Annotated in this window: 97 protein-coding genes and 1 pseudogene (2 of these 98 only partly in view); 27 read left to right on the plus strand and 71 right to left on the minus strand. The window is 43.2% G+C overall.

Features of this window, described 5'->3' with window-relative positions:
* The 3 genes from SFC66_RS01730 to SFC66_RS01740 form a co-directional block, all read right to left on the minus strand.
* Positions 1-2,229 carry the 5' portion of a winged helix-turn-helix domain-containing protein gene (locus tag SFC66_RS01730; protein WP_411216981.1) on the minus strand. Its footprint begins 309 nt before the window's first position, so 2,229 of the gene's 2,538 nt are visible here — the first part of the coding sequence; its start codon is at positions 2,227-2,229; its stop codon lies beyond the left edge, outside the window.
* Between the two features lie 172 nt (positions 2,230-2,401).
* The gene (gene bglH / locus SFC66_RS01735; RefSeq protein ID WP_411216982.1) at positions 2,402-3,814 is read right to left on the minus strand and encodes an aryl-phospho-beta-d-glucosidase; all 1,413 of its coding nucleotides are present in this window, start codon (positions 3,812-3,814) and stop codon (positions 2,402-2,404) included.
* A 1-nt stretch (position 3,815) separates the two neighbouring features.
* Positions 3,816-4,721 (minus strand): ROK family protein, encoded by a 906-nt coding sequence (locus tag SFC66_RS01740; RefSeq protein WP_411216983.1) that lies wholly within the window; start codon positions 4,719-4,721, stop codon positions 3,816-3,818.
* Positions 4,722-4,855: 134 nt separating this feature from the next.
* Between SFC66_RS01740 and SFC66_RS01745 the strand changes: the two genes are divergently transcribed.
* Complete coding sequence (locus tag SFC66_RS01745; RefSeq protein ID WP_411216984.1) at positions 4,856-5,842, plus strand: helix-turn-helix domain-containing protein; 987 nt, start codon at positions 4,856-4,858, stop codon at positions 5,840-5,842.
* Positions 5,843-5,878: 36 nt separating this feature from the next.
* Here the strand turns inward: SFC66_RS01745 and SFC66_RS01750 are convergent, their stop codons facing one another.
* The 4 genes from SFC66_RS01750 to SFC66_RS01765 form a co-directional block, all read right to left on the minus strand.
* The gene (locus tag SFC66_RS01750; RefSeq protein ID WP_411216985.1) at positions 5,879-7,831 is read right to left on the minus strand and encodes an SH3 domain-containing protein; all 1,953 of its coding nucleotides are present in this window, start codon (positions 7,829-7,831) and stop codon (positions 5,879-5,881) included.
* A gap of 3 nt (positions 7,832-7,834) precedes the next feature.
* A complete protein-coding gene (locus SFC66_RS01755) occupies positions 7,835-8,392 on the minus strand; it encodes a hypothetical protein (RefSeq protein ID WP_411216986.1) in 558 nt (185 codons plus the stop codon).
* A 206-nt stretch (positions 8,393-8,598) separates the two neighbouring features.
* A complete protein-coding gene (locus SFC66_RS01760; protein WP_411216987.1) occupies positions 8,599-9,945 on the minus strand; it encodes a UDP-glucose dehydrogenase family protein in 1,347 nt (448 codons plus the stop codon).
* 169 nt (positions 9,946-10,114) lie between these two features.
* Positions 10,115-10,630 (minus strand): sigma-70 family RNA polymerase sigma factor, encoded by a 516-nt coding sequence (locus tag SFC66_RS01765; RefSeq protein WP_411216988.1) that lies wholly within the window; start codon positions 10,628-10,630, stop codon positions 10,115-10,117.
* 353 nt (positions 10,631-10,983) lie between these two features.
* Between SFC66_RS01765 and SFC66_RS01770 the strand changes: the two genes are divergently transcribed.
* Complete coding sequence (locus SFC66_RS01770; RefSeq protein WP_411216989.1) at positions 10,984-11,604, plus strand: LysE family translocator; 621 nt, start codon at positions 10,984-10,986, stop codon at positions 11,602-11,604.
* Here SFC66_RS01770 and SFC66_RS01775 read toward each other — a convergent pair.
* Positions 11,581-12,873 carry an amino acid permease gene (locus SFC66_RS01775; protein ID WP_411217730.1) on the minus strand — a complete coding sequence of 431 codons (1,293 nt, stop codon included), beginning with the start codon at positions 12,871-12,873 and terminating at the stop codon, positions 11,581-11,583. The two genes, SFC66_RS01770 and SFC66_RS01775, sit on opposite strands and share 24 nt — an antisense overlap.
* Before the next feature lie 156 nt (positions 12,874-13,029).
* Between SFC66_RS01775 and SFC66_RS01780 the strand changes: the two genes are divergently transcribed.
* Positions 13,030-13,155 (plus strand): hypothetical protein, encoded by a 126-nt coding sequence (locus SFC66_RS01780; protein WP_411216990.1) that lies wholly within the window; start codon positions 13,030-13,032, stop codon positions 13,153-13,155.
* A gap of 42 nt (positions 13,156-13,197) precedes the next feature.
* Here the strand turns inward: SFC66_RS01780 and SFC66_RS01785 are convergent, their stop codons facing one another.
* The 17 genes from SFC66_RS01785 to galU form a co-directional block, all read right to left on the minus strand.
* Complete coding sequence (locus SFC66_RS01785; RefSeq protein ID WP_411216991.1) at positions 13,198-14,145, minus strand: LCP family protein; 948 nt, start codon at positions 14,143-14,145, stop codon at positions 13,198-13,200.
* Positions 14,146-14,363: 218 nt separating this feature from the next.
* Positions 14,364-15,278: an LCP family glycopolymer transferase gene (locus SFC66_RS01790; protein ID WP_411216992.1), complete on the minus strand. Its 915-nt coding sequence runs from the start codon at positions 15,276-15,278 to the stop codon at positions 14,364-14,366.
* A gap of 33 nt (positions 15,279-15,311) precedes the next feature.
* Positions 15,312-16,349: a GDP-mannose 4,6-dehydratase gene (locus tag SFC66_RS01795; RefSeq protein ID WP_411216993.1), complete on the minus strand. Its 1,038-nt coding sequence runs from the start codon at positions 16,347-16,349 to the stop codon at positions 15,312-15,314.
* Positions 16,324-17,697, minus strand: coding sequence for a UDP-glucose dehydrogenase family protein (locus tag SFC66_RS01800; protein WP_411216994.1), 1,374 nt, complete (start codon positions 17,695-17,697; stop codon positions 16,324-16,326). Before SFC66_RS01800 ends, SFC66_RS01795 begins: the two co-directional genes overlap by 26 nt.
* A gap of 17 nt (positions 17,698-17,714) precedes the next feature.
* Positions 17,715-19,196 (minus strand): lipopolysaccharide biosynthesis protein, encoded by a 1,482-nt coding sequence (locus SFC66_RS01805; protein ID WP_411216995.1) that lies wholly within the window; start codon positions 19,194-19,196, stop codon positions 17,715-17,717.
* Positions 19,186-20,565 carry an O-antigen polymerase gene (locus SFC66_RS01810; RefSeq protein ID WP_411216996.1) on the minus strand — a complete coding sequence of 460 codons (1,380 nt, stop codon included), beginning with the start codon at positions 20,563-20,565 and terminating at the stop codon, positions 19,186-19,188. The genes SFC66_RS01805 and SFC66_RS01810 overlap by 11 nt, the downstream gene beginning before the upstream one ends.
* Before the next feature lie 25 nt (positions 20,566-20,590).
* Positions 20,591-21,679, minus strand: coding sequence for a glycosyltransferase (locus tag SFC66_RS01815; protein ID WP_411216997.1), 1,089 nt, complete (start codon positions 21,677-21,679; stop codon positions 20,591-20,593).
* A 30-nt stretch (positions 21,680-21,709) separates the two neighbouring features.
* Positions 21,710-22,897: a glycosyltransferase gene (locus tag SFC66_RS01820; protein ID WP_411216998.1), complete on the minus strand. Its 1,188-nt coding sequence runs from the start codon at positions 22,895-22,897 to the stop codon at positions 21,710-21,712.
* A 3-nt stretch (positions 22,898-22,900) separates the two neighbouring features.
* Entirely contained in the window at positions 22,901-23,497 is a 597-nt protein-coding gene (locus SFC66_RS01825; RefSeq protein ID WP_411216999.1) for an acyltransferase, read from the minus strand.
* 29 nt (positions 23,498-23,526) lie between these two features.
* On the minus strand, positions 23,527-24,618 hold the full coding sequence (locus SFC66_RS01830; protein ID WP_411217000.1) for a glycosyltransferase family 4 protein: 1,092 nt from the start codon (positions 24,616-24,618) through the stop codon (positions 23,527-23,529).
* A 7-nt stretch (positions 24,619-24,625) separates the two neighbouring features.
* Positions 24,626-25,516, minus strand: coding sequence for an SDR family oxidoreductase (locus tag SFC66_RS01835; protein ID WP_411217001.1), 891 nt, complete (start codon positions 25,514-25,516; stop codon positions 24,626-24,628).
* A 13-nt stretch (positions 25,517-25,529) separates the two neighbouring features.
* On the minus strand, positions 25,530-26,150 hold the full coding sequence (locus tag SFC66_RS01840; RefSeq protein WP_411217002.1) for a sugar transferase: 621 nt from the start codon (positions 26,148-26,150) through the stop codon (positions 25,530-25,532).
* An 18-nt stretch (positions 26,151-26,168) separates the two neighbouring features.
* Positions 26,169-27,989: a polysaccharide biosynthesis protein gene (locus tag SFC66_RS01845; RefSeq protein ID WP_411217003.1), complete on the minus strand. Its 1,821-nt coding sequence runs from the start codon at positions 27,987-27,989 to the stop codon at positions 26,169-26,171.
* 181 nt (positions 27,990-28,170) lie between these two features.
* The gene (locus SFC66_RS01850; protein ID WP_411217004.1) at positions 28,171-28,944 is read right to left on the minus strand and encodes a tyrosine-protein phosphatase; all 774 of its coding nucleotides are present in this window, start codon (positions 28,942-28,944) and stop codon (positions 28,171-28,173) included.
* A gap of 75 nt (positions 28,945-29,019) precedes the next feature.
* A complete protein-coding gene (locus SFC66_RS01855) occupies positions 29,020-29,712 on the minus strand; it encodes a CpsD/CapB family tyrosine-protein kinase (protein ID WP_411217005.1) in 693 nt (230 codons plus the stop codon).
* Entirely contained in the window at positions 29,687-30,454 is a 768-nt protein-coding gene (locus SFC66_RS01860; protein ID WP_411217006.1) for a YveK family protein, read from the minus strand. The genes SFC66_RS01855 and SFC66_RS01860 overlap by 26 nt, the downstream gene beginning before the upstream one ends.
* A gap of 320 nt (positions 30,455-30,774) precedes the next feature.
* Entirely contained in the window at positions 30,775-31,659 is an 885-nt protein-coding gene (gene galU / locus SFC66_RS01865) for a UTP--glucose-1-phosphate uridylyltransferase GalU (RefSeq protein WP_411217007.1), read from the minus strand.
* A 329-nt stretch (positions 31,660-31,988) separates the two neighbouring features.
* On the opposite strand from galU, the gene SFC66_RS01870 reads away from it, so the two are divergent.
* Positions 31,989-33,044, plus strand: a complete 1,056-nt coding sequence (locus SFC66_RS01870; protein WP_411217008.1) for a C40 family peptidase — start codon at positions 31,989-31,991, stop codon at positions 33,042-33,044.
* Here SFC66_RS01870 and SFC66_RS01875 read toward each other — a convergent pair.
* The 4 genes from SFC66_RS01875 to SFC66_RS01890 all read right to left on the minus strand — a co-directional run bounded on the left by SFC66_RS01875 (position 33,038) and on the right by SFC66_RS01890 (position 35,012).
* Complete coding sequence (locus SFC66_RS01875) at positions 33,038-33,199, minus strand: hypothetical protein (RefSeq protein WP_411217009.1); 162 nt, start codon at positions 33,197-33,199, stop codon at positions 33,038-33,040. The two genes, SFC66_RS01870 and SFC66_RS01875, sit on opposite strands and share 7 nt — an antisense overlap.
* A gap of 115 nt (positions 33,200-33,314) precedes the next feature.
* Positions 33,315-33,719 (minus strand): ATP-binding protein, encoded by a 405-nt coding sequence (locus SFC66_RS01880; protein WP_411217010.1) that lies wholly within the window; start codon positions 33,717-33,719, stop codon positions 33,315-33,317.
* Positions 33,720-33,894: 175 nt separating this feature from the next.
* Positions 33,895-34,578 carry a Na-translocating system protein MpsC family protein gene (locus SFC66_RS01885; RefSeq protein WP_411217011.1) on the minus strand — a complete coding sequence of 228 codons (684 nt, stop codon included), beginning with the start codon at positions 34,576-34,578 and terminating at the stop codon, positions 33,895-33,897.
* A gap of 83 nt (positions 34,579-34,661) precedes the next feature.
* Positions 34,662-35,012: a hypothetical protein gene (locus SFC66_RS01890; protein ID WP_411217012.1), complete on the minus strand. Its 351-nt coding sequence runs from the start codon at positions 35,010-35,012 to the stop codon at positions 34,662-34,664.
* Between the two features lie 205 nt (positions 35,013-35,217).
* On the opposite strand from SFC66_RS01890, the gene SFC66_RS01895 reads away from it, so the two are divergent.
* The 3 genes from SFC66_RS01895 (at position 35,218) to SFC66_RS01905 (ending at position 37,983) form a co-directional block, all read left to right on the plus strand.
* Positions 35,218-36,576, plus strand: coding sequence for an MATE family efflux transporter (locus SFC66_RS01895; RefSeq protein WP_411217013.1), 1,359 nt, complete (start codon positions 35,218-35,220; stop codon positions 36,574-36,576).
* Positions 36,577-36,751: 175 nt separating this feature from the next.
* The gene (locus tag SFC66_RS01900) at positions 36,752-37,849 is read left to right on the plus strand and encodes a response regulator aspartate phosphatase (RefSeq protein ID WP_411217014.1); all 1,098 of its coding nucleotides are present in this window, start codon (positions 36,752-36,754) and stop codon (positions 37,847-37,849) included.
* A gap of 5 nt (positions 37,850-37,854) precedes the next feature.
* Entirely contained in the window at positions 37,855-37,983 is a 129-nt protein-coding gene (locus SFC66_RS01905) for a hypothetical protein (protein WP_411217015.1), read from the plus strand.
* Between the two features lie 36 nt (positions 37,984-38,019).
* Here SFC66_RS01905 and SFC66_RS01910 read toward each other — a convergent pair whose 3' ends face one another.
* Entirely contained in the window at positions 38,020-38,889 is an 870-nt protein-coding gene (locus tag SFC66_RS01910) for an SMP-30/gluconolactonase/LRE family protein (protein WP_411217016.1), read from the minus strand.
* A gap of 114 nt (positions 38,890-39,003) precedes the next feature.
* Between SFC66_RS01910 and SFC66_RS01915 the strand changes: the two genes are divergently transcribed.
* A complete protein-coding gene (locus tag SFC66_RS01915; protein ID WP_411217017.1) occupies positions 39,004-39,522 on the plus strand; it encodes a GNAT family N-acetyltransferase in 519 nt (172 codons plus the stop codon).
* A 149-nt stretch (positions 39,523-39,671) separates the two neighbouring features.
* Here SFC66_RS01915 and SFC66_RS01920 read toward each other — a convergent pair whose 3' ends face one another.
* The 4 genes from SFC66_RS01920 to SFC66_RS01935 all read right to left on the minus strand — a co-directional run bounded on the left by SFC66_RS01920 (position 39,672) and on the right by SFC66_RS01935 (position 42,430).
* A complete protein-coding gene (locus SFC66_RS01920; protein ID WP_411217018.1) occupies positions 39,672-40,133 on the minus strand; it encodes a VOC family protein in 462 nt (153 codons plus the stop codon).
* Between the two features lie 119 nt (positions 40,134-40,252).
* Complete coding sequence (gene galE, locus SFC66_RS01925) at positions 40,253-41,242, minus strand: UDP-glucose 4-epimerase GalE (RefSeq protein ID WP_411217019.1); 990 nt, start codon at positions 41,240-41,242, stop codon at positions 40,253-40,255.
* Positions 41,243-41,300: 58 nt separating this feature from the next.
* On the minus strand, positions 41,301-41,558 hold the full coding sequence (locus SFC66_RS01930) for a YciI family protein (protein ID WP_411217020.1): 258 nt from the start codon (positions 41,556-41,558) through the stop codon (positions 41,301-41,303).
* Complete coding sequence (locus SFC66_RS01935) at positions 41,555-42,430, minus strand: ROK family protein (RefSeq protein ID WP_411217021.1); 876 nt, start codon at positions 42,428-42,430, stop codon at positions 41,555-41,557. The genes SFC66_RS01930 and SFC66_RS01935 overlap by 4 nt, the downstream gene beginning before the upstream one ends.
* Before the next feature lie 165 nt (positions 42,431-42,595).
* On the opposite strand from SFC66_RS01935, the gene SFC66_RS01940 reads away from it, so the two are divergent.
* The 3 genes from SFC66_RS01940 (at position 42,596) to SFC66_RS01950 (ending at position 45,443) form a co-directional block, all read left to right on the plus strand.
* The gene (locus SFC66_RS01940) at positions 42,596-43,477 is read left to right on the plus strand and encodes a GNAT family N-acetyltransferase (RefSeq protein ID WP_411217022.1); all 882 of its coding nucleotides are present in this window, start codon (positions 42,596-42,598) and stop codon (positions 43,475-43,477) included.
* A gap of 39 nt (positions 43,478-43,516) precedes the next feature.
* Entirely contained in the window at positions 43,517-43,717 is a 201-nt protein-coding gene (locus tag SFC66_RS01945) for a DUF2536 family protein (protein WP_411217023.1), read from the plus strand.
* Between the two features lie 325 nt (positions 43,718-44,042).
* Positions 44,043-45,443, plus strand: coding sequence for a hypothetical protein (locus tag SFC66_RS01950; protein WP_411217024.1), 1,401 nt, complete (start codon positions 44,043-44,045; stop codon positions 45,441-45,443).
* A 96-nt stretch (positions 45,444-45,539) separates the two neighbouring features.
* Here the strand turns inward: SFC66_RS01950 and SFC66_RS01955 are convergent, their stop codons facing one another.
* The 3 genes from SFC66_RS01955 to SFC66_RS01965 all read right to left on the minus strand — a co-directional run bounded on the left by SFC66_RS01955 (position 45,540) and on the right by SFC66_RS01965 (position 48,924).
* The gene (locus tag SFC66_RS01955; RefSeq protein WP_411217025.1) at positions 45,540-46,838 is read right to left on the minus strand and encodes a CitMHS family transporter; all 1,299 of its coding nucleotides are present in this window, start codon (positions 46,836-46,838) and stop codon (positions 45,540-45,542) included.
* A 354-nt stretch (positions 46,839-47,192) separates the two neighbouring features.
* Positions 47,193-48,119, minus strand: coding sequence for an AEC family transporter (locus SFC66_RS01960; RefSeq protein WP_411217026.1), 927 nt, complete (start codon positions 48,117-48,119; stop codon positions 47,193-47,195).
* A gap of 181 nt (positions 48,120-48,300) precedes the next feature.
* Entirely contained in the window at positions 48,301-48,924 is a 624-nt protein-coding gene (locus SFC66_RS01965; RefSeq protein WP_411217731.1) for a GntR family transcriptional regulator, read from the minus strand.
* 250 nt (positions 48,925-49,174) lie between these two features.
* On the opposite strand from SFC66_RS01965, the gene garR reads away from it, so the two are divergent.
* From garR to SFC66_RS01980, 3 genes are all read left to right on the plus strand, one after another.
* Positions 49,175-50,071 carry a 2-hydroxy-3-oxopropionate reductase gene (garR, locus tag SFC66_RS01970; protein WP_411217027.1) on the plus strand — a complete coding sequence of 299 codons (897 nt, stop codon included), beginning with the start codon at positions 49,175-49,177 and terminating at the stop codon, positions 50,069-50,071.
* Complete coding sequence (locus tag SFC66_RS01975; protein ID WP_411217028.1) at positions 50,071-51,507, plus strand: four-carbon acid sugar kinase family protein; 1,437 nt, start codon at positions 50,071-50,073, stop codon at positions 51,505-51,507. The genes garR and SFC66_RS01975 overlap by 1 nt, the downstream gene beginning before the upstream one ends.
* A 65-nt stretch (positions 51,508-51,572) precedes the next feature.
* Positions 51,573-52,892 (plus strand): gluconate:H+ symporter, encoded by a 1,320-nt coding sequence (locus tag SFC66_RS01980; RefSeq protein ID WP_411217029.1) that lies wholly within the window; start codon positions 51,573-51,575, stop codon positions 52,890-52,892.
* A gap of 109 nt (positions 52,893-53,001) precedes the next feature.
* On the opposite strand, the gene SFC66_RS01985 is transcribed toward SFC66_RS01980, so the two are convergent.
* The 3 genes from SFC66_RS01985 to SFC66_RS01995 all read right to left on the minus strand — a co-directional run bounded on the left by SFC66_RS01985 (position 53,002) and on the right by SFC66_RS01995 (position 67,202).
* Positions 53,002-55,113, minus strand: coding sequence for a choice-of-anchor I family protein (locus SFC66_RS01985; RefSeq protein ID WP_411217030.1), 2,112 nt, complete (start codon positions 55,111-55,113; stop codon positions 53,002-53,004).
* Positions 55,114-55,546: 433 nt separating this feature from the next.
* Positions 55,547-56,137, minus strand: coding sequence for a class D sortase (locus SFC66_RS01990; protein ID WP_411217031.1), 591 nt, complete (start codon positions 56,135-56,137; stop codon positions 55,547-55,549).
* Position 56,138: 1 nt separating this feature from the next.
* Positions 56,139-67,202, minus strand: a complete 11,064-nt coding sequence (locus SFC66_RS01995; RefSeq protein WP_411217032.1) for a SpaA isopeptide-forming pilin-related protein — start codon at positions 67,200-67,202, stop codon at positions 56,139-56,141.
* A 225-nt stretch (positions 67,203-67,427) separates the two neighbouring features.
* On the opposite strand from SFC66_RS01995, the gene SFC66_RS02000 reads away from it, so the two are divergent.
* Positions 67,428-68,546, plus strand: a complete 1,119-nt coding sequence (locus SFC66_RS02000) for a response regulator (protein ID WP_411217033.1) — start codon at positions 67,428-67,430, stop codon at positions 68,544-68,546.
* A gap of 16 nt (positions 68,547-68,562) precedes the next feature.
* On the plus strand, positions 68,563-71,550 hold the full coding sequence (locus SFC66_RS02005) for a hybrid sensor histidine kinase/response regulator (protein WP_411217034.1): 2,988 nt from the start codon (positions 68,563-68,565) through the stop codon (positions 71,548-71,550).
* Between the two features lie 39 nt (positions 71,551-71,589).
* Here SFC66_RS02005 and SFC66_RS02010 read toward each other — a convergent pair whose 3' ends face one another.
* The 3 genes from SFC66_RS02010 to SFC66_RS02020 form a co-directional block, all read right to left on the minus strand.
* Positions 71,590-71,724, minus strand: coding sequence for a YvrJ family protein (locus SFC66_RS02010; protein ID WP_077307232.1), 135 nt, complete (start codon positions 71,722-71,724; stop codon positions 71,590-71,592).
* Between the two features lie 71 nt (positions 71,725-71,795).
* The gene (locus tag SFC66_RS02015; RefSeq protein ID WP_411217035.1) at positions 71,796-72,005 is read right to left on the minus strand and encodes a DUF2922 domain-containing protein; all 210 of its coding nucleotides are present in this window, start codon (positions 72,003-72,005) and stop codon (positions 71,796-71,798) included.
* A gap of 36 nt (positions 72,006-72,041) precedes the next feature.
* Positions 72,042-72,269, minus strand: coding sequence for a DUF1659 domain-containing protein (locus SFC66_RS02020; RefSeq protein WP_411217036.1), 228 nt, complete (start codon positions 72,267-72,269; stop codon positions 72,042-72,044).
* A 250-nt stretch (positions 72,270-72,519) separates the two neighbouring features.
* On the opposite strand from SFC66_RS02020, the gene SFC66_RS02025 reads away from it, so the two are divergent.
* The 3 genes from SFC66_RS02025 to tagH all read left to right on the plus strand — a co-directional run bounded on the left by SFC66_RS02025 (position 72,520) and on the right by tagH (position 75,644).
* Positions 72,520-73,839, plus strand: a complete 1,320-nt coding sequence (locus tag SFC66_RS02025; protein WP_411217037.1) for an LCP family protein — start codon at positions 72,520-72,522, stop codon at positions 73,837-73,839.
* Between the two features lie 163 nt (positions 73,840-74,002).
* A complete protein-coding gene (locus SFC66_RS02030; protein ID WP_411217038.1) occupies positions 74,003-74,839 on the plus strand; it encodes an ABC transporter permease in 837 nt (278 codons plus the stop codon).
* A gap of 16 nt (positions 74,840-74,855) precedes the next feature.
* Complete coding sequence (tagH, locus tag SFC66_RS02035) at positions 74,856-75,644, plus strand: teichoic acids export ABC transporter ATP-binding subunit TagH (RefSeq protein WP_411217039.1); 789 nt, start codon at positions 74,856-74,858, stop codon at positions 75,642-75,644.
* Between the two features lie 35 nt (positions 75,645-75,679).
* Here tagH and SFC66_RS02040 read toward each other — a convergent pair whose 3' ends face one another.
* From SFC66_RS02040 to SFC66_RS02065, 6 genes are all read right to left on the minus strand, one after another.
* The gene (locus tag SFC66_RS02040) at positions 75,680-76,411 is read right to left on the minus strand and encodes a WecB/TagA/CpsF family glycosyltransferase (RefSeq protein WP_411217040.1); all 732 of its coding nucleotides are present in this window, start codon (positions 76,409-76,411) and stop codon (positions 75,680-75,682) included.
* A 150-nt stretch (positions 76,412-76,561) separates the two neighbouring features.
* Positions 76,562-78,109 carry a glycosyltransferase gene (locus SFC66_RS02045; protein WP_411217041.1) on the minus strand — a complete coding sequence of 516 codons (1,548 nt, stop codon included), beginning with the start codon at positions 78,107-78,109 and terminating at the stop codon, positions 76,562-76,564.
* A gap of 171 nt (positions 78,110-78,280) precedes the next feature.
* Positions 78,281-79,888 (minus strand): glycosyltransferase family 2 protein, encoded by a 1,608-nt coding sequence (locus SFC66_RS02050; protein WP_411217042.1) that lies wholly within the window; start codon positions 79,886-79,888, stop codon positions 78,281-78,283.
* A 107-nt stretch (positions 79,889-79,995) separates the two neighbouring features.
* On the minus strand, positions 79,996-82,983 hold the full coding sequence (locus SFC66_RS02055; RefSeq protein WP_411217043.1) for a GW dipeptide domain-containing protein: 2,988 nt from the start codon (positions 82,981-82,983) through the stop codon (positions 79,996-79,998).
* Positions 82,984-83,168: 185 nt separating this feature from the next.
* A complete protein-coding gene (locus SFC66_RS02060) occupies positions 83,169-86,810 on the minus strand; it encodes a glucosaminidase domain-containing protein (protein WP_411217044.1) in 3,642 nt (1,213 codons plus the stop codon).
* Between the two features lie 460 nt (positions 86,811-87,270).
* A complete protein-coding gene (locus SFC66_RS02065) occupies positions 87,271-89,403 on the minus strand; it encodes a CDP-glycerol glycerophosphotransferase family protein (RefSeq protein WP_411217045.1) in 2,133 nt (710 codons plus the stop codon).
* A 385-nt stretch (positions 89,404-89,788) separates the two neighbouring features.
* On the opposite strand from SFC66_RS02065, the gene tagD reads away from it, so the two are divergent.
* Positions 89,789-90,187 carry a glycerol-3-phosphate cytidylyltransferase gene (tagD, locus tag SFC66_RS02070; protein WP_411217046.1) on the plus strand — a complete coding sequence of 133 codons (399 nt, stop codon included), beginning with the start codon at positions 89,789-89,791 and terminating at the stop codon, positions 90,185-90,187.
* A 112-nt stretch (positions 90,188-90,299) separates the two neighbouring features.
* Entirely contained in the window at positions 90,300-91,379 is a 1,080-nt protein-coding gene (locus SFC66_RS02075; RefSeq protein WP_411217047.1) for a CDP-glycerol glycerophosphotransferase family protein, read from the plus strand.
* 63 nt (positions 91,380-91,442) lie between these two features.
* Here SFC66_RS02075 and SFC66_RS02080 read toward each other — a convergent pair whose 3' ends face one another.
* The 5 genes from SFC66_RS02080 to murJ all read right to left on the minus strand — a co-directional run bounded on the left by SFC66_RS02080 (position 91,443) and on the right by murJ (position 96,639).
* A complete protein-coding gene (locus SFC66_RS02080; protein WP_411217048.1) occupies positions 91,443-92,534 on the minus strand; it encodes a glycosyltransferase family 4 protein in 1,092 nt (363 codons plus the stop codon).
* 194 nt (positions 92,535-92,728) lie between these two features.
* Complete coding sequence (gene pssE / locus SFC66_RS02085; protein WP_411217049.1) at positions 92,729-93,208, minus strand: PssE/Cps14G family polysaccharide biosynthesis glycosyltransferase; 480 nt, start codon at positions 93,206-93,208, stop codon at positions 92,729-92,731.
* Positions 93,205-93,675, minus strand: a complete 471-nt coding sequence (gene pssD / locus SFC66_RS02090; protein ID WP_411217050.1) for a PssD/Cps14F family polysaccharide biosynthesis glycosyltransferase — start codon at positions 93,673-93,675, stop codon at positions 93,205-93,207. The genes pssE and pssD overlap by 4 nt, the downstream gene beginning before the upstream one ends.
* Positions 93,676-93,709: 34 nt before the next feature.
* Positions 93,710-95,095, minus strand: coding sequence for an O-antigen ligase family protein (locus tag SFC66_RS02095; RefSeq protein ID WP_411217051.1), 1,386 nt, complete (start codon positions 95,093-95,095; stop codon positions 93,710-93,712).
* A 32-nt stretch (positions 95,096-95,127) separates the two neighbouring features.
* The gene (murJ, locus tag SFC66_RS02100) at positions 95,128-96,639 is read right to left on the minus strand and encodes a murein biosynthesis integral membrane protein MurJ (protein WP_411217052.1); all 1,512 of its coding nucleotides are present in this window, start codon (positions 96,637-96,639) and stop codon (positions 95,128-95,130) included.
* 293 nt (positions 96,640-96,932) lie between these two features.
* Here murJ and SFC66_RS02105 point away from each other — a divergent pair, with 293 nt between their 5' ends.
* Genes SFC66_RS02105 through SFC66_RS02120 form a run of 4 tightly spaced genes read left to right on the plus strand, consistent with a single transcriptional unit; the run spans position 96,933 to position 100,278 of the window.
* On the plus strand, positions 96,933-97,901 hold the full coding sequence (locus SFC66_RS02105; protein WP_411217053.1) for a glycosyltransferase family 2 protein: 969 nt from the start codon (positions 96,933-96,935) through the stop codon (positions 97,899-97,901).
* Complete coding sequence (locus tag SFC66_RS02110; RefSeq protein WP_411217054.1) at positions 97,901-99,649, plus strand: DUF6020 family protein; 1,749 nt, start codon at positions 97,901-97,903, stop codon at positions 99,647-99,649. The genes SFC66_RS02105 and SFC66_RS02110 overlap by 1 nt, the downstream gene beginning before the upstream one ends.
* A complete protein-coding gene (locus SFC66_RS02115) occupies positions 99,615-99,971 on the plus strand; it encodes an EamA family transporter (protein WP_411217055.1) in 357 nt (118 codons plus the stop codon). Before SFC66_RS02110 ends, SFC66_RS02115 begins: the two co-directional genes overlap by 35 nt.
* Complete coding sequence (locus tag SFC66_RS02120) at positions 99,958-100,278, plus strand: EamA family transporter (RefSeq protein WP_411217056.1); 321 nt, start codon at positions 99,958-99,960, stop codon at positions 100,276-100,278. Before SFC66_RS02115 ends, SFC66_RS02120 begins: the two co-directional genes overlap by 14 nt.
* Positions 100,279-100,293: 15 nt before the next feature.
* Here the strand turns inward: SFC66_RS02120 and SFC66_RS02125 are convergent, their stop codons facing one another.
* Positions 100,294-100,908: a TetR/AcrR family transcriptional regulator gene (locus tag SFC66_RS02125; RefSeq protein WP_411217057.1), complete on the minus strand. Its 615-nt coding sequence runs from the start codon at positions 100,906-100,908 to the stop codon at positions 100,294-100,296.
* Positions 100,909-101,089: 181 nt separating this feature from the next.
* Here SFC66_RS02125 and SFC66_RS02130 point away from each other — a divergent pair, with 181 nt between their 5' ends.
* Positions 101,090-101,860 (plus strand): SDR family NAD(P)-dependent oxidoreductase, encoded by a 771-nt coding sequence (locus SFC66_RS02130; RefSeq protein WP_411217058.1) that lies wholly within the window; start codon positions 101,090-101,092, stop codon positions 101,858-101,860.
* 42 nt (positions 101,861-101,902) lie between these two features.
* Here SFC66_RS02130 and SFC66_RS02135 read toward each other — a convergent pair whose 3' ends face one another.
* From SFC66_RS02135 to fabZ, 10 genes and pseudogenes are all read right to left on the minus strand, one after another.
* A complete protein-coding gene (locus SFC66_RS02135) occupies positions 101,903-102,181 on the minus strand; it encodes an AbrB/MazE/SpoVT family DNA-binding domain-containing protein (protein WP_411217059.1) in 279 nt (92 codons plus the stop codon).
* 111 nt (positions 102,182-102,292) lie between these two features.
* Positions 102,293-102,865 (minus strand): cell wall-binding repeat-containing protein, encoded by a 573-nt coding sequence (locus SFC66_RS02140; protein ID WP_411217732.1) that lies wholly within the window; start codon positions 102,863-102,865, stop codon positions 102,293-102,295.
* A gap of 84 nt (positions 102,866-102,949) precedes the next feature.
* Positions 102,950-104,431 (minus strand): annotated as a pseudogene (locus SFC66_RS02145) (SH3 domain-containing protein); the annotation flags it as partial.
* Between the two features lie 445 nt (positions 104,432-104,876).
* Positions 104,877-105,965 (minus strand): glycosyltransferase, encoded by a 1,089-nt coding sequence (locus SFC66_RS02150; RefSeq protein WP_411217060.1) that lies wholly within the window; start codon positions 105,963-105,965, stop codon positions 104,877-104,879.
* 97 nt (positions 105,966-106,062) lie between these two features.
* The gene (locus SFC66_RS02155) at positions 106,063-107,304 is read right to left on the minus strand and encodes an efflux RND transporter periplasmic adaptor subunit (RefSeq protein WP_411217061.1); all 1,242 of its coding nucleotides are present in this window, start codon (positions 107,302-107,304) and stop codon (positions 106,063-106,065) included.
* A gap of 13 nt (positions 107,305-107,317) precedes the next feature.
* Positions 107,318-107,992 carry a hypothetical protein gene (locus SFC66_RS02160; protein WP_411217062.1) on the minus strand — a complete coding sequence of 225 codons (675 nt, stop codon included), beginning with the start codon at positions 107,990-107,992 and terminating at the stop codon, positions 107,318-107,320.
* 101 nt (positions 107,993-108,093) lie between these two features.
* Positions 108,094-109,212 (minus strand): acyltransferase, encoded by a 1,119-nt coding sequence (locus tag SFC66_RS02165; RefSeq protein WP_411217063.1) that lies wholly within the window; start codon positions 109,210-109,212, stop codon positions 108,094-108,096.
* 323 nt (positions 109,213-109,535) lie between these two features.
* The gene (locus SFC66_RS02170; RefSeq protein ID WP_411217064.1) at positions 109,536-110,162 is read right to left on the minus strand and encodes a hypothetical protein; all 627 of its coding nucleotides are present in this window, start codon (positions 110,160-110,162) and stop codon (positions 109,536-109,538) included.
* An 87-nt stretch (positions 110,163-110,249) separates the two neighbouring features.
* On the minus strand, positions 110,250-110,735 hold the full coding sequence (locus SFC66_RS02175) for a competence protein ComK (RefSeq protein WP_411217065.1): 486 nt from the start codon (positions 110,733-110,735) through the stop codon (positions 110,250-110,252).
* Positions 110,736-110,851: 116 nt separating this feature from the next.
* Positions 110,852-111,274: a 3-hydroxyacyl-ACP dehydratase FabZ gene (fabZ, locus tag SFC66_RS02180; protein WP_093725183.1), complete on the minus strand. Its 423-nt coding sequence runs from the start codon at positions 111,272-111,274 to the stop codon at positions 110,852-110,854.
* Between the two features lie 124 nt (positions 111,275-111,398).
* On the opposite strand from fabZ, the gene SFC66_RS02185 reads away from it, so the two are divergent.
* A complete protein-coding gene (locus tag SFC66_RS02185; RefSeq protein WP_411217066.1) occupies positions 111,399-111,557 on the plus strand; it encodes a lmo0937 family membrane protein in 159 nt (52 codons plus the stop codon).
* A 42-nt stretch (positions 111,558-111,599) separates the two neighbouring features.
* On the opposite strand, the gene SFC66_RS02190 is transcribed toward SFC66_RS02185, so the two are convergent.
* From SFC66_RS02190 to SFC66_RS02215, 6 genes are all read right to left on the minus strand, one after another.
* Positions 111,600-111,860: a DNA-directed RNA polymerase subunit beta gene (locus SFC66_RS02190; protein WP_411217067.1), complete on the minus strand. Its 261-nt coding sequence runs from the start codon at positions 111,858-111,860 to the stop codon at positions 111,600-111,602.
* A 20-nt stretch (positions 111,861-111,880) separates the two neighbouring features.
* Positions 111,881-112,678, minus strand: coding sequence for a flagellar hook-basal body protein (locus tag SFC66_RS02195; protein WP_411217068.1), 798 nt, complete (start codon positions 112,676-112,678; stop codon positions 111,881-111,883).
* Between the two features lie 12 nt (positions 112,679-112,690).
* The gene (locus tag SFC66_RS02200; RefSeq protein WP_411217069.1) at positions 112,691-113,509 is read right to left on the minus strand and encodes a flagellar hook-basal body protein; all 819 of its coding nucleotides are present in this window, start codon (positions 113,507-113,509) and stop codon (positions 112,691-112,693) included.
* A 113-nt stretch (positions 113,510-113,622) separates the two neighbouring features.
* Complete coding sequence (mreB, locus tag SFC66_RS02205; protein ID WP_411217733.1) at positions 113,623-114,624, minus strand: rod shape-determining protein; 1,002 nt, start codon at positions 114,622-114,624, stop codon at positions 113,623-113,625.
* 182 nt (positions 114,625-114,806) lie between these two features.
* Positions 114,807-115,076: a sporulation transcriptional regulator SpoIIID gene (gene spoIIID, locus SFC66_RS02210; RefSeq protein WP_038564118.1), complete on the minus strand. Its 270-nt coding sequence runs from the start codon at positions 115,074-115,076 to the stop codon at positions 114,807-114,809.
* Between the two features lie 212 nt (positions 115,077-115,288).
* On the minus strand, positions 115,289-115,343 hold the 3' end of the coding sequence (locus tag SFC66_RS02215) for an AimR family lysis-lysogeny pheromone receptor (protein WP_411217070.1). It continues 1,013 nt past the right edge of the window; only the last 55 of its 1,068 coding nucleotides appear in the window; its start codon lies beyond the right edge, outside the window; the stop codon is at positions 115,289-115,291.

A 115,343-nucleotide genomic window follows, 5' to 3' on the forward strand; every position in this document is an offset into this window, starting at 1 on the left:
GTCACGCACCGTTTCGCCGCTTTTCCAATACATGCGCAAATATTTATGTTCTGCGCTTAAGCTAAGTGCACCCTGCAGATCCTGAAGCGCTTGTTCCTGATTTGTCGGATACAATAGCATTGCTTGGATGATATACAGCTCGATTTCGGCACTTATGCGATTGCCGAATTTGACGAGCGGCATCAGTTTATTGATATATCTTTGAGCTGTATCAGTTTTACCGACTGCCTTGCAGGCCCATACGAGTGTCACATATTCATACAGATTTTTCTGCTGAATCGGCGGCTCCTGTAAAAAGAACAATGACAGCCAGTTATGGATGCGCTTTTCATCGTTTTGGTGGATGGCAATGCGAATCCTCGCCGCATCCGCTTTCTTGAACCAATCAGACGGAGCGTTGCTTTTTGTCAGCATGTCCTTCAGCTTATGTAACGTCACCTTGGCGGATTCTGCATCACCTTGCTGCTCCAGTTCATGCCTGGATTTCAAGATGTATGCCGGCAGCAGCAAGCCTGGAAGGCCAAATAAATCAGCTGTGGCTACAGCTTGATCCAAATGTTTCTTGGCTTTGGCCGTCATTCCCCATTCATAATCAAGCTCTGCCATGCAAAGATGATAGTACCCGCTGAACACCGATTCCTTCATGATGTTTTGAGCCAGACCTTCATAGACTCGCTGCACTGCACGCAAATCACCGCCGCCCCCAAGCGGTGAATGCAAGATGAGGGCATCATGGCGATTGTAGTCAAAGGAATGGGAGAAATACTTGCTGCTATGTTTGCTGTAGATCATTGCTTTGCTGGCATGATCCATCGTGCTTTTCGCATCATCATCCAACAAGGAAATAAAACTTTTCAGTGTATATAAATCAGCAAAATGCCGTTTTTCTGCTTCTTCATCCAACTGCAATTCCCGTCGCAGCAGCTGCTCTTCTATCATATGGGCATGCCGCTGCGCCAACTGCGGCTGGTTGCGCAAGGATTCCACCCAGCCGTAAATGATGCCAAGCTCCAATTCATAAATGTATCGGCGCGGCAGCTTGGTCATCCAGTCTTGCAGCTGATCCAAACGCCCATTTTGCAGCAGATCTGGTGCTGCTTGTATCAAAAGCTTTTTGACACGCGGCTGATCACCGGCTTTCCATGCATATTGAATGGCTGTGAGCAAATGCTGTTCATTTTCGTACCAGATACTCGCCCGCATATATAACTCGCCGATGTCTGTATCCTCCATCTCGAGCATTTCTTTCAGATATGTCCGAAAATACTTGTTATAACTGAACCAGCCTGGCTCCCTATGGTTTTCATTCAGCAGCCCTTGACTCCGGAGCCGCCTCATGATGACCCGGCCGCGCCTTGTCCCGGCAATATAATCACATAAACGCACGTGCATCACGTTCAATATGCTGGTGGAAAGCAAATAGTTCCGTTCGTTTTCAGGAAGACTATAGACAATCTCCTGTATCAGCTGCCGGGCAACTTTTACATTTGAAAACTGCAATTCGGAATAGTCTTCCTGAAACTGCCCATACATATGGATTAGCTGTAAGCCAGCAGCCCATCCTTGCGTTTGCTGCATGATTGTCTGAACAGCTATGTCTGTCGGTTCTTGCTGCAGCTGATTTCGGATATAAGACTCGATTTCCTCATCCGTGAAAATCAGATCCCGCTTGGTTATCTGCAGTACTTGATGTTGACGCAGGAGCCGTTTGAAAGAAAGACCCGGGAAAACTTGTCCAGAAACGATGATATGGAAAGTATCCGGCATTTCCTCCAAAAATGAGGTGAGCTCGTACAGTTCATTGGAATTCGTCATCAGATGGAAATCATCGATTACCAGTGCACCTCTTACCCGATGTTCGCGCAAACTAGCACAGCATGTCGCGATAAAATGGGTCGGCGAGTACGAAGCTGACTGGATGATATCCACCAGATCCTTCTGCACATGTTCCGGCAGTCCTGGCATATGCAGGATGATTTTCTTCCAAAAGGCGGTCCGTTGGATATCATCTTCTTCTAGATTGACCCAACCTACAGGCAGCTCGGTTCGTGCCGCCCATTCCTGGAGCATCGTCGTCTTGCCATAGCCAGAAGGGGCTGTTACTGTAGTCAGTTTACAGTTGTCTATCTGGGTCCAGACACTGCCTGGTTTGATTCGCTTCATCTTCATTTGACCACCCCTTGCAGTCGATCTTGCCATTTCATTCAGACTAGCTTCCTGTTCACGCATCAACATCATCAACCTTTACCAACTTAGTTAATTTAAGTATAACAAAATTCGACAACTTTATGTGGCACAATCTAGCACTTTTGTAACTGTTTTGGAATTTCTTAATAGTATAAAGGATATAGTTTACATAATTAAAAAACACCCAGCTGTGTTGCAGCTGGGTGCTGATGAATCAGAGTTCTTGTCCGTTCGTTTCAATTACGCGCTGATACCAAGCAAAACTCTTCTTTTTCTTCCTTTCCAACGTTCCGTTCCCTTCATTATCTCGATCGACATAAATGAACCCATAGCGCTTTTTCAATTCGGCTGTCGAGGCACTGACTAGGTCAATTGGTCCCCATGTTGTATAGCCGATCAAGTCGACGCCATCTGCGACTGCTTCGCGCATCTGTTCGATATGGGCACGCAGATAATCGATGCGATAATCATCCTGGATGCTGCCGTCTTCTTCGACTTTATCCACAGCACCTAATCCATTTTCGACGATGAACAACGGTTTCTGGTAGCGATCATAAAGAACATTCAGCGTCGTGCGCAAGCCTTTCGGGTCGATTTGCCAGCCCCACTCGGAAGATTCCAGATAAGGGTTCTTCACTCCCATCATCAAGTTACCGGCTGCGGCTTCTTTCAGCTTTTCTTCGTCCGTCGTCGCCACAAAGCTCATATAATAGCTGAATGCAACATAGTCGACCGTATGCTCACGCATCACGTCTTCGTCACCGTCAGCAATCTCGAAATCGATATCATTTTCCTTGAAAAAGCGCTTCATATAGCCTGGATAATAGCCGCGCACTTGCACATCCGAGAACTGCAATGTTTTGCGATCCTGATCCAATGCTACGAAGACATCATCAGGATTCGGCGTGAGCGGATACGTCGTCATGCTGGCAATCATACAGCCGATTTGTGCATCCGGATTGATTTCATGGGATGCTTTCACTGCCAAGGCACTGGCCACGAATTGGTGGTGAGCTGCTTGATACATGATATTCAGCTTGTTTTCGCCTTCTTCAAACTGCAGTCCGCCACCTGTGAATGGCGCATGCAGCACCACATTGATTTCATTGAATGTCATCCAATACTTCACTTTCCCGTTATAACGCTCCAAGACCGTGCGCGCGAACTTCTCATAAAAACCAATCACTTCACGACTGCGCCAGCCGCCATATTTCTTCACTAGGTGCAACGGCATTTCATAGTGGGAAATCGTCACCACCGGCTCCATGCCATGCTTGTGCATTTCATCGAATAAATCATCATAGAATTTCAAGCCTGCTTCATTCGGCTGGGCATCATCACCATTCGGGAAAATTCGCGTCCACGCGATGCTCGTACGGAAGCATTTGAAACCAAGCTCGCCGAACATTGCCAAATCTTCTTTGTAACGATGATAAAAATTGATACCATCATGATACAGATTCAGTTTCGCTGGATCCTCAGATGGCGGAGACATGATGCCCTCCGGTGACACATCCGCTGTGGATAAGCCTTTCCCGTCCGCTTGGTGTGCTCCTTCCAATTGGTTTGCCGCAACGGCGCCGCCCCATAAGAATCCTTTTGGAAATTCTTTTTTTATTTCAGCCATCTCATTTTCCTCCTGTCTTTTCATGTTCCGTCAAATAATGATACAGTGCACCATACAGATTAGCATCACTTTGATAATGGCAGCAGACAATCTTGGGCTCTGCCACATGGAAATCATTGATTTCCTTCAGTTCGTCCACTGCTTGCTGAATCCGTTCCACTAAAATTGGCTGGGCACTGATTCCACCGCCGATTGCAAAAACCTCCGGATCAAAGATATATTGGAGATTCAAAATCTGTACGGCGATAGTGTGGCAAAATGCATCGAAAATCTGATTTGCAGCTTCATTTCCCGCCGCGATGAACTCGAATGCTTTTTTGCCATCCGTCATATCAGCAGCATCATTTGCTTTATTGATATCCTTGATCATTTGTACTGCAGATCCTCCGAACCCAAAAAAGCTGGCTTTCTTCGTTTCCGGATCGACAGCTTCCATCACATAACTCATTTCCCCGGCAAGCAAATTCCGGCCATGATGGATTTTGCCATTCATGAGGATGCCTCCGCCAACACCTGTTCCGAGCACGAGGACAATCGCATCTTGCTTGCCCTTCAGGCTGCCGAGCCATAGCTCCGCGAGCGCTGCACAGCGACCATCATTTTCCACCGCAACAGGCACATCATAACGCCCTTGTAGTTTTTCTTTCAAATTCACACCATGCTGAAAAGGAAATGATCCGCCGTTATAGATAACACCTGTTTTGATATCGACAGCTCCCGGTGTGCTTATTGCAATCCCCCGCACCTCTTCCCTGAACAATGCGTCAATGCTCTCAAACAATACCGTATCGAAGGCTTCCATATCCTTACGGGATGCTGGGCGGCTGCTTTTCTTGATGATTTGCCCGCCTCTGTCCATCAATGCAGCTTTCACCATCGTTCCACCAATGTCGACCACCAGATACACGCCCTGCACCTCCTCTCTGTTTGTCCCATTACATGAACTCTACTACTCTATGTTATAATGATAACGATTACAATTCTGGTATTTTCTTCGATTTTTTGGTAGTTACTTTTCATTATCCATCATGGAGGTCTTCTATGCAGAATGAATGGTCCACTGTCACCCGCTTGCTTCATCAGACTTTTTCCATCCCGGTATCGTGCCACAAGGATGCTGAGATTTCACACATTCAATACATGATAACAGCAGAAGAACACACGCTTTGGATTCCGCTTGCGGATAATTCCGGTGCATTGCAGCTCGGTCCTGCTCCAGTCACAGATCTGACAAAGGAAAAGCTGATCGACATCGGATCTGTTGCTTATTACATGCTGTATCAACGGGAACTGGATACAGCAGTCGAGCACATTCCCGACCTTGACGAGCCGTTGGTCACAGCAGCTGAAAACAGACAAAATATCAGCTATCATCATCATCCATATCTAGAAGAAAAGGTCTTCGACTGCATTCGGGCTGGAAAGCCTGCGCTTCTCCAGGAACAACTAAAGCATTTCCCAGCTGAGCTGAGCGGGACACTAGCACAACAAGATGCACTGCGCAGCCGCAAGAACTTGGTCATCACAGCGATCACACTTGCCACACGTGCTGCCATCGCTGGTGGTCTGGCACCAGAACTTGCTTACACGATGAGCGATGTGTATATTCAGCAAACCGAAAAAAAGACACAAGCCGCCGCGCTTATTCGACTTCAAACAGAAGTACTGGGTACATTTGCCGAAAAGGTAAGGGAAATAAAAGCTGGAACGTATTCCCGTAAAATCACGCACTGCATCCACTACATTTATCAACATTTATATGAAGTGCTCACTCTCCAGCAGCTGGCCGACATGCTGCATATGAATCCAAGCTATTTGTCCGCCCGATTCAAACGGGAAGTCGGCACACCGATCCGCGCTTATATCCAGCAGCTGCGCATCGATGAAGCGAAGCTATTGCTGCGGCTGACTGACCATACGCTGTTGCATATTTGTACACTGCTTCATTTTCATGACCAAAGCTATTTCACGAAAGTGTTCAAAAAACATACCACGCTCACCCCCAGGCAGTACCGGGAGCAAACATAGAAAAAGCCGACAGCGGGTGCTGTCGGCTTAAATTGATCAATTGTCTATCTCTTCGGTTATACCACTACTAATCCATCCATCATTTCCATTCACGAGTTTTACTGCATACCATGTTCGTCCTGAATTATCCACAGCTTCTTCATTTCGGAATTCTAACTTGTCTTCTTTATCCACATAATCGATGATGCTGTCATTTAACGATGGTCCGGAACGAACATTGGCCGCATCAGTAGTGATTCTAAGGTAAGTCACCTTGGGAGTCTCTTTCACAGATTCTGACGACTGGACATCATTATCGTTCCATAAACTGCTAAGGCTACCTTTTGCGAAATAAAGACATATTGAAAGAATCAATATTAGGCTTAATGAAAGGAAAACTCTCTTTCTGTATCGCTTGAGCCATGAAAATGGAGATAGTTTCAAGATGGGAATGAACCAGGATTTCTTATACTGTTTTCTTAGGTAGTTTGTGAAGATATCTGGAGATCCAGCATTTTCATCCATATCAATAAGAGATTTCAGTTGTTTTCTAGTTACGTGCAGAACCTCTCCTTCATCGTCTGCGCCTAATTCACCTAAATTCATATGTAAGGTATCTTCCATAAAATTCGCGGCAATCAATATCGATTTTAATTCATCTACGAAGACTTCTTCAGAAGCAGTAGCCTCACCAATAAAAACTTCTCCATTTTGGTATCGATTCATTAACTTTTCCATATAATCAATAAGCAAACGAAGGTCATCGTAATCATTTCTTTTTATCGCAGTTTTAATAAAACGTATAATTAAAGCTGAGGGCTTATGAAATGTGGTACTAAAATCACTTTCTTTAATAGTCAAATTAATTTCCATAAGCAACTTCTTGCAAGTGTCATAAAAGCTATCTATATGTCCATTTTCAAATTCTTGAATAAGTGCTTCTTGATACGAAAGATAATAATAGTGATGCGCTATAGAGAGAGCCGATTTGTTATCATATAACACAGTCCTGCTAGTAGCTGTCCGTTTTTTAATTGTATGGTAGAGCTTTTCGGAAATAACGATAGCTTCCTTCCATCTCTTTTGAGAAATCAGTTTCTCAATTCCAGTCGCTGTGTTCTTGACCCATTCAGCAGTCTCTTTTGCTTCCTGCTCATTAAGGACAAGCCAGTACTTCCCTTCAGCCATTGATAAATCACAAAAAGTAAACTTAAGAATCTCAAACTGACTACTTACCCTAAGAAGTGTCCCGCCATATAAAGTAATCATAGCTAACCTATATTGTTCTTCTAGTTCTTCTAGGAAACTCATAAGTTCTTCTTGGTACAAATTCCAATCATCAAAAACACTTTGCATGGAAGTCTGGATAGCCTGCTCGTCATTAGCTTTTAACAAAGCACCCACGCCAGCACCCACGAACGGGATTCCAACAAGGATTCCAAGCATAGCAGCTCCGCCTCTTACAAATCCCTTACTTCGCTGATCTTCCTTTATCTTACCTAGTAAAGTAGCATGTTCCCCAAGCGTTTCTGTATAAGTAGTTAGTGGTTTAATGATTTTATCAATTTTTTGCGTAATTGCAGCTTTTAATTGGGTAAAGAAGACAGACGGATAAAGATAGCGGTTGAAAATTTGTCCATACTCTTGACTTACCATCTGTTTTATAAAATTCTTGTAATCCTCCTCTATTTCATCAAACTGAAATGCGGCTTTTAGATCTCTGGATATTCCTTTGGGATTGGTCAGCCGAAAAAATTCATTTACATAAAATGAAATGTCTTCTTCCGATGGCTCTTCAGGCATACCCTCTTCCAAAGAGCTAAGTTCTTCGTATCGATTACGCAATAGACGCCAAACATTTGTCATAGCGGATTCAGTTTTTGCTTGGGTAAAATTAAAAATTTCACTGGCAACTCGGTTATCAAATGTATTTTCAAGATCATTTAGAATAGCATGATATTCTTGGTGTGGTTGTTGAAAATAATCCGCAAGATATTTCTTCTGTTCCATATTTTAAAACCAGCCAAGGAAGCCAAGCGCATCTAATCCATCGCTAACCGTGTTTAGTGCGTCAAGCTGTTCTAATGCATCCAAACTACTCATACTCATATCCACATTACTCACACTATCTATTCCAACAGATGGATCAAGCAAGGGTGAAAATTCAATATTGGTACCAAACATGTCAGGAGATGTTGAAAATAATAGATTACCAAATTCATCCTCATAATTCATACCACCCGAAAAGTCAGGAGTTCCCGTCCCGATAACTTGACCTCCTTGTTCGATGGATTCGGTCCCAAAGATGGATTGAGTTGTTACAATATCGTTCTCTACACCAGGTAAGTCTAAGATTGTTCCTCCCTCGACTGTTTCACGGAGATTTGCAGTTGTGCCATCTGCAAAGTGTACTACCTCACCTCCAGCTGCATTCGGAGTGGTTTCAAATAAGACGTTTCCACTACTTTCACTTACGGAAATACCATTCATGAAATTTTCTTTCGCATGGAGATTAAGTGCTGGAATGTCAGTATCCCCAGCAAAGAGCATATTAATTAGTTCGGAACTCATATGGCACCCCTTATAATAAGACTTTACTCCTATTATACCAGTGTATAAATATGGTAACAATATCACAATTATACTAATCTTACAGCCAATGATTATATATTTGTTTTCCGATAGGAAGCTTGCATTTGAGGAATTGGAAAATTAATTGAGTTTATCAGGAGCAAACATAGAAAAAGCCGACAGCGGGTGCTGTCGGCTTAAATTGATTATTTCGCGTGCTGATTCGATTTCTTCGCACGGATGACGGATGGTCTTCCGATTGAATAATAATCGATTTCCGCTGTTTCCACGTAGCTTAGTGGGTAGCAGTTGCGTCCATCGATGACGATTGGCTGTTTCATTTGTTTTTCGAAGACAGATAGTGGCAGGTCTTTGAATTCATCCCACTCTGTCACGATGATGGCAACGTCAGCATCTTGCAGTGCTTCTTCCGTATTCGATGCATAGTGAACAGATTCTGGAAGCAAGCGCTTGGCATTGTCCATAGCGATTGGATCAAATGCAGTGATGTTCGCTCCAAGATCAGTCAATTTCTGAGCAAGCACGATACTTGCTGATTCACGCATATCGTCTGTGTTCGGCTTGAATGCCAGACCAAGCATGGCAACCTTCTTGCCTTCCAATCCGCCGCGAACGACCATTTGGGCGATATCGACTGGAATTTGCTGCTGCTTGTTGTTCACATTGATGACGGATTCCAGCAAGTCGAAAGTATGGTTCACACCGCCAGCGATCTGGACAAGTGCTTTCGTATCTTTCGGGAAACAAGAGCCGCCATAGCCGATGCCGGCATTCAGGAATTTGTCGCCGATACGCTGGTCCATACCCATTCCTTTGGCAACGTCTTCGATATTGGCACCAAGCTTACCGCAGATTGTACCAATTTCATTGATGAAACTGATCTTCGCTGCCAAGAAAGCATTCGATGCATATTTGATCATTTCGGCACTTTCGATATCCGTACGGAATACCGGCACGCCGAATGGTTTGTTGATTTCTTCAATGATATCTGCCGCTGCTTCGCTTTCGGATCCGATAACGATACGGTCGCCATGATATGTATCGTATACTGCTGAACCTTCGCGAAGGAATTCAGGATTGGATACCACTTCAATCTGCACGTCACGATCAAGTGCTTCCGTGATCCAATGCTTCACTAGCTTGTTCGTGCCGACTGGAACTGTACTCTTCGTTACGACAACAGCACCTTTGTCAGACACGTGAGCCGCGATATCTTTTGCCACTTGCTGGACAAAGTCAAGATTCGCAGAACCGTCAGCCCGCTCTGGTGTACCTACTGCAATATAAATGGCATCCGCATCCTGGAACGCGACGCTGTGGTCAGTCGTGAAATGAAGTCTGTCTGCATGCATATTCTTATGAATCAATTCTTCCAGACCAGGTTCATATATAGGAGATATCCCTTGATTCAATTTATCTATTTTATTTGGATCTACATCCAAACAATATACTTGATGTCCAATATCAGAAAGCGCCACACCTGTAACCAGACCTACATAACCTGTTCCGATGACTGCGATTTTCTTCTTCATTGATGTCACATCCTATTTGATTAAAGTATGTTTGTATGGGAGCATTCTAGCACTGAATTTACATAAAAAACGTATATTTACATAAGCTTTAGAGTCTCTTCGCAAACTATAAATTTCCTTTACATAAAGAAACAGCCCTCCTATAAGAAGAACTGCTTCCGGCAGAATATTACTTCCTGCACTCCTGTATGAATTTACTATCACGCAGCTTTCGCTTTACTTCCTTCCCCCAATTTTTCACTGCATCTTCTGTTGTCTGCTCGATAGCGGCAATTTCTTTGACTGCATAACCATGGATTATGTACCAATACACCCATTTCCATTGCTTCTCTGTCAGCGATTGTTTGACACGCTTCCAGAACTCTTCTTTTTCGAATAAATCAAGTTCGTGCAGGATGGCTTCTTTTGAGTGGGATTCATTGATGATGAGGTCTGTTTTTTCTTTTTCGCGGATGATTTTTCTGAGGTTGTCGATGAGTCGATGACGAATCATGTGGCTGGCGTAGGAGTCGAACGTACCTTTGGATTCGTCAAAAGCTTTGTAAGCAAAAAATAATGCCATCACGCCTTCCTGAAGAAACTCGTCATGCGTGTCCCGGATACCTAATCGATGAATATGATAGTGAATCATATTCTTGTACTGCTCGAGAATCGTTTGAAAATCGGTATTGCGAATGTCTGACATAACTTCCTCTCCTTTAATAATATTATATGGGCAAAACAGCTTATGAACACTCATCCTTTTCATTACTGATTAGGACTTTTTGTTCACCCAACGCCATTCTGCCTTATAATCGTAAGTTTTTCAAGAAAAGGGTGTATTTCCCACCTTCGACATCTTGAAGCAAAAACCCCTGTTTTTACAGAAGCTTAACCGCGGTATTTGTCGTAATTACTTGAATAAACAAGAAAACACAACTTTCTTAATAATAAAGCTGTGTTCAGAAGGGCTTATTAATATTATGTAAAATAAAAAAATGGACTACCTGTCGCCGCCCATGAATAAGCTGTACAAGCAAGTCTTAAGGAGGGCAAGGCATGGGTAATATCCTGCATTATATTTTATTGGGCGTCAGTCTTTCCGCTCCCGTTGGTCCAGTGAACGCTGCCCAAATGGAAAAAGGAATCCGCGGTGGATTCCTGCAAAGTCTATCGGTCGGATTCGGTGCCATGCTGGCAGATATCCTGTATATGCTGCTTGTGTACCTGGGGTTTTATCATGTCATCATGATTCCGATGGTACAGATCTTCCTATATTTCTTCGGAAGCTTTGTGTTCCTTTATCTTGGCATGGAGAGCATACTGAAGACACGAACGCTCACACGGGCGAGCATGACAACCGTAGCACCTTTACAAGGACTGCGCTACGGATTCTTCCTAGCACTAGTCAACCCGATCAGCATCATGTTTTGGGTCGGCGTCTACGGCTCGGTACTTGCCAAAATTGTCGAAAAAGGCGAAGCTGATCACCTGCTGCTTTATACTATCAGCATCTTCGTTGGTGTCTTCCTATGGGATAACGTGATTGCACTATTATCAAGCAGTCTGCGCCGCTTCCTGAGTGACCGATTGCTGCGCCTTATCACATTCATCTCCGGCATATCCTTGCTTGGCTTTGGTATTTATTTCGGCTATTTAGGCGTGTTGCGTCTTCTCTGATTTCTTGCGCTTCACCCAGATGCCAATCAGCAGAATGAGTACAGCAAAGCCGGCGCTTACATACAAGCCAGGACGGACTTCCGCTTCGACTGCCGTGCCGCTGATACCCGCGAGCAATAGGACTCCTCCAATGATCGAGACGAGTTTATTGATGAGCTTGAATTTTTCCAGCTTCCATGCCGACGCCAGAATGAACAGCCAATTGTACAATAGTAGCAATCCTGCCGCTGTTGTGATGTACTCATAAATTTTCCCGGGCAATAATAATGCGGTGATGATGCTGGCAAGAAGCCCGACAGCCGCTAGCAAAAGACTCGCCAAAGGCAGGTCCTTGAATTTCAGCTTCTTGGCAAAAAGCTGTGGTGCATCTTTGTCTTTTGCTAACATGACGAGCAGATTCGTTACCGCAAACAGCGCTGCACATAAAGTGGAAAAGCCAGCGATGATGACCGCAGCATTGAACACATGCGGGAAGAAATCGAGTGGCGTCTTCTCCAGTGCTGTGACAAAAGGACTTTCGTTCATTTTAAAGTCATGTGTTTTCACTAAACTGATTGCCAGCAGTAATGATATTACGTAAAGAATGGCTAATCCAATCAACATGATGGTTCCAGCCTTTGCGGCATCTTCTTTCTTTTTCAGCTGCATCGCCATCATCCCGATAACTTCGATACCGCCAAACGCATAAAACGCATAGATTAGCGACGCCCATAGACCTTTGAATCCATCATGCAGGAATGATTCTTCAAAAGGCTGGTAAGTGGATTCGTTCGAAATGACATGGAACAATACAAGAGCACCAAGGATAATGAACATCGTGATTGCTGCCGTCTTAACGACCGCGAAGATATTCTCCATCTTATTGAATCCCTTTGCCCCTGTCAGCACGACTACGATAGCCAGAGCTGCGTAAATGGAGGCAAACAGCCATAGCGGCACGTTTTCGAACCAAAACTGGCTCAACAGCGAGATTGCCGTCAGCTGGCTTCCCATGATCAGGATATTGGAACACCAATAGCTCCAGCCGCAGCTGAAAGCAGCCCAGCCGCCAAATGCCTTGCCCGCATAATAACAGAACGACCCTTCCTGCGGATCACTTGCCGTCATCTTTGCCAGTGACAGGAATACAACCCACGTCCCGATGGCAGCAACGATGAACGAAATGATGATCGATGCCCCAGTCAAATGAATACCAATCACCGAACCAAGGAAATATCCCGTCCCGATCGTACAGCCGATTCCGATCAGCGACAGCTGCCACCACTTCATATTGCCTGTATTGGATGTCTTGCCTTGCCCTTTATTACCTGGATGCTTTTTCAACTCCGTCCCCTCCTCGTCCTGTTAGTATGAGAAGTAACGATGGAATTATGTAAGCCAAGCATGGTATGATGAAACTATTGACTACGCTAAAGGAGTTTCATCATGCAACCTAAACCATCCAAAGGTAAAAAGGCTTTCTTCTACACCATGCTTGTACTGCTCGCAGTGATGATGATCGGGACGATTTATATTGTGATTAATGGATATAGTGATTTGTTTGGATCTTAAACTAAAAATGCGGATCAGCTCAATAGCTGTTCCGCATTTTCATTATTGGTTTAAGAATTGCTGCGCTTCTTGAGCATTTTGTTCCAAACCACCGACGTTGAATTCCAAGACTGCACCTACATCATAGCGCGCATCATGGTACGTGTCGTCCATCGGAATTCGCATCGATTCAATGTCCCCTGCTTTTCCGCGCAGGACATCGGTACCCATCGATAACAATAAACCGCTGCGGACATTGGTACTCACATAGCCATTGGCGATCCCGACCATTTTAGGCAGCTTGGCGACCGTTGTTACACTGGCTATTTCTTCTTTCAGCTTACCAAGCACTTCCTGCTGGCGCTGAACGCGGCCATAATCCCCATTTGCATCATGGCGGAATCGGCTATAAGCAAGCAATTCTTTACCATGCAGTTTTTGAGTCCCCTCGGTTAACTGAACGCCCAATGCTTTTTTATCCGTGGTCATTTCTGGTGTGACTGTTACTTCTATTCCATTCGGTGCCACTGCATCCACGAGCTTCTCAAAGCCCTTGAAGTCGATTTCAGCATAGTAATTGATATCAATACCGAAATTCTCCGTAACAGTTTTCCGCACCAACTCTGGCCCACCGATAGAGTAAGCAGCATTTATTTTATTGTAGCCGTAGCCAGGAATATTCACATACGTATCACGCATGATCGATATCAGCTTAGGCTGTTTTGAATCCGAACTATAGTTAGCAATCATGATTGTATCTGCACGAGCACTATCTCCTCCGCGAGAATCACTGCCCATGACAAGCACATTGACATTATCGACATTTTCATCCGATCCATTGAATTCCACTTCATCACTAAGATTGTTATCTGCATTCGCAGCTCTAGAGGCAGAAATAAATTCATACGCAGCATAACCCCCTATCGCCAAGAAAGCGATCAGGAATACCATCATAAAGACCCTGAATTTGCGCACCTTTTTCTTCTTGCGCGTTTGACGCTGTAAAGTCACGTTGATCCGCCTTTCTGAAAATTACCTACTAAAGATAATAGCATGAAATGCCTAGTTGGAATATAGTTTTTATATTTTTTGCAAGGAATATCCAAGTTAAATCTTTCAAATCAATTTTTTGCATAATAATGCTCGCAAAAGCAAATAGTAAATATAGTAAGTAGACTATTAATAGATAACAAACAAAAAGGATGCCTCTTTCCGAGACATCCTGAATTCTAGTTTTCTAACATATTGTGAACTTTATCTCGTTCTTCTTGACCAATTTCGTAGTAATAAGTTCTGTCAATGGTCGTACCAGAACCTTGCATCTGATAATTCTCTGTGTTCTTTCTAACATTACGATAATTTTGGAATAAATTTGTCATAGTACTGAAATCAATATTTGTCTGCACATTATTCCCTAATACATCCAGTAAATCGTCTATTTTATTCACCGACTTGATACTCGCACCTTTGTCTACTACTGCCTGTATTACCTGACGCTGCCGCGCATTACGTCCAAAGTCTCCGTTAGGATCTTCTTTTCTCATACGCACATAAGCCATGGCTTTCTTACCGTCCATAGATGTTTCACCCTGGGTAAAGTCGTAGCCATCTTGTGTAAATTCTAATTGACTATTTACTGTAATTCCACCGACAGCATCAACTAAATCCGAGAGGCCCTCCATGTTCATCTCCACAAAGTAGTCAAGATCTATATCTAAGAAGTTCTCAACTGTATTAATGGACATATCTACTCCACCGCGAGCATAAGCATGGTTAATTTTCTCTGTTGTTCCGTTTCCGACAATTTCCGCTCGAGTATCACGCGGAATACTAACAATTTTCATAGAATCATTCGCTGGATCCAATGACATTACCATCAGTGCGTCTGAGCGTCCAACGTCTCCTTCACGCTCATCTACACCTAAAAGAAGAACATTTATTTTTTCGTTATTTTCGACTTTTTTCTGTACTTCTTTTTGATCAATAGCACTTGTTGACTTCTGAATATTACTTACAGTACTTCGAGCATTATTTACCGTGAGGAAAGCAAAAATACCGACCACCAAAATTAACAGCACTATTATAGATAATAGAACTCTTAACCAAATACGCTTCTTCTTATTTTTACCTCTTCTAGATGGCAATTCTTACACCTCGTATCCCCTAACCTTGGCTAGTTAATTTATTTTCTCTGTTTTCTTAATGTAGTAGGAAACATACCAATCTGCAAATTTCTGTAAACCTTCCTGCAATGAAGTTTCTGGTTTAAAACCAATCGCTTCATGCAGCTTGTCGGTAGATGCATAGGTTGCCGGTACGTCACCTTTCTTAAATGGCTCGAATTCTTTGATAAATTCCACTTTTTCTCCTAAAGCTTTAGATAAGCAATCTTCCAAAGTTTGAATAAATTCCATCAATTTAACAGGATTATTATTACCAATATTGTATACATTGTATAGCTTCTCTTTGTCATAGTGATGGAGTAATCCAACGATACCTTTAACGATGTCATCAATGTAAGTGAAATCTCTGTACAAATCGTTTTTGAAATCTCCATTATTGAAAATTTTGATTGGTTCTTTTGCAAAGTACTTATCAGTAAAGCCAAAGTATGCCATATCTGGTCTTCCCATTGGCCCATAAACTGTAAAGAAGCGTAAACCTGTTGTAGGAATGTTATAAAGATGACTGTATGTGTGAGCCATCAATTCATTTGATTTCTTTGTAGCTGCATATAGTGATACGGGATTATCTACAAGGTCTGTTTCTTCAAATGGAACTTTTTCATTTGCTCCGTAAACAGAGCTAGAAGAAGCATATATTAGATGCTCTACTGGATAGTGTCTACAAGCTTCTAAGATATTGTGAAAACCAACCATATTGCTTAGCAGATATGCATCAGGGTTTTCAATTGAATAACGCACCCCAGCTTGAGCTGCTAAATTGATAACTATATTAGGACGATTATTTTCAAACAATTTCATAATAGAATCTTTATCAGCAAGATCTGCTTTATACATTGAAAAATTACTATATGCTGATAAATCGTTTAAACGTGTATATTTTAGGTTAATATCATAATAATCGTTAAGATTATCAATACCGATTACTTTGCAACCACTATCTAATAATTTTTTTGATAGGTAATATCCCACAAAGCCAGCCGCACCAGTCACTAAATAAACTGCATTAAGATTCAATTGTTTGTAATTCATTATCGATAGCCTCCTTTAATATCGATCTTTCTACTGAGCGACGCCCGACTGAATGATACTCTACTTGTACTTTTTCCATATCTTCTACAGCATAAATGTTTCTTCCATCATAGACCAAAGGGGTCTGCATAAGCTCTTTATACATCAATGGGGTAATTTCTTTAATATCTCCCCATTCAGTAAATATAAAGCATACGTTGGCGTTCTTTAGAGCTTCTTGAACATCACTCACATAAGTAATGCTCCCATTTAAATTTTTACCTTCAGGGTAAATTCTTTCGAAGTTTGGAGCTCCTACTGGATCATAAGCATAAATATCTGCGCCCTGTTCCAATAAAAGAGGAACATTTTCTAGAGATGCCGCTTCACGCAAATCGTCTGTTCCTGGCTTAAATGTTAAACCTAGCACTGCAACTTTCAAACCATTAAATGTAATCAATCGACGACTTGATTTTTTATAAAGCAAAGTTTTTTGTTCTTTATTCACATCAATTGTAGCTTGCACCGTCTTAAGCTCATATCCATTCTGTTTGGCAAGATAATCCAAGGCTTTAGTATCTTTAGGAAAACATGATCCTCCATATCCAATGCCTGCATTTAGAAACTTACTACCAATTCGTTCATCATAACTCATTCCTTTTGCTACATCTTGTATATCAGCTCCTACTAATTCACAAAGATTAGCAATATCATTCATATAGGATATTTTCAAAGCCAAAAAGTCATTGGAGGCATATTTAATCATCTCCGCAGATTTTCTATTTACTGATACAATTGGTATATTAAATGGCTTATATATATCTTGCAATATACTCTCAGCCCATTTACTTTCTGTTCCTATTATTATTCTTTCTGCATGCAAAGTATCATGTACGGCAGAACCCTGTGCTAAAAATTCAGGATTTGAAGCAACTTCTACCCTTACATTATTAACCAAAAAGTCATGTATAAATTGTTCAACTTTGTCATTGGTTCCAACAGGTACAGTAGATTTAACTACTACCAAACAATTCTTTTCTACAGACTCTGCAATTTGTCTAGCTACAGTTGAGATAAATGAAAGGTTTGCAGAACCATCAGGTTGTTCCGGAGTACCTACACCTATAAATATAGCATCCGCATCCTTATAGGCATCTGCATAATTAACTGTGTAATTAATTCTTCCTTCATTATAGTTTTGTATCATTAGTTCTTCTAAACCAGCTTCATAGATTGGTGAGTGTCCATCTTTCAATTGCTGAACCTTTTTTTCATCTATGTCAACACAAGTGACATTATGTCCCTTTTCAGCAAAGCATACCCCTGCTACTAATCCAACATAACCAGTACCTGCCACAGCAATTTTCATTTTTAAATCTCCATTCTTCATTTTTTATTTTTATTTTTTTTAAGTTTTTTAAATAGAAAACTAACGAACCACATTCCATCTTTACCCAAAAAGAAATTCGGGAACTTTCTTATAGAAAATAATAATATAGATATTAATATTATAGATACTGTGCAAAAAACAATAATTTTTGAATCTATAATTGAACTAATAAGATGGCTTACTAAAATTAAAATCACAATCAGGTAAATACCAATTCTAAACCCGTACTTCTGACTATTAAGGTATGTAATCCAACTCATATTTAGCAATTTCAGTGCTAAGTTACTCATAAGAATATAGTTTATAATTATAGAGATTAAAACACCTATAGATACTCCATTTAAACCCCATATAGACCCTACAGCAGAAGTAATTAATACTAAAGTTGCAAAAACTATTTGATATTTAGCTCTTTGGTATACTGCTCCCTTAGCCTGTATAAGAGAATCACATATTTTATAGCTAGATCGGAAGAAAATACCTGCAGCTAGAATACTAAAAGGTATTATAACCCCTTCCCATTTTGATCCAAAAAGAAAGCCTATTATTGTTCCAGAATAATAAATAAATATAAAACTTGAAGGTATTGCTAAAATAGATACTAAAGACACCCCTTTAAGAAGTGCTTGGGAAAGTCTAAAGGTATCATTTTGAATTTTTGACATAGATGAAAATAAAACTACATCAAGAATCTTCCCAAACAAGGTAACTGGTACTGCCATCAACTGATAAGCTCTACTATATATTCCTAATTGCTGTACACCTAGAAATTTACTTACGACAAAATTATCACCCTGAACAGCTATTTGGTTAAATATCCTTGCTAATGTAAAACCGCCTCCAAAGATAAACAAGTCTTTAAATGCTTGCTTATTAATATTCATTTTCTTTGAATGAGGCTGTAGTATAAGTAATAGAATACATCTAATACCATATTGGACCAAAGTAGCACTGACTAAGGACCATACTCCAAATCCTAGAAGCGCCATTGTTATACCTACTATAGCATATAGTAAATAAGATACTATCTGGATTTTAGAAAGAACATTTAGCTTTAGATCTCGTGTCATTATAGATTCTGCAACAGTAGATAATCCTTGAAAAATAAATATTAAAGACATAGTTTTTACTATTATCTCTAATTCGTCCATATCAAAAAATTGACTTATTAGTGGAGAAAAAGAAAAAGTAATTACGGCCAGTATGCTGTTTAATAGAATTGATATTGTAAAGCCTGTACTAATATGTTCTTCGGCAATATTACTCCTCTGTATAATCGCTTGACCTACCCCTGCCATAGAAAAAATACTAAGAAAGGTAACGATTATTACAGAAGTATTAACTAATCCAAAATCAGTGGGACTTAAAAGTCTTGCGAGTACAATTAGGAGTACAAATTGGATAATAAATTGTGCCCCTACACCTATCGACATATCAAACAAGCCTTTAAATGTTTTTTGTGTAAGTTTATCTTTCATTTTTTAAATCCTTTTTTAATGTTACTTTTCCATTGTTATAATTTTTATTCAGATAACTTATTATATAAATTAAACATAGCGGGAGAAGTATGTACTTTATTATAAAAGATAACAAAATAGCTAAATCTGCTCTCATGCAGTATATAGTCATCGGAATCAATAATATATAACCAATAAACCAATAAATATTAGTTCTAGACCTTAGATAAAATAATCTAACTAGAAACGCTAAGATGGCAAACCACATTACTATTCCTAATACACCATAATTTAGATAACCTTCCCCCACTAGGGTAAAACCTTTTCCTCCACCAGAAGACACATATTCTGAATAAAACACTTCATTAAACCAAGCTGTAGGGGTAAATGTTTCACCCTGTAAAAAAGGTAAGTTTAACAATGCATATTTTATATCTGAAATTAGTGTAGTATTTGAAGAGAAAAAGCTATCTAAATTATTATTTACTAGAGTGTAAAAATTCCTACCTGAAGAAGTGAATTCCCCTCCAAAGATTGTCAACATTAAGTTCGATTGATCAGATCCTGCTCTATCAGAACTAACAAATAAGTTTTTTAAATTCTGTAATATACCTATTAAGAAAAGTCCTATGACACCATAGCTTACTAGCTTGAAAACAGGCAGCTTACGCACAAAAACATTTACAATTAATAGAGTTACAACAGTGATTCTTAAGAGAAAATCTCTTTCCCCTACAACAAAGATAACTAATAAAGCTATCAATATTGTAATTCCTACAAACCATCTGTTTAACTTCTCTTTTCTTTTTAAATTACTAATTAGTATCATTGAATACGACAAAGTATATATCTGAATAGAGTAATAACCTAATGTTAGTATAGGGGATGTACTTAATGCTATTTCTTTTTTACTACCTGCACCACTTTGTAAAACATACAGACTCATAAGCATGATTCCTATTAATGAGACTATAAGAAGTGTATTAGCAACACTAATCGAATAAGTAATATTACTTTTTTTTATTCTAGAGATATATCTTTTTGGAGATACAACGAATAGAAACGTAATTAAACCTACCCAAGATAATCTTAATGATTGAATCAAAGAACTTATATCCATATATACAAGCAAATTATTTGTTATAAAAAGTAAAGAAAAAGATATGGTATATAACACATAAAAAGGTGTGAACCATGTATAAGGATGCGTAATATCAAATTTAACTACCCATAAGGAAGCTAATATAAGTAAAACGTTCATTATTAAGATTAAAGTAATACTATCAAAGTAGAAAACAAAAACTGAGAAAACAATAATACAACTATTTAATAACATGTATTTCAAAATGCTTAAATTACTTGAATTTGCTTCATTAGCTATACTTATCATGATCTCCCCACACAATTTCTTATATTTATAAATTCTTTAAGGCAGATTTTGCTCTTATTTCCCAAGTATAATAACTCTCCAAATCATTCTTTGCATTTCGAGTAATTTTATTATAGAGATTTTCGTCATTAATGAGCTTTTCAATAGCTTCCTTCCAATCACGAATATTTTCAGATTCGACTAGGATACTATTATGATTATGCGCTATTATTTCTTTTAGAACAGGAAGATCAGAAGCAACAATAGCTTTTCCTTTGGACATATATTCAAATAACTTCAAAGGAGAAGTCCATTTACCGATATCTTTAGTACCATCTATATACACATTTTTCTTATTTGGAAGTAATGCAATGTGAGAATTTTCAATAACCTTCATCGCTTCAGATTGATTTAAATGCCCATAGAATCTAATATTATTGTATTTAACCTTACTTTGCATTGCGTCTATTTCTTCTTGTGTTCCCCCAACAATATGAAATAACGTCTCCTTCATAACATTCGCGACGCTTATCACTGTGTCAACACCTTTACCAGTCTTAAAACTTCCTACATAACAACATTCTAATTTAGAGTTGTGTGGAAGTAAGCTAACATTCAAATCGGAGTCTGCTCCATCAGGCAAAACAAAACTTTCGATATTTTTAATTTGAGGGTGACATTTTAAAAAATGTTTATGTAGACTTTTGGTAATAAAGATTAATCTACGCTTTCGCTTGGATTCTAGAATTCTTTTCAGTAGAAATCTTTGTGTGAAATTCGTAGGATAGCTATGAAATTCGATTATAAAAGTCTTGTTGTTAGTCAACATAAGTACATACGCAGCAATTAACCATCTTGTGAAAACAATATCTGCATTCTTAGCTTGCTTCAGTGATTCTGACAAACGATAAAACCATGAAAGCACTTTGTCTCGTCTTGTTAATTTTAAATTGAAATTCCCAATAACATTATAATAGTTAAAGGGCATTATTTTTTTTTCTTCTCGACCGTCAGTAGCTACCATTGTGACATTGTAATTGCCATTATTACTTATTGCTTGTGCCATTTTCATCACATGCACACTATTTGCACTTTTAGACGGGATTATTGAACTAGCTACATACAAAACTTTCATACATTTCCCCTCTTAAATAACAGATTATATTTATTTTTGGCTTGCATATTTTGAGAATTCCAGCCAAAAATTATTCCTTCGATTGTCAAGAGTAGGTTTAAGGTATTTTTCTGATACTTTAATATTTCTATTTGCTTGCTCTTCATACCAATCGAAGTCGCCAATTTTCTCTACTAATAGACTTGTTAATTTACTTATATCACCAGGACTATGTAAATTTTCCGCACTTATTAGTTCAGGTATACCAGCAACACTTGAAGCGATTATGGGACAACCTCTACTCATTGCTTCAATCACTGCTCTCGGTAATCCCTCTTGTTTGCTGGGATGAATATAGATGTCAATACTATCTAGCCACTCATAAACCGGATTTCCTGCTGGTAACGTACCATCAAAAAATATGTTGTCTTGAATGCCCTGTACTTTCGCTAACTCTTCCCACTTACTCTTATCTCCATCCCCTAAGATATGTAACTCAAAATCTGTTGAGGTTTTTAATTTCACCTCTTTCAAAGCATTAATTGCTGTATCAATTCCTTTATACTCTGAAGACAATGAAGCAATTAAACCAACTCTAATTACTTTTCCTGTAGTCCTTATTCTATTTATTCTTTTGCTTAGAATAATATCTGTGTCAAAAGGTAAAAGTTCTACATTGGAAACATTTGTAGTTACACCATGAGTCGGATACTTTGATTGTAAATATTTTTCTGTGACATATAGAGCGAATGGTGCTCTGCTCACTTGTTTTTTGACTCGCATATTTGCCCAAGGTGCGTATAGTTTTCCAACTAAACTACCGTAGTTCCATAGTGCATCCCAAGCATATGCAACTACCTCAACAGCATATGGTTTATTTAGCTTCTGTGAGATAGAGGTAGCTAGTGAACCCAGTTCACTTGGCAGCCTCACTATTACAGCATCTATACTGCTAATCTTATTAAATAACCTTTCTTTTGCTGTCCTTTTATGTTTAATTATACCTGTTGCACTACTTATAGAGGGTAGAGGGAGAAAAGATACATTAGGACCGCTTGATAAATTTAACTTAGATAGATCATGACTATCATCTATATCCTTAACTCTTGCAGCTATAGTTAACTTATCAAAGGATTTTAAATATCGGGTCCAAATTTCATAAGGTAACTTTCCACTTGTATAAAAATTATTTTTTGTATCTCTGTAAAATATGTGATCATGTACGAAAAGTGCTTCCAAAACCTAATCATTCCCTATACTTTTTATGAATTTTGCTGGTATTCCACCAACAATTGTCGCAGGCAAGATATCTTTTACAACCACAGCACCTGCTGCAACTACGCTTCTTCTATTAATGGTTACTCCTGAGAGTATACGAGAGCCAGCACCTACCCAAACATCTTCATGGATAACTATAGGGCCTAGTATAAGAGGATTATCTTTTATTGGTAAGTCCTCATTTCCCCACGTATGATTAAACGATACTAAAGAAGTATGGTGCGCTATTGATACATTATCTTCAATAACAATATTACCTTGTGCATCTATGTAACAAAAATCGTGTACACTGACATTGTTACCTATTATAAGATTACTACAGTGTTTAATTTGTACATACCTACCAATATAAATATTTTCCCCGCAAGATTTAGCAAGGTTTTTTAAGATACAGTACCGTATGCCTACCCCTAACTTTCCATTTGATAAATTAGAAGCATTCCAAACAAGAGTACGTAAAAATCTAGGGGAAATTTTAAAAAGAAATATTACTATATTTATTATGTATTTATACTTAGTAAATAGATCTCTTCCACGTTTCTCTTTTAATTTGTTTTCCATTAGCATTCTTCCTTCTTGTGCACTATTCTTTAAAGAGAATCTACTTCCTTAACATATCTATCAATAACAAAATTTCGATCATAATTCTCTTCTATCCTTTTTCTTCCAGCTAACCCCATGTCTCTTCGTTCTTTAAGATTTAGTTGAATAACTTTTTCAACTTGTGTTTTTAACTGTGTAACATTTCCTGCTTCAAATAAGAAGCCTGTTTTAGTATGCTCTACAACATCTTGTGAACCATTAATATCACTAGCGATACATATCCTTGCACATGCAGAAGTTTCTAACAATACATTTGGAACACCTTCGCCAGCATGAGAAGGTAATATTGTACAAGTTGAGGATTTAATCCATCTTCGAATATCTTTCTGAAATCCTATATATTCAATATAGCCCTTACTAGTATAGTCTTTTAGAATTTCTTCGTACTTTTCTTCTTCTACAAACCCAGCAACAAGAAATTTGACTTTAGGATATTTCTGTTTTATTTGCTTTGCACATTCTAAGAATTCTTCAATTCCTTTAATTTTCATTATTCTGCCTATATAAATGAATGTAATACCATTTGTTTCATCCATTTCTTCTATCTTAAATTCTTGAAGGTTTACTCCTGATCCCGGAATAACAGAATAATTATTCCTTACCATATTATTCTTCACAAAAAAGTCTTTATCACCACTATTTTGAAAAAATACTTTGTATGTATTTACAAATGTCATTCTATATAAAGCTTTTGCAATGCTACTTATTAAGCCTTTGTTTACAAACGTTGCACCTGTTCCAGTTACATTATTGATTTGTTTGTTTCCAGTAATTCTTGAGGCAATTGAGCCGTAAATATTTGGTTTAATTGTGTAAGAGAAGACAACATCGGGTTTTATTTCCTTCATAATCTTAATATAACGAACTATTAGCGAGAGATCTTTTAACGGGTTTAAACCTCTTCTGTCCACTTTGGTTTCAATAATTTCACAACCTATTTTTGTGAAATAATCATTTTGCTCGGAAGATGGTAGTGAAATATAGACTTTATGTCCTTTATTTATAAGCTCATTGATTAATTCTTTCCTAAAGTTATAAATAGTTATGAAGTGATTAGATAAGATTAAAATTTTTTTCAAGAATTACTCACCTATTTCGTTGTATATATTCTGTAATCTCTCTAGTTATGCCCTTGTGAAATGGTTCTGGATTATAATTAAAATCAGAAAACGCATCCCTATGATCAAAACATCTATCTTCTCCCATACGTTGTACCTTCTCTACGTAATCTATCTTGCTTAACGTTATTATTCTTACCATTCTTGCTAAAGTAACTCCTAGTGGAAGTGGAACACTAATGAATGTTCTTTTCTTTTGTAAGCCAGCACTTATTAATTTAAATGCATCCTTCATTGCTATGGGTTTTTCTCCTGATAATATATATTCATTTTTAACAACACTTTCATCTAAAAGGAGTACATCATAGTATGCTTTACCTAAATCCCTGGCGTTCACAGGCTGAATCAAACACTTTCCATTATCTATCACTGGAAAAACAGCAAACTTATCTATCATTTTTATAAACTTACTCATATTTCTATCTCTAATATCACCGTAAATCATGGTAGGTCTTAAGATAGTAAGTTTTATGTCGTGACTGCTTGCTTTTCTATTTATTTCTTCCTCTATAATATTATACTCTTCTGAAGCAACTCTAAATTTAGAAAATATACCTGTTGTATGTACACATATTAATCTATTGACATTATTTCTAATGCACGCATCTAGAATGTTTAAAGAGTATCTAATATTAACTATATGAAAGACTTTATCAACACCTTGCATACATTTATCAAGGAAGTTTTTATCACTTAGGTCCCCAACTTTCTTCTCAATTAACAATCCACTATTGTCAATAGCAGTTGTATCAGATCCTTCACGTACAATGCACCTTATTGGACCACTATAATTATTCTCAACAAGCTTTTCTAAAAAATAAGAGCCAGTATGACCAGTAATTCCAGTAACTAATAACACCTAATCACATCCTCTATTTTGCTTTTTTTACTTCTTTCTTAGTCGAACTTACATTTCCTTCTACTATTCCTTCACGCTTAACAACACTAATTACTGTCTTAATAAAGCATTTAATATCCATAAGCGGACCCAATTCATTAACATATTCACCGTCAAGTTTCGCTTTAATGTCTATAGGTAATTCATCTCGCCCATTAACTTGTGCCCACCCTGTTAATCCAGGATCAATACTATTCGCATTGTAGAGATCTCTTTCTTGTATTAGGTCATATTGATTCCATAATGCTGGCCTTGGTCCTACAATACTCATATCACCTTTTAGTATATTTATTATTTGTGGTAATTCATCTAAACTTGTCTTTCTTAAGAAAGCCCCAATTCTTGTAATATACGCTTTTGAATCACCTAATAGATGAGTAGGAGTATCTTTCGGTGTATCTATCCTCATAGTTCTAAATTTAAGGATATTGAATTCTTTTTTGTTTTTCCCAATTCTTTTCTGTTTAAATAGTATAGGACCCTTTGAATCAAGCTTTATCAAAACTCCTAATAATATAAATATAGGCCATAATATTAATAAGCTTATCAGTGCCAATAATACGTCGATAACTTTTTTTGCATGTACGTACTGCACATTAGACACCTCTTTTAATTAATTTGCACTTTCTACCAATTGATTTGTGGTATTATTCGCTAATTCTAAAACATACTTTCTAATGAATTCATTATCTTTTTTATGGTAGTTATCTAATAAATACTGGATACGTGTAAAATCAATTTCTTTCGATTTACCAATGAATATTTTAGGGTAGATGAGATCATTGTGTATTTCATCGCTATTTAATAGCTCTTCATACATTTTTTCGCCTGGTCTAATACCAGTAAATTCAACTCTAATCTCTTCTTTACTATATCCTGATAGTTTAATAAGATTTTTAGCTAAATCAACAATTTTTACAGGTTCCCCCATATCTAAAACAAAGATTTCTCCACCCTTTGCCAAGGTTCCAGCTTGTAACACTAACCTTGAAGCTTCTGGTATAGTCATGAAATACCTTGTCATATCTGGATGAGTGACTGTAACAGGTCCACCCGATTGTATTTGTTTTTTGAATAGAGGTATAACACTACCTCGACTACCTAAAACATTACCGAATCTAACAGCAACAAATTTAGTTGTGCTATGCTGATCTAAATCTTGAACAATCATTTCTGCAATTCTCTTGGTAGACCCCATCACATTTGTAGGATTTACAGCTTTATCAGTCGAAACCAATACAAAAGTTCCTACTTTACTAAAATCAGCAGCTTCAGCAAGATTTTTAGTTCCAAGAACATTGTTTTTTACAGCTTCTTTTGGATTGTACTCCATTAATGGTACATGTTTGTGAGCCGCAGCATGATACACTATATCCGGTTTGTAATCATCCATTATTTGAAAAATTCTTTCTCTATCTTGAACATCAGCTATTATTGGAATGATTTCTATAGTCTGGTCAAGTTTCGTTCTTAATTCCATATCTATTGTATAAATAGAATTTTCTCCATGCCCTAGTAGTAGTAATCTTTTGGGCTTAAATTTAGATACCTGTCGACATATTTCTGAGCCAATTGAGCCCCCTGCTCCAGTAACTAAAATCGTCTTATCACTTATTCTTTTGGATATGCTTTTAGTGTCTAATTCTACTGGAGTTCTGCCTAGTAAGTCCTCCACCTGTACATCTCGAAATTGTTTTACAGACACTTTTCCAGTAATAATATCTTCAAGCATAGGTACAATCTTTGTAGTCGCACTAGTCTTTCTACATTCTTTATAAATTACTTGCATCTTTTGTTTGTTAAGGGATGGAATAGCTAATATAATTTGTTTAATCTTATACTTATCTACAATCTCAGGGATGTTAGAAGTAAAGCCCACCACCGGTGTTCCATATATATCCAGTTTATGTTTGTTCATATCATCATCGACAAATGCAACGGGTTGTAATTTATGATCTTGATTCTTAAGTAAGTGTCTCACCAACATAGTACCAGCCGCACCAGCTCCGACAATCAATGTATTCTCTTTTACAATACTTGACTTAACTAATCTATCTCTAGACAATCGCCAAGAAAATCGACTACCTCCTATTAAGCAAATATGTAATAACCATGTTAGAAATAGTACACGAACATAAATGTTGCCTATAAGAATAGATTGTACAATTGCAGCAGAAATGACGGAGAAACTTACAACTTTAACTATAGCAATAACCTCTCCTATACTAGCGTAAGACCAAACCTTATGGTATAAACGGTAAACAAAAGAAAAAATATGATGTGTAATAAGTAAGGTTAACGAGCTAACTAATAACATTTTTGATGAGAAAATTCCGAAGTAAGGATTTAGAAAATAATATCCAACGTATACTGAAAATAATACAATAAATGAATCCATACCAACTAGCAGAGCTAGTCTTTTAGTGTAACTCAAGAGATCCTCCCCTTTTCATTTTCTTCATTTTGAATTCTCTTATCAATGGTTTCATTTAATAATTTTTTTATTAATAACAGTTTTTGAAGAGGAGCCTCCTGCTGTATATAGCGCACTGTTTTTTTTATTGTCTTAGGTAAAGCATCAAATTGGTTGATAAGAACCCTTCCCTTCCAAACTATTAACCAAAGATACCAAACAACTTCTTCTTAATTACTACTCGTTCAGGAACATAGCCAAAAATGTTATTACCTTCTATTAAATCAATCGCGTTTTTCTTCATTTGAGCTACAAGCTCAGAACCATATTCCTTTTCCAAAAGTTCATAAGCTTCTCGCAGGACAAATGATCTATTACTTATGTTGTGTGCATCAGATGCGATAAAATGACAAAGATTACAATCTATTAGCTTAAAACTAATATTTTGTATCTTCTTGCCGAACTTCCCTAAAAGGCTTGCTGCTGTAACTTGTGACAAAGTCCCAGCTTTCACAATTTCATATAACAGATTAGGATCTTCCAAGATAGCTTTATTTCTTTCAGGGTGAACAATTACAGGCTTATACCCTTGTAATTGCAAATCATAAAGTAATTGTTTTGTGAATTTTGGGAAAGTTGCAGTCGGGAGTTCAATCAATATGTAGGGTGTATGCTGGTTTATTGGTAGAATCTCATTTTCATCAAGATCTTCTGCTAATTCGCCGTAAATCCTTGTTTCCTGCCCGGGTAAAACGGTCAAAGGGATGTTAGCTGCTATTAAATCATTATTCAAATTGTTTACATTTTCTATAATGTCAGCATAGTAGTTATCAAATTGATTATTTCGATGATGGGGAGTAGCTACAACCGTACTGATACCCTCTTCTACTGCTGCTCTGGCCATATCAAGGCTTTCTTCTAATGTACGGGGTCCATCATCTACCTCGGGTAAAATGTGACAGTGAATGTCAATCATTGGTTTCACTCCATTTATACTTAAGAGCAATGTGTGCGGATATCTATGCAACATTGCTCTTAAGTTTGTTGTATATTAGTTTCCGTAGTAATAATACGTATTTGAATGCTTTTGAGCTACGTCGTTAAGGACAACACCTAGTAACTTAGCTTGAGCAGGTTCAATTAATTCCTTAGCTTTTTGAATTGAATCGTATTCTGTTTGCTCACTTCGCACAACAATAATAGATCCATCACAAATGTTAGCTAGAATTTGCGCATCAGTTACTGCAAGTACTGGTGGCGTGTCGACAATTACCATGTCATAGCTTTCTTCTGCTAATTCCAATAACCTTTTCATAGCGTTCGATCCTAGAAGCTCTGAAGGATTAGGCGGTATCGGGCCACAAGTAAGTAAATCAAGATTTGGTACATCTGTTTGCTGAGCAGCTTCTTCTACTGTTTTTTCTCCAATCAGAACTGTGCTTAAGCCTGTCCGGTTGTCCATTTTAAATGTATAGTGGGTTGTAGGCTTTCTCAAGTCAGCATCGACCAGCAGGACTTTCTTCCCTTGTTGTGCAAAGATAATAGCAAGGTTGGCTGTTACGGATGATTTCCCTTCAGAGGGACCTGAGGATGTTACTAATATGCTTTTAAGTTGCTCATCAACTGATGCAAATTCAATATTTGTACGCAATGTACGAAATTGTTCTGAAATTGGCGATTTAGGATTTTGCTTTGTAATGAGAGAGCGGACATTTGTCTTAAACTGTTTTTTTCTTTTGACCATTGTATTCTCTCCTTGCATTTCGTCTTTGCGTAGTATTTTGATATTGTTTATTAGTTACTAAATCCTCTTCAGACATATGGCTGATAGCACCAATAACAGGAATACCAATTTTCTTCTCGATGTCTGTTTCTGTTTTAACTGTATTATCCAAGTATTCAAGTAAGAATGACAACCCAATACCAACCATAGTTCCAAGTACTACAGCAATAGCCATGTTTAGCATAGTATTTGGGCTTGCTGGAGATGGGTTATCGACTGTTTCAGCAAGTGAAAGCGGCTTGACGTTTTCCAAATTCATCAATTCAGGAATTTCATTCTGGAATACAGTTATAGTCGTATTAGCAAGATCAGCAGCTTTTTCTTGGTTTGTATCAGTTGCTGTAACCGTAATGATTTGAGTATCTGCTTCTGAAGTAACCTCTAACTTCTCCGCAAGTTCAGTAGATGAGAGTGATAAATTCATCTCTTTGGCTACCTCATCCAAGATAACAGGACTTGTCATGACTATCTTATATGTATTAATCAGGCTTATATTGGATTGTATAGCAGTATTCAATGCAGCAACATCAACATTTTCCTCTTGGTTAACTACAACAGATGCTTTTGCAGTATAAGTAGGTGTGATTAAAAAATAACTTACTATAAATGCAATCACAGCAAAACTGACTATTAATGCTAAGATCATTAATAATCTTTTTTTAAGCAGAGCAAAAATTTCCTTTAAAGAGATTGTCTCTTCCATTCATGTCCCTCCGATGAGTAATTCTAAAATGATAAGTACAAAGACAAACAGTATTGCTAACTTTTTGAAATAAATGAGTACTTTTTTATTATATCGGGTTTCCCAAGCCTTGCAATGACAGATTTTGTCGAATATATGTAAGCGTTACATATATTTGTTGATATTCCTGGCAGTTTCCCAATATAATATATAGTTCCATTTTAATGGTTTTACTTCAAAAACATAGAAGAGTATACCACAAATTCCCCATTCAGGGGACGTTATTACAAAAAAATAAATAAAAAAACGAGCCTAATATACTAGACTCGTTTTTTTATTTATTATTTAGTTTCTGGAACTACGGAATTGTTAAGGTATTCTTGAAGCTGGTCTTTAAGATCTGGACGATCAAGCGCGAATTCAATCGTTGCTTTGATGAATCCGAACTTATCTCCTACATCATAACGATCTCCAGTGAAGTCACAAGCATATACCGCTTGTTTCTTATTCAATTCCTTGATTGCATCTGTCAATTGGATTTCTCCGCCTGCACCTGCTGGCAGTGTTTCAAGGATATCGAATATTTCCGGAGTCAGTACATAACGACCCATGATCGCGTAGTTGGAAGGAGCTTCTTCTTTCTTCGGCTTCTCAACTAGGTCACTTACTTGCATCAGGTTGGGTTCGCTAGTGGAACCTTGTGGTGCAATGACACCGTATTTGGATACTTCGGATTCTGGTACTTGCTGTACACCTACTACAGAACCGCGATATTTTTCGAAGGCATCTGTCAGCTGTTTAAGTGCTGGTGTACCGTCTGTTTTTACGATATCGTCTCCCAGCAATACTGCAAATGGTTCGTTACCGATGAATTTCTTGGCAGTCGCGATTGCGTGACCAAGACCTTTTGCTTCTTTTTGACGGATATAGTGGATGTCCGCCAAGTTGGAGATGTCCTGGATTTCTTCAAGCATTTTCATTTTATCTTTTTTGATCAGCTGATCTTCCAGCTCGTAAGATTTGTCGAAATGGTCTTCGATGGCACGTTTACCGCGGCCGCTTACAATGATGATGTCTTCGATGCCGGATTTCACGGCTTCTTCGACAATGTATTGGATTGTTGGTTTATCTACGATTGGGAGCATTTCTTTTGGCTGTGCTTTTGTTGCTGGCAGGAAGCGAGTTCCGAGACCAGCTGCTGGAATAATGGCCTTTTTGATTTTCATACGTTCTGCACCTCTTTAATTGATATATGTAGAATGCGTGTAGGGTATTCCATACGAATTATACTTCCCCTTTGCTGAAAGATAAAACATTATCAGACATGCGAAACACAACTCGTACAAAAGTCCTTCACCGCTTACTGAAACTGTAAAAATAGTAACATACTAAACAATATGACTCAATAACTTCCATTCTACATTTCCCTACAATATACGCGTTTAATATTACAGTTATATTACAACTGCGTAAATTCTGGTAATTCTAGTGACAAATTATGCTATAGTATGATTAATTTCTATGGATTATGAAAATAAAGGAGAACGTTACTAGAATGAAAAAGACGATTGTTACCCTTGCTGCCACTGCGGTAATTGCTAGTTCATATGCCACAACTGTTGACGCTGCATCCTATAAAGTACAGAAGGGCGACTCGCTCTGGAAGATTGCTAGCAAATATGACACTTCTGTTTCCGAATTAAAGAAAATCAACAGCTTGAAAAATGATTTGATTTTCCCTAACCAAGTTTTACAGACTTCTGGTTCAACAAGTTCATCTAAATCTACTACGAAAACATCTTCATCATCTTCTAGCAGTGCATCTACATATACTGTTAAATCCGGTGATACGTTAAGTGGTATTGCATCTAAACATAAAATCTCTTTGAACGACTTGAAAAAATGGAATAATATCTCTGGATACTTGATCTATCCTGGCGATAAGCTGAAAGTTTCTGCAGGAGGCTCTTCTTCTTCGAATAATCGCCCTTCCTCCAATTCTGGAAGCTCATCCAACTCCGGAAGCTCATCTTCTGCTTCCACTTATAAAGTGAAGTCTGGTGACTCCCTATGGAGAATTGCGAACAACAACGGCGTTTCTGTTGCGAACCTGAAAAGCTGGAATAACTTATCTTCTGATGTGATCCGTGTCGGGCAGACATTGAAGATCAATGGCAAAGCAAGCAGCGGTTCTTCCTCTTCTTCGAAGCCTGCGACTAACACAAAAGTGGAGTCTGCAAGCACTTCTAAGAGTGTGGACAAGCTGATCAGTGTTGCGAAAACACAGCTTGGCAAACCATATGTATGGGGCGGCAGCACAACTGCTGGTTTCGACTGCAGCGGATTCATCTATTACGCTTTCAAGAACGCTGGATATGATATCTCCCGTACATCTGCGGAAGGATTCTTCAACCGTTCTCATTATGTAAACTCACCGCAGCCTGGTGACTTGATCTTCTTCAAAGGTACGTACAAAGCGGGTATCTCCCATATGGGTATCTACCTTGGCGGCGGTCAGTTCATCCATGCGGATAACGATGGCGTGCGCATCACTAGCACAAGCAACCCTTATTACGCGAAGCACTTCGATAGCTACAAGCGTTTCTATTGATCACCAAAGCTTGGAACGGATTTCTCCGTTTCAGGCTTTTTTCTTTTGTTTTCCGGCGTGATGAGCTTTCGAAGATCTGTCAGCTGGCGGGCGATTTCCGCTACCAGGAACAGCATGACAAGAACACCTATTAGATAGAAAACAATCTGGAACATGTCGTTCCCTCCTATGTTTGTTACTTATAAGACGGATGGAGGACGCATTTGGTTTCAGATTTTTTTGTTTTTTTAGTATTCCCTCTCATCGTGATACAAAACAGGCGTATTCCTGTTAGCGGAATACGCCTGTTTTCACTACCCGGTACTTGGCCACTTGCACACAAGTACCAGCCTCTTTCGATGAGGTTATATCAAAGTTGTCCATGAGCCGTTTGACACCTGGAAGCCCTCGCCCTAATCCGCCGCCTGTCGTGAAGCCATCCAGCATGGCCTCCTGTAAATTGAGTATGCCGGGTCCCTTATCTGTGGCGGTGATGAAAATGGCGATCCTTTTTGCATCTTGCTCGCTGCGGAGACAAATCGTTCCGCTTCCTGCATATTTATATATATTACGTGCAAGCTCTGAGATGGCTGCAGTGATGCGCGCTTGTTCGACCGCACTAAACCCTAAGTCTGCTGCTAGCTTTCTGCCGCATGATCTGCTTGTGACAATATCCTTTTCACTTTCGATCTTCATTTCAGTCACCTTCCCCTCATTAGGAGCTGACGCCGCTTGCTTACATATACTGATAAATAGGTCTCCTTCTGTTTGGCTTGGAGCCATTAAAATAAGCCAAAGTAAAGACGCTTATAGCTGCCCCTACTTTGACTTTATCGCTAGTTCCATGCCCAGCTGATTGCTAGCCAATGATTTAGTTTAATGGATCGATGATGATGACCATCATGCTGCGATCCATTCCAAATTCCCAATCGGCGAATACCTCTTGTACAGCGCCATCCAGCAAATGACTTTCTTTATCAAATGCCTTGCGGAACGCTTGCTTTTCAAGATTGCTTTTCGCCCTTCGCAATACTTCTGATTCACCTAGTTTAAAAATTTCCTTTTCAATATCGACAAGGATACCATCACGGTAGATAACTAAGGTTCTACTATTCAGTGTAACTGTTTTTACTGTATTTGGCAACTTTTGAATCGATTCTGTGATCACGGACACTAATTCATTGATGCCTTGAAGTGATTCTTCCTGCTCTATTGAGATGATCGTTTCTCTTGCAGCGACGATGACACCGCCATTTGTCTCGATATCCCAATCATAGAAAAATTGCTGATATTCGCGGCCTGTCCACTTCTCGATTTCTTTTTTCAATTCAGGCAGGCACTTATCCATGAGTGTATCACGCGTATCATATACCATGGCATATTGCTCTTGCTCTAAAAGTACTTTTTCGACAGGCGTCAGTAAATCTCGTACATAAATACAGACTACATCTGCAGAAATTGAAACAAATACCGCTTCAGGTCCTTTACCAAAATGTTTACGCAACAATCCTGCAGTGAATCCTGCCAGTTCTTTTTGTTGTTCTTTTATATTCATTCTCGTATACCCTGTTTCCGATAGATTTTTTTACTTTTATTGTACTGTATGAAATGCGGTTTGGATATAAAAAAAAGCCTGCACTAACGAATTGTGATCGTCATTGTGTAGGCTTCGCTGTTTTGCTCCATCGACATTGATAATTCTTCTCCTTCCAGGATGATGCGGGGCATATCGTCCAATGTCCGCTTCGCTTTCGGATTTTCGTAAATGAATGATTTCGGCATGAAGAACAGACTGTTTTTGCCATCATTCCCTTTCTCAAGCACAATATCGTGCAGATCAGGTATTTCGATCATATTATTATTTATATATATCTTTGCCACGATCGGTTTATGGTTGAAAACGAAAAAGTAATTATCGTTTATGGACGAGCCTCTTTTGGTACGCTCGACAAAATCCTGCACACTTAACGTCAATGAAGGGCAAGTCATATCTTACCACTCCTTTCCTGTCTGAGCAGATACAAAGCTTTCTTAAGTGAGTTTTCTATATATGATATGTACCCTTCCGACAAAAAAATAAACGACTTATCCACAGGCTTTCTCAAACTTTAGCACCAGAAGTACATGTTTTCGATTCTGGTTGTGTTACACTATTTGCTGTGTTTTATTTTTTCGATGACTTGGAGGCTGACATATGTATCAAACAAATACGATACGCGAAAAAGTGTCTTTATTTTTCCATATATTATGGCCTATCCTCATTACCCAGATCAGTTACAATATGATGACGGTGCTGGATACGATGATGTCCGGACGAGCCGGGACGGATGATTTGGCAGGTGTTGCCGTCGGCTCAAGCCTTTGGATGCCTGTTTATACCGGACTTACCGGCATCATGCTCGCCATCACGCCGATGGTCGGACAGCTTATCGGTAACAATCGCCGCAGCGATGTCGGGCGGACGGTCATGCAAGGTTTTTATCTGGCCATTGTCATTTCATTGGTTGTCCTTATCATAGGAGCATTTGCGCTTCAGCCGGTGCTAGGCATCATGGATTTGAACGATGACGTACATAAAGTAGCAACAGATTATTTGCACGGTCTTGCGATTGGGATCATTCCGTTGTTTGCCAGTGCGGTTTTACGTAATTTCTTTGATGCCCAAGGTTATACAAGAGTATCGATGCTGGTATTATTGATGGCATTGCCAATCAATGCAATATTGAATTACCTGCTCATCTTCGGCAACTGGGGCTTTCCTGAGCTTGGCGGAGCTGGCGCTGGGTATGCGACTGCACTGACATATTGGTTCATCTTTGCGACGAGTATATTCCTGACATTCAAGCTGAAGGAAATGCGCACGCATGAGTTGTTCGTCCGTTGGTACAAAGTATCCTTCCAGGCTTGGAAGGAACAACTGAAAATCGGCGTGCCGATGGGGCTCAGCACCTTTTTCGAAGCAAGCATCTTCAGCGTTGTCACCTTGCTGATGGGTTCCCTATTCGACACGACAGTCATCGCCGCCCATCAGACGGCCTTGAATTTCACGACGCTGATGTTCATGGTGCCGCTCAGCATCTCGATTGCCATGACGATTGTCGTTTCCCATGAAGTCGGCGCCCGCCGCATGGAGCATGCAAAGCAATATGCCATTCTTGGTGTGAGCTCTGCACTTGTGATCATCGGCATTTTAAGCTTGCTGCTGTTCCTATTCCGGGAGCAGATCAGTTACTTCTATACTTCCGATCGCGCTGTTGTATTGCTCGCCATGCAGTTCATGGTGTTTGCCATCATGTATCAATTTTCCGATGCAGCCCAAGCATCATTGCAAGGCGTGCTGCGCGGGTATAAGGATGTGACCATCCCATTCATCATCGCCTTCATCAGCTACTGGATTGTCGGGCTGCCAAGCGGCTATCTGCTATCACGCTTCACAACACTCGAGCCATTTGGCTTCTGGGTTGGCATCACACTTGGTCTGACTTGTGCCGCGATTGGATTCTTCTTGCGGCTGCGATTCATTCAGCGCAGATATAAAAGATTGGCTGCTTAAGACACCTTCATTCTGGAGGTGTTTTTTTATTGGCCAACTTTCCTGATTTCCATAAACTTCTCTCAAACTGGCTAATAAATGCAGCAAAAATAGACCTACTTTCCCAATAAAAATCTCCGAGGAAACATGCTATGCTTGTTTTAGGCAAAATCTTACAGACTAGGGAGTGTAACAGATGCGTTCTGACGTCACGTTCAACTCAGAAGAGCTAAGGGAACTGCTCAATTTGTGGTATATGAATATCAAATTGAAAAAAGTCCAAGCTGCGGAAAAGCTGAAAACGGAAGTGTCCGTTCAGCTAGCCAAAGGAGAAGCGAATGACGACGTCGTCAAGCTGGCACTTCTGATTCACAGCCGCCACCACATATTATGCAAAAACTATAACGAAGCTGAGAAACTGATCAGCCAAGTTGAGAGGTTTTCTCCTTACCTCAAGGAAGAGCATTATTATTATCTGCATTTATTCAAAGGGATGTATCTATACTCAACCAAAGATTATTACAATAGCATCGAAGAATATGGACAAGTCGAACCATATCTCAGCCATATTCACGATGAAATAGAAAAAGCCGAATTCTTCGATTTGTTCGCTTCCGCACTGTACTACCTGGATTATACGAATCGATCTGCCATTTATGCCGAGAAGGCGATTTATATTTATCAGCTGTATCCGACGTATGAGAAGAAGATGACGAGGATGAAGAATCTGATTGCCCTGAACTATATCGACATGGGAGAATACGATTTGGCTGAGGAGTATTTGCATTCTGCGTTGCAGGATTCTAACACAAAACAAAATGTACTTGTGCAAATGAGTATTTATCACAATCTTGGATTGCTTTATGAAAATAAAGGCCTTTATTCAGCTGCCAAGCGATATCTAGAAAAAACCCTTGACCACGATAACTTTGATGAATATATCAACACCCTTTATCTTCTGGCGAAAATAGCATTTGCGGAGGGAGAAAACGAAAAGGGAAAATCGTTTTGCGAATTAGGTATGAAGAGAGCAGAGAAAGAGAGAGACCAAGTTTATTACTGGCATTTCCAAGTACTCTATAACGCCAACTTGAGTCAGAACACCTACCCTACTGTGCTTAAAAAAGCTATCGAGTTCTTTAAAGAGCATAACCTTATGTATGAACTGCAAAAGTATGCTGATGAAATAGCTACTTATTACAGCAATGAAAAGAACTTTGAGAAAGCAAACTATTATTACCGATTGGCTTTGGGATACCAAAATAACGTTATAATGTTCCATTCAAGGAGGTGATAACAATGACAAAGAAACGCATTGCAGCATTTCTAGTACTTGCAGCTCTAGTTAGTTCAGTAGCAGGTTATTCATTCTCTGATCAAGCAGTAAAAGGTTCTTTACCTAACGCGCCTGTACTTACAGACTTCTAATACTTACAAGCAAAAAACCGGCATTCGCCGGTTTTTTTATTTCCCGAATGTATAGCTTGGTGCTCCCACTACATCGGTTTCATATACAAATATCCCACCTGCAAGCGGTTCTTTTTTCAGATCTTCTTCCGATAGACTTTGTCTTGCTGTCGTAATGTATAGAGTCTTCCGCTCCGGACCGCCGAATGTGCAGCTGGTCACTTGGCTGACGGGCAAGTGGACATCCTCCAGCCGCTCTCCTGTTTCCGGATTCCAGCGCGATACTTTGGAACCTCGGTAATGGGCAATCCATAGTTTCCCTTCTTCATCTATCGTCATGCCGTCCGGTTTGCCGTCTTTGAATGAAACGACTGTGCGCGGATTGCTGATCTCCCCCGATTCTCCGTCATAGTCGAAGCACTGCACCTCGCCCGTCGGGGTGTCGATATAATAGAAATATTTATGATCAGGACTCCAGGCAAGACCGTTGGAGTTGCCGATTCCGTCCAGGACACGTGTCAATGTCTGGTCTGCTTCCATCTTATAAAAAGCGCCTTTATAGTCGCTCCCCTTCTCCGGCATCGTTCCCGCCCAGAGTCTGCCGTATGGATCTGCTTTGCCATCATTGAAACGGTTGGATGGTCGATCTGCTTCCGGATTATGCAGCAGCACCTTTGCTTTGAATTCGCTATCGGTTTCATAGATGCCGTCTTCCATCGCCAGAATCATGCCGCCATCTTTCTTCAAAATGGCTGCCCCGACTTTTTGGTCGACAGCAATTTCTTTCTGTTCTTTCGTTTTAGGATTGTAAACATGAATGGATTTCCCGTTGATGTCCACCCAATTCAGCTCTTCGGTATCTTCCCGCCAAAAAGGTCCTTCCGCCAAACTCTGCTTCGCATCAATCAATAATTTCGCTTCTGCCATGTTCTCCACTCCCTTTATGTATGGATATCCTGCTATAGTAATACTATCACTATATTACATATTACCGGAATTTACGTCTGTTAAGCATGATGCTAATAACAAGGAGGTTATACTGTGTACGAATCTGCTCGACTGTTTATCCGCCCTTATACATCAGAGGATATACCTTTCCTCGAAAGTTTGGTAAGTGATCCCGAGGTTGTCCGCTATATCGGGAACGGCAGACCTCGAACCAAGGAAGGCGCCCGCTTGTTTTTTAATTGGAATTTGTCGCACACAAAAGACAATCAGCTGCTAGGGCTTCAGGTATTGGTAGAAAAGGATAGCGGAAAGAAAATCGGACACGCAGGGTTGATTCCGCAAGAAGTTGACGGTGTGACGGAACTGGAAGTTGGTTATTGGATTGCGAAGGATTATTGGGGGATGGGGTTTGCAACCGAAGCAGCATCGGCTTTTCGCGATATTGCCTTCGATCAGTTTTCAGCGGAGCATGTCATCGCATTGATTTATCCCGACAATACGGCTTCTTGTCGGGTTGCAGAGAAAATAGGCATGGAAGTTTGGAAAACGATTGAGAGACATAACAAAGATGTTTTGGTATACAAGTTGAATAAAGAGAAACGTCCACTTTAAAAAGGAGGATGTTTCTCTTTATTATTTTTATCTTTCTACTTTTTATTATTAATTGTATGTATGCATTTGCTTGGATGTTTGAAATTTTATAGTGCTTAGTTAGAGGACTTCTATTTCTTAAATGCCATGAAATAAATAAAAACTATTATTTATTTTCCCCTACCACATAAAGCCTCCCACTCATTCCACTTCATGATACTCAAATCAGGTCTTGGCGGATCATCTAATAGTGCTATAAATTCTATTGAATGCCCATCTGGGTCATCAAAATAGATCGATACTGCAGGCATAAATGGAAAAACGTATAAATCTTCTGCGCTCTCGTCAAAGAAGTTTGTTGCCTCGATACCTAATGTTGCTAAATAATCTTTTGCAGACGCAATATCTTCCAAATCTACTCTAAATGCAAAATGTTGTCTTTGTACTAAAGAACTTGGGTAATTTTCCCGTATGCCAAGCATAGACTGACCAGGTTGTCCTACCCAATAAAACTTGGACTTTCTTTCAGCATCCTCGTGCAAAGGAATAATATTCAGTAGCTTTTCATAAAATGCAGCTGATCTTTCATAATCACTAACATTGATATGTGTTTCAAAAATACCCTTTATCATCTAAGTTACTCCCCCTGATTACTCTGTATTTTTCTTAATTATCAATCAATATGGAATGTTATTGCAAATCAACTGCTTAGTTCTCAAAAAAGAACATCTGCTTTTGCAGATGTTCCCATTTATTCATCATACCCATTCGGACGATGCTGATGCCATCTCCAGGCATCGCCAATGATCTCCTTCATATCCGTACGCGTTGGATTCCAACCGAGTACTTCTTTAGCCTTCGAAGAACTTGCGATCAAGACTGCTGGATCTCCTGCACGGCGCGTGCCGATTTGAGCCGGGATTTCTTTTCCGGTTACATGTCGGGCAGCATCGATCATCTCTTTAACAGAGAAGCCTTGGCTGGAGCCGAGGTTGAAGATATCACTTTGACCTCCTTTATTCAAGTAAGCTAAAGCCAATAGGTGTGCATCAATCAAATCAAGCACATGAACGTAATCTCGGATGCACGTTCCATCTTCTGTCGGATAGTCGTCGCCGAAGATGCTGATCTGTTCGCGCTGACCAAGAGCTGTTTGCAGGATGATTGGAATCAAGTGTGTTTCCGGTCGGTGATCTTCCCCTATGTTACCGTTTGGATGAGCACCGCCAACATTGAAGTAGCGCAGGGAAACGAATTTGATTCCATACGCCACATCACACCATTTCATCATTTTCTCCATAATCAGCTTGGAGTCGCCGTATGGACTTTCCGGATTAGCGGGTAAGTTTTCAGTCAGTGGTACGATATCTGTGTCGCCATATGTAGCAGCTGTGGAAGAAAAGACTATCTTCTCCACATTCTCTTTGTACATCGTCTCCAGTAATACCTGCATACCGTAAACATTATTGCGGAAATACTTCAAGGGATCTTTCACGGATTCCCCGACAAGGGAGCTTGCTGCAAAATGGATGACCGCATCCACCTTTTCCTTCTCAAAAACACTTTCGATAAATTCAGCATCGCATATATTTCCTTCATAAAAGACACTATCCTTATGCACGGCTGCCAAGTGACCTGTCATCATATTATCGATGATCACAGTTTCATAACCTTTTTGCAAAAGCACGGCAACCGCGTGAGAACCAATATAACCAGCACCGCCAGTGACTAGTACTTTCACAATGGTCCCTCACTTCTCTTATGACGTTAGTTACAAAATATATGCATCTGCTCCGTATTTATACCTTATTCCATTCATGAAGCTCCAAGCTACGCACCCCGTTGACCAAGTACGGATCCTGCTCCGCCAAGTTCCTTGCTTCGGCTTCATCTTCCGTTTGATAGATGACCAGACCGCCGGCACCATCAGCGAAAGCTCCTCTGGCGAAGATATGTCCTTTTTCATCCAAGTCAGCGAGGAAATCCAGATGCGCTTGGCGATATTGCTGGTTCAGTTCGGGTCTTTCCATTTTAAGAAATGCTGCGAAATACTTCATGATAAAATCTCCTTTCCTTTTGCTTGAGCTTCTTTGGCTAACAGTAATGCTCCGACAATGCCTGCATTATCCTGCAATCCCGGTGGGACAAGATAATTCTCCGGAAGCGGTACATAGTCTTGCATCAACTGTTCCAATTCCTGCTGCACCATGTGATGCAGGCCTTCCTTCTTCATGACGCCGCCGCCCATGATGATCTTCCCAGGGCTGAGCACCAAAGTATAGCTCATGATTGCCTGTGCCAAATAATACGCCTCCAGCCGCCAGACTTCATCTTGGTGGTATAGCTTTTGCGCTTTTTCACCCCAGCGTGCCTCAATTGCAGGTCCGGCTGCGAGTCCTTCCAAGCAATCGCGGTGGTACGGGCAGTTGCCTGGATAAGCGTCATGTGCGCTCTTGCGCACTACTATATGACCCATTTCTGGATGTGAGAAGCCTTGCAGCGTTTTCCCATTCACGATAGCACCGGCACCGATGCCTGTCCCGACCGTAATATACAAGCAGCTGTCTGCATGTTTTGCCGCGCCGTGCATATACTCCCCTAAAGCAGCCGCATTGACGTCGGTGTTCAGCTTGACCGGCACATTCAGTTTGCTTTCCAGTTCTTTGAGCAGCGGATAATCTGTCCACTGCAGCTTCGGCGTGTTGCCGATCGTACCATAAGATGGACTGTTCTCTTTCACATCGACCGGCCCGAAAGCACCGACACCGAGAGCTGTGATTTGTTTATCATGGAAAAAATCGACAACCAGCTGGAGTGTTTCTTCCGGCTTGCTTGTCGGGAAAGATACTCTCTCCTCTACATTTCCGTGCTCATCACCGACGGCACAGACGAACTTGGTACCGCCTGCTTCAATGGCTCCATAACGCATATCTCTCACCTCATCAATATCTTTTATTCTACTATGGAAGCTTTCTTCTTGTTCGTCAATAGGTTCTAGCTGCTGTACAAATACGGAAATTGTTATAAAATAGGAATATCGAATAATTCTATTAAATGTAGAGAAACAGATTAGTTTGTCAGAAATGGGGGATGCATGATGACTGCTCTGCAAGCAGTAACTGCATTTGCGCATAAACAGAATTTACGTAAAAGTTTTAATACACTTGCAAAAAAGACTTTTGGATTCGATTTTGAACTGCTTTATAAAAGCGGACTGTGGAATGACCGCTATCATACACACGCCTTCGCAGACGAAGCGCAGATCGTGGCAAATGTTTCTGTCAGCTCGCTATCTTTACATATACAACAGCGAAAAATGAAAGCGATTCAAATCGGCACCGTCATGACCGACCCAAGCTATCAGAATCAAGGACTGTCTACACAACTGCTGCAGCGAGTCATCCAGCAGTATGAACAGGACACGGATTTGATGTATCTGTTTTCCCGCCGTGGCGTGGAAGGCTTTTATGAGAAACTTGGCTTCACCGCTGTCGAGGAGCATCTGTTTTCCATTCCCGTGTCTGCAGCTTTATATCCCGTTCCTGATTATCGCAAGCTGCAGCCGGCCGTCAATCCGCAGGACATGGTCGTCCTGCTGGATCGCTATGGCAAACGCCACCCGCAGTCTGACATCCTGGATGTATCGGATGCGCAGCATATTCTCGGCTTCCATACCTTGTATGACCCGGAAATCGAAATCATCGAACTCCTGGAACCGGCTGCTCTGCTGCTTTACAAAAAGATCGGGCAGACGATGCACCTGTACGAAGTGATCAGCCAAACCAAGCTCACCTGGCGCGAAATCAGGGATTATGTATCGCAATCCGGGATAACAGAAGTGATTTTCCACTTCACGCCAACATTCCCGGATCTGGAACCGATCGCCCATAAACATACCGAACGCGATACGCTGTTCGTCAACAAGCCAGAACTGCTGCCAGCTGTCTTTCAATTTCCCGAATTGTCCCACGCATAATATAATAGAGGAAAAGCTGTAACAGAAAGGAACATCATCATGCTAGATTTAGAAATGCTGAAAGACAAAGTCGAGTTTTTCGAAGCTCATGATCTGTCTGACTTAGAGAAGAAAATCAATGAACAGATCCAGCACAATAAAGCCATTTTGCTCGAGCTGCATCATGTAGCCCATAACATGCACGTTGACGAAAACGGACGCAGATTTTATAGCGCGGTTGCGCATTTTAAGGCAAAATGATAACACAGTGAATGCCACACTTATAACGAATGCTTCACACTAAAAATACCGTCCACGCTGGACGGTATTTTCCGTTTCTTAGAATATGATCCCCGTAACAATCGCCACGGCAATAACCGCAAATGCCGTTCCGATTCCCACAGAATGATATAACGCTTGCAGTTCTCAAACTCTACCTTACAGCTTGCTTCTCATTCTTGAATTAAGCAACAGATATAACGGAGTTAAGAAATACCAATATTTTTAGCTTAATAAATAAAATATGGAATAATTGGTAGTATACTAATTAAGTATGAGAATAATAGCAAAAGAAAGAGGTTAAGAAATGCTGAAAGGTAAGTTTTTAGTAATAATTTTATGTGTTTTATTAATAGGGGGAGGAGGTTACTATGGATATAAGACATTCTTAGCCAACACTCCTAATGAGAAAGTTAGTGCTAAAACAAAGAGCACTGAAGCAGAAAAAGCTAAGGAGATAGCAAAAGTATCTGAAGATGATGCGAAGAATGTTTTAGATAAAAATATTGATTCTATCTTTGAAGCTTTTGATAAAGCAGTTGATAAAAACAAGTGGAGTGAAGGGAACGCTGTAGATTTCGCTAAAATGAAATCCGATGTTGAACCATATGTGACTGAAGCATTTGCAACGGGTAAATTGAAAGATACATTGGAAAGTGCCTATGATAATCTAGATAAATCCGTTAAACCGAACTACGATAACAAAATCCGATTTGAATCTGAACAAAGTGAAGATGGAAAAACTTTAAAAGTTAAAACATTGGAACCTGCTTCTGATGTTGACAATACGGCCTATCAATGGGAATTTGAATTGGTTTATCAAGATAACGAGTGGAAAATGAATGATTGGAATCATACATCTCTTAATAATGAAGATTTAAAATTCACTCAAGAAGAAGCACAAGCATCCTTGCGGGTTGAAAAGGATCAAGCAGTTACTTTTGTAAAAGAGTATGAATCTGAAGAAGCTGATGCAAATGCTTACCTCTTTGAATTGAAAAGAAGTGGATTTGATTACGTTAATTATGCAGCGGTAAGCTCTAAGGATTTAAGTGAAGTTACTGACTATGAAAATGAGATTGAAAGCAAGTCCGAAACAGATAACGCAGCTGATACTGAAGCTACTAAGAAAAGTTCTGATGCTCATGCTGATTCAAGCAGCAGCGATGAAAAAGAAACAAGCACCGAAGACGAAATTGCTACTGAAACAAGTGAAGACAATCAAAAACCAGAAATGGATGGTTCTCCTATTGATGGATCGAAAACAGAGACTGGCGGAACTGGATATACACTTCCGGATGACTTGAACCTATATCAGACTTGGTATACATCTCTAAACTTTGGTGAGATAGAAGAACAACTTGTTGGCACTAAGTTCGGAGAGCCAATTGATCTATACGAAAATGATGAAGGAGATCTCGTACTCGAATATTTGGATGCTCGTTACTATGTTGAGATGAATGGCGTGCATAGAGTTGATATCATAGGGGACAAACCAGCTCAAATGTATGGAAACTTTGACGATGTAATAAGTCAATTTAACCCAGATCCAGTCTATGCAGATTATATAGACGAACGTACGCAAGATGCTGACGGATATAAACTCATCTTAGAAGGCTATAGCGGGAACTTTACTTTTATCTCAGATAATGAGCAGGGCTCTCCTATCAAGAAAATCATTGTTGAGAAAGTCGAACATGAGTATTGATTATAAAAGCTAAAAAAGATCCGCATCACCAAACACGGTGATGCGGATCTTTTTTCTATTGAAGTAAACTAATTATGTCCTAGGTATTCATGTTTCTTAGAATATGATCCCCGTAACAATCGCCACGGCAATAACAGCAAATGCCGTTCCGGTTGCCCACAAAATCGTGAATCGCTGGAATTCCCCGAAGTCGACTTTCGACATTCCGACCAGCAAGTATGTAGCTGGTACGAGCGGGCTGAGCAAATGGACAGGCTGGCCGAGCAAGGATGCACGTGCGATTTCCACAGGTGCGAAGCCATAGTTGGCGGCAGCTTCTGCCAAAATCGGTACAACGCCGAAGTAATACGCATCATTGGACATGAAGAATGTGAATGGAATGCTCGTCACGGCCACGATGATGCTGAATGCCGGACCCCACGCATCAGGAATGATGGAGATGAGACTTGATGCCATTGCATCCACCATCTTGGTACCAGATAGGATACCGGTGAAGATACCAGCGGCGAATACAAGCGACACGACCGCCAGCACGTTGCCAGCATGATCGGCGATGCGTTCTTTTTGCAATTTCAAATTCGGATAGTTGATGGTGATAGCAAGTGCGAATGCCAGCATGAACAGCACTGGAAGCGGCATGATGCCTTTGATTAGACCGAACATTAAGACAACTGTCAATGCAAAGTTGACCCACAGAAGCTTCGGACGCTTCAAGGAGGCATCGACTGTTGCTGCCTGCTGCTGCAGCATGCGCTGTTCCGCATCATCAAACGTTACAACGCCAAGACGTTTTCTTTCCCGGCGTCCCAATATATAAGCAGTGAAGAAAATCCAGATGGCCCCGCCGATCATCGTCGGAATGAGCGGTACGAATACATCACCCACATCAACATTCAAAGCAGCAGCCGCCCGGGCAGTAGGTCCGCCCCATGGCACCATATTCGTCAAACTCACACACATGACGGCAATGGCAGGCAGAATGAGCGGATTCATCTTCAACCGCTGATATAGCGGGAAAAATGCAGACACAGTGATCATATAACTTGTCGTCCCATCCCCATCCAGAGACACGACAAGTGCAAGTGCAGCTGTCCCCATGACGATTTTCGTCGGATCCCCTTTAACCGCTTTCAAAATACGGCCGACGACTGGATCGAATAATCCTGCATCAATCATGATTCCAAAATAAAGAATCGCGAATAATAGCATGATTCCGGTTGGTGCCAAATCAGTGATGCCCTGCAGTGACATTTCCCCTATATCACCTGCATGCCCGGTGAAAACAGCGAATAGCGCCGGAATGAGCATCAGCGCAATGAGCGCCGAAAGCTTTTTCGTCATAATCAGATACATGAATAAAAAGACCATCAAGAAACCCATTATAGCTAAGAACATGCTAAATCCCCCTCATCATCTCCTGAAACAATTCCCCCAAACCCTAAGCAGCGTTGCATATTTTATTACATACATTGTATGCGCTTCCAATTATAATTTCAATAGTTTTGTTACTTTTTTAAGTAAGAAAATATAGTGCTATCGCTTAGACTGCAGTACGATAGCTTTCTCCGCTTAAAATCAGGTAATTCCACCTATGTTTATGCAGGCGTAATCGTTTCATAAACTCCCATTAGCATAACACATATATTTAAAAGAGTTACGCTATATACCAGTACCAATTTTTCTATTTCTGTTAAAGCTCTTGTATTATCGTCTCTAAAAACTTTATAAACACCTATCAAATATTATGTCTCATCCAAACAATAAACCTGCCATATACACAACGATCGTCACGGTGATGCTGCTCAAGATGGTTGTCATCAGTACGGTCTGCGCCGCCAGATCTGGATTATTGTTATACTCCAAAGCGAAAATCGAACTGTTGCGTGACGTCGGAAACGAACTGGCGATGAAAAGTGATTGTGCTACCGTACCATCTAGTCCCAATAAGAAGATGATCCCCAAGGCTGCTGCCGGCCCGATCAGCAGACGTGCAATCGTACTCAAATACAGCACAGCATGAGGCCGCTTCAACTTGATTTGTGCCACTTGCGCTCCGAGTGTGATCAGCGCGACGGCAAGGAAGGCATCAGCAATCGATTGAATCGGATTCCACAGTACATTCGGGATGTTCCAATCAAGCGACGCACAAATGATGCCCAGGATGATGGCATAAATCATCGGCAGACGGATGAGTTCCTTCAAAATGGCATTTCCCTGACTTTTGACGCTCACCATATTATAAAGCCCATATGTAAAGGTGAGCAGGTTTTGGTATACCATGACGATCAGCTGAATCGAGACCCCGAGCGGATTGGTCTGGAAAACAAGCTGGCTGACGGGAATTCCGTAGTTACCAGAGTTCATCAGCACCACACTATTCTTATACGTAGCAGCCACTCCGCGTTCAAGCTTGAACAGCCTGCTCGTGATTTCGGTGAAACCGATCGAAAAGGCAGTGAATAACAGCAAAAATAGAATGATCTGACCGAATACGGATAATGGCATACTGCTTTGATACATATTGATAAAACCGTTCACAGGCAAAAAGCAATACGTCAAAAGCTTGGATAGCGTACCGAGATGTAATGAAAATTTTCGCTGCAGGATGACGCCGACACCAAGCAAAACCAATAATGGCGCAATAACTTCCAGGAAAATCAGTGATAAAACAGCCATCTGCTCCCTCCTCTTTGTAAGCGAATACAAAATCATTATACTGCTACCATTTATAAAAAACTATAAGGTGAGATGGAAAAAAAGCAGCCACCATGTGGTGACTGCTTTCTGTTTGACTGCTGGAGCAGCTTGTTTATGCAAAAGAAATGACAGTGTTATCGCATTTTCCTGACAGCAGTCATTATTGACTCATCACATGCAAATAAAAATTCAAGTCATTCTCAAGATGTTTTTTCATCATGATTTCGGCTTGTTCGCCATCCCTGTCCTTGATAGCCTGATAAATTTCCTCATGCTCATCAATCAAATGCGGACGATTATAGATGACGACCGTTTTCCTGAACAGATAAATGATTGCCTGCATTCTGTCGATCATATCTATCATGATCGGGTTATGACTGGCTTGTACAATATCATTATGAAAACTTTCGTTGGCATGCATGATTTCTTCTTTCGTACCAGTCCTGCCAATGCTGACATACTCGTAAAGTTTCTGGATCTCGTCCTCTTTCAGGAAAGTTGCTGCACAGCGAGCTGCGTATCCTTCCAGCAAAATCCGCACACTGAACATATGCCGCAAATCTTTCTCGGTCGGTTTCACTACCCGCTTCTTGATGATCAGTCCCTCATATTCCAGCTTCCTGATTGAGTCCCTGATTGGTGTTCTGCTGACACCGAGTTCAGCTGCAATCTTTTCTTCCACGATCTTACTTCCCCCTGGAAGATCCCCGTTTAATATCTTATCGCGAAGAATTTCATAACTTTGATGATACGCCGGACGAGAGCTGTTATTATCTAACACCATTTTCACCTCTGCCTCTCCAAACTAGTTACTTTCATAGTACCAAACCACTTTCATAAAAACATACTTTAATAGGTTGAAACGCTTATAAGTGTACGTAATCAGATAAATTGTACATAGAAACATCAAAATTGTATACAAAATGAGAAATATAGTATACAATGTAAACGCAAACATGAAAGCGATTACTTAACAACCTTATAAACTAAAGGTCTTTTATATAAGCGTTGTCTAAATACAAGGAGGAAATAGCATGTCAAAAAGAATTGGCTTTGTTGGACTAGGAATAATGGGTAAACCGATGGCTTTGAATCTGATGAACGTTGGACATACATTAACGGTGAACGATCTGAATCAAGAAGCAGTTCAAGCCTTGGTGGCTGCTGGTGCAACTGCTGCTCAGTCTCCAAAAGAAGTAGCGGAAAACGCTGATATCATCATCACGATGCTTCCAGCTTCCCACCACGTCCAATCTGTCGTCTATGGGGAGAACGGCATTTTGGCAGGTGCCAAACAAGGCAGCATCCTGATTGATATGAGCTCTATCACTCCTGCTGTTTCGGTTGAGATCGCGGAACAAGCGAGTAAAACAGGCGTCGGCTTCTTGGATGCTCCTGTCAGCGGCGGCGAACCGAAAGCAATCGATGGCACGTTGGCAATCATGGTTGGCGGTAAGGAAGAAGTGTTCGAGAAAGCAAAATCCGTTCTCTTCGATATGGGAAGTGCCGTCACATTAGTAGGCGACAACGGCTGCGGCGTCACTGCCAAATTAGCGAACCAAATCATCGTGAACCTCAATATCGCAGCCATGTCAGAAGCTCTTGTATTGGCAGCGAAAGCGGGCATCGACATCGAAAAAATGTACGAAGCAATCAGAGGCGGCCTTGCAGGAAGCACTGTGCTTGATGCGAAAGTACCGATGATCCTTGAAAGAAACTTCAATCCAGGCGGAACGATCGCCATCAATATGAAAGATATAACAAATGTCATGGATACAGCCCACGAAATCGGCGTGCCGCTGCCATTATCCAGTCATCTGCTGGAAATTTTCCACGCATTGAAAGTCGACGGGAAATCCATGTCCGACCACAGCAGCATCGTGCAGTATTATGAGAAATTGGCAAATACCGAGGTTAGGAGATCTGTCTAATGTGTGCAAATAAACGGAATGCAGAAGAAGTGTTCAAAAAGATACCATCTGTTGATGCAAATACGGTGAACGAATTGTACGAGAAAGAACTTAAGAATCTTGATAAAAAAATCATTGTGCTGGACGACGACCCAACTGGCGTGCAAACGGTCAATAATATCTCCGTATATACCGACTGGTCCCTGGACAGCATCCAAAAAGGCTTTCAAGAAGAAAACCCGATGTTCTTCATCTTGACGAACTCCCGTGGCTTCACAGCAGCAAAAACGGAAACGGTGCACCGCGAAATCGCCTTGAACATCATCGAAGCTGCCAAGCAAAACAATCGTGATTTCACCATCATCAGCCGCGGTGATTCCACACTGAGAGGACACTATCCTCTGGAAACACAAGTGCTGAAAGATACGATCGAAGCTAACTCTGACACCAGATTCGATGGCGAAGTGCTGCTTCCATTCTTCAAAGAAGGCGGCCGCTTCACCATCGATGACATTCACTATGTACAAGATGAAGCGCAATTGATTCCTGCTGGTGAAACGGAATTCGCCAAAGACCGTACGTTCGGATACAGCAAATCCCACTTGGGAGAGTATGCGGAAGAAAAATCAAACGGTCAATACAAAGCAGATAAGATGGTGTATATCACACTTGAAGATCTGCGCGCATTGGACATCGATGGAATCGAGCAGCAGCTATTACAAGTGAAGGATTTCAATAAAGTCATCGTGAATGCTGTCGATTATATCGATGTGAAAATCTTCACTATTGCGCTGATCCGTGCTATGGGGAAAAAGAAGAATTTTATGTTCAGAAGTGCTGCAGCGCTTACGAAAATCATGGGCGGTGTGGCAGATAAGGCTCTGCTCACACGCGAGGAATTGGTAAGTGAGGATAATGAAAATGGCGGTCTGGTGATCATCGGCTCCCACGTCAAAAAGACGACAGAGCAGCTGAAAGCATTGCAGGATCTGGATTCTGTCCACTTCATCGAATTCAATGTCCATCTTGTGCTGGAACCGGAAAAATTCGAAGCAGAACTCGATAGAGTCATAGATACGACCAATCAGCTTATACGCGAAGGTGAAAATGTCACCGTTTACACCAAAAGAGAAAGACTGGATCTTGGCGAAAACAAGAAAGAGGAAGAACTGCAGCTTTCCGTCAAGATCTCGGATAGCGTTACGAGCATCGTAAAACGCCTGGATGTAAAACCTTCCTTCATCATCGCCAAAGGCGGCATCACATCAAGTGATATCGGTACGAATGGATTGGAAGTGCAGCGCGCAACCGTTGCCGGCCAAATCCGTCCCGGCATCCCAGTGTGGACGACAGGAAATGAAAGCAAGTTCCCAGGACTGCCTTACATCATTTTCCCAGGCAATGTCGGGTCGAAAACAGACTTGAAAGAAATCGTCTCGATGCTAAGCCAAAGATAACATGCATTACCAGCTATATACGAAACAGACATCTTACGAAAGCCAAATAAGAAAAGAGGATTAAAATGCCGATTATTTCCGTCATTATAGGGGTAGCTCTATTATTGATTTTAATGATGACTTTTAAATTGAATGCTTTTGTATCCCTGATCATAGTTTCATTGGTAGTAGGATTACTGGAAGGCATGACACCGCTCGAGGCAGTGGCATCGATTGAGTCTGGTCTCGGCGGCACACTCGGCCATTTGACGATGATCATCATCTTCGGAGCCATACTCGGTAAATTGATGACCGATTCTGGCGGCGCCGAGCGCATTGCCAAAACATTAATCAATGCTTTTGGCGAAAAAAGAATTCAGCTGGCGGCTGTCATCACCGCTGCCACTGTCGGAATCGCCCTATTTTTCGAAACTGGCGTTGTCGTGTTGATTCCATTGGTATTCACCATCGCAACAGCTGCCAGGGTGCCGGTTCTGTATCTAGGTATGCCAGTGATTGCAGCTCTCATCACGATGCATGGATTCGTCCCTCCCCACCCTGGCCCGACTGCTGTCGCAGATGTATTTGGTGCCAATATCGGGTTGACGATGATTCTCGGCATCATCATCGCCATACCAGCTTTCATACTTGCTGGTCCGGTTTATACAAGGTTCTTTAAAAAGGAAGCTTTGGAAATCGATATACCAAAAGGTTTGTTCAATCCCAAAGAGTTCAAGGAAGAAGAACTCCCTAAGTTCGGGATAAGCCTTTTCACCGCACTTTTGCCGGTGATCCTGATCGCATTGCAGGCTATCGTTGAAATCTTTGCACCAAACTCTTTCATTGCACCTGTCACTGATTTCATCGGTAATGCGAACGTTGCGTTATTGATTTCCGTCCTGGTGGCTATCTTCACTTTCGGTTTGAATCTTGGCAAGAAAATGCCAGAAGTGATGCAATCTTTAAGCGGCGCTGTAAGCGCTATCGGAATGATTCTATTGATCATCGCTGCCGGCGGTGCTTTCAAACAAGTGTTGGTCGACAGCCATATCGACAAATACATTTCCGACCTGATGGCCGGATCTACGCTGTCTCCACTACTCTTGACATGGCTGATTGCCGCAATCCTGCGAATCGCAGTAGGTTCCGCAACCGTTGCCGGCATGACAGCAGCAGGAATCGCCGCACCGCTCGTCGCCTCTGCCGGCGCAAGCCCGGAATTGATGGTACTGGCCGCTGGTGCGGGAAGCGTGACATTCTCCCACGTGAACGATGCCGGCTTCTGGATTTACAAGGAATACTTCAACCTTACCATCGGTAAAACGATCAAAACCTGGTCCATCATGGTAACGATCATTTCGCTTGTCGGTCTTGCAGGCGTACTTATCCTGGACCTATTCGTTTAATGATGTAAGAAGTAGAAAACCAGCTAACCTGTCTGACAGGGAAGCTGGTTTTCTTCTGAATCTGTGTAGCATACAAAAAAGCAGCCACCACCTGGTGACTGCTTTTTCCTTATCGTTTGCGCAGTTTGTTGATGCCAAAGAATATCACACCTGCTGCCAGCAGGACCATCCCGCCGACAAGCCAGTTGAATACATTCGTACTCGTATTAGGCAGCTGCTTCCCTTCCTGGTCACTTGCATCAGATGCAGCAGAAGTCGTTGTCGGTTCACTGTCTTCCTCATCGATTGCCGTCTCGGTTGACGTGTTTTCTGTTAAGGTTTCCTGCGGGTCGGTCTCTTCTTCTCCGACTACTTCTTCTGTTTCTTCTTCACCAGCTGTTTCCTCATTTTCCTCTGCATCTGGTTCTTCCTCTCCATCAGCTGGCTGTTCGCCTGCTTCTGGTTCTGGTGATGCTGCTGGAGGTTCTTCTGCTTCATTTTCCTCAGGTTCTGGAGCTGTTACCGGCTGCTCCGTCTCTTCCTCTGGAACAGGTTCTGGCTGCGGCTCTGGTGCATCTCCAAGTGCATAAGCTGCGATCGTTCCGGATACTTCATGAGACGCCAGCAGCATTGCCTGTTTCGTCGGGCTGTCTTCAGGCGCGATATATGTCAGGCCTTCCGGTGCGACATCTCCACTAGCAGCATCCACTGCCGCTTCATCTCCTTGGAAATAACGGCTTGTGAAATAGGACGAAAACGTCGGGCTGGTTGGATTTGTCACGTCATATGCCATGATACCGCCTGTCCGCTCCAAACCGATGAACGCATACGTCTTCCCGTCCACATCACCAGTGATGACAGCTTCTGGTTCCGGGCCTTTGTCGTCGCTGCGGTTATCCAGCTTATCTTCATCATTCGTCGTATTGAAATACTCCGGTATCGCTTGGGCTGTGATCTTCTCGAAATCAGAGCCGCTGTCATACACTTGCTGCAAGCTATCGGCATCCCAAATCGAGAAGCTTCTTCCGCCGTATCCGTACACCGCTTCATATTTCCCATCGGCGTTTTTCGGTGCCACGATACTTGTCTTCAATCGACCCAGCTGCTCGTCCTCGAATAAGCCATTCTCGACAAGCTGATCCAGCTGTTCCTGTGTATAACCTTGATATAAGTCCGCATTGAGTGCGTATGCATCTTGTTCAGCCAGATCCGCTACACGCAGTTCCTCCGAGAATCCTGACCAGTCCTGTGTATCGCCTTCATTGGCCGTGATAAGGTATGTCTTGCCTCCGGAGTTGAAGGCTGTCATACCATCTGGCATATACATGCTGAGCACCGGCCAGTTGGCGATTTGGATGCCATCGTCTTTATTGGATGGATCAAGCTCCACGCCTTCTTGTGAAAAGTCTTTGTATCCCAAGCTCTTCACTGTGGTGAAGCTGTTCGTCTGCAAATCAAGCTTCGCGATGGCGTTGCTTTCCTGTACTGCTACATAGGCATAACGATTATCTTTATCGACGGTTATGTATTCAGGCTCCAGATTCTCGGCATACGAACTGTTTTCCGGATCCGGATTCACTTTACGTACATCAGGGTCCACGATGTCATCGGTGAATGTCGCTGTCTCGGCTGTTAGGTTGTCCACCCCATCCACCACCGAAATGATACTGACGGAACCTTCCGGATTGACCGTATAATCATCTGATGGCTCCCCTTCATTTGCCACAAGTATCTTCGTACCATCATGCGTGAACGTGACCATATCAGGCAAAGCACCGACCTTGACGCTTGCAAGTTTGTTTCCGTCCGTATCAAGCAATACAACGTGACCTGGATCGGTTTTCACTGCGCTCGGTACCGACACGGCAATATAATCACCTTCCGGATGAATGGCTACACTCGTCACATCAGACGCACTCACGCCGAACGACTCCAGCGGGACACGCTTCAGGAGCGGAATTTCACCGTTTCCGTCTTTCAATGCGTTCAAGTCCAGGATATCCAATGCTCTTGCAGCTCCATTGACTGAGAAAGCACGTTTCGTATTGCTGTCGTATGCAACGATTTCCGTTCCGCCTTCACCGATGCCGCTGCCACTTGCGTAGCGGCCGATTTGTTCCACCTGAAGCGCTTGTCCTTGATCTTCACCGAAAACTTGCAAATCCGCCGCATGCCCTGCTGTCGGTATTGCCATAGTTGCTGCTGCCAAAGACATCGCCGTCCATCTTTTCCATTTCTTCAATTATGCCACCTCAACCTATCATTAAATTATGTATGATAGCAATCATAGCTCACAGCCGTGAAGACCCTGTTAAATATGTATAAAGTTCTTGTAATTTTAAAGTACAAAAAAAGGATGCCACATTCATGGCATCCCATATTCCCTGTCTATTTCCCACGTATCCATCAACACCCCACGTAATCAGGACACTGCAAACCAGTGATTGTCTTGTCGCTCATTATCTCGCAATCAAAAAGTACATCGACAGCATACTTGCATAAAAAATGCCAGAAACCAGAATACCATTCCACAAACCGGCAAAAACATCATTTTCCTTCAGGATCATCTTTTCGTCCTTTCTTCTGCCATGGCAAGATTTCATATGAACAACTTCGGCTTGGCGGCTGGTTACTCTGTAGTTTCCGACAGTACTGGATAAAGCGGATTATCCCAATCAGCTTTTTGGCACAACTTCCTTCAGCTCTCCGGTTACAGCCACTCGCTGTTTGCCGGAAAGCGTACATGTGACTAAAGTGATTTCCGGATTATCGCCATTTTCCAAAATATCGATATCATCAGGCTCGACGATTTTGACATTGCTGACTTCATAAATGTACTCGGCATCTTTATCTCTTAATTTGACTTCAGCACCTGGCTTCACATCAGGCAGCTGACGGAAGAAGCGATCATCGCGATAACCGCGATGACCAGCTATTGAGAAATTGTCCTTGGCAGGATCTTGATCTGCCTTGATTTGAGTCAGTGCGATAGCCAAATTGTCATCAGACGTTTCATTGAGTACATATTGTTCCAATTGGATGGATGGAATCTCAAGCTTCATCGTCTCTGCAAGTTCTTCTTCCGACCACTTTCTCTCTGCCGCATCCCCCGCTGGCGGCTGCTCTCCTGCTTCGATGCTTGCAAAGGCTTTTTCCAATGCAGTCACTTCTTTGGCATGCATTTTCTCTATGGTGAGGGGAGTGGCAGCCAATGCCACTCCTAATAAGAGAAAGACAATCCCAGTGATGAGCTTCCCTTTTTTCATCTTATTTCCTCTTCCTTGCTGTTTGCGTACGGAAAGCATTCCAAATGAATACGCCTCCGATTCCCGCTGAAAGGATACCTGCCATCAGCATCAGTGATAACAGCTGCTCGCCAGTTTGCGGCAAGCTTGCCGGCAGACCTGGCTGGTTGCCTGCTGCTGGCTTACCATCAGTTCCGCTTCCGACTGCTGGCACGACAGATTTTCCTGGCTCCGGTTTGACTGTGCCTGCATCAACTACAGGCTCTGGTCTGTCGGAACCCCCATCGACTGGTTCTGGACTTGATGGATCTTTCGGTGTTTCACCATTGACAGGTTCTTCTGGCTCATTCGGTTCTTCTTTAGTAGGTTCTGGCTCCAATTTGTTCGTTACTGTCAATTCTGCTGGAGCTGTTTGTGCTGTTTCGATTGTGAATGTGATTGGCGTTTGATCCAGCTGATAACCTGCAGGCGCCTTCGTTTCCACAAACTGATAGTCACCCGGCTTCAGCCCATCAACAATGATCTGACCGTTTTCATCTGTGATGAGATTTTCTTTCACCATGTTGCCCTTCTCGTCAATCAGATTGAATACAGCATCCTTCAGCACTTTGGAATTGTCGTCTGCATCGACTTTCTCAAGTACAGCTGTTCCCGGTGTCAGTTCGTTCACAGCTGTTACGATGGCTGCTTCTTGCTGACCTTTCTCTACGGTTACGTCAATTGGCGTTTCATTCAGTTCGTAACCTGCTGGCGCTTTTGTTTCGATGAACTGATAGTTTCCTGGCTTCAGTCCATCTACTGAAATGCGTCCATTTTCATCGGTGATCAGCTCTTCTTTGACTGTGGCACCTTTGTCATTTACGAGTTTGAACACAGCACCTTTCAGTTTCAATGTGTTATCGTCAGCATCGACTTTTTCCAGTACGGCTGTTCCTGGTGTCAGCTCATTCACTGCCGTTACAACAGCTGCTTCTTGCTGGGCTTTTTCCACAGTCACGTTGATTGGTGTGTCGTCCAGTTCATATCCTGCTGGTGCTTTCGTTTCGATGAATTGATAGTTGCCTGGCTTCAGTCCGACAACAGTGATTTGGCCTGCTTCATCTGTAACAAGCGCTTCTTTGACTGTTTCTCCTTCGGCATCGACCAGTTTAAATTCTGCATCTTTCAAAGAAACAGAGCTATCCGCGGCATCTACCTTTTTCAAGATGACTTTTCCTGTTGTCAGTTTGTTCACAGCCGTCACGACGGCTACTTGCTGCTGGCCTTTCTCTACGGTTACATCAATTGGCGTTTCATCCAGATCGTAACCGGCTGGTGCTTTTGTTTCGATGAACTGATAGTTTCCTGGCTTCAGTCCATCGATACTGATCCGGCCATTTTTATCGGTTGTAAGTGCTTCTTTGACTATTTCACCTTGCTCATTTACAAGTTTGAATGCAGCATCTTCCAAAAGGATGGCACTGTCGTCAGCATCGACTTTCTCCAGTACGACACTTCCTGGAGTGAGTGCATTGACTGCTTTTACAACCGCTGCTTGCTGCTGGCCTTTTTCTACCGTGACGTCAATTGGCTGGTCATTCAGCGTATAACCTGCCGGTGCTTGTGTCTCGACGAACTGGTAATCTCCTGGCTTCAAATCCTCGACGGAAATTCGGCCATTACGATCGGTTGTAAGCTTTTCTTTCACGGTGTTACCTTTACTGTCGACAAGCTTGAATTGTGCTCCTTCCAACATGATGGAGCTGTCATCGGCATCTGCTTTCTCCAATACCACACTGCCTCGAGTCAGTTCATTTTCCACTGTTGTTACAGTCGGCTGCTTCTGCGCTTTTTCAACTGTCACATCAATAGGTGTGTCATTCAATTCATAGCCTGCTGGTGCCTTTGTTTCAATGAACTGGTAGTTTCCTGGCTTCAATCCTTCGACCGTGACTCGACCATGCTTATCAGTTGTAAGCTCCTCTTTCACAGTATCGCCTTTACTATTCACCAGTTTGAACACAGCGCCTTCCAATAGGATAGCGTGCTCCTCAGCATCGACTTTCTCCAAAATGACCGATCCTGGTGTCAGTTCATTCACTGCAGTTACGACTGCTGCTTCTTTTTGGCTCTGCTCGACTGTCACGTCGATTGGTGCAGTGTTCAATTCATAGCCTGCTGGTGCCTTGGTTTCGATGAACTGATAGTTTCCTGGTTTTAAGTCTTCCACAGTGATACGGCCATCTTTATCTGTTACAAGTTCTTCCCTGACGGAATCACCGTTCTCGTTGACTAGCTTGAAGACAGCTCCTTCCAGCACTTGAGATTCATCATCTGCATCAACTTTATGCAAGATGACAGTTCCCAACGTCACTGCATTCTCAGCTGTTACGACGGCTGCTTCCTGCTGGGCTTTTTTCACAGTCACATCGATTGGCGTGTCGTTCAGTTCATATCCTGCTGGTGCTTTCGTTTCGATAAACTGATAGTTTCCTGGCTTCAGTCCATCGACTGAGATACGTCCGTTTTCATCGGTAGTAAGTTCTTCTTTGACGGTATCTCCATTGTCATTTAACAGTTTGAATACAGCGCCTTCGAGTTTCAAAGCACTATTGTCAGCATCGACTTTTTCCAGAACTGCTGATCCTGGCGTCAGTTCATTCACAGCTGTTACGACGGCTGCTTCTTGCTGACCTTTCTCTACGGTTACATCAATTGGCGTTTCATTCAGTTCGTAACCTGCTGGCGCTTTTGTTTCGATGAACTGATAGTTTCCTGGCTTCAGTCCATCTACTGAAATGCGTCCATTTTCATCGGTGATCAGCTCTTCTTTGACTGTGTCACCTTTGTCATTTACGAGTTTGAACACAGCACCTTTCAGTTTCAATGTGTTATCGTCAGCATCGACTTTTTCCAATACGGCTTTTCCTGGTGTCAGCTCATTCACTGCCGTTACAACAGCTGCTTCTTGCTGTGCTTTTTCCACAGTCACGTTGATTGGTGTGTCGTCCAGTTCATATCCTGCTGGTGCTTTCGTTTCGATGAATTGATAGTTTCCTGGTTTCAGTCCATCGACCGAGATACGCCCGTTTTCATCGGTGATCAGCTCTTCTTTGACTGTGTCACCTTTGTCATTCACGAGTTTGAACACGGCGCCCTCTAATTTAAGGTCCTTGTCATCCGCATCGACTTTTTCCAGTACAGCCGTTCCGGTTGTCAGTTCGTTCACAGCTGTTACGACTGCTGCTTCTTTTTGGCCTTTTTCGACAGTTACGCTTATCGGTGCATCATCCAGTTCATATCCGATAGGTGCCTTCGTTTCGACGAAGGTGTAGGAACCTGGTGCCAAGTCTTCGACGATGATGCGTCCTTCGCTATCTGTGTACAGCTTTTCCTTTACAGTATTGCCGTCGCTATCAAGCAAGCGGAATTCCGCATTCTCAAGATAGGCTTCCGGATTATCTTTATCAACTTTGATAAGTGACACTACACCTGGCTGGAGCGTATTCCCAGCTGTCACGCTAATTGGTGTTTGCTGTCCTTTTTCAATCGTGAAGTTGATCGGTGTATCATCCAGTACATAATTTTCCGGAGCACTTGTTTCCACGAGCTGATAATCTCCCGGCTTCAAATCACTGATCGTCAGCTGGCCATCATCATTCGTTGTCAGATTTTCCTGCAATGTCTTTCCTTCGCTATCGAGGAGACGGAATACGGCGCCCGCCAGGCTGACATTGTTGTCTTTCGCGTCGACTTTCTCCAGCATGACTGCGCCAGTTGAAAGTTCGTTGGTCAACTGGATGACAGCTGTTTCCTGCTGACTGCGTTCGATCGTCACTTGTTTTGATGCAGTGTTCAAATCATAGCCGAACGGTGCCTCTGTTTCCTTGATGATATAGTTCCCTGGAACGAGATCTCGGAAGGACAGCTTGCCTTCTTTATCCGTTTTGCCGGAAGCTATTTTTTCGCCGGCAGCTGTCCACAGATCGAATGCTGCTCCTTCAAGGAGGGCACTTGGATCCTCGCTGTCCACTTTGACAATTTCAAGCGATCCTTTTTTAAGATCGTTTTCCGCTGTCAACAAGACTTTTTCTGTCTGACTTCTTTCAATGATGAAACTGATTGGTGCATCATCTTTCAGGAAGTCAACTGGTGCCTTTGTCTCGACGAATCGATAACTTCCTGGCGCCAGATTATCCACAGTGATTTTCCCTGCTTCATCTGTTGTCAGGTTTTCCTTGATGACCTTGCCATCTTGATCTTGCAGTTCGAAAACAGCTCCTGAAAGTTTCTCGGAATTGTCATGTGCATTGACTTTGATCAATTCCACGCTGCCTGGCGTGAGCGTATTGTCCGCGGTGATGATCAATGGTTCTTTTTGGCTCTTGGCAATCTCGAAATCGATCGGTTTTTCATCCAGTACATAATCTGTCGGTGCTTTTGTCTCGATGAATTGATAAGCACCTGGTTTGAGATTTTCCACTACGATTCTGCCATTTTCATCTGTTGTCAGCTTCTCTTCGACGACATTGCCCTTACCGTCCACCAGCTTGAATTCCGCTCCAGCCAAAGTGATGGAGTCATCGGCGCTATCTTTCTTCTCCAAGACGATGCTGCCTGCAATCAGTTCATTTTCTGCATATACAACTGCAGCTTCCTGCTGGCTGCGTGTTACCTCGACATCGATTGGTGTCGCATCCAGCACATAGTTTTCCGGTGCTTTTGTTTCGATGAACTGATACTTGCCTGGTGCAAGATCGGAAACGATGATACGTCCATCTTGATCTGTGACCAAGTTCGTCTGTACGTCTGTACCTGATCTATCGACGAGTTTGTATTCTGCTCCTTGAAGCGGTACGTTCTCATTATCTTTATCCAGTTTGATCAAGGATACAGCACCTGGCGTCAGCGTATTTTCCGCTTCTACAGTCGGAATCACTTGCTGTCCTTTTTCAATGGTAAAGATGATTGGTGTACCGTTCAGCGTATAATCCGCTGGTGCTTTTGTTTCGACTAGCTGGTAATCACCCGGCTTCAAATCAGTGATGGATAGTTCGCCAGCTTCGTTGGTTGTCAAACCTTCTTGCAGTGTTTTGCCTGTTTCATCCTGCAATTCGAATACGGCACCGCTAAGGCCGATTGTACTTTCCTTGCTGTCGACTTTCTTCAATAAAACTGAACCAGTCGTCAGCTGATCCACTTGCTGCACAGTGACTACTTCTTCTTGGCTGCGTTCGACTGTCACCGGAATCGGTGTGGTATCCAAGTCATATCCGAATGGTGCATTTGCTTCGACAATTTCATAATCTCCTGGAAGCAACTCGTTAAACCGAAGCTTGCCAGTCTCATCTGTTGTGCCGGTTTGAACGATCTCACCAGCTTTTGTCCGGAGCTCGTATACTGCTCCTTCCAAACCTTTTTCTAAATCATCTTCGCCAACCTTGGTGATTTCGATTGCGCCTCTGATCAATTCGTTGACAGCTGTCACTGTCACTGCTTTCTCTTGGCTGCGCTCGATTTCGACTGTGATTGGCGTCTCATCCAACACAAAATCTGCTGGAGCTTTCACTTCGACAAACTGATAGGTTCCTGGAGCCAATCCTGTTACAGAGATCTTGCCTTCTTGATCGGTTACCAGATTTTCTTTCACCACATTACCTGATGCATCTTTCAGTACATATTCCGCACCAGCTAACACTTCCGCTGTATCATGTTTATTCACTTTCACCAACTGTACTGCACCTGGCTTCAGCGTGTTCGTCTGCTGTATCACCAATGCTTCTTGCTGGCTTTTCTCGACCGTGAAATCTATTGGCTCTGCGTCAAGCTCATAATCTGCCGGTGCTTCGATTTCGATGAATTGGTAATCACCCGGCTTCAAATCGTTCACCGTGATACGTCCATCTTTATCTGTCACCAGCTTTTCTTCCACAACATCGCCTTTGCTGTTCACCAGTTTGAAGGCCGCGCCTTCCAGCGTGATGCCATGGTCTGCACTATCGATTTTCTCCAGTACAACACTGCCCGGGATCAGCTTATTCGTCGCGTTCACAACCGCTGCTTCCTGCTGTCCTTTTTCGACAGTCACTTCGATTGGTGTATCGTTCAGCTCATAATGTTCTGGCGCTTTTGTCTCCATGAAGTAATACTTGCCTGGCGCCAAGTCTTCGACGATGATTCGTCCTTCTTCATTGGTGACCAAATTCTCTTTGACAGTTTCACCTTTTGCATTCTGCAGCTTGAATTCTGCTCCTGCCAAACGAAGATTCCCATCATCACTATCCGTCTTGATCAAGGAGACAGCACCAGGAGTCAGTGTATTGTCTGCTTTGACTTGGACAGCCTCCACTTGGCTGCGCTCGATGGTGAATGGCAGTTTCGTTTCATTCAGCTCGTAATTTGCTGGTGCTTGTGTTTCCTGGAAATAATAGCTTCCAGGCTGCAGATCGGAAACAGTCAGCTGTCCTGCTGTGTCTGTCTTCAATCCTTCGTGGACGAGTTCGCCATTTTCCTTATAAAGCGAAAACACTGCATCAGCCAGCACGGAAGCATCTTTGTCATCCACTTTTGTCAGGACGACTTCTCCCGGCTGCAGTTTATTGCTCATTTCACGTTCCACTTGTATGCTTGCTTCGTTGCTTTTTTCAATCGTGAAAGTGATCGGTGTCTGATCCAATTGATAATCATTCGGCGCTTTGGTTTCTATCAGCTGATAGTCACCAGGCGCAAGCTGATCCACTACCAGTACACCAGCTTCATTCGTGGTCAAACCTTGTTTCAATACCTTGCCATCTGCAGTTTGAAGCTCAAATACTGCACCTGCAAGCAAGGTGTCTCTCTGATCGGCATCCACTTTCGTCAGCTCGATGCCGCCTGTTACAAGTTTGTTTTGGACTTTTCCTAGATTGATTTCAGCTTGTTTCACCGGATCAATCGTAAACTTATGCACTGAACCATCCAGCTGGTAAAACTCCGGTGCTTTCGTTTCGACGATTTCATAGTTGCCAGGCCGCAAATCGTGAACTTCCACAAGTCCATTTCCATCACTTGTGAGCCCTTCTTTGATGACTTTCCCCGCTTCATCTTTCAAAGTGAAAACCGCACCTTGCAATGGGTTGCCTGCTTCATCTGTCTTTTGCAGTTTCACACTGCCTTTTTTGACTGCATTATCTTTCGTGACAGTCGTTACATAAGTTTGATCTGCCTTGATGTCAAAATAAACCGGATCGGCATTCAATTCATAAACATCTGGTGCAGCCGTCTCGATGAAGCGGTAATTGCCTGCCTCGAGATCTTTGACGGAAATCACACCATTTTCATCTGTTGTCAGGTTTTCCTGGATCTGCTTCCACTCACCGTCCACTTGCTGCTCGAGTTTGAAAACAGCTCCTTGGAGTGCCTCTTTCGTTTCCTTATCTGACTTTGTCAGGATGACATCGCGCGTGATTTCTTTGTTTTTGATCGTTGTTTTCGACTCACCATCCACGGTTACCTTCTGGGTATCCTGGATGCCGACGACATAGCCGAACGGAGCTTTATCTTCTTTAAGAAGATAGTCGTCATAAAGCAAGTTCTTGAACACTGCCTTACCATCTTCCCCAGTGGTCACACTGCGGATGGCAACTTTACCTTCGCTGTCATACAACGTGAATGTTGCACCAGCTAAAGCCTCGCCTGTCGCTGCATCCACCTTGGAAACTTCCAAACTGCCGTATTCACCGGAGCCCGTTCCGCTGCCTCCGCTTTTGCGGACAACGATCGTCTTGCCGGATTCAACTGTTTCGGTGGTGATGTTTTCTCCGGAGAAGACTGCTTTGTTGCTGATCTTTTCTCCATTGGCTGCATTGATATACGATTGATATTCGAGGATATATGCCCGGTCGATATCATCCAGGAAGGACAGTTCGAACGTTTGACTGCCGTCATCAGCTGTTCGTATATCCAGTTCATAGGCGTCTTTTGGTACTTCCTCCCCTTTGGAGAGACTGCCGTTTTCCGCTACATTCGTTTCATATAACTTGAAGCTGTCTTCCAGAAGGATCTGGTTCGACTGCTGTTCATCCGTCACTTTCGCTTTCGACACATGCGACTGCCCTTTATTGATATCGATCTTCCAATTGATCACATTGCCATTCTGACTGCCATCTTTTTCGTTGTAGCTGCCGCCATTCGCTACGGAAACCTGTGCCTTCAAATCGATCGGGTCCCGACCATCACTGGTTAAAGTCGCGGTGTTGTCGTAACGATTGACAATCAGCTCCCCAGCCAGGCTGGTTTTGTACTCGATCCAATATGGCTTGCTGTTGTCTTTCAGGATATTGACCTTGAAACCAGGTTCACCCTTGTCATTTTCAACCGCTCCAACTGTGTAATCTGTGCCTTCTTGCAATGGTGCACCTTTTTTGACGCCGTTATTGCCACCTGTCAATTCGACTTCATATACCTTCAGCGAACCATCGACTAAATTCTGCTTGCCTTGGATATAGTCTGTGACAGTGATATTTTGTAAATCTTTCAAGTCATAGTTGACCCCTACATTCCATGTGATCTCTTTTGAAACGGCATTGTAGGAACCGTTTTTAAAGCCGTTATTCACAGTATAGTTATCCGGATTGAATCCTGCTGCTGCTTCTTTGGTTTGATCTTTCCCGGATTCGTCCTTCCAATCCAGCACCACATGGTTCCGGAATTGCTTCTGCTCGCCTAAGCTGTCGTAATCAAAATCGGTTGTATAGGTGATGCGATATGGTGTCTTGATTTCATTCTTGAACTTGACCGTGAATCCATCAGCTGTAACGGCAAGCTCATAATCGTCTTCGGACAGTGTCTTGTTCGTTGCACGATCGACGATTTTAAACGTATCCTCTTGCATCGTCAGCCCTTTATTCGGATACGTATCCGTGATGACAACATCCTTCATCAGATGGGAGTCTTTGTTGAAATCGATCGTCCAGTTAGCAGTTTTATCTTTGTAGTTCACATTTGAGTGCCATTTGGAAAGGATTTGCTGGCTGACTCCTTGCCCTGTATCACTTTGGTTCTCGCCTACGATGACGCTATTATTGATACGGCCATCATCCATCACGCGACCATCTGCTTTTGTTTCATACGTGATTTTATAAGCGTTCTGGATGTCTTCATTGAACTGCAGCTGGAAGCCCCGCTTGCCATCTGCTGCCGGCTGTTCGTTGACTGTATAATTTGAATACGGTTCAGCTTTCGTTTGCTGCCCATTTTCACCAATCGTTACTTTTTCTACTTTGATCGAGTCTTTGATCAGCATATGTTTGTCATCGAATAGGTCTGTCAGTACAGCATCCTGCTGCTGGATCGTTTTTTCATTATAGTTGTATTGCACTTCCCATTTGATTGTTTGCTTGGCAGCATCATACGTTACACTGCGCTTGGCCAATGGTTTTCCGCGGCTGACATTGACAGAAGCTGTTGCCGGCAGATCCTCGATATTGGAACCTGTCAATGTAGCCGTGTTTTTATAAGCTGTACCGTCTGCATCGGTAATGTCAGTCTTGAATTCAACACGGTAAGCATCAGTCAGCTTGCCGAAATTGATTTCGAACGGCTCATCTTGAACTGTATACGCAGAAGGATCAACCAGTTCACCTGGTTTCACTGATCCATCAAGCTGGACATCCAGCTCATATACTTTGATTGAATCAGTCTGCAGCTGTTGGTTTTCTTCCAGTGGATCTTTCAAGACAGCATTCTCGATTGTCTGCAGCTGTTTGTTGAAATCGACCGTCCAAGTGATTTCCTTTGCATTGTAGCCACGGTCTGTTTTTCCTGATTTATCAATGGCATTCCCAGGCTTCGGCTGGAACCTGACTGGAATGACAGCTATGTCCTCTTCCTTGATGTTAAAAGTGATTTCCTGTTCGATGCTTCCTTCGATCCTTTCATGAAACTCCGTCCAGAAATGCAATGTTCCTTTCACATTGGAAAGCTTGGTGATATTGTCATTGAAAGTCATGACAACTGTGCCATCCATACTTAAATGATAAGTTCCGACACTTTCATCCCCGAATTCCAATTGTCCATCCACATCATTGTAGATCGCGAAGTAGTCCGGCAGTGAAAAAGTGAAAGTGGATCCTTCCCCATATGGGTGGCCATCAGCCAGCGCCCACTCCATATCAAGACTGACTTCATCTCCCAAGGATGGATGATTATCCGGGTTTTCATTCGCATCGATGATGTTGCCTTCTTTATCTTTCAACACGATGTTTGTGATGATATTTTCTTCTATCTCGCCTGTCTGGCGATTTTCAGCTGCAACTTCTTCATTTGCTTCTTCATTTGCTGCTTCAGTGTTTTCTTCAGTTTGTTCTTGATCTTGTTTCTGGTCTTGTTCTTGATCCTGATCCTGTTCCGCTTCCTTCGTTTCATCTGCGGCAGGTTCGGCTTGTTCTTCTGACTTGTCAGCTTCAGGCTCTTCTTTAGCTTCTTCCTTATCAACTGGCTGCTCGGCTTCCGTCACTGGTTTGGCGGGCACTGTTTCTTCCTGTTCCTCTCCTGTAAGTTCTTCCTGTTCTGGCTCTGTCGCTCCTTCTTCCGGAGGTTGTCCCTCCACTGGAGCAGGTTTCAAGTATAGCGGAACGACTTGCTCTTTATTTTCAACATAAAACGATAAGTTCGTCTCCTGTTCCGTACCATTCCGAAGTGCTTGCTCAATCTGTGCTTTCACTTCCAGTTTCCCGCTGGATGGTTTTTGCTCTTCATTGGTGAAGCGGAAAGATAGTATGCCATCTGCCAGCTCATACGTGCCAACTTCAACTTGTTCTGCATCAAGCAGAGCAGTCGGTTCGATTGTTGTATAGGTAAGTTGATCTGGTAGTGTTATGTTGTATGTATGATCTGATGTGTGCTGGTCCTTGTTCCAATTCACCTTCAGTTTTAAATCCGCGTCTCTGTCTAAGCTATTTTCAGCACTGACAGCATTGTCTTCCTTATCCGTCAGTTCAACCGTAGCCTGAAAAGGTTCCGTATCGGTCCCTTCTGCAAACACTTGGGCTGTTCCGAGTGTACCGGATAAAATCGTCTGCATAAGCATAATCGTGATAAGCATCATTACAGGTATTTTCTTTATCACTGCTTCTCGTTCTCCTTTACTTGTATTATGTCTGGCGCACGAAGCCCCAGACTGCCATCAACTTAACAAAGCTTTCTGAACAAAAACTGTACATTTTATCCAAAAACTCATGATAAAAGACCTGCAAATATTGTCGAATGGCAAAAAATCTTCCAAATACAGGATGAATATCCAAGAGAGATTGATATAATACCAACAAGAAGACTTTATGCTGGAGGCTATAGTATGAAAGTAATGCTCGTGGATGATGAGCCGTTAGCGCTGCAGTTTCTTGAATCACAGTTACATAGTATTGGGGATTTTAATATTGTCGGCGCCTATCAAACGTCTCGGGGACTGATCGAAGAAATTGCGGAGAAAAAGCCTGAACTACTATTTCTCGATATAAAAATCGGTTCTGTAAATGGAGTCGGGCTTGCAGCTGAAATCCAAGAAGAACATCCCGATTTGCCGATTGTATTCGTAACCGGTTACCAGGAATATGCCGTGCAGGCATTCGAGCTCAATGCATTGGATTATCTAGTGAAACCGATTCAAAAGGACAGATTGAGAAAAACCATCCAGCGATTGGATCTCGACGTACAGGAAAATGATCCGGGTGCACAGATACGAATCATTTGCATGAATGCATTGCAATTCAATCAAAATGGAGTGCCATTGACAGTTCAATGGAGAACGACGAAAGCAAAAGAGGTTTTCTGTTATCTGCTGCATCATGCCGGCAAGCCCGTTCGAAAGGATGTGCTGCTTGATCGATTTTGGGAAGAGACAGCGCCGGAGAAAGCTAAAACCCAGCTTTATTCCACTATTTATGTCATCCGGAAAACATTGGCTGCTTCACTTCCTGCGTTGTCGCTGAGCAGCCACAATCAGTGTTATCAGCTGCAGCTTGGAAATGCCGAGGTGGATATTGTGCAATGGCAGGATCACATCAATCATCTGCCGGCATTACATGAACACTCTTTAGCAAGCTATCTCACATTGCTGCAGGACTATAAGGGAGATTATTTTGCTGGAGAAGGGTACGAATGGGCAGAATCCAGGCAAAATCAACTGAGGGAACTATGGATTAAAACCGCCATCCTGACTGGTGCCTATTTGGAGGAACAGAACAGATTGGAAGATGCTATTTCCCTATACATGCGAATGCAAGCTGAATACCCGTATCTAGCACATAGCTATATAAGGCTCATGCATCTGTATGATGTGATTGGCGAAACAGGTGAAGTGGTGAGTCAGTATGAGCGCTTGACGATCATGCTGGAAGAGGAATTCGGTATTGCTCCGGAACCGGAACTGATGGCATGGTATGAATCATGGCGGGTTCAGCATACGCGGGGCTGAAAGCAGGAGGAATACGATGAAACGCAGTAGGAAACTGATGATCATTTTAGCTTTTGCTGCTGCCTTGACGTTAGGAAGGGTGATCTGGTATCACACACAAATACCAGATATACAGCCCGTGGCAGTCAGCGGTGAAATGGATGCAAGCCAGATTGACTTCTCAAAAAGCCGCTCCATCGGCATGGATGGTGAATGGAAACGGTTGACCAAGGCAAATGAATCTGTTTATCAGCCGCTGCCGAAATATATGAAACCGGAAGCTGCCGGGACTTACGAAATGAAAATACAGGTCGGTGATCAAGCGGACAGATACGCTCTTTCCATCCGTTCATTTTATTCCGATTTCTCTGTATACAGCAATGACCAGCTCGTCTACCAGACGACAGACTATGAAAAAGGACCAGCCACTCCGGTTACGATCAGTGATGTAAGAGCCGATCAAAACGGACAGATCGATTTAGAGCTGCATTTCGAAGAATTTCACGGAAATGAACGGGCACGATCCATGATCAACGTGCGTTTTGGTGCCTCGCAGCAAATCCAAAAAGAATCCTATCAGGCCGGCTTGCTCCAATTCTTTGTCGGGGCCATCATATTCCTTCATGCACTCTACGCGTTTGTGCTGTATTTGATGAAGCCGACGAAAATCGGTGCCTTATTCTTCTCGATTGGAGCCTTATTGGCAAGTATGGCTGTTGTGACTTCCGATTATAATACGCTCGGATATGTGATGCCACTCAGTCACGAATGGTATGTAAGGATTGTTTATTTCAGCTATATCGGCCTAAGCTTTTTCTTCCTGCTTTTTGCAGTCTTCACTTTCACGAAAGCTGCTTTCAAGTGGCCATTCATCATCTTATATGCCTTGTATACGAGTTACTTGATCTATATCCTATCCGTACCAATAGAGTATGTACGTTATGTCATCGGGATTGCTGTTTCCCTGACCCTTGCTTTCTCCATTATATTTTTGATTTTATTCCGTGCTGTTTTTCTCAGTGGGGAAAGGGCATTACCATTATTCCTTGCAGGTGCTGCCGTCATCTCCCATGTTGCCTGGACCATATTGGTAGGGAATCTTCCATTTCTCGAAGATACATTCCGAGGTGCCATCAAGGCCGGCTTCTATCCTTTAGATATCACCATTGCATTGATTTGCTTCTGCAGCTTCTGGTTCCTGCGCTTCTTCCAGACAGAAGCAGAGAACAAGCAGTATATCGAACAATTGGAAACTGAACAAAAACGGAAAGATCAATTTTTGGCGAACACATCCCATGAGCTGCGCACACCTTTGCATGGGATGATGAATATGGTTCAAAGTGTACTCGAGAAGGAAGATGAACTGGACGATCGCAGTCGCTATCAGCTTCAACTGATTCATACGATCAGCCGCAAAATGTCTTATTTGATCAATGACCTGATCGATGTCACGCAGATGAAATCCAACAAGGTCCGACTCGCATCAGCTCCCATCCCCATCGAACCGATCATAATCGGCACTGTGGATATGCTGCGTTTCATGACGGATGAAAAACATGTGGAAATCCACCTGCGGATGCCTGACAATCTGCCTCTCATATATGCAGATGAACACCGAGTCACCCAGATAATGACAAACATGCTGCATAATGCGCTGAAGTTCACACCAGCAGGAGACATCACGATCGACGTTACAGCCGATGATTCCAATCTCCTGGTCAAGGTCAAGGATACTGGTATCGGAATGGATGCAAAAACGCAGGCGAGAATTTTCCACCCTTACGAGAAGGGGGAAGATTCCATTTCCGAGAGCGAAGGAATAGGTTTGGGTCTTAGCATCAGCAAACAGCTGGCCGAAATGCATGGCGGTTCTTTGACAGCGGAGTCAGAACCAGAGAAAGGGTCTGTCTTTACACTGCGCTTACCGCTCGCAGCTGATCGGATTGCAAAACATGTTGCGGATGATTCGGCATTCACCGAAACTGCCGCTGCTGCACCGGCAGCCGAACAAGCGGTTCCGGCTGTGTCAGGCTGCCGTATCCTTGCGATAGACGATGACCCTGTCAATCTTATGGTGCTTAAACAAGCATTGGAAGCAGATGGACATCAAGTCAGCACTGTTTCGGCCTCAGCGGATTTCATCCGGCTGTTGGAGTCGGAAAAATGGGATTTGCTCATCATCGACGTCATGATGCCGCAGATTTCCGGTTTCCGATTGACCGAAATGGTCAGGGAAAGGTTCAGCCTTACCGAATTGCCTATCTTGCTGCTGACGGCCCGTTCCCAGCCTGAAGACATTCACGCCGGCTTCCAGGCTGGCGCCAATGAATATGTCACAAAACCAGTGGATATGCTCGAGATGAAATCACGCATCAAATCGCTGCTGGACCTGAAAGTTTCGATCGAGGATCGGCTGCGTATCGAAGCGGCTTGGCTGCAAGCACAGATTCATCCGCATTTCCTTTTCAATACACTGAATACGATCGCTGCACTGAGTTCGATTGATAATGACCGGATGCTGCGCCTGCTTCAAGAGTTTGGCAACTATTTGCAAGTCAGCTTCAGCGGGAAAAACCTCTCCAGCATGATTCCGATCGCAAAGGAACTGGATTTGGTACAATCTTATTTATATATCCAAAAGGAACGCTTCGGCGAAAAGCTGCAAATCGACTGGGAAATTGACCGGGAACTTCAATTCGGCATACCTCCCCTGACACTGCAGCCACTAGTTGAAAATAGCATTCTTCATGGCTTGCAGCCAAAAGAAGAAGGCGGCACGATACGTATACAACTGTTTAAAAACAGAGACAATGCCATCATTCGAATCGCAGATGACGGTATTGGGATTTCTTCTGATACATTGCAATCACTGCACATATCAAAGGGTCACAGGGACAGTATCGGTTTGATCAACACCCATACGCGATTGAAGAAGCTAAACGGGTGCGGACTGCTTATATGCAGTGAAGTTGGGAAAGGAACGACGATACAAATCAGTATCCCTCTGTCTGACGGAAACGAGTGAAGACCAGCTGCCCACACACGGGAATACTGGTCTTCTTTTTCATTTCAGCTTCTCAGGCAGACTATGAATGGAAGCTATCAGCGTGTTCAATTTGTTTTCGATCCGGTGCATCAAGTAAAAAGTGACAGCTGCCGGGAAACCGAATTCTTTTATGATCGCAAGCCATGGCTCCATCTCCATCGGGTGCCTCCTTCCTTATTTCAAAAAAGGAGTGCAGCTCGCAAGCGTGCACTCCCCTTTTGCATTTAGAATATTTCCTGTTCGGTGCGATCGACGATGCGGGCGCCTTTTTTCGAGACAAGCGCGCCGCCGCTCGATGAGATGACATTCTGTGCAATGACCGTGTCCATTGCCTGATTGATCGCCGCCTCATCGAATGGTTCGACTGGCTGCTCCAAGCTGATGGTCACTGTTTTGCCTTCTTCATTCAAAAACTGCAGATCCAGCTTCTTCATGTCCTATTCCCCCTTTTTTTGTCTATTTTTGCTGCATTAGTCTTGTCGCAAAATGGAGTGGTCGTTCTTCTCCACTGCGTAGAAATCACGCTGCTGGAGCGGTACTAATGCATCCGCGAATGCATGCAGCTCATCCGGTGTTGCATCAAGTCTGATGTTGTTAAAACTCTTTGTTTTGTATTTGTCTTTGCCTGTCTCCGGATCGACGCCGTCGAATAGCACGATGCTGAGGCGCGTTTTGTTATGGGTTGCAATGACTGCCATGTCTCTCCCCTCCTTTCACAGCTATAATCGGAGCATGTCCCGAAAAAGTGTGGAAAAAGTTTAGAAAAAATGACAGAAACCTAGTCCCTTCCCAGAGGTACTGGGTTTGTGCTTGTAATATAATAGTAATTTTACGTTGATGCTGTTTCATAGTACAATTAAGGTTAGCATGTTCTGCTATCAGGTAGACTTTACCAGCGATTTCAATGAATAAACATACAGATATATTAGTAAAAAAAGGAGTTTAATCATGCCAAGAAGGTCACCTTACCAACCTCAGCCGCCTCGGCGAAAAGTGAAGAAAAAGCTAAATAAAAAACGAATTGTGATGCTATTCCTGATCCCGATTTTGATCTTTGGAGCAGGCGGCGTAGCGTATGCAGCGCACCTATGGACATCGGCGGCAAATGCCCTCGACAAGGCTCATGTTGCCGATTCAAGGGATAAATCAGCTTTACGTGATGAAGCAGTCGACCCCGTCGAGGATAATGTTTCGATATTATTCATGGGAGTGGATGACAGTGATACGCGTAAGGAAGGGAATTCCCGTTCTGATGCGATGATCCTCGCCACATTCAATAAAGATGAACACAGCGTCGATTTGCTGAGCATTCCGCGTGATTCGTATGTGTACGTACCGGAAGTGGACCGCAAAACGAAAATCACACATGCACACGCTTATGGCGGTGCCGAAGCGAGCGTCGAGACTGTCGAGAACTTCTTGAATGTGCCTGTTGATTATTATGCAGAAATCAATTTCAATGCCTTCATGGATATCATCGACACACTAGGCGGCATCGAAGTGAATGTTCCGTACGAATTGTCCGAACAAAACTCGAAAGACCAAAAAGACGCCATCCATTTGGAAAAAGGATTGCAGGAGCTGAACGGTGAAGAAGCCTTGGCACTTGCCCGCACACGTCATTATGATAATGACATCGAACGCGGCAAACGCCAGCAGGAAATCATCAAAGCCATGATCACCAAAGCATCATCGGCAGGCTCCGTCTTCAAATATGATGGATTGATTCAGGATGTTGGTGACAATCTAAGCACAAGCCTGACATTCGACCAAATCAAAAGCTTCATCTCATACGGCACAAGCAATGACCTGAAAATCAATACACTGAATCTGGACGGTACCGGCGGCAAGCTGAACGACGGCATCTGGTACTACCAAGTCGACCCAACTTCCCTTGCAGATATCCAGAAACAGCTCCGTAAGCATCTCGATTTGCCGGAAGCAGTCGATACAGACAGCGTGGAAACAGATGGTGCTGGTGTTTATGATAATACCGGTACGACTGATGGTACTGGAACTACTGATTCGACGGGTTCTACCAATAGTGGAACTGGGTCTACTGGTTCCACCGGTAGCACTGGCTCTACTGGGACTTCTGGTTTCACTGACAGCACAGGCTCTACCGGGACTTCTGGTTCCACTGACAGCACAGGCTCTACCGGGACTTCTGATTCCACTGACAGCAGCACTGATACGACAGGAACATCCAGTAATACAACGGACAGTACAACCTATGAAGATACAACTGGCACTAGCGTAACACCATAAATGAACAAAACTGCCACCCAGAAAAAGGGTGGCAGTTCCTTTTGTACGTAATGCTATATTGTAAAGGCAATGTAAATTAAAATTGTTTTCTAAGGTCGTTGCTAGTATAATTTAAGGGGTCTGAACAAAAACAAAAGAACATCCTAGCAGGAAGGACTTTTTTATGAAATCAGCTATTACTGTTCTAAAAGAACAATTCAAGCATTTTAATCTCATCCGACGTATTTCGCTTTATGAATTAAGGAATAACAATAGTGCCAACTATCTTGGATTGGCGTGGGAAGTAATCAGCCCCGTTATCCAAATTGCCATCTATTGGCTAGTATTCGGTTATCTTATCAGTGGTGGAGAAGGACGATCCATTCCTAACCCTACACCAGGTGAACCAGACTTACAGTTCTTCCCTTGGCTTGTTGCCGGCCTTTTAGTCTGGATGTTTTTCCAGCCCGCTGCAACGCAGGGCGCTAAGTCGATTTTCAGCAGGCTGCGATTGTTATCAAAAATGAATTTCCCGATGAGCGTGATTCCAAATATCACGATCTTCTCGAAATTCTATCCGCATTTGATACTCGTAGTACTGGCTATCATTTTGATGCAGCTTACCGGTTACACAGTCAGTATCTATATATTGCAGCTGCCATACTTCATGTTTGGACTGTTTGCTTTCACATACGCATTTGCACTGCTGATGTCTACTTTGACAACCCTTATACGGGATATTCAGCTGCTGTTGCAAGCTACTATCCGGATGGGCATATATCTAACCCCGATCCTTTGGGTATCTCATAAGCTTCCAGAAGTCATTCAAACAGTGATGAAGCTTAACCCGCTTTACTATCTTGTTGACGGATACCGTTCTGCATTGATGGGACAAACTGGCTGGTACTTCATCACGTCATGGGAATACAGCATTTACTTCTGGGTAGTCACTGCCGCCTTGTTTATGATTGGTGCTGCCTTGCATATGCGTTTCAGAAGACACTTTATCGACTTTCTCTAAATAGAAAGGGATTTTTATGGATAAATCAATTATCGTTGAAAATGTAAGCAAAAAATATAAGTTATATAGCAAAAGTTCCGACCGGATCAAAGATATCATTTTCCCGAAGGAATATGGGGAAGACTTCTATGCTTTGCGCAATGTAAGCTTTACAGCTGAGAAGGGCGATGTTGTCGGGTTCATCGGTATCAATGGTTCCGGTAAGTCCACACTTTCCAATATCATTGCTGGTATCGTTCCGGAGACGACAGGTTCTGTGACTCTAAACGGGGAAGCAGCTTTGATTGCTGTGTCTGCTGGCTTGAAAGGTGATTTGACGGGTCGGCAGAATATCGAGCTGAAGTGTTTGATGCTTGGATTGAATAAGAAGCAAATCGCTGAGCTTGAACCAAAGATCATCGAGTTTGCCGAATTGGAGAAATTCATCGATCAGCCGGTGAAGAACTATTCCAGTGGTATGAAATCACGTCTTGGATTCTCTATATCCGTCAACATCGATCCAGATATCCTGATCATCGATGAAGCATTGTCTGTCGGTGATAAAGCTTTTGCCGAAAAGAGCCTTGCCAAAATGCATGAATTCAGGGATAAAGGCAAAACGATGATCTTCGTCAGCCACTCACTCGGACAGATGAAACAGTTTTGTGATAAGATACTTTGGCTGGAATTCGGTCAAGTTCGCGAATATGGCTCCATTGATGAGGTCATTCCGCGGTATGATCAGTTCTTGAATGAATATAAGAAATGGTCCAAAAAAGAAAAAGAAGCATATCGGGAACGCGCCATTTCAGGTGATCCCAACTAAAAAAGACCGACAGGCCATGAAAGCCTGTCGGTCTTTTATCTGCGTATCAGGACACGGAACATGAATTCAAATGCTTTCAATATCCGTTTCCAGCGGAAAGGCTGCTTGAGCAGACGATACAGCCATTCCAAATTCAATTTTATCCACGCACGCGGTGCTCGTTTCATTTCCCCGGCTAAGATATCGAATACTCCGCCGACCCCCATGAACACACCTTTTTCAAATAGATGCTTATGTGCAGCTATGAAGTTCTCTTGTCTCGGGAAGCCCATGGCCACAAAGATCAAATCCGGTTTGGCAGCTGCGGCCTGAGCCGCGACAGCCGCTTCTTCATCTGCTTTGAAATAACCGTGATGACTTCCGGCGATACGGATACCAGGATATTGTGAGCGGACACGGTTCACTGCGCGTTCATTCACTTCTGGTTTCGCACCAAGGAAATAACAGCTGAGATTATGTTTTTCTGCATAACTAAGCAGCTTGAACATAAGATCGAAACCTGTCACCCGCTCTTCGATTGGGTTTTTGAGTATCTTGGAAGCAATCACGACCCCAGCGCCGTCAGGTATGATATAATCAGCACTTTTTACACTTTGTTTATATACCGCATCTTCCCTTGCCTGCATGACAATCTCAGGATTGGCAGTGACAATATACGTGCGCTCCCCGGCATTGATACGCGGATAAAGATGCTGCTGTAATAGTTCTTTTTGCGTTAATTTATTAAAAGGAATATCCATTATTTCTACTATATCTTGATTTGACACACTTGTAACAACCTTTCAAGATCAAACCATCAGGTAGGAATCTTCGTATGATAGACCTACCCATTATGCCACGAAAACAATAACTTTACAATTATTCACATAGAATTTACATAAATAGAAAACAGCCGGTAATATAACCGGCTGTTTTGATTATTTACGACCGAATCCGAAGAAAGATCGCTTCTTTTCTTTTGTTCCATTGTTTTCAGATGCAGCATAAGTTTGGCCGAACATCTCGATCCAGTCTTTTTTGTAGCTCTCTTCACTGAATCGTTCTGTGACTTCAGTTGCATTTGCTGCAAGTCTGTTTCGAAGGCTTGCATCATTCATGATGCGTACCACTTTGTCAGCCAGCGCTTTTTGATCACCTTTTTTGACAAGATAGCCATCCACATCATCCCTGACGATATCCTTAGGACCATATTTGATATCATATGCAACCGCTGGCGTACCAGCAGCAAGTGTCTCGGTCAGAACCATACCGAAACCTTCGAAGTCGGATGTCAGGATGCTGCAGGCAGCGGATTGGTAAGCTGCTGCTGGATCGGAGGAGAAGCCTAGTAGCTTCACATTGTTCTCCAGACCTAGACGCTTGATCTGCGCCTTCAGATCACCTTCAAGCGGGCCCATTCCGTAGATATGGTATTCTGCATCCGGAATTTGCTCCACAACATGCTTGAAGGCGGAAATACCTTCATCCAATCGTTTCTGCGGCTCGAATCTAGCAAGGGTGACAGCTACTTTCGGATTGTATTCCTGCTGTGCGCCAGGTGTATCCGGAGCAGCATGCGGAATGACGTGAAGCTTTGTTGTTACATCATAGCGGGAAGTAATATCTTTTTCTTGTTCATGTGTCAGGAAGACAACATGATCAAACGAATTGATACCTTCCGTAAAATGCGTCCATGATTTTTTCGTGTTGGCGGAATCATCGTAAGGAGATTCGAAATGGTTATTGTGCGCAACAGCGATTTTCTCGACTTTTTCTTCAACTGATAATACAGTTTCATCTGTCTTGCGTGAGTCGGACATCAATACAGGGGCAGTATAATCCTTCATTGCCTGCCCGATCCATGCCGCATAAGCTTTGTTGATCGAATCATATTCGACATTTTCGTCACCGAATACGATGATGCGGCCTTCACTGCCATTTGGATTCACCCATGCAGTCAATTTGCACGTTCCATCTTCCAGCAGATAGCGATGCAGCTTCGGCTTGTTCGTGGCATGATCCATATGGCTTGTACGAACAAGGCGACCATCACGCAAGTATTCGGAACGGCTGAGACGTGTACGGCTTTCATCCATATAATCGATCAATTTCAATGAACCATCGCCATTGAAACGGCGATATTCTTTATACAATCCATTTTGATAGTAACGGAACGCAAGCTGCGCACTTTTTTTGTCTTGGACGGCTTGCATGCCTTCCACTTCAGTTTCAGCTTTCTTTGGATTGTCAGTCTTGTCGATGCGAAGCAGATCGGTATAAAAATTGCGTACTTCGACTTTTCTGCTAAGCTGACCTGATTTATATAGTTTCTCGATGATATTCTTGTGATCCTGCTGATAAGCAAGGGTGAAGAAAACCACTTGTTCATAGTGCTCTGACAGCACGTTGGCACGCTTCATCACAGCTTTCGTAAGTCCGCCGCGCTCGACATTCAATGAATTAAATACGAATACAGGTGTTTTCATATTCTGTATTCCTCCTAAGCAATCTTTGAGTTAGATAACGATAGCATAAAGACCGCAATCATTCCTACTATTTGTATGACTACCACTTCCCGCATCCATCGATGCATCCAGCAGCATGTTCCATTAAACAAAAATAGCATAAACAGCGGATAAATCAAAATGAAATAATGATCAAGCCTGCATCATGCGTTTGATTTTATTTTTGACACGCTGTTGTTTTGTCAGCTGCTTTGGTTTTGGTTTTTTTGTGACTTGCAATTTAAAGGATAGGTTACCGTGTTTTGTGTTGTACGGTTCGGTGACTACGATGCTATTTCGTTTGTCTTTTGGAGCACCTTTGACCTTTTGGGGTTCCAGCACCTCACCCTTGACACGCGCTGTGATGGTATAGTCCTCGATTCTGCTGAGAACATTCAAGTCTACAATGCCACCTGCTGTATTCAGCCAATGCAAAATCGAGAACGGAACGACTGCATGGAATGTTGTCACTTGCTGCCGTTCAAGAATGTCCGATTTGATCGGGACAGGTGACTCGCTGTCTTTAGGTCCTTTTGCCATCTCGATCGATGTCGTTCTTTCATCTTCCCGATTATGCAGCTTAAGAAACAATTTCTCACCTTCTGCATCCACATGGGAGTGATATGTATAACCTTCCAGTACAACGCCTTCATGCCCCTTCGTGATACGGGTCACGACAGCTTGCATGTCATTCTTCCGATGGAAGGAAAGCGATTCTGCCTTGGCAAGCTCATATGCTTTCTTCGGTTTTGGATAGATATGTCCATGGAAGACTTCCATATTTCCTGGATGGCTTTCGGCGTACCAGAAATTGACAAGATCCTCCATCTCCCCTTGCTCGATCAAACGAAGCAATAACTTTTGTCTGTTATTGAAATGATTATAAAAAGCCAGGAAGTTATGTTCCTTGAGCAAGGCCTTCAATGTATTGAAGATATATACTTTGTCTTCCATCAGGAATGTACGTGTGATGATGGCACGCAATTCCACATGCAAGATTCGATGGATATACTGATAATATGCCATCAACTTCTTTTCTTCCGGAAGTTCGAGATCACGGATCACCCGCAAGGTATCCGTCATGGCATGCATATACCGCTCCCCTTTGATCCCTTGCTTGGTCAGCTGTTCGCGCCCGACCGTCAAATGATTGGTTGCATAATAAACAGGATAATCCTTCACTAAAGCAATCGAGGAAGAATAGGCATAAGCCTTGACCATGAAGGACTGATCTTCCCCTAATGAATAATGTTCCGGAAAGCGGATATTATGTTTTCTCAACAGTTCCAACCGAAATAGCTTCACTGCTCCGATTGAATAAAGGGCGTTGGAGCCGAAGAATTGGAAGTTATCAGGATTGCGATTGAAGATAGCTGTCGGTACACCGCGATTGACACCTTCGTACTTTCCAACGACGATATCCGGATTGTATTCCAAGATCTTCTCTTCGATTCGCTCAAAGGCTTCAAGACCGAAGTAATCGTCTCCATCGATGAAGAAGATGAAGTCACCCGTCGCAGCTTCAATCGCTTTATTCCGCGGTCCGCTCGGTGATCCGCTATTTTCTTGATGCATGACTTTGATAAAGTCATATGCTGCACTGTATTCCTCCAGGATCGCAGGACTATCATCCGTGGATCCATCATTGATACAGATGACTTCCAGCTTATCTTTGCTGATCGTTTGATTGACGATACTGTCCAAACATGTTTTTATCGTACTTTCATCATTATATACTGGTACTGCAATTGTGTATTTCATATATTCCTCCACATACTTTCAACTGTACTATTCTATTTTACCGCCTTTTGTCATATTATGTAACACTAAAACGTGCATATCCGCAGATATGCACGTCGAAATTCACTTTATTTCTTCAAGTATGCAGAGTGAATCCAAACTTCCTTCCCATTCAACGTCCCGCGATACCATGTTGCTTTGTTCACTTTTTCAATCAAGTTGACCTTGAACACAGCATTTTTGTGGTTCTTCAAGTCATAAACAAGATCTTTTGATCCGCCCCATGCTTTCGTATAAGCATTGCCTGTGCCTTTTACATAAAGGGTCTGCTTTTCATGACTATACGTCGTATGAGGATGTGTGTCCATTTGTCTGGCATCGACCCAGCCGATTGTTCCTTTCACACTGCTCGGTCTGGTGCTGATCAAATAGAAGGTCTTATCATTCACGACTGCCTGTTTTTTAATATAGTACACAGCGTTAGTATAACCATCTTTCGCCTTTTTAGCATCAAGCGGCATACCTGGTTGTTTCAGGATCACGGCATCTCCGTTAAGATGCCCCAATCTGCTGATTCTTTTCTCTGTTTTTTTGGAAAGATACGAACTGTGCAGCCACATTTGCTTACCATTCACTGTGCCGCGATACCATGTTGCTTTGTTCACTTTCTCAACAAGATCAACCTGGAATGCTTGTCCTTCCAAATGCTTCATGCTTTTTTCGACGATATCTTTGGAGCCGCCCCATGTCTTGCTGTAGGACTTTCCTGTGCCTTTGATATAAAGGGTTTCTTTATTCCGGCTATATGTAGTATGAGGATGGGTATCCATTTGTCTGGCATCGACCCAGCCGACCGTTCCATTGACACTGCTCGGTTGTTTGCTGATCAAGTAAAACGTTTTACCATTCACAACCGCCTGCTTTTTGATATAGTAGACCGCATTGGTATAACCATCTTTTGCTTGTTTGGAACCAGCTGGCATACCAGGTTGTTTCAAGATCAAGGCATCTCCATCAAGATGCCCCAATCTGCTGATTCTTTTCTCTGTTTTTTTGGAAAGATAGGAACTGTGCAGCCACATTTGCTTGCCATTCACTGTTCCGTGATACCAAGTTGCATTGTTCACTTTTTCAACAAGATCAACTTGGAATGCCTGTCCTTCCAGATGCTTCATGCTTTTCTCAACGATATTTTTAGAGCCGCCCCATGCTTTATTGTAGGACTTCCCTGTACCTTTGATATAAAGCGTTTGTTTTTTCTGACTGTACGCTTTGTGGGATAGTGTTTCCATCTGACTGGAGTCCACCCATCCAACAGTCTGCCTGACCTTGCTGGGCGCATAGCTGATCAAATAATAAGTACGCCCATTCATTTGTACTTGCTGTTTGATGTAATACACCTGATTATAATCTTTATCACCTGCAGGACGGTAATTGTTCGACTTTTGGATATCGGTGTAGATTTTGGCACCTTTATTCAAATGTCCCAATCTGCTGGTATTGGATATTTTGCGTTTATTGGTCAGGTCACCGGCAAGAATCCAGACTTCCTTCCCTTTCAAACTGCCTCGGAGCCATGTAACGTTCCCTGCTGTTTCTGTCAAATTGGCTTCGAACGTAGCTCCTTTTAGGCTTGATAAGTTATAAACCAAGTTTTTGGAGCCGCCCCATGTCTTGTTGTACGCTTTCCCTGAGCCTTTGACTGTATATGTCGCTCTTTCTTTATTTACAGTCTTGTGTTCCTTCATCTGTGTGTCGCCGGCCTTGATCCAGCCGATTGTATTTTTCGTGCTGCTTGGCTGGGTGCTCAACAAGTAATATGTCGTACCGTTGACCACAGCTTGTTTCTTGATGTAATACACTTGATTTGTGTATTTCGTACCAGCTTTATAATTGTTGCCGAGATTTGTGACATCCCGGTAGATCAATGTATTTGCTGACTTGATATGCCCCAATTTGCTGGTTTTGCTATACTTGATCGACTTATTGTCATATCTTTCTTTGACAAGACTGACAAAGTCACTCCAATTATAACCATACTTTGCAAAGTAGCCATGCGGATCCACATGATTCGTACCGCCCAGGTATTTGCTGACAGCTTTATGTGACCACAGAGTACCTCTGCCATCGCTTTCTGCACTATCGACTCCAAGGTTATATTTTGCCAGTACGCTCGCTATGTAGTCTGCGTAGTTATTGATTGACTTGGCAAACTCTTCATAACTGTTCACTTCCACTAGCTCGACATGCACGAATCTTTGGTTGGCATAATAACCTGCTCCCCAAGCACCTAGGTCAGTGGGGTGGATTTCGATGATATTACCACCATCGACGAATGCATGGACAAATGCATTCTGGTGGTGATTTGACATGTAGTTGATTTCGGAACGAATGGAAGAGTTCGGGTTTGCTGTTTCGTGCGCTACGACCCCTTCGACCGCTCCTCTGCCGCCTCTATAGTTGAACTTCGCGAAAAAGCTCTTATGCTCTGTCTTGATCGAAGCAACTTTCGGCTTATGATCTTTGATCCATTTGTTGACATTCGGATATGCCCGACTGGCTGAAAAATCTTGCACAGAGGATGAACGAAAACTAGGCTCTTCCTCTACACCATCGCGCCAATCGACCGGAATATATTGCAGCTGTTCCTTGGAAAGCTTACTGATGTCCATACCGTACACCATTGTGCCTTCTTTGATGCCAAATGCATTATACTTCGGTGCCTCTTCCTGTGTTTCAGATTCTTTCCCGGGTTCAGCTTCTGCTTCTTTCTCAACAGTTTCATCTGTATTTGTCTGCTCTCGGGAAGCATCTGCCGCCTCTTTTGCTTGCTCGGATGGCTCCTGCTCCTCTTGCTCATCACCAGGAGCTTCTTCTGGAACAGCCAGTCCCTCTGCTTCCGCTTCGTTTGGCTGTTCCATTACTTCTTGAGAATCATCTTCTTCGACTGTTGCATTCGCTGCAGCCGCATCAGGATTCTCTATATCATCTTCTGGCTCTGCTGTCTCAGCGTCCACGCTTTTAGCTGCGGCACCGCTATCTTCAGCGAGTGTGTGAAAAGGAAATAAACCAAATAACAACAATAAGATTGCACTAATGCTGATTATTCTTTTCATGACTACCCTCTATCTATAAGATTGAGAACTGAAATAGCTATCAATCCAATCCAACACAAACAAGTGATGAAATTTAATAGAATGCTATATCCTTTCCCTATTAAGATATATCGGCGCAAAATTTAACATTTTAAAGGAGAATTTACAAAAAAAGCACATTATCTGCAAGATAATGTGCTTTTGATTTATTTGTAACTTGGAATTTCCAGGTACAACGTATAAACGCCGATAGATTGATAGAGATTATACATTGTATTGACTTGCTTATAGGCCCAGCCGATGTCGGTTGCATATTGCTTTCCGTAGGCACCAGTGTTCGCCATCGCTTGTGGGTTCCAGCGCATTTCATAAAGCGTGTTCTGACCAGAGTTGATGTAGCCGGCACCGATGTATTTCGCACCGCCGACGATCGCTTTGTATGGCGTCGTCCAGCCTTCTTCATAAGCTCTTTCAGCTCCACACCCTACTGGACAGGAATCATAAGCGCCGATGCCGTACATGTTGTACACTGTCGTTCCATTGTACTCGACACCTTTGGCGAGCGTGGAACTGCCATTTCCTGTTTCAAGGAGTGCATGGGAAACAAGATAAATATCGTTTACACCATATTCTTTGCTTGCATCGATGAAAGCTTTTCCTTGATTGGCCAAGATACCTTTTCCTGCCAGGTATTTGTTCAATGTATCCACCGTAACATCACTGCCGCGGGTAAGATCAAGGAATTGGAATTTCTGGCGATCATCATGAATGAAGTTGTCAGGATTCAAATAATATTCGATATCCGCCGAACTAGGATTCACCCATTGACGGCTGTTAGTGAATTCGATTTGGTACCAGCTTCCGACTTGGCGGATGATATTCACTTCGGCACCTTTTTTCAACGTGCCCACAACCCAGTAATTCGTGCTCGGACCACCACGGACATTCAATAGATCCGCGGTCACTTTGTTGTTGGTGATATATTCAGCTGATACATACGTATCGTACTCTTTATCTGTTTGAGGGGAAGCTTTCTCTTGAATTGCCAAGGCTTCCTTCAGTGTCAGATCAAAGGTTTGTTTCTTCTCATGACTTACAGTGACATAATCTTCGTTCAGCCACATCTCCTTGCCATTCAGGTTACCGCGATACCAAATGTCATCGCCGACTTTCTCCGTTAAGTTGACAGAGAATTCCTTACCTGCAAAGGAAGACATATCCGATTCGACCATATCTTTCTTTCCGCCCCAAGCCTTCGTATAGGACTTACCTTCACCATTGGAATAGTACGTTTTACTATCCTTGTCGATGGTGATGTGCGAGCGGGTATCCATATCGGATGCACTCACCCAGCCTACCAGGTTCTTTGTGCTGCTTGGCTGTCTGCTGAGTAGGTAATATAGTTTATTGCCGATTTTCGCTTGCTTTTTGATGTAATAGACAGAATGAGTCAAATTAGCATCTTCAGCATCTTTCCATGAAGAGAAGTTGGATAAGCTATCATATATCTTGGCATTCGCATTCAAATGACCCAATCTGCTAGTCTTGCTTTCCTCATAAGCAGTCAGATATTTGCTGTTGATGAATACCTCTTTGCCATCAAGCATTCCTCTGTACCAAGTGTTATTGCCGACTGCTTCTGTCAGATTCACTTGGAAGAATTGATCTTTCTTCGTGGACAGATCATAAACAAGATCCTTATTTCCGCCCCATGCTTTCGTATAAGCTTTACCTGTGCCATTGACAACAAAAGTCTTGGCTTTATTGTCAGTGGTGGTATGCGGATTGGTATCCATATCCGATGCCTTCACCCAGCCTACCAAGTTTTTCGTACTGCTTGGCTGTCTGCTGAGCAAGTAGTAAAGCACGCCATCCACTTTCGCTTGTTTCTTGATGTAGTACACCGCGTATGTGTACCCTTCTTTGTCGGCGTTGATGGACTTGGTAGGGTTATTCAAATCAGGATAAATCACGGCATCCCCATTCAAATGGCCAAGTTTGCTAGTACGCTCTTCGACAACGTTCGGCTTGTACGCTTCCAGATAAGAAGATTTGATGAACACTTCCTCTCCAGCAAGCATACCGCGATACCATGTAACATCGCCGACTTTTTCCGTCAAATGGACTTCGAATAGCTGTCCTTTTTTGCTGGATAAGCTAAAGACGATATCTTTCTTTCCGCCCCATGCTTTCGTGTAGGCATTGTTCGTACCTTTCACCACGAAAGTCTTCGGATCTTTGTCGATTGTGACATGTGGGTTTGCATCCATATCAGACGCTTTAACCCAACCTACCAAGTTCTTCGTACTGCTCGGCTGTCTGCTGAGCAGATAATAAAGTACACCATCGACTTTCGCTTGCTTCTTGATGTAATACACTGCATTTGTGTAGCCTTCTTTGGCAGCACCGATGGAGTCGGCAGGGTTATTCAAATCAGGGTAAATCACTGCGTCCCCATTCAAATGTCCCAAGATGCTCGTACGCTCTTCTTTGACTGTCGGTTTATAAGCTTCGAGATAAGTAGACTTGATGAATACTTCTTCACCAGCAAGCATACCGCGATACCATGTATCATTGCCGACTTTCTCCGTCAAATGGACTTCGAACACCTGTCCTTTTTTACTGGATAAGTTAAAGACGATATCTTTCTTTCCGCCCCATGCTTTCGTGTAGGCATTGTTCGTACCTTTGACCACAAAAGTCTTCGGATCTTTATCGATGGTCACGTGGGAATGTGTGTCCATATCGGATGCCTTGACCCAGCCTACCAGATTCTTCGTACTGCTCGGCTGCTTGCTGAGCAAGTAATATAATGTATCATTTACGATTGCTTGTTTCTTGATATAATACACAGCATTCGTCAAATTGGCCTCTTGGGCATCTTTCCAAGTGGAAAGGCTTGTGATGTCATCATAAATCTTGGCGTGGGCATTCAAATGACCAAGTCTGCTTGTCTTGCTATCTTCATATGTAGTCAAGTAGGCAGAATCAATATAGACTTTTTTGCCAGCGAGTGTGCCATGATAGTACGTGTTGTTTCCGACTTTTTCGGAATAATCGGCTTGGAAGGAATGACCTTTATAACTTTTCAGTGTATAAACAATATCTTTTTTTCCACCCCAAGGCTTTGTATACGCATTACCTGAACCTTTGATCGTGAAAGTCGTTTGCTGGACGGACTTGCCGCCATGGTCGCGTGTATCCATATCGGACGCTTTCACCCAGCCTACAACACCTTCCGTTGCACTAGGCTGTTTGCTGATCAAATAATATGTCTCATTATTCCATTTAGCTTGTTTCTTCAAATAATAGACGATATTTGTATAACCAGCAGCATCTGCAGCAATGGTTTTCGATGCATCAGTCAGTACAGGATAGATGACAGCATCACCATTAAGATGACCCATTATGTCTATTGCCGTCTCAACAGGCGCAGAAGCTTGGATGGAGGCAGCACGCATTGTCTGTTCTTCCTCTTTTTCCACTTGCTCTGTGTCTTGCGGCTGTTCTGCAGAAGGCTCCGTATCCTGTACAGGTGTTTCTGTCTCTGTTGATGACTCAGGAGATACTACATCCTCAGGAGCACTGCCGCCCTCTGATTCCCCTGTGGCTTCCGTTGTGGTTTCATCTGCAGCTTCTTTTGATTCTTGCTGTTCAGATGCCGTCACTTGATCGGGCTGCTCTTTTGTCTCTTCTTCGACAGCTGGTGAATCTGTAGGTGATGTTTCTTCTATGGTGACATCCGAGCCATTTGTTTGGCTACCCGTTGTAGCTGCCAAAACAAAATTAGCTGGAGATAGTGAGCTGAATGCTAAAATTGCAATTAATAAATAAATGACTTTCTTCATTTCGGCCTCCACTTTACAGAATATTCAATTTTCAAGTAACATCTATGTCCCAATGGTCATTGCATCGTCCGAAAATCATACTTCCCCCATGGACCACTCCTTCTTTTGTACTAAAAGATGCTAGAGTGATAGGTAACTTTCTACCTATTCTCCTATTATTCTACAAAAATATATAAAACTTTACAATGCAATATTAAATTAATGCTAGGTTTACATTGCAAAATGGTCCTAATGGTACACCTATTTCCAATTTATTGAAAACAACTTTTTGAGTAAAAATTTTGACACAAAAATCACAGACACATGAAAGAACCGAACGTTAAGGCTGACCTTGCCCTAACGTCCGGTCTTTTTTTCATACTTATTATATTGGCAAATGCGGAAAATACAATCGGCGGAACATGTCTGATCAGGTCCATACATCGATCCTTATATTAACCAACACTTATATAATTCAGCGTCATTTGTTATCCAGTACTTGTTTCACAACTCGTTCTGAAGCTTTTCCATCTTCCAGGTAACAGAATCGATCATAAAATGCCTCGAACCGTTCATCGGGCTGATAACCTTCCCTGTCTATCCGTTTTACTTCCTGGATGATCTGCTCTGTTTGCTTGAATAATGGTCCCGGCGCTGTCTTTTCGAAGTCGAAATAGAAACCGCGTAGATTATCCCGGTAGTCATCCAAGTCATAAACAAAGAACATCATCGGTCGGCGCAAGTTGGCATAATCGAAGAATACAGAGGAATAATCGGTAATCAGCATATCCGCCATCAAGTACAGTTCCCTGATATCTTCATGTTTTGAAAAATCATACGCAAATCCTTCATAGCTGGAAAGATCGAGATTCTCTGCCACCAGATAATGCAAACGTAAAATGACGACATATTCATCGCCCAACTCCTGGCGCATCCGTTCCAGATCCAATTCCAAATCGAATTTGTATTTGCCTTTCTGGTAAAACTGATTATCCCGCCATGTCGGTGCGTAAAGAATTATTTTCTTATCCTCAGAAATACCGCAGCTTTTCTTCAGAGCTGTTATATTTTCAGGCTTATTATGTGTATAAAGAAAATCATTTCGCGGATAACCTGTTTCAAGCATGTCCCTGTCAAAACCGAAAGCTCTGGCAAAGATTTCACTGGAATAGGCATTCGGCGACACAAGATAATCCCATTTTGATGCTTCGAACAAGAAGTTACGTTTATACGACTCTGTATTCGTTCCCGGCATATGCACCTCATCCATATCTGCCGCCAGCCGTTTGAGTGGTGTACCATGCCATGTCTGCAAATAAATTGTATGGTCCGGCTTTGGAATCCATAACGGCAAACGGCTATTGGATACCCAATAACGAGCCCGCGTCATCAAGAACAGCCAACGAATCGAGAACCTGCGTACGTATGGAACATCTTTCGTTTCAAAGTAAGGAACTGCCCGGCGATCTGAGCTCCAATACATTTTGTATTCCGGGTGATTTTCACGCATGTATTCATAGATTGCCCTTGGATTATCACTGTATTGCTTGCCAAGGAAACTTTCGAATACCATCAGCTTCTTATTGACAGGAAGCAGCGCACCAAACAGTTTAAAAACATGCTTGTAGCTATTTTTCAAGAATTTCCCCCTGCGGATATTGACCCATTTCCGCCTTGCCCGGGAAATGCTTTCCCGAATAAAGAGATACTCTGCTGTTTGGACTGAAAGATATTTCGACTTTTTGGTCAGCTTTGCCGTTACTTTGAATTTCTTACCGTCAATCGCCAATTTCGTAAATGCCGGAAGCGTCCTGTCTTTCTTTAAGTGGCGCATTCTGATGCTTCGGATCGTGTGCTTCGTTCCATTTAATGAATACGTAAGTTCCACGAAGAATTTAAGGAATTTCTTTTCATCCTTATCGATGTGCGGAACGATATCCAATGCCCCTTCGAATCCAGATTGACGAAGCAATTCATTTCCATTATATTTATCCACCAAGTCTTCACGTTCTTTAAATTGCAGCGGATAGACTTTCTCTTCTTCTTCGTTCAGGTTGTTCGTTACGATAAGGTTAAGTTCCTCCAACTCGTACCCATCCTGCTGATAAAGCGGAGCGTAGTTGAAGGAACCGGAAAAATGAAGCAAACCTGTTTTCTTTAGATGTACTTCCTCCAAGTTGGCGAAAAACACATAATCATTTACCCGGAAAGAAATATTTCCTTTTCCAGTGCGATATGGATAGAATACTTTGTCCGTATCCGGAATGAAGTAAGAATGGTATTGCAGATGCTCCGGCGGGTTGGAAATACGAGCACGCTTTGCTGCCCCTTCTTTTTCCCTATCCACATACAAATCCCACATAACGCCATCCTGCAAAACCTGAGCATGTTCTGCCGGATCCAATGTAACCTTGCAAATCGTATATTCATCAACACTATGGTCTTCTTCAAAAGTAAGGTAAATCTCTTCGTTTGTATAACGATTCACCAACAAAAATCGATATGTTTCGTAATCAGCGATGTAGGAGGCTTTGATCGGAATCTCCATATAGAAGATATTTGCTTCCAACCGAACTGAGATGGCTCTCCTATTTCGAAGGCTGATGTTTTCCATGCAGTACTTTCTCCTCTCAACTTGCAAATCCAATCCTTATTATAATTTTCATATGTAGGTAATTCAACATTGCATTTGTAAAGTTCTTTACATATACTTCGTATTCTAAAAGCAATTTCTGCTCCTTCATAGCATGTTTCAGAAAAGCTGGTTTATACAATATTCCATCCAAATGTAGCAAAATATAGGTGAATTTGTATGCGTTTCCGACAATTAATGCATATATTCGCATTCTATTATAATAGCAGACTTGAAATTTAATTAAAATGTAAATATAATGTTAATCAGGTGTAAATGTTATGTTCTATAATTACACTGTGACAATGAAGATGAAGACAACTTTTATATATGAATATCAAAACTACAAAGGAAATGAGGCACAACAATGAAGAAGGTAATTACGTACGGTACATTTGACTTGTTGCACTGGGGCCATGTGAACTTACTTCGCCGCGCGAAGGAAATGGGCGATTATCTGATTGTAGCAATCTCTTCTGATGAGTTTAATAAGCTAAAAGACAAGAAGTCTTATCATAGCTTCGAAAACCGTAAAATGATCCTTGAAGCCATTCGTTATGTGGATGAAGTCATCGCAGAAGAAAGCTGGGATCAGAAAGTCCGCGACGTTGTGGACCACAATGTTGATGTATTCGTCATGGGCAGCGACTGGGAAGGCAAATTCGACTTCTTGAAAGAACATTGCGAAGTCGTTTATCTTCCACGTACAGTTGGTATTTCCACTTCTCAGATCAAGGACGATCTGCTAGAAGTGAACAATGGTTAGAGAATTAGCTATTTCTCTCTATTTAGCGTTCTTCAAAACGCTATTCATACTTTTCAAGCTATTTCCCCAAAAGAACAAAACCACCTTGGTTTCCTCTTTTGGGGATAATATTTTGTATACGGCTAAATCGCTTGAAAAATGGAAGACGGGAGAAATAGTCATTTTGAAGACCTCTTCCTGCCGGGAAGATTTTTCTGATCTGGATGCGGAAATCTTACCTTTTGCCATGACGAACATCAGCAGCTTTGTTAAAGGCATCTATCATCTAGCCACTTCACGTGTCGTGATGGTAGATAATTATTTCGGATTCCTTGCTGTAACGGATTTCAAACCCAATGTCACATGCATTCAGCTATGGCACGCAGCCGGCGCAATGAAGAAATTCGGCTTGGAGGATCCTTCTGTCCAAACAAGAAGTCCTAAAGCCCAAGAAAGATTCAAGCAAGTTTACAGCCGTTTCACTTATGTGACGGTTGGATCTGAGAAAATGGCATCCATCTTCCAAGATAGCTTCGGTCTTACACAGGCTAATATTTTGCGCACCGGTATGCCGCGAACCGATTTCTTCTTCGATGAAGGACAGATCGAGCAAATCGAACAGGAAATCACCGAGCAGTACCCGATCATCAAGAAACGCAAAGTCATCCTTTACGCACCGACTTACCGGGACGATGAACTGGCCAAGCCTAAAATCGAACTTGATATCAAGCGACTTTACAGGGAGCTAGGGCAGGAATATGTACTATTTCTTCGCCTGCACCCAGCTGTCACATGGGATTTGGCTAACTATTATCCGAATTTCGTATACGATGTGACGCATTATAAAAATATCAATCCGCTATTGTTGGTAACGGATATCCTGATTACTGATTATTCCTCGATACCATTTGAGTATTCGTTACTGAACCGCCCGATCATCTTCTTTACGTATGACTTGGAAGATTATCAGGAAAAGCGCGGCGTGTCCAACGAATACCTCGAGTCATTGCCAGGACCAATGGTCAGGGATACAAAATCAATCATCAAAGTGATCAAATCGAATAACTTCCAGCTGGAAAAAGTGCAAGCTTTCTCTAAGCAATGGAATCAATATTCAAATGGACATGCAAGTGAACAGCTGGTACAAGCAATGTATACGTCCAATCCGGCTGTTGCCGCTACCACCAAACCATCCACGCAACCCACACGCTGATTACATCAGCGTGTTTTTTTGTCCAAAAAAAGAACCCTTCTCAACCGAGAAGGGTTCTTCATTTTATTGCTGCTGTCGTTTGCGCCGTTCTTCTTCTGTCGCTTTCGGGAAGCCGACCATGTTGAGGATCGGACGGTAGCGGTCGCTGATCAGTCCGGTAATCTCGACAATCAATTCTATCAATATTGCCAAGGCAATAATCAGGATGGTCGAGCCCCACATTGTGACTTCTGTGTAAAGGACACCAGTCATGCTGAAGATTCCGCTGATTGCGTATATGACTATAACAGTCTGGCGATGCGAGAATCCTAGATTCAACAGACAGTGATGCAAATGCAGCTTGTCAGGGGCTGATAAAGGTTTCTTCTGCACAATCCGGCGGATGATGGCGAAAGTTGTATCCAAAATCGGTACACCGAGGATGATGATCGGTACGATCAAAGAGAACAATGCCACGTTCTTGAACAGTCCGCTAACAGATAGGACAGCGATCATATAGCCAAGGAATAATGCCCCTGTATCCCCCATGAAAATCTTGGCTGGGTGGAAGTTGAATACAAGGAAACCAAGTGTGCTTCCCAGCAAGATGACACCCATCATGGCAGAAAGCGGGTTGCCCATGCTGATGGCGATCATGGAAATCGTGAATAAGGCAATAGCCGAGACGCCTGCTGCCAAGCCATCCAATCCATCAATCAAGTTGATGGCATTCGTGATTGCAACGATCCATACGATCGTGATCGGAATCGCCCACACACCGAATTCGATTCGGCCGGCGAATGGCAATGTGACAAAATCAATCTGAATCCCGCCAAGAACCGTTACTGTTGCAGCAGCGATCTGCCCAATCAGCTTTACTTTCGCTGAAAGGATGAACTTATCGTCCAATGCACCAATCAGTGTGATCATCGTTGCCCCAATCAAGATTGGCGCCGTATTCGAATCATTCGGCATAAAAATTAGATATCCAATAACGAAACTGATGTAAATGGCCAGTCCGCCTAGTCGCGGCATGATTTTCTGGTGTACTTTCCTAGCGTTAGGCTTATCCGTTGCTCCGATTGCGAATGCCAGCTTTTTCACCATAGGCGTCAGCGCGACGGAAAAAACAAAGCATGCTGCCAACGCTATGATCAAAGGCGTTATGTGTACCATTTGAATCCTCCTATATAGCTTGCAAATCGTTCCATAAAAACATATATCGTCCAATTATGATAAATTACTAGATTTCGACAGTATTCTGCGTATGTTCTGTACCATTATAAGGTTTCTGGAGCCAAAACACAATTAAGCTCATTGTAAATTTTACACCAAATACTGTCTCGGCAACTTTACAATTGGTTTACAAATCAAGCTTCTTTGATGAAGTCGCTAAGAATCGAGAACATTCGCTCTTTTCCTGATTGGAAAGGTACCGGCTCGAAGCTTGTCGTTTGCTGGATCACTTCCCCCAGGTCATCGCCATCACCCCAGCTCAGGATGTGCTGCTGTTCCAGAAAAATCGATAAAAGCTGCAGCTGATGATCATCGTTATGTTCGCCATATTTTTTCAGCCTTGCTGCTGCGATCACCTTTTTCCCTTTTTTCAAAGCGGAAATGACAGATCCGGTGCCGGCGTGCGTAATGACGAGACGCGCCTCTTCCATTAGCTGATCCATGACTTCATAATTGACGAACGGCTTGATCGTCAGCAAGTCACTTTCGAATTTTGTATGTCCTGCTTGGACGACGACCTCGTCCGTGATGATGTTTTCCCGTTTCAGCCTCTCCACTTCCTCGAGCAGTCTGGTGAACGGTAGCTCATGTGTACCCAAGACGACGAGTATCAATAGATGGACCCCCCATAGACTGCTTTTGGATAAATCTGTTTCATCGTTTCCCACTGGACGATGAAAAGATCGGCTATCGGGTAGATCAGCTTTCCTGAAATGGTCGGTGACGTCGACTTCGCAAAGCTTTCGATGAAAATGACGCGTTTACGGAACAATTTAGCGATATAGCACATCGGTACGGATGTATGCGCGCCGGTGGAGATGACTACATCAGGCCGGTGCTTCAGGAATAGGAATATCGATTTTATGATGTTATAACTGAATTTGAATATATAGCGAAACGGATAATTGCGAGCTCCATAAACAAGAAAGCTCATCGGATGCTTGCTTTTCATTTGTTCGGTGATTTCGGATTTTTCGGTCACGATATGATAGTCATATTCCTTGAACAGCGGCTCCAGCTGCAAGAGCTGTGTCAAATGTCCGCCAATGGAAGAAATCAGAAGCAATTTTTTCTTTTTCATCACAGATTCTCTCCATTCCATTTAAGGTGAGATGCTATTGCATGTATTTTTCCGGCTTTTGCTTAAGCAGGCCGTATAGGAAACCGAGGAACAACGCCAGATAAAATCCGGATGCCGGTGACGACAGAATGTGCCCGGCAATGAATGCTGCACCAAGGCCGATGCATGCTCCGATGCCGCTGAATATCGCAGTGGGATCCAATGTGCGGAATCGCTGCTTGAAGATCAGCATCAGACTGCTGAAGATGACGAATACTATCGGCAGGATCAATAACAATGTCCCGATGAATCCAAATCCGAAGAACCAATCCAGGATATCCATCTCGATGATACGCGGTTCATCCCCGGTATAGTTACCGCCGATTCCCATGCCGAATACTTTTTGGATGACAGGTGCTTGCTCAAAATAATAAAGCACGATGCCGAAGAATTCTTCCCGGCCATTCAATGCCATCAGCTGCCAGGAACTCCACTGCCTGACGCTTCCTGGCGGCGGTGCCTCTCCTTCTTCCTCTTCTGCTGGTATTGGAGGTGCTTCTGCTTCTTCCTGCTGCTGTGCAGCCTTTTCGTTCGCCATGTCGACCGATAACCCTAAGTTATTGCCGATCGGCATCTCGGGTGAAATCACGACAGTGACTGCGAGCAAGATGAGGACGACAGCAGTCTGGATGAAGCCGCTCCGTTTGATGAACGATTGAATCAAAAGCACGACGAATGCCAGACCAAGTACAAGCAAAGCTGCTCCGAAGGCTACCTTCGTACCGATTGTCAGCATTGCCCAGATCATGATTGCAATGAAGACTGTACTTATAATCTGTGCAGTGCTGCCCTTCTTTATGAACAGATAATATATGATCGCGCCGCAAAAACCCATTCCTAAAATGGCACTGATTTCATTACCGGAAAAGAACCAGCCGGAATGTCCTTGCTTCTCCAAGTAATCATAGCTCCGTTTACCTGTACCGGTGAGTTCTGCGATGAGCATCACGACACTGACGACACTTGTGTTAATGAATAGATATTTCGGGACAATCACTTTCCATTCCCGATTTTTTCCGATTTGACGGAAAATCATCATATAGACGAGTAATGCGGTGATGAAGAAGAATGTCTTCAATATGAATGTCAGCTCGCCTGATGCTGACACAGGATCTTTATGCATCAGGCTGATGCCGAAATTGATGGCAAAATACAAAGCCAGTACGAGCATGTAGATGAATGTATATCTGCTCCACTTCCGGTCTGGATAACTCAGCATGTACAAAGCACCTATCGGGATGACGAGCAGCCGGACCGGATTGGAAATGGGTATTCCGAAATACGATAGTAAATCGAGGAACGGCTGTGCCAGTATAAAGAAAATGAACAGTTTTTCGAATATATGATGATTAGATTTGAGTTTCTGCATCAAAGCTTGCAAAATGATTGTCCTCCTTCTTGCTCTCTTGCCGATTACTCAGCAGCAGAGCCGCCTCTTCCCAATAAGATATAAAATGATTTGATCCTCATCAGGAATACGCAGATCAGAAATACGATGACTCCTGCTGCTGAACAGATAAGAATTGTCAAAATCGGCATCACGTCCGTCAACATTCCCTTGATCAAAAGGACGGCAGCTGCCATGATCAGCACCCCGATGGTGGTCTTGGCGCCATCGGTCAGCATCGCCCGCACTGGTATGCCGCCAGTGAGCTTCCGGAACAGCAGGAAGCAGGCCGTTGCATAAACCAGACCCGTCACCGATGTGGAAAGCGGTATACCGATGAAACCGAAGCTTGCTGTGAACAAGTAATTGAGCAAGAACTTCAGAGCGATGGATAAAAAGCCGAGCCGCATCATGTAATGCCCTTTTTCCATTGTATAGAAGCCATTGTTGACGATGATGACCAAGCTGTAGAACAAAATCGTCCCGAAATAATAATAAGCAGCTGCGCTCGTCTCGCCTACATCGTGGGATGTGAATCTCCCTCTTTCGAATAAGAAAGAAATGATCTCCGGCATCAGGAGCATCATGCCGGTCAATACCGGCAGCAGTACAAAATACATGATCTGCAGGCCACGGGTGATGTTTGCTTTGAAGCTATCCATGTCCTGCTTGGCATATGCTGCGGCAAGCAGCGGGAATACGATCGTTCCGATGCTTACCCCGACGATATTTTGCGGGAATTGCGTCAGATTCTTTGCGTAGTTCAAATATGTAACAAAACTTGTGCCAAGCGTATTGGCAAAAGAATTATCGATCAGCAGTGTGATTTGACCGATCATCGCAGTGAGCGCTACCGGGATGAAAATCCGGTAAAACCGTTTATTCTCTTCCCAATCGATTTTGCCCTGCAATGAAAGTGTGCGTTTTGGCAGCAGCAAGAGAAGCTTGAAAAGCAAGCTCAGGACCACACCTGCCAAATTACCGAAAGCAAAAGCATAAGCCCCTATGTCATCAGCGAAGAGCAAAGCGCTTCCGATGGTTCCCAACAGGACGATTGCCTGTGCCAGTACGGATAGATAATACTTATTCTCAGCATCGAAATATGCCTCGAACACGGCATTGACGCCGACGAATAATAAAGATGAAAGGAAGATGATTGTCATGATCGTTGCCATCTGTGCATTGTCATCTGCCAGGTTCGGATACAGCAGACGGATATACAGCGGCGCGATGAAGATGAAGACAATCGATATCAGCAAACTGAACAGGAGCGTTCCTTTCCACACATCCTGCAGATGCGCAAGCCCCCTGTTCCTTTCCTGGTATTTGATATAACTTGGTACGAAAGCGCTCTTCATTCCTGTTGTCAGGAATAGAATGAACATATTAGGTAATGCGAATGCCGCATAATAAGCGTCAGCTTCACTGCCGGCGCCGAAGTAATACCCTATCAGCATATCCCGGATCAACCCGGATATCTTCAAAACGAGCGTCACGAGCAGCAGCAGCAGACTTGCAATGCGAAGTTTCGACTTCATGAAAAGGACCTCTCTCTATTTGCCCATGCAGTATAAGCTCTTGGTATGCGTATTGCTGGCTAAATTATAAGACTAGATAGAAAGGTGTTTCAAGGCAATTTACAGTAACTTAATGTACACCTTAGGGGGATGCGAGCCTTCACCCCTTATAGCAACTGGGCTCGGACATAACTTTACAAACAATTAGCAAATTCACACTATTTACAATTACTTCACCATTTGTTAACAGTTGCATAATAATCCTTTGCTAGACTTGGTTCGACATATCCTAGAAAAGGAATGGAGTGTACGTATTGAAAATAGCTGTATTGATTCCATGCTACAACGAAGAGCAAACAGTCGGTGATGTCATCGATAGCTTCCGTAAAGAACTGCCGAATGCGGATATATATGTGTTCGACAATAACTCGAAGGACAAGACAAGTGAGGTTGCCCGGCGGCATGGCGCCATTGTCCGCCAGGAATTCCAGCAAGGCAAAGGACATGTTGTCCGTTCGATGTTCCGCAATATCGAGGCAGACTGCTATGTGATGGTCGATGGGGATAATACGTATCCTGCTGAATTCGTCCATGATCTGATCGCCCCTATCCAGGAAGGGCGCGCCAATATGGTTATCGGTGATCGCTTGTCTAATGGCACATATGTAAAAGAAAATAAACGCAAGTTCCATAACCTTGGGAATACGATGGTTAAAAACTGCATCAATTTCCTATATAAAAAGAAGCTTAGCGATATCATGACAGGCTATCGTGCTTTTGACCGTCTATTTGTCAAGACGATGCCCATCATGAGCCCAGGATTCGAGATCGAGACCGAAATGTCCATCCATGCCCTTGATAAGCGGCTTGCAATAGTCGAAGTACCGATCCTTTATCGGGACCGTCCGGAAGGAAGCTATTCCAAATTGAATACACTGGCGGATGGCCGCAAAGTGCTGTACAAGATCTTCACGCTTTTCAAGGAATACAAGCCGATGCTGTTTTTCACAGCCTGGTCCGCCCTGTTTCTCCTGCTCGGACTTGCTGTCGGCATCCCGGTCATCGCCGAATACTTTTCCACACAGTTCATCACGCGGGTACCTTCTGCAATCCTTGCTGTCGGTCTGGTGGTGTTGTCGGTATTGAGTTTTGCCTGTGGTGCGATTTTGGATACGGTGGCGTCCAATCAGCGTAAGCAATATGAATTGGAACTGAACCGCATACAGTCCGAAACCAAACCCAAACCTGTCCAAGGTATGACCAGAACTGGAGGCTCCAAGTAATGACACGCGTTCTCAACCTTTTGATCAGTGTGGCTGCAGGTCTTGCAGCCACTATTTCTGTCTTAGCCATCATGCAGGAAAGACAGGACACATCCATGCTTAAATATGTTGCAATTACCATTGTCAGCATATGTTTCTTTTATGCTTTTCTCTCGTTTCGCAAGCAGATCATCCATTCTGTTTTGGAAAAGCGTTACATAACGATCGGTATTGCTTTGCTCTCTGTTTGTACGCTGATCAGTTTGATCGACTGGCCATTGTTCCTCAACCGTCCTTGGTATGAGACCGTCATCGTCGATACCATTTCACTGATGACCATCAGCTGCTTTTTCTCATTCATCGCCTTCCTGCTGCTGCGCGGCGGTTATGAGTGGCGGCGAACGGAAGTAAGCAAGCTGCAGATCCTTTGGTATATGCTGCCGATGATTGCCGTTTGGATGATTTACCTGCTCGCTTTCTTCCCCGGCAATATGAGTCCGGATAGTTTGACGCATTGGCGGGAAGTGCAAAGTCATGAGTTCAACAACTGGCATCCAATTGCCTATACGATGGTGATTCTGCTCCTTACGCAGATTTGGGATTCCCCAGCTGTAGTCGTTGTTTTTCAAATCTTGTTCATGTCGTTTGTTTACTCCTATGCAATTTACTCTTTACGCCAATACGGGCTCGGAAAGAAACTCGCCTGGATGGCAGCTTTATTATGGGCTGTTCTTCCTATCAATGGTATTTTCTCGACGATACTTTGGAAGGATGTCGTTTACAGTACATTCATCGTTTACTTGACTATTTTTATCATGAAGACAATTCTGCAGGAAGGAAGAAACTTGCGGACATGGGGCGGCATCGCGACCTTCACACTCCTATTGCTCGGAATTGCCTTTTTCCGGAATAATGGGCTGCCGATTGCCGTCGTAACTGCAATCGGGATGATGGTTGTTTATCGTCGAAACTGGAAGCAGTTACTGACGCCGGTTGTTCTCGTTACAGCGCTTTATCTAATCGTAACAGGACCAGTGTTTACAGCTTATAACGTCAAATCGGCCAACCCGAATGAATCCTTGAGCATCCCGACACAGCAGATTGCGGCAGTCGTCTCGCAAGATGGAGAACTAACCGATGAACAGCGGGATTATTTGGATTCCATCCTGCCGATCGAGGACTGGGATGCTTATAATCCGTATTTGACTGACCGAATCAAATTCCATGACAACTTCAAGGATGATGTTGTCGTAGCAGATATGGGCAAGTACATTTCGGTATGGTTCGAAATCGTGAAGCAGAATCCTGCGCTTGTCGTCGAGGCTTATCTGAAGCAGACGTCACTCATATGGCAAATCAATAAACCTGTTGACGGCTACACGAACCCTTATACGATCGATGTCGATCCCAACAGCATGGGCTTGGAAACAAAACCCGTGAGTCAGACGTTGTATGATGTCGTCGAATATGGGTTGGAGACATCCCGCTATCATACAGAAGAGCTTTTCTGGCGTCCGGCGGTGTTCAGCATCCTCATCGTCCTGTTCAGCTTGATTGCTTCACGCAAACTCGGAATGATTGCTTGGCTGCCGATATTACCTGTTTTGCTTAATTCAGGTACGATGCTGGTCGGATTGCCAGCACAGGATTATCGATACCAGGTCAGCAACGCGATGGTGAGTATTTTCTTCCTTCTGTTTGCTTGTTTGTATAAAAAACGGGAGGAGCCGGCTGATGGAGAAAGCACAAGCCCCGCACGACAGGCCTGACAAACCTAAGATTGGCATCAGTCTGATTTTGTTGTCAGCTGTCTTCACTAGCGTCGGTCAGTTATTTTGGAAAATCGCGGATGGATCGATCAATATCCCACTCTTTATCGGCTGTGTCTTTTATGGAGCAGGTGCTGTGACAATGATTATTTCTTTTCGTTTCGGTAAGCTCAGTGTCCTGCAGCCGATGCTCAGCCTTGGCTATGTATTTGCCTTGATCATGGGCAGCATCTTCTTGGAGGAGCATATCTCATTCATGCATATCATCGGCACAGCACTGATCATTGTCGGGGCAATCCTGATCGGGGGTGGCAAGCATTAGCTGGATATTACTCGTATGCTGCACCATGCTTGGTGCAGGCGGTGGATTTTTCTTCAAACGCTCGAGTGATCCGACTGTTTCTGCATACCGGGCGTTATTGCTTGGACTTTTGTGCTATGGCTCGGCTGCACTGATCAACATCTATGTGCTCACACTGCTGCCCTACTCTGTCGTCTTTCCGCTGACTAGCATCACGTATATATGGACGATGCTTTTGTCTTATTATGTCTTGAAAGAACATATCAACATGCGGCAGATTGCCGGTGTCGGACTGCTTGTCCTCGGTGCCGCCTGCCTTGTACTATGAAAAAACGACTCCCAGTCACACTTGGGAGTCGTTTTCCATTTGTATCGTTGTATTGATAAGCCTGTAGGGGCGAACCCGTACCAATTCCGTGAATTGTTCCGAAAGATGCAGCGTGGAGTATTTGAAGTCTGTATCCGCCCAGCGCATGATAAAGCCGATGGTAGCTGACATTTGGAAATGGATCATCAAGTCATAATCGACCGGGATGCGCGGCGTTTCCGTTTCCAAATAAAATTCCCCGGATAAACAGTCCACGAAAACGCGCAGCATTTTGTCAGCTATGTCTGGATACAGTATCCGCAATGCCTGCAGCACATTTCTTTCTTCGAAAATATACGTGAAGATACGCATCGTCGATGGTGCCTGCTCCTGCAAATCGACTGATGCACACGTTTTATAAGGTTCCAGCAAAGCCTCGGCTATGCCGTCCAGGAAATCACCGAGGATTTGCTGCTTCAAACTTTCTTTATCGGCGAAGTGCTTATAGAAAGTGCCACGGTTATAATCAGCTTGATCAGCTATTTGCTGGATGCTGATCCGCTTTTCTTCTCCAGCCAGGATTAAATCGACATAAGCGTTCTTGAGTGCCTTTATACTCCTTCTGCTGCGTCGGTCTGTCTTCGATGTCATTAACAAAACCGCCTTTTTTGTTCATTAATCTATATTAAGTCCATCAATTTTGACCTTTTGTTGATTAGGTTACATAACCTTGATTATTGAGCATTGTTACCTATATGTCAATGCGCTAAGATTACTATGTTAACGTATTACATCGAAGAAATTTCCACTTCAGATACGGGGGGCTCATACAGTGAGGGAATTCGAAGGAAAAGTCATATTGATCACTGGCGCTGCCGGCAGTATCGGATCATCTGCAGCACGATCATTTGCAGAAGCTGGTGCCAAACTCGCTCTGCTTGATCTTTCAGAAGAAGCATTGGAGACGGCTGCGGCGGATATTAATACGGAAAAACTTCTGCTTACAGCAGACATGACGATAGAAGCAGAAATGGAACGAGCTGTCCAAGCAACAGTAGATCGTTTCGGACGCATAGATGTGTTCATCAACCAAGCGGGAATCAGCGGTGATTTCCTACCGCTGACAGAACAAACAGTCGAAAGCATGGAACAAGTGCTCCAAACAAACGTCGTTGGAGCTTTCATCGCGCTGAAGCATGTGTTGCGTGTGATGATAAAGCAAAGAAGTGGCGCTGTCGTCAATGGCGCCTGCAGCGGCAGCTTGCTTGGCGGTCCTGGCATGAGCACATACGTCGCTTCCAAGCATGCACTGCTCGGACTCAATAAAACGGCGGCACTTGAGGTCTCGGAATACGGTATACGCGTCAACGCCGTCTGTCCTTCCGCCCTCGATACAGGGTGGATGGAAGATATCGAATCAAAAGCAGCTAAAGGAAACGAAAAGACGGCTCGAAGCGGGTTTGAAGCGAGCGTGCCGCTGAATCGGTACGGCACTGTCGAAGAAGTGACCGGATTGATGCTTTTCCTCGCTTCCGATCGTGCCAGTTTCATCACCGGTTCTTATTTCCGGGTCGATGGCGGCCAAGGTACAACATCTGTATAAAAAAGAAAGACGAGCGGACAGTATTTGTTCGCTGCGTCTTTTTTAATTGGATTGAAATTCTTCTTTCAGCTTGTCAAAGAGAATGCGGGCACCTTCCGGACTCAAATACAGGTTATCTGCATATTGCTTGTTTTCCGGCGTGATTTCTCCCGTTATGGCACAAGTAAAACCAGGCTGATATTTTCGGAAGATGATCTTGTCACCTTCAACAAAAATTTCCACAGGATCTTTTTCCTCGATGCCGAACTCTCTTCTGATTTCTTTTGGCACGACGACTCGTCCCAAATGATCGACCCGTCTTGTAATCCCGGTACTCTTCATGTTAACGCCTCCTTTACTGTAATATTTTCACTATACTATATTTTCCTAAATATTGAAAATCTTAATGATGAAAAAAGCACAAACATATAATATGTTCGTGCTTTTTCTCCCTTATTGAAGGATTCCCTGCAATTCCTTACGTGTCTTACCCGTGATGGCAACTTCCGACCCTAGGTAGAAGATCTCTGGCTGGTCGCTTATCTTGTCGAGAAGTGCCCGTGTTGGTTTCGTGACGGAATCCGGTCTTGTCAGCACAATCGGCGCATCATATTTGGCAGCCAGCGGCGCACCAGAAAGACTATCGACTGTTGTCTGACCGTTTGCGAAGAATACTTTGTCCGGGTTGTTTCCATGATACTTCGAGATGACAGCAGCATTCGTGGAATAACGTGTGTCGCCATATACCCGCTCCACTGACGCACCAAGCTGCTTGACTTGGTCTGCGACGCGTTTAGAGACCACAACATCACTGCCGATGATCGTGACTTTCTTGATACCATTGCGCTTGATATAGTTCTTCACATCGGCATGCAGTTCACCTGTTCTTGTCAGCAAGATCGGACTGCCTTGTTTGCCGGCATGAGGACCGATTGTGAGGGCATCAGGCGATTTCTCGTCTCCGACTGCCAAGAAAACTTCAGACGGTTTTCCAGAAATGGATGCGACCTTTTCTGCCACTTTCACACTTGTCGCATAGCGATGCGAACCGGCAACGCGCTCGATTTTGCTATCAGGGAACTTCTTGCGCAATGCATTTTCGACGTTCTTCGAGATAGCCGGCTCTGCTCCAACGATATAGATGGTCGATGGTTTCAAGCGATCGATTTCTGTGATCGTCACTTGCTCCAGCTTATCCTGATCCGTCAGCATGAGTGGTGAGTCCAGCTGTGCTGCCAGCACGCTTCCTGTGAAAGCATCGATCGGCAGATCACTGCGACCAAGCACGACTGCTTCTGGTGATTCCAAATGCCAGCCGTGGTTGGAAATGCTCGCACTTGTTGCGTTTCGTTTATTGCCTTCGAGATTATGCACGACGACTGGTGATTTGCTCAAATATCCGCTCGCTACATAACCTGTTTTCCCGCTGCTTGAACGAACCGGATACCATACATAATGATTTTGATTGGAATCATTGGCTGTATAGCCGCCCGTGATCGTCAGTTTTTCCCCACGCGGCAAGCTGCTGACGGATTGGGAGTTGGTGCTTGCCTTGCTACGCAGCGTCAGCTTGTCAGCCGTCACATAAACGGTGCTGCCCTTACCGTAGTTCTGCGTGCTTTCATGCAATGGTCCTGGAGTGGAAACTTGGTTTGTCTGGAAAGAAAAGTAGGAACCGAGCTTTCCGCTGATTCTTCCTGGTGTCAGCAGATGCGTCGGGAATGGTGTCGTCGAAATCAATGACTGCTCTTCCATTTCCTTATAAACAAGCTCCTGATAAGCTGTTTGCGGATTGGCTATCGGATCATTCCGCTCCAGTCGGCCATTGTATGCCAAGATGGCAAAATACCAGTTCTCCAGTTTGTCCGGGTTCCCATCATTGACCTTCGGAATCAGATTATAAGCCAATGAGGACTCCGCTTTTTGATTCGTTTCATTCCATTTATCTTTCAGGATTTTCATACCGCGTTCGATATTATAGTCGATATCATGCATCAGCTTTTGGATTTCTTCCGTATCATTGCGATTATAATCGGATACTTGCATGATGCCGATTCCGATACAATCATAGCCGATCACAACATTGGAGCCGTCAGCTATTTTACAGGAATCCTGATACGAAGGTGTGCTGCCAGTCCAATATTGTTTCCAGCCGCTCTCACGGAAAGCGATCGATTTGACGATTTCCGCCGGCACATCATATTTGACCGCTGCCGCAGTCAATTTGCGGCTGATATCGTCATAGCTTGGATTGCTGCGTCCCGCAGCACTGGCACTGAATGTGCGCGCCTGTGCTTCACCTGCAGCTGACTCAGTTTGCTTATCCCCTTTTGTCACTTGCTGCTGAGCCACTGTGAATGCTTCCACATACACTTCCTTTGGCTCAGCCAGCGGAACATTTTGTTCCATTTTCGGGTAGCTGACTTTCACTTGTGATCCTTCTTGATCAACAGACAGCCTTGCACCTTCATATAATTCTGATTGATAAATACGTTCCAAGTTCTCATTCGTGACATGTAAAATGTCGAATTGCAAAGCTTGGGCGGTACCATGTGTACGATATTCGACGATCAAATAGGAATTGTCATCCATTGTCGTTTCCTGCACGGAAGCTATATCCGCATCCGGAATTGTCGATTCATAAAGTGTACCAGCTTCCCCTGTGACAGAGATTGTACCATTCGTATCATTGGTTACTTCGACCGTTTTCCCATCATTCAAGTTCACGGATGAAGTGCCAGACGGAAACGCATGGCTCCCCGATTCTGCACTGACAGCAGTTGGCTGGAAAATTGCTAAACATGTAAGAAATAGACCGGCAATAAAGACAGTGATATACGTCGCTCTGGTTCTTTCCACCTGTTACCCTCTTTCTCTACTAGATTCGCAGTACAAAAAGCTCATGTCGAATTTTGCAATGCTTCTTTTAAACTATAAGAAGAGCAGGCGGATTTTACTAGATACACAGTTAAAACTTAATAATGTAAAGCACGAATTTACATTCACTTCATAAAAAAAGTCCAACAATTGTTGGACTTTAGATAGAGAATATTTTTGACAAACGAGGCTTGATAGCATCGACTTCATAAGCCGCCGCAGTTTGCTTGGCCGTCTCCCGCAAGGATTGCTTCGCTTCTTCCGGTAAATCCATGTAGGTTTTAATGCTAGCAGCCAGCGTCTCTGCCGACCCTGGCTCAAACAGGAATCCATTGCGGCCATGTTCCATATAATCAAGCAGTCCGGCCATCCGGCTGCCGATCACAGGCGTACCGCAAGCCATTGCTTCCAAGCCTACAAGCCCAAGACTCTCCCCTTCACGCATTGTCGGAAAACAAAACACGCTCATACTATTGTATACACTGTTCAACTTTTGCTGGGACAATAGCGGAAAATGGACAAGATCATCACGCAGTCCATAGCTGTCGACCATTTCATCGAAGCTGTCCTTTTGCAGACCATCGCCGATGAACAGCAGCTTACAGCCTTCCAGCCCACCTTGCTCCTTTAAAAGCTTGGCCGCCTCCAAAAAGACATCCCAGCCTTTTCCGCGGTCGATTCGGCCAACGAAGCCGATGTAGCGGTGATCCGGATCGATTTCCAATTCTTCACAAGCAATTCTTGTGTCTTTTTCATAAAATGTTTCCTTATTTATGCCGCCGGAAGGAAAGATTTCGATGCGATTGCGCAGGCCATATTTCTGCTGCACCAGCTGCTTGTAATAGGCACTGGGTGTGATGACTGTGTCCGACACTTCCAGCAGCCGCTTCACATAAGGCTGGTACTTTTCCCGCTTCTTGAACTCCGGCACAACGTCGCTGCCGTGCACATTGGTGTAAATGACCATATTCTTATTCAGCTTTTTGGCAATCAGCACCGGGATGCTGTTATGCGTCGCATAATGCACATACGTGACGTCATATTTTTTGAATAATGATTTGCCGATCACTTTGAAGAAATGACTGGCATATGCTGTCAGTTTCCCGATGGAGCTTGACTGCTTCGTAACGACCGTACGATCGAATGTCGCGCCTGATTGAGCTAGTATCTTTTCTGTATTTTCAACGAAAACCCCATAATTGGGATGCTGCTTGCTAGGATACATGTTTGCGATCAAATGAACTTTCATTCCGTATGCCCCTTACGTACGTGATTGTAAACAAATTGTACGCTTTATCGACAATACTTGCAGTAAGATCGGATATTTCTTTAAAAACAATTTACAATCAATGATCCATAATTCCAAGCAGGAATTCATAGCTTGTGAAGGCTTCCTTCCATTGTGACCAGTTCATCTCCTGCGGTTTCCATGGCGTGACGAAAGGTTCATTCGCATAATGGCCTTCTTGATCCACGGGGATGAATGTGCCTGCTTCCAAACCAGAGATGATTGCAGCTTGTTTTTCATTTTGCGCTCCAAGTTCCACTTGAACTGTCTGCAGCTCGCCATTCGTCATATGCCAAATACGATCATCTGTCACTCGAGCTGGTTTGACTGCTGGCACCTGACTGTCATGTGCAAGCAAAATATCCATATCCAGATGGTATCCCGCCAACAGGTCATCATTTTGTTCCTCTTCAGGAAGATAAGCTGCTTCGAATTTGTATTTGCTTTCTTTCCCTGCTGCCGAAGGCTGGTCCGCCAAGTCGGTGATTTCCCCTTCCAAAGCAGGTCCGTCGTCTGTCACTTTGGCTTCGACCGTCATTCCAGTCTGCACTTGCTTTCTTTCAGCTTCGGTCAGTTCGCCGGCCATGACAAGATCACTGCTTTGCAGCGTTACCACCGGCTCATCACCGGTTTGTGCCACAGTTTTCACCGTTCCTGACGCAGGACTTGTGACCGTGATGAACTCACCAGTTTCCTCCAAATCAGCAAGCTGTTCTTCCGCTGCTGACAGCTCCGCGCTTTTTTGGGCAAGCTCTTTTTCAAGGTCGATGCGGTACTGCTCCTGCATCTGGATGGTCTGTTCTTCTGTTGCTTGCTGCAGGGCCTCTGTTGCTCTGTCGTTTTCTTCCTCGCTGCCAGACTCCTCGATGGACTCTGACTCGAATGTTTCTTCCGGCTGGGCATCGACAGCAATCGCTGCATCTTCAGCATCGGAAATTGCTTGCTCCACCGCCTCGGTCTGCTGTTCGAGAGAAGTGATGACACTGTTCAGTTCAGAATACGTCTTGTTATAGTCAGCAGTCTGATATGTAAACAAATCGTCCCCTTCTTCTACCGTATCACCTGGTTCAACAAGCGTTTCCGTGATCGAACCTGATTGCGGATCAAAGCGGACAGGTATCATATCAGCGGAAGTCAGTACAGCTGGCACAGCCATTGTCTCTTTGACATCCTCTGCTGTTACTTGTTCCCATTTGTGCACAACGTTTGTCCGTCCTACCCGGCCATCATCCCAGAATAAAATAGCCAGGTTGATCAGGATAAGGAGGATCCCTGCGGGCAGTATTATCTTTTTCATCATCCTTCAAGTCCTCCTATGCAAAGATGAATGCCACGATTTTATTTCCGATTCCACCAAACAGCGTCAGTAAAAGGATATAACAAATAAAATTGATACTGACAACTGCGCCTGCATGCCAGCGTTTGACTGGAAACAATACCCGCAAGCATCGGCTTTGGAAATATAAAATGAAGAGCTGGAACAAAGAAATCGCCCCGAACAAGCTGATCACCCATGGTCTGTCTGTGAACAGATCGGCAAGCACGCCAAGTGAGAATGGCGAACGATTCCATTCCAAGCCAGCTGCCAGCAGCAATACGAGCCAAGTAAGAGCTTCCAGCAGGAATATGACTCCGACACTTAACTGGATGATCACTAGCTTTTGATACGGAATTTCATAAAATAGATAAAATACGAGAGACACAACAAAGATAAGTAACAAACCTAGCACCAGTCCAAAGACAAGCCGACCGATGATGAAGCTGAATTTCGCGGATTCGTATTCCGATCCTGTGTAATTCGTACGTAACTGATTCAGCGTTTCCGTTCCGGCACCAGCCCATCCAAGTGCTGCATAAACGAGACAGAATGCAACTAGCAGAAGGACTGTCCAAAGCCAGTGGCTGCGAAGTCTTTCTGCTTCCCGCAGCTTGAATAAGGTCTCCTTCGGGCTGATGAGGAGACGGAAAGGATTCGTATGATATGTCATGTTCTGCCATCCTTTATGTATGTATATAGTAAAAGATTACCGTAATTTTTCAAAATTTGCACATATATTTACAATAAAAAAATAGACTGGCAATTGCCAGTCTATTTGATAAGGCTGTTGCTTGGCCGGAGTGCCGTACGGGATTTTGCTTGTCTTGGAACTGGCGGTGTGCTGAGCTTTTCTTTCGTATATTGCAATGTTACATACGACAGCAGAGATAATACATATAGTATCGGTGCGTACAGGAAGCCCCAGGCAAATGTCTCGGTGATAGGTGATTGATCCAGTGCTTGATTGAAAATGCTGCGCCAGAATGTATGGATCAAATAAATCCCCACCACATTTTTCGCAACCAAGCTGACGTAACGATGATTTCCGATGTTACGAGCTTTCAAGGTGAACAATAACAGCACTGCCGTCAATGGAATCGTACTGATGAAATATTCCCCTTGCGGCAAATCCAATCGATAATGCAGGATGTAGCGCTCAAGCAGCTTCATCGCAAATCCTGCCACGACCATCATGCCGACAGTCCTCACACGGATATTTTGTGCTTTGGCGATGATTTGCTTTTCATATAAGCCGAAACATGCACCAAGCGCGGTATAAAACAAGCCGAAGTAAATACCATTTCGTGTCGTCTCTTCCATTGTGATATGGAAGAGCTTGCCATAAGATTGTCCAAGCAGACCCACCAAATTGAGCACTAGGGCGATGAATAGCGTAAGCTTCAGCATGCGTATTCTGTAGGCCGTATAAATGATGATGATGGAAAAGATCAGCGCGAACATGAACCAAAGCTGAAATTGTGTATAAGATATCCCGTCCAGCAATGTGCGCCACTGGAAGGTATCGTGAAAGTAAGCTGTCAGCTCCGCTTTTTGTTCACTCATCGTACCTGTTCCCGTCGTGATCATCTTGATGAAGTCATATATCCAATAAAAGGCGAACCATGCAGCAAGCAGTGAGATCAGCTTGCCGGTGTAGCGTCTGAAGTAAGAGAATGTATCATCTGTTCGCTGCAGTTTCATGGCGAAAAGATAACCGGATGCTGCAAAGAAGAATGGAACAGAGAAACGGGCTATTGTATCAATGATGAACGCCCATGTATCTCCATGTCCGAAAGGGACGGCTGTATCCCGGAATGTGTGGGTATGGATACAAACGACTGCGAATATCGCTAGGCATTTGAAGAAATCGATGGTGTAGTTTCTCGTCATGTGCATCTACCTGCTTTCTTTGTCCTAAGAAATACTATCCGTCTTTTCTTCTTTATATACCCTGGGCTTATGCAATCGCAATAGCTTTAACAGAACTGTAATGACAACACAATCTGGATGCAATATGATTACAAACTGTATCCAATATGTCCTTATTTTTCCCACAGATTAAATATCCATAATTTGGAATGAATCGCATCAGCAAAGCATTTATCAGAACGATAATTCCATAGGTGCATAAAAAACCGACCTCCAGAGGAAAAACCGCGTACGATTTTCTCTAAAGATCGGTTAGAGGGTATGAACTATTTTAGGCCGTTTAGTCAGCCGGTCTTGGTGAATGCCTGCAAAAGTAAATCAAGCTTCTTGGCATCACTTGGCGGCTTGTAGCCGGGCTCGGTGAAATGCTTGTCGAATGCTGAAGATAATGCTTGGTATCTCTCATCTTGCAGTATGTCTTGGCTGAGTTCGAAAAGCTGCTTGTATTGCTCGATATAACGTGTCATTTTTTTATCGAATCCGACAAGATGATTGGCTGATGGCATGCCGAGGAAGGCAGCCCTTGCCGGGTCATAAATCGGATAATGCACGTTCAGCAAATGCAGCATATGCGTTACTTGAGGAAATTGCATCGACGGCTTGCCCCGGCGATTTTCCACTTTATATAATGCTTCCGTCAACCCGACGATACTCCGCTTGTCCGGCCGGTGTGCGGCTTCCTGGAACAATCGGAAGAACATCTGCTCGAATTCTTCCGTCAAATTCGGGTTGACCAAGCCGATGTAATGTCTCAATACGTAGCGGAATACAGGATAATGATCAGCCCGCCTCGCTTCTTGTCTCAAGAAGGCATCGAGGGCTATATCTTCCCGTCTGATCGATGTAAGAAGCTGGTCCTTCTGAAGCAGCAGCTGCTCCAACAGCTCGGCTCCGGTGTATGTAGTGCGCATAAGACAGGTTTCCTCCTATACTTCTAAGCTAGTTATGATAGTTATCATGATATCATAACGTGTTCAGCAGCAGAAGCATTTGGCAGTTCAGGATAATGTTTGTCCCAGGAAGAAGTGCTCATTGTTCAACAAGGCGATGACAGTACCTGTCCTTTTGTATTGCTGGTCAAAAGAACGCTCGGATGTTTCCGCAAATAACGCACTGCCATTATAGAAGCTGATGCAGGTGCGGCTTTTCGATTCTTTATAGGATTGAATATGATAGAAGGACAGCCAGACGCAATGGGAATTCGTAGGTGAGGAAGTCGGAAGCATGAACACGCCATGAGCCGGATGCACCGGTATGGGCACTTTTTTGTCAGTCCGCAGCAGTTTGCCGATTGCATGCACCCTGCCTTCGTAGGAAGAACCATACTGCATACAGCTGTGATCGATGATGGATAGAGGAGATTGCTCCACGAATATCTCTTTGTCCGCCTCCAGGACGCGGGATTGATAAATGGGGTCATTCAGGCGGATGACCGCGATGGTATTACGTGTGATCGTGTACTGTTCCTTTTTTTCTATCTGCATGATTTCCCCCTCCAATATTAGCTTTCACAAGACTATATTACTATAAACAGCGCCCCTGATATGTAAAATAGATGTAAAAAATAGTAAAAAAGAACGAAGCATAACGCTTCGCTCTCTTATTTGATGGCAAATGTGATTTCTGCTTCACAAGCCAGTTCACCGTCTACAGTCGCTGTCGCTTTTCCTTTGCCGACAGGGCCTTTCAAGCGGATGATTTCCACTTCCAGCTTCAATGTGTCCCCTGGTTTTACTTGACGTTTGAAACGGCATTTATCGACACCGGCAAGGAAGCCGATTTTTCCTTTGTTTTCTTCTTTCATCAGCATGGCAAATGCACCTGTCTGTGCCAGTGCTTCTATGATCAAAACACCCGGCATGACAGGGTAATCAGGGAAATGGCCTTGGAAGAACGGTTCATTGATCGTTACATTCTTTTTGGCGACTGCGCGTTTTCCTTCTTCAATTTCCGTTATTTGATCCACCAGCAAAAATGGATAGCGATGCGGGATTATTTCTTTGATTTGTTGTACATCATACATAATAAGGTAAGCCTCCTGAATGGTTGTCTTTCCTAACGTATTATACCAAAAATGAAGCTCGTATGTTTAACACGTTTCTGAGTAAGGGTATGGATAGTCATATAACTGTTGGGAGGTCAGCCACATGCTTAATCTTTTATTATGGATCGGCATCATCATAGTCGCGTTTTGGCTCATCGGTGTCATTTTCAATATTCTTGGTGGAATCATCCACATCTTCCTGATCATCGCTGCCATTCTATTCGTCATTTATGCGATTAGAAAAAGCAGGGGCAGGAAATAGCAAAAGGCTTGCACCCAAACGTCTTGGGGCAAGCCTTTTTCTTTATTTCGCATTGATCAAATCAGAGATATGCGTCCATGTATCCCGTTTGAGGATGTCCAGTGCATTGCCATCTCCAAGGACGCCATACCCGAACAGCAACCCGAGAATCAGGAAGATGACGAGGATGATCGGCACGACAAGTAAACGAAGCCAAATCGGAAACAATCTTCTTCGTTGTTTTTTGGGTGCTTTTTCACCTTCTGCCTGCTTGTTCTTCTCATGTTGTTCTTTTGTCTGGAGTTTGGATGCATTACTTGGCATAGCGTTCTGGCTCCTTAATTTTATCTAATCTGGTTGATGAGTCCGCTCATCTGATCACTCATCGAAATCGAACGGGCATTGAATTGATAAGCACGCTGCGTGTTCACCATCGCCGACATCTGTTCACTAAGATCGACATTCGATCCTTCCAGGCTGCCTGCCTGCAATTCGATTTCTCCAGCATCCAGGACTTGTGCAAGTGCGGGATCAGCCAATTCAAATGCCGTATCACCTGTACGTGTCAGCACACGCGGATTATCGATGGCAGTTATTTGAAGATTCGCTTCCACAGCGTTCTCCCCATTACGGCCGACAACGACTTCCCCGCGGTCATTGATAGTAATACTATCAAAATCAGACTGTAATGCAATAGGTCCATCGGCACCATTGACAAAATCGCCATCAGCTGTCGTGAGTGCGACTGTCCCGTCCTGCTGCGGCTGCAGATAGAAGTTACCGGCACGTGTGTAACGTTCCTGGCCGTCTGCACCTGTGATCGTGAAGAACTGATTATCATTCACCAATGCTGCATCGAGATTACGATCTGTCTTCTGGATCGTGCCTGTCGTCATGAGCGGATTCGTACTGCTCATATAAGCACCTGCGCCGATCCGGATGCCGTCGCTTGTGCTGCGGTTTTCCGTATTCGCCTCATCATTCGGCGGATTATTCATCTGCTGATAAAGCAAGGAAGAGAAATTGGAGGTTTGTGCTTTATAGCCGGTCGTACTCGTATTCGCCATGTTATTCGCGATCAAATCCAATCGCTGCTGCAGCTGGCCCATCGTCACTGCAGCTTGTGTCATCATTCTGCTCATATTGCTCCCCCTTTACAGCTTCCCTACTTCATTTACTGCTTTTCCGAGACTTTCATCATATGCTGTCATGACCTTCTGATTCATCTCGAACGTCCGGTAAGCTTGCATCATGTCAGTCATCGTCTGCTCCAAATCGACATTCGAGCCTTCCACTGCACCTTGCACTACATTGAAAGCAGCACCAGCCGTCGTACGGGCATCTGCCACTTGGGCTTCTTCGCTTGCGCTATACACATTATCACCCTGCTTGTCCAGCAAGTTGGCGTCCTGCACATAAGCCAGACCAAGCTGGATGTTCCGTCCGTCCGTGAATTGCATCGTGCCGTCGGCTGAGAGCTTATATGTCTGATCGTTTGTCTGGATCGGATTACCATCGTTATCAAGCAAATAATTGCCTTGATCGTTTGTCAGGAATCCTTCGGCATCGACTGTGAAATTACCATTTCGCGTGTATGCTTCCCCCTCTTCTGTCTGAAGGGTGAAGAAAACGGAGCCGTTTTCATCAGGATATGCGCCATCCACCAATGCTGTATCCGTACTGATGCCCGTTTCACGCAAATCGCCTTGCACGAAATTCGGGATCGTCTCTTGTACATACACACCGGAATTGATGCTGCCGATTTCCCTTGAAGTCGAAACGTATCGTGAGTCATTGGCTGATGTCTGCTTGCTTTCCGACGCTCTCATCAGCATCTCCGGGAATGCCCGCAGCTGGCCTTGATCTGCTTTGTATCCATTTGTATTCGCATTGGCTAAGTTATTGGACATTACTTCTTGCTTGCGCTGCTGGGCGAGCATACCGGATGCAGCTGTATATAACCCTTTTAGCAATGTGGTGATCCTCCTAGGTGAGTCTGATTGCTTCTCATATTGTTCTCCACTATATATATCGGCAGATTCCCAAAAAAATTGAACCCCTTCTGGATACAGAAGAGGCCAATTCATCAAACTACTTTACGTTTTTCAAGTTTGTCGATATTTTCAAGCATCACGCCAGTACCTTTTGCCACACAATCCATTGGATCTTCTGCAATGAAGACAGGTACTTTCAGCTGCTCTGCAAGCAGCTGGTCGATGCCGTGAAGCAGCGCACCGCCGCCAGTCAGGATGATGCCGCGGTCGATGATGTCGGCAGACAATTCCGGAGGAGTCTGCTCGAGCACCGTACGCGCCGCTTGTACAATCAATGCCACTGATTCGCGCAACGCTTCTTCGATCTCTTCGGAATGAACAGTGATGGTGCGCGGTAAGCCGCTCACCATGTCACGGCCGCGGATATCGATTGATTCCTGACGCGCGCCTTGGAACACTGTCGCAATCTCGATTTTGATATTCTCAGCTGTGCGTTCGCCGATCAATAGCTTGTATTTACGTTTGATATACTGCAGGATTTCTGCATCGAATTTATCTCCGGCCATACGGATCGATTGTGCTGTCACAATATCACCCATTGACAGGACAGCAACATCCGTCGTACCGCCGCCGATGTCGACAACCATATTACCGCTTGGCTGGAAGATATCCATCCCTGCTCCGATAGCAGCGATCTTCGGCTCTTCCTCCAAATAGATTTTCTTTCCGCCGGATTTCTCCGCAGCTTCCTTGATTGCTTTTTGTTCGACTTTCGTGATGTTAGTCGGGCAGCAAATCAGCATACGCGGCTTGGATAGAAAACCTTTTACATTGATCTTATTGATGAAATAGCGGAGCATCGCTTCTGTTACATCAAAATCAGCAATTACGCCGTCTTTCAGCGGGCGAATCGCTTCAATATTGCCAGGTGTTCTGCCTACCATGCGTCGTGCTTCTTCCCCTACTTCCAGTACGTTCCCTGTATTTCTGTCCATCGCGACAACAGATGGTTCATTCAGAACGATTCCTTTTCCTTTTACATGTATTAGTACGTTAGCCGTACCGAGGTCAATTCCTATATCTCGTGCCAATATCCTCAGATCCTCCCTGTAAAGATAGAAACTTTTTGTCGCATCCGTTCGAGAACATAATGCTACTTATTTTATAGTTTAGCATAAAACATGTGGAATAGTAGCAATTTATGAAAGAAAATAAGGATAAAAGTAGGAATATTGGAAAGAGATTGGACACATCTTTACAGGATGAAAGTTGTGGTTCAGGCAGGGGCGTCTGTATTCGTTTCCAGTTTATACTTCAATTTGGTCGCTTCGCCGCCTCTGAGATGGCGTATCGCCTTGTGGTAATCGAGGATTTCCTTCACTTCATTAGCCAAATCCGGATTGATCTCCGGCAGTCTTTCGGTCAGATCTTTATGCACGGTACTCTTGGATACACCGAATTCCTTTGCAATCACGCGAACTGTTTTCTTCGTTTCCACAATGTGCTTACCTATGCGCACCGTGCGCTCCTTGATATAATCATGCACAGCCCATGCCTCCTTAAGTTGACGGTTCTTGATGTTCATGAGACAAGATGAGAAGCGATGACGTATTCAAATATGTATTTTTCGATTGCAAGTCATAGCTGTTTGGGCATCTGCGGCTATAGAGCTTCACACTCGTTCCCTTCAAACAGTTGCATTGGTTTGTAACATCTTATGGGCTGCCACTTTGTTTTATTCCATAAAAAAAGACCCCGCTAGTCGAAGGAGGGTCTGCTGTTATCCATTTCTTGGATGGCATACATCGGAAAC

It is taken from the genome of Terribacillus saccharophilus, assembly GCF_046592895.1.
GTDB lineage: Bacteria > Bacillota > Bacilli > Bacillales > Amphibacillaceae > Terribacillus > Terribacillus saccharophilus_D.

Bases quoted from the DNA above. Each gene is read 5' to 3' on its own strand.
- bglH (WP_411216982.1), bottom strand. From the start codon at position 3,814: ATGGCTGAAATAAAAAAAGAATTTCCAAAAGGATTCTTATGGGGCGGC.
- SFC66_RS01745 (WP_411216984.1), top strand. From the start codon at position 4,856: ATGCAGAATGAATGGTCCACTGTCACCCGCTTGCTTCATCAGACTTTT.
- SFC66_RS01750 (WP_411216985.1), bottom strand. From the start codon at position 7,831: ATGGAACAGAAGAAATATCTTGCGGATTATTTTCAACAACCACACCAA.
- SFC66_RS01755 (WP_411216986.1), bottom strand. From the start codon at position 8,392: ATGAGTTCCGAACTAATTAATATGCTCTTTGCTGGGGATACTGACATT.
- SFC66_RS01760 (WP_411216987.1), bottom strand. From the start codon at position 9,945: ATGAAGAAGAAAATCGCAGTCATCGGAACAGGTTATGTAGGTCTGGTT.
- SFC66_RS01765 (WP_411216988.1), bottom strand. From the start codon at position 10,630: ATGTCAGACATTCGCAATACCGATTTTCAAACGATTCTCGAGCAGTAC.
- SFC66_RS01770 (WP_411216989.1), top strand. From the start codon at position 10,984: ATGGGTAATATCCTGCATTATATTTTATTGGGCGTCAGTCTTTCCGCT.
- SFC66_RS01775 (WP_411217730.1), bottom strand. From the start codon at position 12,873: ATGAAGTGGTGGCAGCTGTCGCTGATCGGAATCGGCTGTACGATCGGG.
- SFC66_RS01780 (WP_411216990.1), top strand. From the start codon at position 13,030: ATGCAACCTAAACCATCCAAAGGTAAAAAGGCTTTCTTCTACACCATG.
- SFC66_RS01795 (WP_411216993.1), bottom strand. From the start codon at position 16,349: ATGAATTACAAACAATTGAATCTTAATGCAGTTTATTTAGTGACTGGT.
- SFC66_RS01800 (WP_411216994.1), bottom strand. From the start codon at position 17,697: ATGAAAATTGCTGTGGCAGGTACTGGTTATGTTGGATTAGTAGCAGGG.
- SFC66_RS01805 (WP_411216995.1), bottom strand. From the start codon at position 19,196: ATGAAAGATAAACTTACACAAAAAACATTTAAAGGCTTGTTTGATATG.
- SFC66_RS01810 (WP_411216996.1), bottom strand. From the start codon at position 20,565: ATGATAAGTATAGCTAATGAAGCAAATTCAAGTAATTTAAGCATTTTG.
- SFC66_RS01815 (WP_411216997.1), bottom strand. From the start codon at position 21,679: ATGAAAGTTTTGTATGTAGCTAGTTCAATAATCCCGTCTAAAAGTGCA.
- SFC66_RS01825 (WP_411216999.1), bottom strand. From the start codon at position 23,497: ATGGAAAACAAATTAAAAGAGAAACGTGGAAGAGATCTATTTACTAAG.
- SFC66_RS01850 (WP_411217004.1), bottom strand. From the start codon at position 28,944: ATGATTGACATTCACTGTCACATTTTACCCGAGGTAGATGATGGACCC.
- SFC66_RS01855 (WP_411217005.1), bottom strand. From the start codon at position 29,712: ATGGTCAAAAGAAAAAAACAGTTTAAGACAAATGTCCGCTCTCTCATT.
- SFC66_RS01860 (WP_411217006.1), bottom strand. From the start codon at position 30,454: ATGGAAGAGACAATCTCTTTAAAGGAAATTTTTGCTCTGCTTAAAAAA.
- galU (WP_411217007.1), bottom strand. From the start codon at position 31,659: ATGAAAATCAAAAAGGCCATTATTCCAGCAGCTGGTCTCGGAACTCGC.
- SFC66_RS01870 (WP_411217008.1), top strand. From the start codon at position 31,989: ATGAAAAAGACGATTGTTACCCTTGCTGCCACTGCGGTAATTGCTAGT.
- SFC66_RS01875 (WP_411217009.1), bottom strand. From the start codon at position 33,199: ATGTTCCAGATTGTTTTCTATCTAATAGGTGTTCTTGTCATGCTGTTC.
- SFC66_RS01880 (WP_411217010.1), bottom strand. From the start codon at position 33,719: ATGAAGATCGAAAGTGAAAAGGATATTGTCACAAGCAGATCATGCGGC.
- SFC66_RS01885 (WP_411217011.1), bottom strand. From the start codon at position 34,578: ATGAATATAAAAGAACAACAAAAAGAACTGGCAGGATTCACTGCAGGA.
- SFC66_RS01890 (WP_411217012.1), bottom strand. From the start codon at position 35,012: ATGACTTGCCCTTCATTGACGTTAAGTGTGCAGGATTTTGTCGAGCGT.
- SFC66_RS01895 (WP_411217013.1), top strand. From the start codon at position 35,218: ATGTATCAAACAAATACGATACGCGAAAAAGTGTCTTTATTTTTCCAT.
- SFC66_RS01900 (WP_411217014.1), top strand. From the start codon at position 36,752: ATGCGTTCTGACGTCACGTTCAACTCAGAAGAGCTAAGGGAACTGCTC.
- SFC66_RS01905 (WP_411217015.1), top strand. From the start codon at position 37,855: ATGACAAAGAAACGCATTGCAGCATTTCTAGTACTTGCAGCTCTAGTT.
- SFC66_RS01910 (WP_411217016.1), bottom strand. From the start codon at position 38,889: ATGGCAGAAGCGAAATTATTGATTGATGCGAAGCAGAGTTTGGCGGAA.
- SFC66_RS01920 (WP_411217018.1), bottom strand. From the start codon at position 40,133: ATGATAAAGGGTATTTTTGAAACACATATCAATGTTAGTGATTATGAA.
- SFC66_RS01930 (WP_411217020.1), bottom strand. From the start codon at position 41,558: ATGAAGTATTTCGCAGCATTTCTTAAAATGGAAAGACCCGAACTGAAC.
- SFC66_RS01935 (WP_411217021.1), bottom strand. From the start codon at position 42,430: ATGCGTTATGGAGCCATTGAAGCAGGCGGTACCAAGTTCGTCTGTGCC.
- SFC66_RS01940 (WP_411217022.1), top strand. From the start codon at position 42,596: ATGATGACTGCTCTGCAAGCAGTAACTGCATTTGCGCATAAACAGAAT.
- SFC66_RS01945 (WP_411217023.1), top strand. From the start codon at position 43,517: ATGCTAGATTTAGAAATGCTGAAAGACAAAGTCGAGTTTTTCGAAGCT.
- SFC66_RS01950 (WP_411217024.1), top strand. From the start codon at position 44,043: ATGCTGAAAGGTAAGTTTTTAGTAATAATTTTATGTGTTTTATTAATA.
- SFC66_RS01955 (WP_411217025.1), bottom strand. From the start codon at position 46,838: ATGTTCTTAGCTATAATGGGTTTCTTGATGGTCTTTTTATTCATGTAT.
- SFC66_RS01960 (WP_411217026.1), bottom strand. From the start codon at position 48,119: ATGGCTGTTTTATCACTGATTTTCCTGGAAGTTATTGCGCCATTATTG.
- SFC66_RS01965 (WP_411217731.1), bottom strand. From the start codon at position 48,924: ATGGTGTTAGATAATAACAGCTCTCGTCCGGCGTATCATCAAAGTTAT.
- garR (WP_411217027.1), top strand. From the start codon at position 49,175: ATGTCAAAAAGAATTGGCTTTGTTGGACTAGGAATAATGGGTAAACCG.
- SFC66_RS01975 (WP_411217028.1), top strand. From the start codon at position 50,071: ATGTGTGCAAATAAACGGAATGCAGAAGAAGTGTTCAAAAAGATACCA.
- SFC66_RS01980 (WP_411217029.1), top strand. From the start codon at position 51,573: ATGCCGATTATTTCCGTCATTATAGGGGTAGCTCTATTATTGATTTTA.
- SFC66_RS01990 (WP_411217031.1), bottom strand. From the start codon at position 56,137: ATGAAAAAAGGGAAGCTCATCACTGGGATTGTCTTTCTCTTATTAGGA.
- SFC66_RS02000 (WP_411217033.1), top strand. From the start codon at position 67,428: ATGAAAGTAATGCTCGTGGATGATGAGCCGTTAGCGCTGCAGTTTCTT.
- SFC66_RS02005 (WP_411217034.1), top strand. From the start codon at position 68,563: ATGAAACGCAGTAGGAAACTGATGATCATTTTAGCTTTTGCTGCTGCC.
- SFC66_RS02010 (WP_077307232.1), bottom strand. From the start codon at position 71,724: ATGGAGCCATGGCTTGCGATCATAAAAGAATTCGGTTTCCCGGCAGCT.
- SFC66_RS02015 (WP_411217035.1), bottom strand. From the start codon at position 72,005: ATGAAGAAGCTGGATCTGCAGTTTTTGAATGAAGAAGGCAAAACAGTG.
- SFC66_RS02020 (WP_411217036.1), bottom strand. From the start codon at position 72,269: ATGGCAGTCATTGCAACCCATAACAAAACGCGCCTCAGCATCGTGCTA.
- SFC66_RS02025 (WP_411217037.1), top strand. From the start codon at position 72,520: ATGCCAAGAAGGTCACCTTACCAACCTCAGCCGCCTCGGCGAAAAGTG.
- SFC66_RS02030 (WP_411217038.1), top strand. From the start codon at position 74,003: ATGAAATCAGCTATTACTGTTCTAAAAGAACAATTCAAGCATTTTAAT.
- tagH (WP_411217039.1), top strand. From the start codon at position 74,856: ATGGATAAATCAATTATCGTTGAAAATGTAAGCAAAAAATATAAGTTA.
- SFC66_RS02045 (WP_411217041.1), bottom strand. From the start codon at position 78,109: ATGAAAACACCTGTATTCGTATTTAATTCATTGAATGTCGAGCGCGGC.
- SFC66_RS02050 (WP_411217042.1), bottom strand. From the start codon at position 79,888: ATGAAATACACAATTGCAGTACCAGTATATAATGATGAAAGTACGATA.
- SFC66_RS02055 (WP_411217043.1), bottom strand. From the start codon at position 82,983: ATGAAAAGAATAATCAGCATTAGTGCAATCTTATTGTTGTTATTTGGT.
- SFC66_RS02060 (WP_411217044.1), bottom strand. From the start codon at position 86,810: ATGAAGAAAGTCATTTATTTATTAATTGCAATTTTAGCATTCAGCTCA.
- SFC66_RS02065 (WP_411217045.1), bottom strand. From the start codon at position 89,403: ATGGAAAACATCAGCCTTCGAAATAGGAGAGCCATCTCAGTTCGGTTG.
- tagD (WP_411217046.1), top strand. From the start codon at position 89,789: ATGAAGAAGGTAATTACGTACGGTACATTTGACTTGTTGCACTGGGGC.
- SFC66_RS02080 (WP_411217048.1), bottom strand. From the start codon at position 92,534: ATGGTACACATAACGCCTTTGATCATAGCGTTGGCAGCATGCTTTGTT.
- pssD (WP_411217050.1), bottom strand. From the start codon at position 93,675: ATGAAAAAGAAAAAATTGCTTCTGATTTCTTCCATTGGCGGACATTTG.
- murJ (WP_411217052.1), bottom strand. From the start codon at position 96,639: ATGAAGTCGAAACTTCGCATTGCAAGTCTGCTGCTGCTGCTCGTGACG.
- SFC66_RS02110 (WP_411217054.1), top strand. From the start codon at position 97,901: ATGACACGCGTTCTCAACCTTTTGATCAGTGTGGCTGCAGGTCTTGCA.
- SFC66_RS02115 (WP_411217055.1), top strand. From the start codon at position 99,615: ATGGAGAAAGCACAAGCCCCGCACGACAGGCCTGACAAACCTAAGATT.
- SFC66_RS02125 (WP_411217057.1), bottom strand. From the start codon at position 100,908: ATGACATCGAAGACAGACCGACGCAGCAGAAGGAGTATAAAGGCACTC.
- SFC66_RS02135 (WP_411217059.1), bottom strand. From the start codon at position 102,181: ATGAAGAGTACCGGGATTACAAGACGGGTCGATCATTTGGGACGAGTC.
- SFC66_RS02150 (WP_411217060.1), bottom strand. From the start codon at position 105,965: ATGAAAGTTCATTTGATCGCAAACATGTATCCTAGCAAGCAGCATCCC.
- SFC66_RS02155 (WP_411217061.1), bottom strand. From the start codon at position 107,304: ATGATGAAAAAGATAATACTGCCCGCAGGGATCCTCCTTATCCTGATC.
- SFC66_RS02160 (WP_411217062.1), bottom strand. From the start codon at position 107,992: ATGACATATCATACGAATCCTTTCCGTCTCCTCATCAGCCCGAAGGAG.
- SFC66_RS02165 (WP_411217063.1), bottom strand. From the start codon at position 109,212: ATGACGAGAAACTACACCATCGATTTCTTCAAATGCCTAGCGATATTC.
- SFC66_RS02170 (WP_411217064.1), bottom strand. From the start codon at position 110,162: ATGCGCACTACATACACCGGAGCCGAGCTGTTGGAGCAGCTGCTGCTT.
- SFC66_RS02175 (WP_411217065.1), bottom strand. From the start codon at position 110,735: ATGCAGATAGAAAAAAAGGAACAGTACACGATCACACGTAATACCATC.
- fabZ (WP_093725183.1), bottom strand. From the start codon at position 111,274: ATGTATGATGTACAACAAATCAAAGAAATAATCCCGCATCGCTATCCA.
- SFC66_RS02185 (WP_411217066.1), top strand. From the start codon at position 111,399: ATGCTTAATCTTTTATTATGGATCGGCATCATCATAGTCGCGTTTTGG.
- SFC66_RS02190 (WP_411217067.1), bottom strand. From the start codon at position 111,860: ATGCCAAGTAATGCATCCAAACTCCAGACAAAAGAACAACATGAGAAG.
- SFC66_RS02195 (WP_411217068.1), bottom strand. From the start codon at position 112,678: ATGAGCAGAATGATGACACAAGCTGCAGTGACGATGGGCCAGCTGCAG.